Raw genomic sequence first — 113,342 nt, forward strand, 5'->3', positions numbered from 1 at the left:
CCAGCCACCACAAAGTCAAACACCACACCGAATGGACCCTCCAACAAACCCCCCACGGCACCATCACCTGGACCTCACCCGCCGGACACGAATACACCACCCACCCCACCCCCATCGCACCACCCACCGTCAGATTCGACAACGAGCCCACCACACCACCACCCTTCTGATGCAAGGCAACGCCGGCGCCACCCTCCTGACCGCCCCCTCCCTAACCGGGAACTCGGCCAGATCACCCGACACCCTTCGCCCGAGGCCCCACCCGTGGCCCCCGGGGCAGCTGGGGCAGCCGGGGCAGCTGGCAACGTCAAAGACTCGGCGTCGGGAGCGGATCGATGCGGCCAGCTCCAGCACCTCGTGGGCACCGCGAGGGCAGCGCAAGCGAAGCCCAGACCACCGCACAGGCGGCGCACGGCCGGGCTTGAAGCACCGGCCATTGGGACAGCCGCGCGGGGGCGCGGCGAGTCAGACGGGAGTGGCGACCGAGCCCGCGGCGGCGCGGAGGTCGCGGGCAAAGCAGAGCGAACCCTCTGAGTGCACGTAGTGGCCGAACAGGGGGATGCGTGTGTACCCCTCCCGCGTGTAGAAGCGCACAGCGTCGGGTTGAGCGGGGCCCGTCTCGAGTTTGAGCGTCGAGACTCCGCGCGCGGCGGCCTCCGCTTCGAGGGCCCGGAGGATCGCCGTGGAGACACCACTTCCCCGCGCGGCCTTCACCACGAACATCCGCTTCACTTCGGCTTCGGACGGTCCGAGCATCCGGAGCGCACCACAGCCCACGGCCGAACCGTTCTCGCCTCGGGCCACCAGGAACACTGCGATGTCGTCGGCCGAGGGCTTCACGCCCGGTTCCGTGTCAGCACCGTACCGGGTGTCGAGTTCGTCCCGTTGGGCGCGGCGGAGGGTCTCACCGTCGGGGTGGTTCCAGTCGGTGGGCAGGATCGTCAGGGTCACAGGATCCATTTTCGCTCATCGTCGAGGCGCCCTTGTCTGCCGGCCGCTCCGAACAGCCGACCCGCACGCCGCAACCGACCATCCCACTGCCCGCACGCGAGGCCGCGCGAGTTTAGGCTGTGGGTGTGAACACCCCGTCGATCACCGTGCGCCGCACCGCAGAGAGCGACTGGGCCGCGGTGCGCACGCTGCGGCTCGAGATGCTCGCGGACACGCCCATCGCTTTCGGCGAGACGCTCGCGGCCGCCGAGTCTCTCGGGGAGTCGGCGTGGCGCGAGCGGGCCCGGCGGGGTGAGAACCCGCGCGGTACGGCACTGGTCGCGATCGACGAGAGCGCAGGCGGGCGATGGGTCGGCACGATGGGTGGGTACCGCGATCCGGTGGGTCCGATGCTGGTGGGCGTCTACGTGACGCCCGACCATCGCGGGCACGCCTCCGGTGTCACCGATCTGCTCCTCCGGGGCGTCGAGGAGTGGGCGCGCGGCGAGTCCGATGCCCTCTACCTGCACGTGCACACGGAGAACGCACGGGCCATCGCAGCCTATGAGCGCCGTGGATATATCGCCACGGGAGTGCTCTTTCCGTACATCCTGAACCCGCACCAACGCGAGATGGAGATGCGCAAGGCGCTCTGAGCGCCGAACACGGGCTCAGCGGATCCCGCTCCGCGCGAAGCCCTGCACGAAGTACCGCTGGAACACCAGGAACAGCAACACCATCGGCAGCACGTTGATGAGCGCGAAGGCCATGGTTCCGCCGTAGTCCGCGCCGAACTGGCCCTGCAGGTACAGCAACCCGATCGGCAGCGTGAACAGCGCGTTCTGCTTCAGGGCGATGAGCGGCCAGGCGAAGTCGTTCCAGGTCTGCAGCAGGCTCATGAAGAACAGCACGGCGATCAGGGGTTTCGAGAGCGGCAGGATGATCCGGGTGAACACTCGCCAGTTGCCGGCCCCGTCCATCCGTGCCGCCTCGATCAGGTCGCGGGGGATGGCGAGGATGAACTGTCGGGCCAGGAAGAGCCCGAACGCCGAGGCGGCGGTCGGCAGGATGACGGCCCAGTAGCTGCCGTAGAGCCCGAGCCCGGTGACCAGCCCGAAGAGCGGGACCATGATGACCTGCACCGGGATCATCAGGGTCGCCAGCGCGATCAGGAACAGCACGGTCGACCCCCGGAAGCGCAGGTGCGCGAGAGCGTAGCCGCCCAGCAGGTTGACGGTCACCGTGATGATCGCCACGCTGACGGCGATCGCGGTCGAGTTGCCGAACCAGGTCACGACGGGGAACGCCGCGAACACCCGCTCGAAGTTCGCGAGCGTGAGGTTCTCGGGCCAGAGGCGGAGCTCGCCGCCGAGAAGGTCGGCGCGGCTCGAGAAGGCCACCACGATCATCCAGTACAGCGGGAAGATCACGATGATCGAGATGATGACGGCAAGGGCGACGCGCACCATGCGCCAGCGGTATGTGTCGGTCACAGTGGTTCTCCTAGTCGACCAGGTCGCGGGTTCGGCTGACCCGCCACTGCACGGCGGTGAAGACGAGCGTGATGACCAGCAGCACGACCCCGATGGCGGCGGCGTAGCCCTGGTCCCGGGTGACGAAGCCGTTGTTGTAGGCGTAGGTCACGAGAACGGATGTCGCGTTCTGGGGCCCGCCGCCGGTGAGCACGAACACGATGTCGAACACCTGGAACGAGTAGATGACATTCATGATCAGCAGGAAGAACGACGACGGACCGACCAGGGGAACGGTCACGAACCGAAAACGCTGCCAGCCGCCGGCCCCGTCGAGCCGGGCTGCTTCATAGAGCTCGGGGCTGATCCCCTGCAGTCCCGCCAGATAGATCAGCATGTTGAAGCCGACCCGCCACCACAGTGTCACGATGACCACGGAGGCGAATGCGGCGGCACCGCCCGACTGCCATTCGACCGCGGGCAGACCCACGAACTTGAGCAGCTTGTCGAGCACCCCGTTGTTCTGGTCGAAGACCAGCACGCCGATGAGGGCCGTCGCGACTCCGGAGATCGCCATCGGCAGGATCAGGATGCTGCGGAAGAGCCCCCGCGCGGGCAGCACCGAGTTCATCAGCACGGCCGCCCCGAGGCCGAGCAGCATCGACAGCGGCGTGACGATCGCCGTGAAGAGAGCGGTGTTGATGGTCGAACGCCAGAACACGGGGTCTGTCGCCAGCCGGGCGTAGTTGTCGATGCCGGTGAACGTTCCGGTGCCGAATCCGTCGGTGCGCTGGAAGCTGATGACGACGGCCGAGACCAGCGGCACGATGACGAAAAGGCCGAGCAGCAGGAGGTTCGGGGTGAGGAAGGCGTAGCCGGCGAGGGTCTCGCGGGCACGACTGCGTCCGCGTCGCCGGGGGCTCGCCGTGCGGGCGCCCGCTTCGGAGGAGGTACCCGGCGCGGCAGAACGGGCGGCGGCAGCACCCGCACCGAGGCCGACGGCAGCGGTCATGACCCGGCCGTCGCGGCGGAGATCCCCGATGTCATCGCGGCGAGCGTGTCGGACGTGCTCTGGCCGCCCACGAAGGCCTGCTCGAGCTGGTCCTGCAGCACCGTGATGATCTTCGACATCGACGGTGACGTGACCTGCCCGGAGTCCTTGGCCTGCACGCTCGACGCCTGGCCGACGAACACCGGCGAGAGTTCGGGGCGCACCGCGAAGTCGATCCCGCTCGCCGTGAGATCGGCGCGGGTCGGCAGCAGCGAGGCTCCCGCACAGAACTGCCGCATCTCCTCCTCCTGGGTGACGAACTGCAGGAACGCGCTGGCGAGCTCCGGGTTCGCGGTCGCCTTGGTGGCGACCAGGGCGTTGCCGCCGAAGTCTCCCGCCGAGCGCACGTTGCGGGGGGAGAATGTGGCTCCCCATTCGAAGTCGAGCGTCGACGTGGCATCCGGAACCAGGAAGGCTCCTGCAGACACCATCGCCGAGGTCTGGGCGTACCAGATGTCGCTGGCGAGAGTCGTCGACTTGACCGAGTTGTTCTGCGGCACGAAATTCGAGCTGAAGAAGTTCTTCGTGTAGTCGACCGCCTGGCGGCCGGCATCCGAGTCGATCGCCGGGGTTGTGAGGTCGTCGTTCAGGAACGCACCGTCGGATTCGAACAGCCAGCTGAGCCAGCGTGTGACACCGTTGCCCTGCCAGTTCGCGGCGTACGGATACTTGTCAGCCGGCAGCGATCCACGGAGCTTCTGCAGCACGGAGCCGAATTCATCCCAGCTCCACGCGTCGTCGAGAGTGGTCGGAATCGAGGTGATGCCGGCCGTCTCGAGGGCGGCCTTGTTGTACAGGATGACCGAGGTGTCGGTGTGGTGGGGAACACCGAAGGGGGTCTTCCTGCTCTGCACGGCAGCCCAGGCCGCAGGCGTGAACGCGTCACTGAAGCCTGCGGGCAGGTACGTGCTCAGGTCGAGGAGCTGGTCGCGCCCGGCGTAGCTGCCGAACGTGTAGTACGGAACGCGGAAGATGTCCGGCGGGTTACCCGCCTGCAACTGGGCATCGATGTTGGTGAACATCTGGCCGTAGGGAACGGAGTTCAGCGAGACCGTCGCCCCGGCGTTCGCCTGCTGGAACCGGTCGATGGCCGCCCGGAAGCCGGCCAGTTCGGCGTCGGTGCCCCAGGTCGTGAACGTGAGAGTGCCCGTGGCGCCCGAGCCGCCCGTGCCTGTTGCCCCGCCGCCCGACGTGGTCGCGGGGGGCGCGAACCCGCAGCCCGCGAGGAGGAGCGGGAGGGATGCGGCCCCCGCACCGATCAGGATTTGGCGTCGAGTGAGCTCCATGGGGGGATCCTTCCGAGTGCGCTTATGCGAGACAAGCAGTCTCACCCGCGCGCCCCGGGCTTCGACAGGGCTTGCGCGCATCGCAGAATCCGTCAGGGTGCCGCGGTCAGCTCCCGCAGTTCCGCGAGCGCCACGCGGATGCATTCGGCGAAGTCACCGGGCGGATCGTCGCCCACCCAGGTGTCGAACCCGATCGAGAACACGCTGACCCCGGTGTGGGCAGCGAGCCGGGCCGGAAGGGCCGCGACACCGCGCAGGCGGAGCGCACCGGCGGCCGCCTCCCCCAGCGCGGAGAGTTTGAGAAGCTCCCGCTCCATCAGGCTGGGGTTCGCCGCAAGCAAGGCTGCTCGCTGGCACGACCATTCGCGGTTGCCGCCGATGCGCTCCGCCCCCGCGAACATCCCCGCGAACACCGCATCGACCGGAGACTCATCGGTCGGCGCGGCCTCGATCGCTTCGAGCACGATCCGCTGCAGCTCACTCGCACCCCCGAAGAGCACCTCGCGCTTGTCGGCGAAGTAGCGGAAGAACGTGCGCTCGGTCACCCCGGCCCGCTCGGCGATCTCCGCCGCGGTCGTCTGCTCGAAGCCCCGCTCGACATACAGCTCCATGGCACTCAGCATCAGGCGGCCCTCGGCGCCCGGTTTCCATCGTCCCATCTGCCCAGTCTAGCAATCGGGCGAACACATGATGTCGGTGACTGACATCATGTGTTACGGTTCTGATGTCAGCAACTGACATGGATGCCCGGCCGACGAGCCGGAGGAATGGAGAACATCATGCGCATATTCGTCACCGGCGCTTCCGGCTGGATCGGCTCGGCCGTCGTCCCCGAGCTTCTGGATGCCGGCCACACCGTGACCGGGCTCGCCCGCAGCCAGGCGTCCGCCGACGCTCTCACCGCGGCTGGCGTCGCACCGATCGCCGGAAGCCTCGACGACCTCGACAGCCTGAAGGCCGGCGCAGCCGACTCCGATGGCGTCATCCACCTCGGCTTCAAGCACGACTTCAGCGACATGGCGGGCGCCGGGCGCACCGAGCGGGCCGCCGTCACAGCGCTCGGCGACACCCTCGCGGGCTCCGACCGACCCCTGCTGTTCGCCGCTGGAGTGGCCGGGCTCACCCCGGGCCGCGCCGTCACCGAGAACGACCCGTCGCCCGCGGTCGGCCCCGATGCGCCCCGCGGCGGAGGCGAGAACTTCGCCTTCGAGTACGCCTCGCGCGGTGTGCGCCCCGTCTCGCTGCGCTTCGCCCCCACCGTGCACGGCGACGGCGACCACGGCTTCCTGTCCACGATCGCCGGCGTCGCGCGCGACCGCGGCGTCTCGGGCTACGTCGGCGACGGGTCGAACCGCTGGGCCGCCGTCAATCGCAGCGACGCCGCCAAGCTCGTCCGCCTCGCGCTCGAGCAGGCCGAAGCCGGTGCGATCGTGCACGCGGTGGGCGAGGAGGGCATCAGCGCCCGCGAGATCGCCGAGACCATCGGACGCCAGCTCGGTGTGCCGGCCGAGTCGGTGGCTCCGGATGCCGCAGCCAGCCATTTCGGCTGGATCGGCATGTTCTTCGCACTCGACATGTCCGCCTCGAGCATGCTCACCCAAGAGCGGTTCGGCTGGACGCCCACCCACCCCGGCCTGGTGGCCGACCTCGAGGCCGGCTACTACACCCGCCGCGCGTAACCCGCGAAGTACTCGCGGGACTCCACCCCGGGGCCGAACGCCGGCGGCTGGGCCTCAAGACGGAAGGCCGCGGGAACGGCTCGCCCGAACTGGCCGAGCGCCCGTCGCCAGAACACGGCTGGCGAGAGACCCAGGGCGCGCATCGCGGCACCGTGGTCGACAGCGAGCACCGTGGCCGCCCCGACGGCGACGATCCATGCGGCGCCGGCCGCGAGCATCCGTACCGCCCGGGGAGTGCGCGCGAAACCGGCCCGCAACTGGTCGATCTGGAACTTCACATGCTCCACTTCATCGGTCAGCACCCGGCGAGCGACGCCGTGGATGACCGGATCGCTCGATCGGCTGAGCGCGCCGAAGTACTCCATCGCCGTCGTCTCGGCGATGAGGAACAGTGTCACCTCCGTGCGGAGGCCGAGCATCCGCCGCAGCACGACGAACGAGGCATCCGACCAGTGCGAGGTCAACCGGCTCTCGCCGAACCGTTCCAGAGCGGCGGCGAACAGCGCGGAATGCTTCTGCTCCTCGCCGATGAAACGGATCAGAGCCGATTCGTACGCGGGGTCGTGGCGGCGAGCTGCCTTGCCGAGCAACCCCTTGCCCTCACCGCTCTCGCCGAGCTCGAAACGCTGCAGCGAGCGCGCGATCGCCACCACGTCGGCGGGCGGGAGCAGGCACACCGTCTGCCAGGGAATCAGCGCATCCAGTCGCGCATGCCGCGCGGTGTTGGCTTCGAAATAGTCGTCCCAGATGCCGAAGTCGGGCGTCTGGATGGGGGTGGGCGTGGGCATCCGGTCTCCTGTCGCTGTGAACTACAGGAGATAACATATCGAATATCAATATGAAATGCACGCTTTTCGATATGGAATGGTGCGCTCAGTCGGAGACGGGCTCGATGACCCCGACCGGTTCACGCTTCTCGGCCTGGAACCGATCCTCGGTGCGGCCGGCGGCCCAGTAGCCCGAGAGCGACAGCTCAGAGCGCAGCACGCCGCGGCGCTTGAACACGTCGCGGAGCTCCTTCATCGACTCCCGCTCGCCGTGCGCGAACACCTGCGGCCGGCCCGCGAGCCATTCGGCACCGTCGACTGCCGCAGCGAGCGTCACACCGGGGGCGCTGTGGATCCAGGTCACCGCCACGTCGGCCGGGGCATCCAGAACCAGCTCGTCGGCGGCATCCGTCACCTCCACGAACGCGAGGCCGCGAGCGGTTCGGGGCAGAGCCGCCAGCGCCGACGCGATGGCGGGCAGGGCGGACTGGTCGCCGGCGAAGAGGTGCCAGTCCGCAGCGGGATCGGGCGCATAACCGCCACCCGGGCCGGCGAAGGCCAGCGGGTCGCCGGGCTCCGCTGCGGCTGCCCACGGTCCGGCGAGGCCGTCGTCGCCGTGCACCACGAAGTCGATGGTGAGCGTGCGGGCGACCGGGTCGACCTCCCGCACGGTGTAGGTGCGCGTGACGGGCAGCTCCCCCGGTGCGGTGAAGGCGATCTTGACATATTTGTCGGTGGAGTCATTCGTCTGGAATGCGTCGAACTCGTCGCCGCCCAGCACGATGCGAACGAGGTGGGGGGTGAGCTGCTCACGGCGCACGACGGCGAGAGTGATCTGCGGGCGGGCCGGGCGGGCGGCGCGCTGGGTCGGGGTCGCGGATGTGTTCGGGGGCGTGTTCTGGTTCGGTGATGTGTTCGGGTTCGGTGATGTCATCGGCTTGCTCCTTCGAAGTAAGGCAAGCCTAACAAGCCGTCTCAGGATGCCCGGGGGGCCGTGACCCGTCGCACAAGATCCTCCCAGCCGTCGGCCACCCGCTCCATCGTGACGTTCTGGCTGCGGTTCTCGTAGAGCACCAGCGTTGCGTCGAGGCTCGCGAGCAGGTTGAACGCCATCACGGCCGAATCGCCGTCGTAACCCGCCCGGTTCAACAGCATGTGGATGTGCAGGGCACTCGCAGAACGCGGAGCCGACGCATATCGGTCGTCGGGGCGATCCTCAGCCGCCCGCAGCAGGTCGCCCTGAACCTCGAGCATCGCGATCCGTTCGCGACCGAAGGCCACGAGGCGATCAGTCGCGGACGCTCCCGGCCCGAGCGGTGGTTCGCCGCTCATGAACCGTCGCTGAAAGTCGGTCTCGATGTCGTTCACCAGCGCGAGCATGAGCCCGGTGCGCGATCCGAAGCGCCGGAAGACGGTTCCCTTGCCCACGCCGGCCTCCGACGCGACCAGGTCCATGGTCAGGCCGTCGACCCCCCGCTCGGCGAGGATGCGGCGGGCCGCGGCGATGACGAGGGCGCGGTTGCGTTCGGCGTCGGCACGCGGCGGAACGGCTGGCTCCCCCACGAGCAGAGGCCGTGGCGGCAGCGGCCGGGCATCCATCCCCCGACCGTAGCACCTCGGCCGCCGGGGCCCCGCGAAGAAAATCCACCGAACCGGGAATAACCGGACCATAGTCCGGTTGCATCCACTGACACCCCCAGCCGTCTTTTCTCAGGAGAAACAATGTCAGACACCTCGATCCTCGTTCTCGTCGGAAGCCTCCGCGCCGGCTCCACCAACCGCCAGCTCGCAGAAGCCGCCATCGGCGTCGCCCCTGAAGGCGTCGAACTGACCATCTTCGAAGGCCTCGCCGACATCCCGTTCTACAACGAGGACATCGACGTCGAGGGCACCGTTCCCGCCGCGGCCACCACTTTCCGCGATGCTGTCGCCGCAGCCGATGCCGTGCTCGTCATCACCCCCGAGCACAACGGAACCATCCCCGCCGTGCTGAAGAACGCCATCGACTGGGCCTCGCGCCCCTTCGGCGCGAGCCCCATCTCGGGCAAGCCGGTCGCCACCATCGGCAGCGCCTACGGCCAGTTCGGCGGCGTCTGGGCCCAGGACGAGACGCGCAAGTCTCTGACCCTCGCCGGTGCCTCGGTGCTCGAGGACATCAAGCTGGCCATCCCCGGCTCGGTCGTGCGTTTCGCTGAGATCCACCCGAAGGACGACGCAGAGGTCGTCGGCCAGCTCGAAGCCGTCGTGCGTGGCGTCGTGGCCGCTGTCTCCGAGAAGGCTGCGGCGTAACCCGCGCCCCCCTGCGCCCACGCCTCGCTGCGGCCCGCGTGCGACTTCACCCCGCCTTCAGCGCGGTCGTGGGTGGCACGCGCGCTGCGCGCGTGGCGGGCTGCAGGCCGGCCAACACCCCGACGATCACGGCGACGCCCGGGAACAGGGCCGCCGACGCGAGCGGAAGCACGAACACCTGGCCGTTCACTGTCGTCGCGACTCCCACGACGACTGCCCCAGCGGCCCAGCCGACGATTCCTCCCACCCCGGACAGCACGATGCACTCGAGGAGGAACTGCCGGGCGATGTGATTCGCGCGGGCCCCGAGTGCTCGTCGCAGGCCGATCTCCCCGCGACGTTCGAGCACCGCGACCACCATGGTGTTGGCGATTCCGATGGCGCCGACCAGGAGCGCGACGGCTGCCAGACCCGCGACGAGCACCGACATGCTGTCGTCGACAATGGCCCTCGTCGCGACCAGTGCTGACGGGTTCGACACACTCACAGTGCGAGGGTTCGACGGGTCGACGGTCGGTGCGAGCATCCGACGAACCGTGTCGAGGCTCTCCGCTCTCACCCTCATCGTGAGCGAGATGATGTGCGATGCGTCGTGGTCGGACCAGAGCCGTTGCTCGGCCCAGGCATCACCGAGCAGCACGGAGGTATCGAGCCCGGCCACCCGCGGCCGCGGGTCGAGGATGCCTGAGACCGCGTACCACTCCGAGCCCACCCAGATGCGTTGGGCAGCGTGGTCGACACCGAGAGGGTCCACACCGAGAGGGTCGACACCGAGAAGATCGACACCGAGAAGACGGGCCGCTTCGTGCCCCAGGACCACCTCGGGGAGAGCGCGCCCGGCCTCGCCGAACGATTCCCCTGCGCCGAACTCGGCACCGACGGCAGCGAAGTACCCGGGGTCGACGGCTGCGACCGTCAGCCCATTCGACTCCCCCGCCGGCACGAGATCGTTCCGGTACGCATGCATTTCGCGGGGAACGGATCGGAGAACCGCCACAGATTCAACCGCCGGCATTCGAGCGACCATAGCGGGTGCGCTGGAGGGCAACTCGGCGGCGTCGCCGTCGACACCGACAACCGGCGTGACGACCACGAGGTTTGCGCCCTGTGCATCGAGGTCGGCAAGGACATCTGCCTGGTTCGACGCGGAGAGCCCCAGTATGGCGGTCAATGCGGCGATGCTGACGGCGATGCCGAGGGACGAGAGCACCGACCGCGTGGATCGTGATCGGATACCACTGAGGGCGGTGCGCCAGGCGTCGATGTGCCTGAGACGGGAGGGAGCGACGCACCCTCCCGTTGAAGCGCGCAGCTCTCCCATCAGACGTGCCCTTCTGTTTCGGACGGAGAACCGACGCCCGCGGCGTGCGCCGCAGCAACCCGTCGCGTCTCGTCGCTCAGAATCCGCCCGTCGCTCAGCACGATGCGACGATCCAGTGCCCCTGCGATCTCACGGTCGTGCGTGACCACGACGACGGCCGTGCCTCGGCCGGCGACCGACTGGAGCAGACGCATGACTCCGGCGCCAGAGACGGAGTCGAGCGCCCCCGTCGGTTCGTCGGCCAGCACGAGCGAGGGTTCCCCGACGAGCGCGCGCGCGACGGCGACCCTCTGCTGCTCTCCGCCGGACAACTGCGACGGGCGGTGTGCGAGGCGGGCGCCGAGTCCCACCCGCTCCAGGGCGAGAGCAGCCCGTGAGCGCCGGGTACGGGCATCGGTGCCGGTGTAGAGGAGCCCGAGCGCGACATTCTCGACAGCACTGAGAGTGGGCAGCAGAAAGAACTGCTGGAAGACGAAACCGACGAATCGTGCCCGTACTGCCGAGCGGTGCGCGTCCGTCATGCCCGAGACGTCATGTCCCGCAATTCGCACCGCACCGAGGTCTGCGACGTCGAGTGCGCCCATGAGCGCCAGAAGGGTGCTCTTCCCTGAGCCCGACGAGCCGACCAGCGCGACGATCTCGCCGGCCCTAACCGTGAGGCTCACATCGTCGACCGCCCGAACGGGAACCGCACCGCCGAAGCTCCGGCTGACCCCGGCGAGTTCGAGGACCGTCTCCGCCTCGAGGGATTCGCCCGTCATCCGGGAACCACCACCCTGTCGCCTTCATCGAGCTCGCCTGCCGTGATCTGCACGCGCGAGTCAGCGATGAGACCGATCTCGACGGGCACAGTGTGCGAGCGGGAACCGGCAGGCACGGAAGCGCCTGCCGAAGAGCTGCCCGACGAAGTGTCATGCGGGGTGGGCGGGGGCGTGGCCGGAGGGTCGGCCGCATCCACGATCTCGACAGCGTATCCGCCACCGGCAAGCGCGACCAACGCCGTCACCGGAACCACAAGTGCGTTCTCGGCCCCACCTGTTCCCACGGTCACCCGCAGCGCAGGAAGCCCCAGGCCCTCGAGGAGCGACTGGTCGGGGAACTCGACGCGAGCAGACGGCGTCGTCGTCTTCGCCGGATCGCTCGTGGCCGCCCCTCCCGGGTCGATCGCAGCAATCGTCGCGGGCGTCTCACTGCCGCTCGGCAGCCTGACTGTGACGGCCATCCCGGGGGCCAGTTGCGTCAGTTGCGCTGCGGTCACCTTCATGCGGCCGTGGATGCCCGGCTCTGTGTACGACAGGACGGGGCCTGTGGCACTGGCACCGACGAGGGCGCTGATCCCACTGATCCTGACGGCGGGCGCCGAGACCATCACCACGTCTGCCTGTTCGATGACGCCGGTTCTCTCTCTGCCGGCCGCCTTCTGCCATGCGCGGATCGCCCGTTCGGTCGCCGCCGTGAACGTGTTGTCGACCGTGAGTCCGTCGCCGAAGCCGAGGTCAGCCAGATTCTGCTCCACCTGCTGCACATCGGGCCCGTCGCTCATCCCGCTCTCGACAGATCGCCAGAGTGGCCGCGCTCCCCGGAAAGCGACGACCGCGTGCCCGTCGACCTCGTAGAGCGCCTGCCCGGCGCCCACGACCTCACCCGGCTGCGGAAGCCGGGTGAGGGTTCCACCGACCCCTACCAGTGCGGTCGGTGCGGAATACTCGAGCGATGCACTCAGAACGAGATGGGCGGAGAGTGTGGTGCGCTCGGCGACTGCCGTCTGACGCGGAGATCCGGGGCTGCCCCCAGCACCGGCCCACGGCTGCCAGAGCGCGGCGACGAGCCCTCCGCCGAGGAGGAGGCCGAGAGCGGCGACACCCGCCAGGCGCACAACCGAAGGAGTACTCACTGCCCGGCGCCCTCGGTCGGCTCAAGAGCGGCGAACAGGAGTGAAGTGACCTCCGGGGCCCAGGCTTTGTCGTAGGCTCCGCCGAACGTGGGCATCGCAATACTGAAGGTCTGTCCCTGACCTCCCTGGGCATTGGCGTCGACGCTCGGGTCGGTAACCGGGGCGCCCTGCCCGAACACGGAGGCACACGCCGTGACCACAGCGAAGAACGCTGACTTGGTCGTACCCTCGGGCACCAGCAGGGTGTCCTCGGCAGCGATGTCGGGGTCGGGGAAGTCGGAGAGACCGTTCTGCCGCGCGCAGGCAGCGAACGCGCGGCTCTGGTCGATCATCTGGGCCGCTAGCGCGGGGTCTTCGTCGAAGACTTCGGCGTGATACTCCGGTACTCGCGCGGAGCACGCTTTCTCGGCCTCGCCGAAGGGGCCGTCGGCGGAGGCATCCACGAAGACGTTCGAATCATCCTCCCCCGCCTCGCTGATCCCGCCCGGCTTGGCCTCCACGCTCACTCCGACGAAATTCGTGTCGTTGACGAACACGCCGTCGACACCTTCACCGGTGAGACAGTCGGCGTACGCGCGGGCCACCTCGGGCGAGTTGGCTGGCGCGGATGCAGCTGCTTCACCCGACGAGCTGCATCCCGCCAGGGAGAATGCCGCGACAAGAGCGAACGGAAGCAGGAGAAGAGGCACGTGGCGGAGGTGTTTCATGAGGGAGTTCCTTTTCTGTGGGTACGCAACCGTTCTAACCACCCGACCAGTGGTAAATTAGACGATACTTTCTCATGTTCTTCTCACGAATGGATGGCTGGCGTGCTCCGTGTGCTGATAGCCGAAGACGAGACCGACCTCGCCGATTCCCTCGCCGAAGGTCTTCGCGCCGAGCGGCACGTGGTCGAGGTCGCCTATGACGGAGCCTCCGCTCTGACGTTCACTGAAGTGTTCTCCTTCGACGTGATACTCCTCGACCGCGATCTGCCGCTGCTGAGCGGCGACAGCGTCTGCCGCGCGCTGACAGCCCTGCGGTATCCGGCTCGCATCATCATGCTGACCGCCGCGTCACTACCGGGCGCAAGTGTCGAGGGACTCGACCTCGGTGCCGACGACTACATCACCAAGCCATTCGGCTTCGACGACCTGCTTGCACGGCTCCGTGCCATCGAACGGCGGCAAGCGGGCACAGCACTCGACGTGACCTGGCGGGACCTCTCCCTCGACTCTGCGGCCCGTCGGGTGACCCGGTCAGGCAGACCGGTCGACCTCGCTCCCAAGGAGTTCGACTGTCTGCGCGTCCTCCTGGCGTCGGCTGGCCGGGTGGTGCCCTTCTCCGAGTTCGCCGATCGGGTGTGGCCCGCGGACTCCGAACCGTCGAGGGGTGCGGTCAAGGCGGTCATCCACTCCCTTCGGAGAAAACTCGGGCAACCCGACCCCCTCGAGACTCAACACGGTCTCGGCTATCGGCTGGGACAACCGTGAGCCGCGGGAGATTCGCCGCGCGACCCGGTTTCCGGCTTCGCCTCACGCTGGTGTTCTTTGCCGTCTTCGTCGTCGCGGCCGCTGCACTGCTGATCATCGAATACGGTGTCGTCTCGGCCCTGTTCGACCGCTCCCTCGCCAACGCGTTCGTCATCACGCCGGCTGAGATGAACGATCCGTCAGCGGTGTCCGACCCGTCCGCGACCTCATGGATCGTCCAGAGCGGCGACGGGGCCTTCCTCGACTCGAACGCGGGATCGACCGTCTCGATCGTCGCCGATGCGCAGGCGGCCACCCGGGACGAAGTGCTGAACGGACTGGTTCTCTGGTCGGCGCTCGCGCTCGTCGCCTTCTCGGCTCTCGGCTCCGCCGTCGCCTGGTGGCTGGCAGGTCGACCGCTTCGCCGCATTCGGGACGTGACCGCTCTCGCCCAGAACATCTCCGAACACGACTTGACCGATCGGCTCGCACTGACTGGCCCGCGCGACGAGATCCGTCTTCTCGGCGACACCTTCGACGACATGCTCGCCCGGCTGCAGGTCGCGTTCGAGTCGCAGGGTGTGTTCATCGCGAACGCATCCCACGAACTGAGAACACCGCTCGCTGTGATTCGAACCAGTCTGGAGGTGGCGCTTCGACGACCACACATCGCCGGAGATGTACGCACTGGCATCGAGCGGGCACTCCGGGCGAACGAGCGGAGCGAGTCCCTGATCTCGTCGCTCCTGACGCTTGCTGGGGTGCAGAATGCCGAACGCCCCTCGAAGAGCTCCCAGCGGCTCCTTCCTCTGCTCTGCGGCGAGATCGACGCGTACGCCGAACAGGCCCTTCAGCGCGACATCGTGGTGCTGAACGCCTGCCCACCCTCGGTCAGAGCGATGATCGACACGTCGCTCTTCGCACTGCTGTTCACCAATCTGTTGTCGAACGCGATCCGCTACAACCAGTACGCGGGGTCGATCACCATCGAGTGCGAACAGCGTGCGGATAAAGCGGTGCTCGTCATTTCGAACACAGGCGAAATGCTCGCCGAACCTGTCACCGACCTGGTAAAGCCGTTCCACCGCGGCACGTCGACACGGCTCTCGAACCAGATCGGAGGCTCGCTCGGCGTCACACCCGGGTCAGGCCTCGGCCTGGCCATCGCAGCATCGGCGGCCGATGCTCTGGGCGGCACACTGAGCCTCGAGCCACGGAATGGCGGCGGCATGCGCGCCGAAGTCGTGCTGCCGTGCTCCGAGTAGAACTCGGCTACGCCTGAAGGCCGGCGGTGTCACACTCGTTCCCAACCGCTCCTCCCCAGAACGCTTCCTGGCCCCGTTCTCCACAGATCCCGCGGTCAGCCGCCCGGACAGTGGATGACCGGGCCATTCTTCTCGGTATGAACACTCTTCTGGCCGCCACGGCCCACCGAACCCCGCTCACCACCGATGCCCAGATCGAAGACCGCGTGCTCGCCCTGATCGGCACCGCCGGCCACCGACAGCTGTGGATGATGTTCCTCGATCACGACGACGACCAGCTGCCGGTGGTGATCCCGCTCGACGATCTACCCCGGGTACCGGATCGCGCACAGACCGACGTGCTCGTCGGCCATCTCGCCGGCGTGCTCCACCAGGTGGCAGCAGTGCAGATCGTGCTGGTGTGGGAGCGCCCCGGCAAAGGCAAGCTGACTGAGCTCGACCAGGCGTGGGCCCGCGCCATCGCAGAGAACTGTTCCCGTCGCGGGGTGCGCCTCCGCGCGCAGCTGCTCAGCCACACCCGCGGTGTGACGATCCTCGACCCCGCGGACTACGCCCTCACGCCGACAGGCGCTTCCAGTGCGGGCGGAACTGAATGCTGATGCGCGGGCCGACAGCCTGCTTCGATTTGAGGATCGCGTGCTCGTACGTTCGCTGGCAGCTGCCGCCCATCACGAGCAGGTCCCCATGACCGACGGGGAACCGCTGCACCTCTCCTCCGCCCTTCGGCCGCAGCGACAGCGTGCGGGCCGCTCCGACCGAGACGATCGCCACCATGGTGTCCCGGTTGATCGCCCGGCCGACGCGGTCGCCGTGCCACGCCACACTGTCGTCTCCGGTGCGGTAGAAGCACAGGCCCGCGGTCTCGAAGACCTGGTCTGCCGGGCGGCGGTAGTGATCGTTGAGGTCGTTCTGGGCGCGCTCGAGCACCGGGTCGGGAAAAGTCGCCTCCGGGCCGAACCACGAGACGAGCCGCGGCACCTCGACCACCCTGTCGTACATCTCCCGCTTGTCTGCCTGCCACGGAACGTGCTGCGCCAGGCGTTCGAAGAGCGCGTCGGAGTTCGTCACCCACCCGGGCCGGATGTCGAGCCAGGCGCCCTCGTCCAGCACAATACGGCGCACGGAACCACCGAGCGTCTCGAGTTCGGGCTCGGCGTCGATGTCGTCGAAGAGGGAGGACTGGAATGCAATGCTCATCCTGCCAGCCTACAGACATTCGAATGTATGTTCTATTATTTTGCTCACAGGCACAACCAGCGGGCGTCGAGTCAGTGAGAAGGGCTATCGTCCGGACCGCCGGTGGGATAGACCGGAGGAATGACGAACCCCGGTTCCGACCGACCATCCGACCTCGACCCGACCAGAGTCAGGAGCCAACCCTCGCTGACCACGTCGACGGGGCGCATCTGGCTGGTCGTCGGCGGCCTCTTCGCCCTGATCGCAGCCGTGATGCTGTTCGCGTTGATGTCGTTCGCTCCGCAGGGTCTCGCGGCGGTCGCGCTCGTGGTGGTCGTGCTGCTCTACGTCTCGATGGTCATCACACAGCTGCTCACCCGCCGCGGAAGAGTCCGGCTCGGGATCCTTGCGGCACTGATGATCCTGATGGCCCTTGTCGCACTCGGCAGCGTGCTCGTTCTCGCGGCATCCCAGACAGCCACCTAGGAGATCAACGCGGTGGAAGAGCGGCCGGTGGTGGCTCAGCGGGCGGCGGTCGCCGGCCGACGCCGCTCGCTGAGGGCGCACACGACACCGAACGCGCCGACTACGAGTGCCGCCCACGCTGCGACCTCGAATGCGCTGTAGGCCGTGCCGTGGTCGATCGCGGCTCCGACCACAGCACCGCCGAGCGTGACGCCGACCGAGAGCCCGATGGATGGCCAGGTGAGCGCCTCGGTGAGCCGGGAATCCTCGACCAGCCCGGCGATGAGCGAGGTGCCCGAGATCAGCACCGGAGTCGTGACCAGCCCCGCGATGAAGATCAGGCTCGCGAGCGCGACCGGCGTCTGGAGCACCAGCAGGCACGGCACCACCACCGCATAGGCGAGCGACGCCACGAGCACCCGGCTGGCCGGTGCCCAGCGGGCGCTCAGCGGCCCGAAGGCGAATCCCGCCACGACACTTCCGGTCGCGAAGACAGCCAGGATGACACCCGCGAGCCACGGCTCCTCCGCCTGGCGGGAGATGCTGATCGCCCCCACATCGACCGACGCGAAGACCACCCCGACACCGAGGTAGACCGGCAGCAGTCCGACCACACCGGCGGGCAGGCGGAAGCGCTGACGCAGAGGCAGAGCGATCGCAGGCGGCGGGACGATCTCAAGGGGCAGAGCGATCGCAGACGGCGGGACCGGCACCACCCGCGGCATGGTGCTGCGCTGCATCCAGAGGGCGACTCCTCCGACCAGCGTCACGAGCACCCCCGCCGTGAATCCCGCAAGCGGTCCCGCTGTCGCGGCGATCAGCGTCACAGCGGGTGGGCCGACCACGAACACCAGTTCATCGTTGACCGCCTCGAGTGCAAGCGAGGTGTGCCGGCTCTCGTTCGACTTCAGCACTCGTCTCCAGCGCGCCCGAACGAGAGAACCCATGTCGAGGGAGCCTGCCCCGAGCGCGAACGCGCAGACGAACCAGCTCCACACCGGTGCCCCGACGACGATCGTGAGGGCGAGAGCCGCCGCCGCGACCACGGTGGCGGCGAGGCTGACCGGCAGCACCAAGGCCTGGCCCCGCGCATCCGCCGCCCGCGACCATAGCGGGCCACCCACCGCAATGCCGAGAACGATGGTTCCGGCAACGGCACCTGCCAGAGTGAAACTGCCGGTCTGCGCGGAGATGAGCAGGATGGTCGCGATTCCGCTCGTCGAACGGGCGAACCGGCCCAGCCAGCCCGCCAGCGTGAACTGCCACGACCCGGGCACGCCCAGAATGTCGGCATACGACCCGAAGACACGAAGGCGCTCCCTGGGTCGCTCCCCTGCGCGCTCCCCCGGGCGCAGCGAATCCGACGAGACCAACGAACCCTCACCGCCCTGCCCCGAAGGCAGGTGAGCCTGCCGGCCACTCGGGGCCACGGCTTCAGTTTAGACGACAGTCCGTTCGACGTCGGGAGAAGTAGAGTTGACCAACCGACAACGCCTGGTGGGAGTCTCATGGAGCGCGAGCAACTGGTCATGTTCACTGTGGTCGGAGTGAGCTTCTCGCCACCCGACATTGCGTTCGACATCGTCGTTCCGCGTGACGACAGCACCCTCTTCAAGGGCTACCTCAAGGTGCTCCCTGCCGTGGTCGACACGGTCGACTTCGAAGGCGGCGACTACGATCACCCCGGGGCATCCAGAACCGTGAAGCTCTCCGACGGCGGCTCGTTCCGCGAGGAGATCGTGCGCTACGAGCGCCCGGGAACGACCGATCCGGATGCCGCGGGCCACTTCGACTACGACGTCACGCTGTTCACCGGCATCCTCAGCCGCATCGTCTCCGAGGGCATCGCCCGCTGGACCTACGCACCCGGCTCGACCGGCCGCACCCACATCATGTGGACATACGGCTACCGCCCGCTGCCCGGCCGACGGTTTCTCGTGAAACGCGTCATCGGTCCGCTCTGGATGCAGTACATGCGTCGCGGCATGGCCGCCGCCCTCACCGCCGTCGCCGAGTCCCGCCCCGCAGAGGTCGCCCCGCCGGATGAGTCGTGAGCGCGTTCATCGACATCCCCTCCCCCGGCTGGCCCCTCACCTTCGGCACACCGGGAAGTCCCTGCGTGGTGATCGTCCATGACCGGTTCGGTCGGTTGCCCTACCTCGAGTCCTACGCCACAGCACTGGCGAACCGTGGCTTCTTCGTTGTCGTCCCCGACCTCTTCAACGGACTCGCCACGATCGACGGACCGAGCGCAGACGAACTCCACGATGGCATGGATCTGGGTTTCGCGCTGGCGACCCTCGACGATGCCATCGAGCTCGGGCGGGGTGGCTCGGCGGCCACCTCCACGTCGGCGGCGGCGAAAGTCGGGATCCTCGGGTTCGAGGTCGGCGGCTGGCTGGGGCTCCAGGCCGGGCAGGCAGGCTCAGCGGATGCCGTCGTCTCGTACGCCGGAGGCCTGGCTGAGAGCGAATCGGGCATCCTGCCCTGCCCTGTGCTGCTGAACTACTCAGACCTCGGCACGTGGGGAACCGGCATCGAAGCCGACCAGTTCGTCAGCCGGCTGAAGGAGATGGGAACCCCGGTCACCCGACACACCTATGTCGGCACGAACGACATCTTCGCGAACGCGACCCTGATCGAGCGCCTCGACAAGAATGCTGCGGCGTTGGCGTTCGCCCGGTCGACGAACTTCCTGCAGGAGCAGCTGGTCGACTGAGCCCGTCAGCCCCTCACATCGTGGAGGTGGTGCACCGGGTCATGGATGAAGTAGCAGGCCAGGCTCTCGACCGTGAAGGACGAGCCGTCGCCGCGGCGACCGGTGCGCTGCCCTGCGCCTGCGGGTACGGCTTCGAACGCCAGGGCGACTTTCTCGGCAGCCTCGGTCAGTTCACCTGAGACAGTCGCCGGGTCCTGCTCGCTGTAGTGATTCTCGAGTGCCGTCGCGTCCTGGTCCCAGTTCGGGAAGGCCGGATCGTCTTCCGCCAGCATCAGCTCGAGTCGCCCCCGGAAGATCCGGAACACGTCGCGCACGTGAGCCGCGTACTCGAGGTCGGACCAGGTCGACGCGTCCGGCCTGTCGCCGACTCCCGGCCGGGCGAGCACGGCCAGCCAGGCCGCCGCATTCTCCCTGACCAGGCCAGGAACGTCGCCGAGCGTGATCGCGCCCGAGTCGAAACCGCATTCGGGGCACTCTCGCTCGAGCACCCAGGTCCAGTTCTTCGTGTCGGGAACGATCGTCATGCGCTCATCCTACGAAGGCGCCAGCCGCAGCGCGTCCCGGTTCGGGACAGCGCCCGACGACTTCCTGCCAACCCCTGCACGCCGCGCCGCTTCCGCTACGGTTGCCCCCATGACTGCATTCGAGTCCGCTGTCGTGGCCGCCATCCTCTCCCACATGAACAACGACCACCCCGACGACAACCTCGTGATCGTGCGGGCCTTCGGTGCGCCGGATGCCGAACGGGCCACCATGGTCGACCTCGACACGATCGGGGGCACGTGGACAGCGTGGCTGGCCCCCGAAGACGAGACGGTGCAGGTGGTCATCCCGTGGCCCGCCGGCACGATCGCCGCCCGAGGCGAGATCCGCCGGGAGATCGTGGCACTCTACGACGCCGCATCCTCGGCCCTGGGTCTTCCTGCGCGCGACCACGTCGGGTAAGGTAAGGGCAACCTAACCTCAGGAGTCGCCGTGTCGAATGTGATCCCCTTCTCGCAGGCCCTCCGCGAGCGCACCTGGTCTGGGCACGGCGCGAGTGAGAGCGCCGGGTTCATGACCGACCTCATGAACGGCAAGGGCAATCGCGACGACTACATCGCGCTGGTCGCCCAGCACTTCTTCATCTACGAGGCCATCGAGGCTGCCGCAGAGCGCATGAAGAACGATCCTGTGGCCGCCTCGTTCATCTCTCCGAAACTGACGCGCCTGCCGGCGATCACCGAAGACCTGCGCTTCCTGATCGGTGACGACTGGGCGGAGCAGATCACGCCGCTGCCGACAACCGCCCGTTACGTGGCCCGCATCAACGAGGTCGGGGCGACATGGAGCGGCGGGTTCATCGCCCACCACTACACCCGGTACCTGGGCGATCTCTCGGGCGGCCAGTTCATCCGCACGCTGATGCAGCGCCAGTTCGGCTTCGAGACGAACGGCGTCGGCTTCTACCTCTTCGCCGACATCGCCGAACCGCGGGAGTTCAAGGACACCTACCGCGCCCAGCTCGACGCCGTCGGCTGGAGCGACGACGAGCGCGAGCGGGTCATCGACGAAGTCGTCGCCGCGTACGGTTTCAACACCGACCTCTTTCTCGACCTCGCCCACGCGAAGGCTGTCGCCGCAGCCTGACGCTCAGCCGCGGCGCATGAAGCGCTGCACGTTCGCGTCGACGATGATGTCGGCCGGCCGGAGCGGCCTCGTGAGGTAGAGCCCCTCCAGGGAAGTGAGCCTGCTGAGTGCCACGTACGTCTGGCCCGAACTGAACACCCGCGACCCCAGGTCGACGATCGCGGAGTCGTAGGTCTTTCCCTGCGACTTGTGGATGGTGACGGCCCACGCCAGCCGCAACGGGAACTGGGTGAACTCCCCCACCACGTCTTTGGTGAGCTCCTTGCTCGTGGCCGAATAGGAGTACTTGTACTTCTCCCAGCTCACCGGCTCCACCTCGTGCACGTCGCCGTCGACCTCCACCCAGACGGATCCGGCGATCTTCGTCACCGTCCCGACGGTGCCGTTCACCCAGCGCTGCTCGGAATCGTTGCGGAGGAACATCACCCGCGCACCGGCCTTCAACTCGAGGCTCTCGTCGGCCGGGAAGGTGCGGCCGGCGAAGTCACCGGAGACCTCCGCCCGCGCCGTCTTCACCGGGCCCTTCAGCCGCTTGAGCGCCTCTGCGTTGATGCGGTTGACCGAGTCATTGCGCGTCGCGAGGGTGATCGTGCCGTCGTTCGGCGGAATGCGCGCGCCGGCACCGTTCAGAACGTCGGCGATCTCCTTGGTGACCATGCCGTGCCGCACCGCATTGAGCATGAATTTGAAGTCGTCGTCGCTCTGCCGGTGGATCTCGGTCAGTTCGACGATGTTCAGCTGCGTCTCCCCCCAGACCTTGGCGTCGAAGAACCACATCGAGGCGTAGTGGTCGGAGAAGTAGGCCCGTTCATCGGAGTCGCCCGGCACCGGGGCGAGCTGGTAGGGGTCGCCGAACAGCACCACCTGCACTCCACCGAACGCTTCGAGCGGTCGCTGCCTGGCCTGTCTCAGGCTGCGGTCGATCGCGTCCATCAGGTCGGCATTGACCATCGACACCTCGTCGATGACCAGCGTGTCGATGGTGTTGAGGAGCTTTCGCACCTCGGCGTTCTGGTCGATGTCGTGATCGGCGATCACACCGATCGGCAGCCGGAACAACGAATGGATGGTCTGGCCGCCCACATTCAGGGCGGCGACGCCTGTCGGGGCGGAGATCACCAGTTGCTTCTCGGTGTTCCAGGCGAGATGGTTCAGCAGCGTCGACTTGCCCGTGCCCGCCCGCCCGGTCACGAAGACGTGCTTCTTCGTGCTCTCGATGAGCTCGAAGACCCGCTGCTGCTCAGCCGAGAGCGTCTTTGCGCCGACCGGGCCACTCACCGCCGGGTGTCCAATCGCTCCAACATGCGGTTGTACTCGGTGAGTTCGGCATCGTTGGTGCGGTCGGCGTTCCGGTCGAGCCGCTTGGTCTCCTTGGTGTCGTTCCTCCCCCACTGGATCGCCACCGCAATGGCCAGGATCAGGGTGGGGATCTCGCCGATGCTCCAGGCGATACCACCGCCTGCCTGCTGGTCAGCGATGGCGCTCGCCCCCCAGGGCCTGCCCATCGAGCCGTACCAGTCGGCCAGCAGCAGCCCGGATCCCGTCATCAGCGTGAGGCCGAAAAAGGCGTGGAACGCCATCGTGGCGAGCAGCAGCAGCAGTCGGAACGGGTACGGCAGCCGATAGGGAACGGGGTCGACGCCGATCAGCGCCTGCGCGAAGAGGTAGCCCACGATGAGGAAGTGCACGATCATCCACTCGTGCCCGATGTGGTCGGTCGTCGCCCAGCGGAACAGAGGCGTGTAGTAGAAGGTGAGGAGGCTCGTAGCGAAGAGCACGGCGGCGACGATCGGGTTCGCGAGGAGGGTGCCGACCTTCGAGTGCACCGCGAGGAGGATCCATTCGCGACCGCCGCGCGTACCGTCGGTGCGCCTGTGGATGGCGCGAAGCGCGAGCGTCACGGGGCCCGCCGACACCAGCAGGATCGGGATCATCATGGCGAGGATCATGTGCCCGAGCATGTGGATGCTGAACAGGTACTTCTCGTACACGTTCATGAACCCGTTGGTGACGAAGAGCAGCAACAGCATGCCCAGCACCCAGAGAATCGTGCGGTGCAGCGGCCAGGAGTCGCCTCGCCGGCGAAGCCGCACCACCCCGGCGATGTAGAAGAAGATGCCGAAACCACAGATGAGGATCCAGAGCAGGTCGAAGTTCCACGCCGAGAGGAAGTTGCCATAGGTGAGTTCCACCGGAAGCGGTGAGCCGGTCAGAATCTGTGCGGGCGTCGCCTCAGGCGGAACAGTCTCGGGCACGGGCGTCGCGGTGCGCGCGAGGGCCACCGCGACACCGGAGGCGACACCCATGAAGGCGAGCTCGGCCACGACCACCTTCCAGAAGGTGCGGCGGCCGGCTCCATCGGCGAGGCGTCGGATGAGCATCCGGCGGTACATCGCACCGATGAGCCCGAGCACGATGAGGGCGCCGACCTTGACGAGCACGAGCACGCCGTAGGGCGTGAGCAGCCGGTCGAGCGAGCCGACCCGCAGCTCCGCGCTGACATACCCCGATGCCGCGACAGCGATGAAGCAGACCAGTGCCACGCTGGAGTACCGCGAGACCACCTCGACGAGCCGCGCGTTGTCGAGCTGCTTCGACAGCAGCGCCAGCACCGCCAGCCCGCCGAGCCAGACCGCGGCGAACAGGATGTGGATGAACAGGGCGGTGACCGCCGCATCGTGCCCGTCGGCTCCCGCGGCGTGCCCCTGCTGGGCCATCGGAACGAGCGTGACGACGGCGAGCACGGCGACAAACACCAGGGCAGTGAGATTGCGCACAGCGAAACACAGCACCGTGACGGCCGCCGCGAGGAGGGTGGTTTCGAGCCAGGCCTGGCCGAGCGGAACGGACACCAGGAACTGTCCGAGGATCTCGCCGAACTTCGAATCGAGGCTGGCCGACGACGACGTCACGTTCAGAAAACTCAGGAACCCGGTGATCGCCGATGTCACCGTGAGCAACGCGGCACCGGCGGCGGCGACATCCATTGCCCGGTTGAACTCCGGCTTGTCGGAGCGCAGGGCGAAGAGCGCGAGAACGAGCGCCCCGATCGTGAGGGCCACGCTCAGGTTGACGAACATCGTCGCGATCGGCAGACCGAAGCGCACGAGAGGCCCCGGGTCTGACAGCAGGAGCGCGGTCGCGCCTCCCCCGAATTCGAGACCCAGAATGAGCGCGACGAAAGCCACCCCGACCAGAGCGGCCGGGCCGGCGACACGGATCATTTTCGGCACTCGTCAACCCTACGTCAGCACAGCTGGGAACCCCGCCGCAGCAGGGATTGTGGAGAACTGGGTCCCTGAGCGCAGCTGTGGAGGAGCGTCCGAAACGCAGAGAGGGCCCCGCGCAGAAGCGCGGGGCCCTCTCTGAATCAGGTAGTGACTACTTGACTGCTGCCTTCAGCTTGCTGCCGGCGCTGATCTTGACCGAGTTGCCAGCGGCGATCTCGATTGCCTCACCCGTCTGCGGGTTGCGGCCGGTGCGAGCAGCACGCGAGGTGCGCTCGACGGCGATCCAACCCGGGATCGTGACCTTGACGCCGTTCGACACCGAGTCGGCGAGGGTTGCGAACAGGGAGTCGAGCACCTCGTTGACGGCGGTCTGCGTCTGGCCGGATGAAGCGGCGACTGCAGCGACGAGCTCGGTCTTGTTCAGTGACTTGTCAGCCATTTAGTGTCCTCCTCGGACCATCCTGCTGCTGAAGCAGCAATTCGTGTGGATCTCATGATTCTGTCGTGCGGGTGCGCCGCAACAGATGCGACGCGCGAGGGTAACCTACCAGCTTGACTTCGTGATGCCCGGCAATTCGCCCCGGTGAGCCATCTCACGGAAGCGGACACGGGAGATCCCGAAGTTCGAGAGGTGACCGCGGGGACGGCCGTCGACGGCGTCGCGGTTGCGCACGCGCACCGGCGAAGCGTCACGGGGAAGCTTCTGGAGGCCCAGGCGAGCTGCCTCGCGGGACTCGTCGGTGCCGTTCATGTCGACGAGGGCCTTCTTCAGTTCGAGGCGCTTGGTTGCCCAGCGCGCCACAATGACCTTGCGCTGCTCGTTCTTTGCGATCTTGCTTGTCTTAGCCATGTGTTACCGCTCCTCTCTGAAGTCGACGTGCTTGCGGATGACCGGGTCGTACTTCTTCAGTACGAGACGGTCGGGGTTGTTGCGGCGGTTCTTGCGGGTCACGTAGGTGTACCCGGTGCCGGCCGTCGAGCGAAGCTTGATGATCGGGCGTACGTCTTGTGCTTTAGCCATTAGATCTTCACCCCACGAGCCAGGATCTCTTTGACGACAGACTCGATACCGCGTGCATCAATCACCTTGATGCCTTTGGCCGAGAGGGTCAGGTTCACGTTGCGCTTCAGCGACGGAACGTAGTAGGTCTTCTTCTGCACATTCGGGTCGAAACGACGCTTGGTGCGTCGGTGCGAGTGCGAGATTGCGTGACCGAAGCCGGGAACGGCTCCAGTCACCTGGCACACTGCGGCCATGATTTTCCTCCAATTACCGTAGAGCGGATGCCCTACCCAAGTTCTCTTGTCGGCATGCGTCACCCGAGACTCGCTGGGGCGCGCATACGAAGGCCGACGGAGATACCGCCGACCAGCGACCCACACTAGCAGCCTTGCTGGGTATTCTGGTAACCGAGAGAAGGGAAGCGACCGGTGACTGTGAACCCTCCCCTGAAGCCGGAGGTGAGCGCCTACCGCCGCTGGTACTCCACCCTCCACCCCTCCCTCCAGCTCATCGGCCTGCAACTGTGGCTGCCTCTCTTCTTCATCGTGGCGTTCTGCCTCTGTTATGTCGCCGCCTTCCACGCCCCTCACCCGCACGATGTGCCCGTCGGCATCGTCGGCTCCGCGCAGCAGTTCGAGTCCGATCTCGACCGCACGGTGCCCGGCGTGGTCTCGGTCGAGAGCCTGGCGACGGTCGACGAGGCGAAGGCTGCCGTGCTCTCGGGCCGTGTCGCCGTGGCGTTCGACCCCGCGACATCCACCATCTTCAAGGCCAGCGCCCACCAGTACCAGGTCTCTGCCCTGCTGCCCGTACTGATCACCCCTGCCCTGCAGGCCGAGAACATCACCCCGACGACACTCGACCTCGCCCCGCTCCCGCCCTACGACGAGTACGGCACCGTCTCGATGTACCTCATGCTCGCCTGGTGCATCGGCGGCTATATGGTGGCGATGTTCATCGGACTGATGGGGGCGCCGCTTCGCCACAGGTCCCGGATGGCCGTGATCGTCGTCGGCGGAGCGCTGATCTCCCTCATCACCAACGTTCTCGCCGGTCCGGTGGTGGGCGCTGTCGACGGGCACTTCGGCGCACTGTTCCTCATTGCATGGGGCTGGATCGTCGCGGTCGGCCTGGCCGTGAACGGCCTCAGCTACTTCGCCGGGCGCTTCATCGCAGTGCCTGCGATGATCATCTTCGTCTTCCTCTCGATGCCCTCCTCCGGCGCCGCGTATCCGTCGTGGTTCATGCCGGAGCCCTTCGCGTGGCTCAACCACGTCGTGGTCGGCAGCGGCATCACGGAGATGCTCAAACGGGAGCTCTATGGGGTGGGGCCGGGGTTCGCCCGCGGTTTCATCATGATGGCCGGTTACGCCGTCGTCGGTCTTGTGCTCATGTTCGTCGGCAAGCCGTACCTTGAGTGGCGGCGCGTCCGCCGGGTGATCTCGGGGCGCACCACCATGTTCGCCGACGCGAACACGGCGAACCGCGAGTTCCTGACCCGTGAGCGCGACGAGATCCTGTACCGGCACGGGCTGCTCACCACAGACACTGGAACGATCCACACGATCTCCGCCGGAGAGCGGGAGGAACTCGACGAGCCCACCACCCCGAGCATGTTCCTCGGCACCCCGGGAGGGCTCGAGCCCGAACTCCCCGAAGAGGGGCAGAGCCCGCAGAGCCGGCAGAGCGTGCAGAGCCGGTTGGTGGAGCCGGCTCAGCCCACTGCAGGCACGCACGCGGAGCAGTAACCGAACACATCGACGACGTGCTCGGCCTGTGAGAAGCCGTGCAGGGCCGCAACGCTCTTCGCCCACTGCTCCACATCGTCAGCCTCGATCTCGACGGCGAGTCCGCAACCGCGGCAGATCAGATGATGGTGGTGGCCCGTCGAGCATGCCCGATAGAGGCTCTCGCCCTCGGGCGACTGGAGGGAATCAGCCTCACCCTCTGTGGCGAGGTCGCCGAGGGCGCGGTAGACCGTGGCGAGACCGATCTGCGAGCCGGTTCCCTTGAGGTTCGAGTGCAGGTCCTGGGCGCTGACGAAACCCATCTGGGTGCCGAGGGCTGTGCGCACGGCCTCCCGCTGCCAGGTGTTCCGTTTCATCGCCACTCCTCTCCTCCACAATGCCTAGTTCCGTCAGTTCTGCACAATTTTAGCCCCGGGCCGGCAGTGGATCGACGGTGCGCCCACTATTGCCATGGCGCTTCCGAAGAGCGGCGATGACCCGGCAGACCACGTAGATGAGAAAGGAGATCGTGGTCACATAGGGGCTGATCGGCACCGAACCACCGAGGGCGAGCATGATCCCGCCCACCAGCGACACGACGGCGAACACAGAACTGAGAAGCGGTACCAGAACCGGCGACGACGACAACCGGAGGGCCGCCGCAGCGGGAGTCACCAGGATCGACAGCACGAGCAGAGAGCCGACCACCTGCACGGAGACGGCCACTGCCAGACCGAGGAGAAGCATGAAGTACAGGGAGAGGAACCGCGTGGGAACACCGCGGGCCGATGCGACGTCCACGTCGACACTGGCGAACATGAGTGGCCGCCAGACGACGGCGAGCCCGACGACCACCACGATCGAGATGGCGATCAGCGAGCCGAGGCGGGGGTTGTCCACCGCCACGATCTGTCCGGTCAGCAGCCCGAACTTGTTCGCCGAACGCCCCGGATACAGGGCGAGACAGAGAATACCGAGGCCGAGGCCGAAGGGCATCAGCACCGCGATGATCGAGTTGCGGTCGCGTGCCCGCGTGCCGAGCAGGCCGATCAGGGCTGCCGCGACGAGCGAGCCCACCAGCGACCCCTCGACCACGCCCACACCGAAGAGCAGGCCCGCGGATGCCCCGGCGAACGAGAGCTCACTGATTCCGTGCACGGCGAACGCCATGTCGCGCGACATCACGAAGACGCCGATCAGGCCGCCGACGACCCCCAGCACCGCACCGGCGATGATGGAGTTCTGCAGCAGCACGAGCAGCTCGCCGTAGTTCGTGAAGTTGAAGATCTGCGACCAGAAGTCGGCGTCCGCCGTCATCACGATGCCTGTCCGTCGGGTGTGAGGTGCCGGTCGTGGTGCGCGGTTTCGCCGGTGGCATCCGGATGCCCGTGGCTGCCGTCGGCCGTGCCGACCACGATGACCCGGCCCCGCGTGCGAATCACGTCGACAGGAGAGCCATAGAGGGCGGAGAGAACCGACGACTGCAGCACCTCGTCGGGCGTGCCGATGCGGAAGCGCCCGTTGGCGAGATAGAGCACACGATCGACCATGTCGAGGATGGGATTGATGTCATGGGTCACGAAGAGCACACCGAGATCGCGCGCCCTGCGCTGGGTGTCGATCAGCTCACTCACCGTGCGCTGATAGTTGAGGTCGAGCGAGAGCAGAGGTTCGTCGCAGAGCAGGAGGCTCGGGTTGCCCGCAAGGGCCTGTCCGACCCGCAGGCGCTGCTGCTCGCCACCCGAGAGAGAGGAGATGGGGGCGTCGGCGTAGCGGGTGGCCCCGACAGCGGCGAGGAGTTCGTCGACCTGGTGGCGGCGCGAAGCGGAGGGCAGCGGCACGCCGAAGCGGTGCCCGCTGATGCCGAGACCGACCAGGTCGCGAGCGCGGAGCGGCGTGCCGTCGTCGGCCAGCTTCTGCTGCGGAATATATCCGATACGACGGTTGCCCCGTCGGAGCGGTGCTCCCAGAAAGCGTGCCGTGCCCCCGCTCAGGCGTTGCTGGCCGAGGATCACCTTGAGCAGGCTCGTCTTCCCGGATCCGTTCGCCCCGATCACGGCGATGAACTCCCCGGCGGTGACCGCGAGGTCGAGGCCACTCCAGAGCGTGCGGCTGCCGAACCCGAGCGTCGCATTACGGAGGGCCAACACCGCATCGGCCGGCGCCGCGGGGGCACCGGCCGGACGGGAAGTCGGATCAGGCAGGGTCATCTACCGAAGATTACTGCGAAAGCGCGCTCTTCAGCGCCGCCAGGTTGCCGCTCATCCAGTCGAGATAGCTCGTGCCGGTGGGCAGGGTCTCGGTCACGGGAACGACGGGAACGTTCCCCGCCTTGGCCGCCTCGAGAACGGCGTCGGTCTGCGGGCCGCTCGTCTGCTCGTTGTAAACGAGCACTTTCACCTGCTTAGCGGAGAAGAGCGCAAGGGTCTGGGCGAGCACGTCGGGGGCGACATCCGTGCCGCCCTCGATGGCTTCGCTGAACTCGGCCGGGGTCTCATCGACGAGGCCGGAGGCGTCCATCAGGTACAGCGGCACCGGCTCGGTGATCGCTGCGCCGGTGCCCTGGAAACTCGACTTCAGTTCGGCCTCTGAGGCGATGAGCCCGTCGAGCTTCGTGCTGTACGCCGCAGCGTTGGCGGTGAAGGTCGAAGCGCCTGCCGGATCGAGGGCGGCGAACGAGGTGGCGAGCTGGTCGACGACCTTCTTCACGGTCGGGAAGTCGTACCAGAGGTGCTCATTGAAGGCGCCGGTCGTCGGTGCGAGGTCGTAGCCCGACACAGTGGCGGCAGTGACGATCGTCGCTCCCGTGTTCTTCGAGCTCGAGAGCATGGTGTCGACGAAATCGTCGTAGCCCCCGCCGTTCTCGACGACGACAGCGGCCTTCGACAGGGCGAGCTGGTTCTGAGCGTCGGCCTCGTACTCGTGCGGGTCTTTCGACGGATCGTCGATGATCGACGTGACGGAGACCAGATCTCCGCCGACCTGGGCCGCGATGTCGCCCCAGACATCGGTCGAGGCGACGACCGCGATCTGGCCGGAACCGGATGCGGCGGCGGTCGAAGCGCCATCAGCGGCGGGTGACCCGGACGAGCAGCCGGCGAGCGTCACCGCAGCGAGCGCGGTTGCCGCGATGAGGGCGAGCCTGGTGGGGGTACGGAATGAGCGCATGGCTGGAGGGATCCATCTAGACAGGGGGCGAACGCGCCACGTTCGGGCACGTTCCGATGCTAGGGCTTATTGATAATGATTGTCAAAAGCGATAGCGGGATCCACGCGAACAGTGTCAGTCGAGCAGCAGCGCGGGTTCCTCGACGATCGCCGCGACATCCGCGAGGAAACGGCTCGCGACGTCGCCATCCACCACGCGGTGGTCGAAACTCGCACCCAGCGTCGTGACGAACCGGGGGCGCACTTCACCGTCGACGACCCAGGGCTTCTGTTTGATCGTGCCGAGGGCGACGATCGCCACCTCGCCCGGATTGAGGATCGGCGTACCGGTGTCCATCCCGAAGACGCCGATGTTCGTGATCGTGATCGTTCCGTTCGCCATGTCGGCCGGACTCGTCCGGCCCTCCCGGGCCGTCAGAGTGAGGTTCTCGAGCGCGATCGCAAGCTCCCGGAGCGTCATCGACTGCGCCTCTTTGACGTTCGGCACCAGCAGGCCCCGGGGAGTGGCCGCGGCAATGCCGAGGTTCACGTAGTTCCGCACGATGATCTCCGTGTCGGTCCACGCCGAGTTGACCATGGGGTTTCGCCGAACCGCCCAGATGATCGCCTTGGCGAGGATGAGCAGGGGCGACACACGAACGCCCACGAAGTCGGCGGAGCCCTTGAGCCGCTTCACGAACTCCATCGTGCGGGAGGCGTCCACATCCACGAACAGGCCCACGTGCGGGGCGGTGAAGGCACTCGAGACCATCGCCTTGGCGATCTGCTTGCGCACGCCCTTGACGGGGATGCGCTCCTCGCGCTCATCCGCCCACTGGGGGGTCTCGATGTTGTGGAAGACCTTCGCCTGGGAGGCATGCCTGATCACGTCGTCGCGTGTGATGTCGCCGATCAGACCCGTGGGCGTGACCTCGTTGAGGTTCACGTCGAGGTCTTTGGCGAGCTTGCGGATCGGCGGCTTGGCAATCACCGGGAGGCCCGTCACCGCCGGCGAGGAGTGCCCGACAGGCCGGGTGGCCACCGGTGCAGCGCCGGTCGCCCCAGACGTCGGAGCAGACGGGGCGGCTGCAGCCGGTGCAGCGACCGCGCGGGAAACAGGAGTGCTCGGGGTGGGAGCCGGAGCGCTCCGGGGCCGTCGGCGACTGGTGACGTGGCCCTTGGTGCCGTAACCCACCAGCACCGCGCCCGCGGCCTCCTCGGCCTCCTCGGGCGCTGCTGGCTCTGCCTGCACGGCGGGCGTGACCTCGGCGACGACCTGCTGCGAGCCTGCATCAGCACTGGCACTTGCACTGGCACTGGCACTGGCACTGGCACCGCCGCCCGTGACCCGGATGATCGGGGTACCGACCTCGACGGTCATCCCCTCGCTCACCATGAGCTCGCCCACGACACCCCCGAAAGGAGACGGCAGCTCGACCAGCGACTTCGCCGTCTCGATCTCGACGATGACCTGGTTGACCTCGATGGTGTCGCCGGCGGCCACCCGCCAGGAGACGATCTCAGCCTCGGTCAGGCCTTCGCCCACATCGGGCAACCTGAACAGTGAATCACTCACGGGAACTCCTGGGATCGGCGGGGTGGATGGGGACGGATGGATGACCGGCAGCGGAACCGGAGCGGCTGGGCTCAGAACGCGAGCGCTCGGTCGACTGCCTCGAGCACCCTGTCGGCGTCGGGGAGGTAGAACGACTCGATCTTCGACGCCGGATAGGGGGTGTCGAAGCCCGACACCCGGAGCACCGGCGACTCGAGCGAGTAGAAGGCCCGCTCGGCCACCGTCGCAGCGATCTCCGAACCGACGCTCGCGAAGCCGGTGGCCTCCTGGCAGACGACCAGCCGGCCGGTCTTCTCGACCGAGGCGAGGATCGGGGCGTAGTCGACGGGGCTCAACGAGCGAAGATCGAGAACCTCGATGCTGATGCCCTCCTCCGCAGCGACCTGCGCGGCCTGGAGGAGGCCGGCGACCATGGCGCCGTGGCCGATCACTGTCACATCGGTACCGGTCCGAACCACACGGGTCGAATGCAGGGGCGCCGCACTCAGGGCGAAGTCGACAGGCCCCTTCGGCCAGTAGCGGCTCTTCGGCTCGAAGAACATCACCGGGTCGTTCGAGGCGATGGCCTCCTGGATCATCCAGTAGCCGTCGTTCGGGGTGCTCGGGCTCACCACGCGAAGGCCGGCCGTGTGCGCGAAATACGCTTCGGGGCTCTCCTGATGGTGTTCGACCGCACCGATGTGACCGCCGTAGGGCACACGGATCACCACGGGCATCGGTACCGCGCCGGCCGTCCGCGCCGTGAACTTGGCCAGTTGGCTGGTGATCTGGTCGAATGCCGGATAGATGAATCCGTCGAACTGGATCTCGCAGACCGGTCGGTATCCGCGCATCGCGAGGCCGATGGCCGAGCCGACGATACCGGACTCGGCGAGAGGCGTGTCGATGACCCGATTCGTGCCGAACTCGGCCTGGAGGCCCTCGGTGACCCGGAAGACGCCGCCGAGCTTGCCGATGTCCTCACCCATCAGGAGAACACGGTCATCTGCCGCCAGCGCAGCCCGGAGGCCTGCATTCAGCGCTTTGGCGAGAGGCAGTTCTTCTGTAGCCGCAACCATCAGGCACCTTCCGTCAGCGAGGACTCGTAGGCCTGGAGCCAGGCCTTCTGTTCATCGATCACCGGGTGCGGTTCCGAGTAGGCGTTGTCGAAGATCGTCGAGAGCGGGGGGGCACCGAGCTCGAGCGTGCGCTGACGGAGGTCGGCGGAGAAGTCCTCCGCCTGCGTGTGCACCTCGTCGAAGAACGCATCGTCGGCGCCCTGGGCACGCAGGTAGGTCTCGAACCGGATGATCGGATCCCTCGCCACCCAGTACGCCAGCTGCTCGGGCGTCTGGTACCTCGACGGGTCGTCGGAGGTCGTGTGTGCGCCGATCCGGTAGGTCATCGCCTCGATGAGCTGCGGACCGCCGCCGCTCCGAGCATCGTCGAGGTGCTTTCTCGAGACCGCGTAGCTCGCGAGCACATCGTTGCCGTCTATCTGCACGCTCGGGATACCGAAGCCCGCTGCGCGGAGGTAGAGCGGGGTGCGCGACTGGGTGGTGACCGGCACCGAGATCGCCCAGTGGTTGTTCTGGAGGAAGAACACCTGCGGGTTCTGGCCGCTCGCCGAGAAGACGAAGGCCTCGCTCACGTCCCCCTGGCTCGTGGCCCCGTCGCCGAAGTATGCCATCACGGCTATATCGGACTCGACGTCGCCCGTTGCGTATGCTCCGTCGAACCGTACGCCGGTGGCGTAACCGGTCGCATGCAGGGTCTGGGAACCGATCACGAGGCAGTAGTTGCGGAAGTTGCCGTTGGCGGGATCCGTGGCGTCCCATCCACCCATGCTCACACCGCGCATCACCTTCACGATGTCGACGATGTCGACCCCCCGCACCAGCGCTACCGCGTGCTCGCGGTAGCTCGGAAATATCACGTCCTGCGCGCGGGCGGCACGGGCAGAGCCGACCTGCGCAGCCTCCTGGCCGTGGCTCGGCGGCCAGAGACCCATCTGCCCCTGGCGCTGGAGGTTCGTGCACTCCTCGTCGAAGCGCCGCGTCACGGCCATGTCTGTATAGAAGCGTCGGTGATCCGCTTCATCCAGCTCCTGCAGGTAGGGGAGGTACTCCTCAGCGGCCTCGTTCGGGGCGAATGCGCCATCGATCGAGAGGAACTGTACGGCTGGCGAAACTTCTGCCACGTGGCTTACCTCGTGCTTCTGTGTTGGGGCCAGCTTCACAGTATCGGCTGGGCGTCGGGCTGGTTTGAGAGGAGATCCACAATCTCCTGGGTCGATGCCAAGAGTTTGTCTACAGATTCCGACTCCCCGATGGAGATACGAATGCCCTCTGGCGAGAAGGGTCTCGCCATGATGCCGTGGCTGAGCAGGATGGTCGCTGCGGCATCCGTGTTCTCGCCGGTCGACAGCCAGACGAAGTTGCCCTGCGGTTCGGGCACCGTCCAGCCCTGGGCCAGGAGTCCGTTCCAGATGGTCGTGCGGAGTTTCGCGATGTGCGCGACGCGCTCGAGCAGCTCGGCCTCCTGGTCGAGCGAGGCCATGGCGGCACGCTGGGCCTGGTGCGTCACCGCCAGAGGAATGCTTGCACTCCGGGCTGCATCGATCACCGGTACAGGGCCGATCCCGTAGCCGATGCGCAGACCCGCCAGCCCGTATGCCTTCGAGAACGTGCGGAGCACCACCAGGTTCGGGTAGCGGGAGAGAAGAGGTATGCCACTCACGGCATCCGGGTCCGTCACGAATTCGGCATATGCCTCATCGAGAATGACCAGCAGGTCACGCGGCACCTGCGCCATGAATTCGGCGAACTCGCGGTTCGTCACGATCGTGCTGGTGGGATTGTTCGGCGTACAGACGATGACGAGTCGGGTGCGCTCGGTGATCGCTTTCGCCATTGCGGGCAGATCGTGCCCGTGATCGGCCCGGTTGGGCACCTTCACACTGGTGGCACCGCTCATCACAGGCAGAAGCGGATAGGCCTCGAACGAGCGCCAGGAGTACACAACCTCGTCGCCGACCCCGGCGGCTGCGATGACGAGCTGAGCGAGGAGGGAGACCGATCCCGCACCGATGATGACCTGTTCGGAGCTGACTCCGAACCTCTCGGCGAGCCGGGCGGAGAGTTCGGGTGCATGACCGTTCGGGTAGCGGTGCAGCACCTCCGAGGCATCCTGTGCCGCCTTCAGGACACCCGGAAGGGGTGGGAACGGATTCTCATTGGCCGACAGCTTGAAGCCGCCCTCGACCGCTTTCCCCTGGCGGTAGGCCGGCAGTGCGACGATCTCCGGGCGCAGCTTGACGGGGGAGGTCTCGGGTACATCCATGGGCACAGTTTATTGGTTCCACCTGTCGTAACCTCCCGTTCCCCCCAACGGAGGATCCGTATGGTGCTCGTGCCTTGTCAAGGTGTTGCCGGTACCCAGCCGAATGAGCTTCACTTGTTGGATCATGGAACTGGAACAAGCGATTGCACGACTGAACGAAACACCGTTCATCCTTGATGTGTTGAGGTCGGCCGATGTTCTCGCCGATGCCGTCGATCGGTTCGGCGCCGACTCCGTGCCGACGCTCATGTCGCTCATCTCCGACGACTCGGATGCCCTCACGTCGATCGCCGCCGTCCATGCGCTGGCCCGTATCTATGACGACAAGGCGGAGTTCGCCCTCTCGGAACTCCTCTCCTCCGACCGGGCGTACCTCCGCGAGCATGCGGCCTGGGCCTTCTGGACCCGCCTGCCCCGCCTCGACGCCGTCTCCCGGCTCGTCAGGGGAGTGATCGGTGGAGGCTTCACGGGTGCCCTGGCGGAACGCACCCTGCAACAGTGGGCCCTCACGACACCCGACCACATCGCCCTGGCTCTCGAAGGAGCGCTGGCCAGCGAGGAACGGCCGGCGCCGCGCGCACGGCTGGCAGAGACGCTCGGGCTGATCCCCGGCCCGGTAGCCGGTCGCGCCCTGTGCGTTCTCGCCGCCGACGCCGGAGAGACGGAGGTCGTGCGTGTCGCCGCCATGGCAGCGCTCGGCGACCGGTCGGTGGATGCCCGTGCCCGAGCTGTGGTGCAGGAGTTCGCCGAGCAGAAGGGACTCATCGGGGATGTTGCGCGTCTCGCCGCCTACGACATCGACCTCTCCCTGAACCCGGCCAGACCCCTGCCCGGCAGCTTCCGCCCCGCAGCCGAAGAGCGGGGCGGCCGACAACGCGGGCTGACCATCGCCCAGCTCTTCCTGCACGCCGACATCGACAGGGGTCTCACGCGCGCGGGCGCCGGCGACAACGGCGGAATCGCCACCCTCCTGGTGCGGCTCGGGGACTCGCTGCTCGCCGAGCCGGGGATAGACAGGGTCATCACGCTCTCCCGGGGGAGCGCTGACGCCTCACTGGCCGCACTGCCGGGAGCGCACACCTGGCTCTCAGACAAAGCGGAGGGGAACCCCGAGCGTCACATCCTCGCGCCCGTGCCTCTGCTTGCCGAAGCGACGTCGACCGCGAGCGCCTGGCCCACCCGCGTCGCGGCAGAACGCGGCATCCGGCGTGCTCTGCTCGCCCTCGGTCCCGTCGACGTTCTGCACCTCCGGATGGCGGACGTCGGCAGCATGGCGGCCGCCACTGTCGCCTCCCGCCTCGGCATCCCTGTGGTGTTCACGCTCGCGCCCGATCCGCACGGCGTCATCCATGCCCTCGACATGGCCGGCACACTCACTCGCGAGTCCTTCGGCGTCGTCGACGAGCACGAGCACTACTGGTTCCGCACCCGTCTCGTGCAGCGGTTGGCCGGCCAGGCCGCCCACACGGTGCTGTTCCCGCGGCCCGAGCTGCGGAACGACCTGCACGAGCTGCTCGGCATCGACATCGACGACGACCCCGGGCGGTTCACCGTCGTGCCCGAAGGCATCGACGTCTCCGTGATCGAATCGGCGCTCGTCGAAGCCGAGAAGCGGGCAGAACCCGGTACGGAGGGTCCTGCTGAAGCGGATCCTGCGGAGGCGGCCGGTGCGTCCTCCGCCGACGCGGCCTTCGACCTCCTCGACGAACTGGTGCGCGCCCTGCCGCCCCACCGCCACGGTCTGCCCCTCGCCATCACCGTCGGCCGGCTGCACCACGTCAAGGGGATGGCCACCATCGTCGAGGCGTGGGCAGCGGATCCCGCACTCCGCGAGGCGAGCAACCTCGTTCTCGTGGGCGGCGACCTCGCGAATCCGTCAGCTGACGAACAGGGCCAGCTCGACCGGATCGAGCGCACCCTGCGGGAACACCCCGATGCCCGTGACGGGCTCGTCCTCGCCGGCCACCGCCCCAATGACGTGGTGGCGCGGTGGCTCGGCGCGACACGCTTCGGGAGCGAGCGCGACGGGCACCAGCCCGCGCGCCCCCTCATCGCCCCGCACGGCGTGTATGTCTGCGGCAGCCTCAAGGAGGAGTTCGGCATCGCCCTGCTCGAAGCCCTCGCCGCCGGTCTGGTGGTGATCGCGCCGAACGGGGGAGGCCCCGCCACGTATATCGACGATGGGGTCACCGGTTTCCTGGTGGATACGCGGGCGCCGGCCGGCATCCGCAGCGGCCTCCGCAACGCCCTCGAGCTCGCAGCCGCTCCGGAAGACGTCGACTCCGCGAGGATCAGCCGTGCCCAGAACATGGTGCACGCCGAGTTCACCGTGAGCGCCATGGCGCACGCCCTCACCGCCGTCTACAGCGACGTCGCCGGTCGATCGAGCGAGCCCGTGCGGGCAGAGTACGCCCAGTGACGGAGTACGCAAAGTGACGGAGAACGCCCAGTGACGGAGATCATCCAGTGACCCTGCTCGTCATCAGCCCGGACTATGCCTCACACCTCCTGCCACTGGCCACGCTTGCCACCGCCTGGCAGGAACGCGGCGAGGAGGTGGTCGTGGCGACCGGGCCGGCCACCGCGTCCATCGTCTCGGATTTCGGCTTCTCACAGGTCACCCTCCAACTGGGCCGGGGATCCAACCCCGGGGTCATTCGTGCGGAAGACCAGCCGGTCGGCGAAGACGAGGCCCTGCGGGGTTTCTTCGCCGCCACACGCTCCGGCATGATCGAGACCCTACGTTTCCAGGCCGAGGCCCGCAGCAGTGACCTGTTGTACAGACCTGTGGAGAAAGCGCGTGAAGTGCTCGCTGTGGTGGAGAAGCTGCAGCCGGACCAGATCCTCGTCGATCACCTCGCGTTCGGAGCACGCCTCGGGTTGGACGCCGCCGGCCTCACCTACGGAGACGTCGTCCTCGGGCATCCGAGTGCGCTCCCGGTCGGCGGGGAGGTGTACGGCCACCCTCCTTTCTGGCCCGGGGCCTTCAGCCCGTCAGCGCAGGAGCTCGGGGGACTCCGCACGCTGAATGAGAGGATCCGCGATCAATTCACGTCCGAATGGAATGCCGCCCTCGCCGTTCTGAATCCGGACGCCCGACCCTCGACCGACGCGTTCGCCGAGCACGGCGACCTGCTGATGCTGAACTACCCCGAAGCGCTTCACCCACCGCACCGCACCGCAGACCTCCCCCGGCACGTGTTCCTCGGGTCGGCCGTGCGCACCGAGCCCGCCGACCAGGAGGTCGAAAGGTGGCTCGCCGCCAGCGACCGACCCGTCGTCTACGTGAGCTTCGGCAGCTTTCTCTCGGTACGCTCCGACGTGCTTCGCCGGGTCGCGGATGCCCTCCGGACGCTCGACGTGAGGGTCGCCCTGGCGACCGGATCCTCCGATCCCGCCACCTTCGCTGACGTTCCCGCCGACTGGCTCGTGCGGGGATTCCTGCCCCAGGTGACCCTGCTCGAACGCGCGAGTCTGATCGTCACGCACGGGGGCAACAACAGTGTGACGGAGGCGGCGACCGCGGGAGTCCCTCAGCTCGTGCTGCCCTTCAGCACCGACCAGTTCGCCGGGGCGGCCGGCGTCGTCGACGCCGGAATCGGGATCGCCCTCGCCCCGAACACCGCCAGCGTGTCCGAGCTCCGAGCGGCGAGCATCCGCCTGCTGGAACATTCCGGTCATGGGGCGACTTCTGAGCAGTCCGCGCAGTCGCGTGCCCGGGCTCTCGGAGAGCAGCTCCGCGCGTGGCCTGGCCCCCGGCGGGCCTACGACTTCCTCGCGTCGCAGAGCACACCGCAGGGCACGCCGCACGGTACGCCGCACGCACGACCGGCTACCGCACCCCGGCATTAGCTGGGATAGTGGGGGCATGCGCAGATTCCTCGTCTCCCTGGTCGCGAATGCCATAGCCCTCTGGGCCACCGTGCAGATCGTCGGGGGAGTGAATCTCGTCGCCTACGACACCGGTGTGGTCGCCGCGATCCTCTCGTACCTCTTCGTGGCCCTCATCTTCGGAATCGTGAACGGCATCATCGGCACAGCGATCAGGGTCGTGGCGTTCCCCCTCTACATCCTGAGCCTCGGCCTCATCTCGTTGGTCGTCAACGCCGTACTTCTGCTGCTGGCGGGCTGGATCACCAGTCTCTTCGGGTTCGGTCTCGAGGTCGACGGGTTCTGGTGGGCCGTGCTCGGCGCACTGGTGCTCGCCGTGCTCTCCGCCATCATCGGAGCGATCCTCAAGGCGATCTTCCGCGTCGACCGGAACACCAGCCGGGCCTGATCTCCTGCCCGGCCGCCACACCGGGCAGCGCCCGGCTGAGACAATGGACACATGCCCGCCGACACCGCACCCAGACCCGACGGCGTGTTCCGCGTCTGCATGGTCTGCACTGGCAACATCTGCCGCTCCCCGATGGCCGAAGTGGTGCTGCGCGACCTCGTTCTGAAGAGCGGATTGGATGACCGGATCGTCGTCTCTTCGGCCGGAACAGGCGACTGGCACGTGGGCGAACAGGCCGACCCGCGCACTCTCGCCTCCCTGACCGAGCACGGCTACGACGGCCAGGCTCACCGGGCGCGACAGTTCGACCCGAGCTGGTTCGAGGGGCTCGATCTCGTCGTGGTGCTCGACCGGAGCCACGAACGGGTCGTCAGGGACTGGGCCGACAACGATGCCGACCGCTCCAAGATCCGCCTGCTCGCCAGTTTCGACCCCGAAGCGGGCTCACAACTCGACGTACCCGATCCGTACTATTCGAACGCCGCTCTCTTCGACCGGGTGCTCCTGACGATCGAGCGGTCGTGCCGCGCACTGTTCGCCCAGCTCGAGCCGGCACTCCGCCACACGCCGCACACCTCGCCCGCCCATCCGCCCACACCCGCCGCCGACGCGGCCGCAGCCCTCTCCGGAGTCCAGCCATGACCCTCCCCCTCCAGCCCCTCAGCCCGCTCGACGGCCGTTACCGGGCTGCCGTCTCCGGCCTCGGCGAATTCCTCTCAGAGGCCGGCCTGAACCGCGCGCGGGTCGAGGTCGAGGTCGAATGGCTGCTCTACCTCACCGACCACGAGTTCTTCGGCTCATCCCGACTCACCGAAGATCAGCGCCGCAGCCTCCGCCAGCTCGTCACCGACTTCGGGCAGCCCGAGATCGACGAGCTGGCCGGCCTCGAAGCCGTCACCCGGCACGACGTCAAAGCCGTCGAATACCTCGTGCGCAACAAACTGAAGCAGCTCGGCCTCACCGCCGTCGAAGAACTCACGCACTTCGCCTGCACCAGCGAGGACATCAACAACCTCTCCTACGCGCTCACCATCCGCGAGGCGGTCACCGGGGTCTGGATGCCCGCCCTCCGTCTTGTCGTCACAGAACTGCGGCGCCAGGCGTTCGAGCACCGTGCCGTGCCGATGCTTGCGCGCACCCACGGACAGCCGGCCACGCCCACCACAATGGGCAAAGAGCTGGCGGTGTTCGTCTACCGGTTGGAGCGCATCATCCGCCAGCTCGAACAGACCGAGTACCTCGCGAAGTTCAGCGGGGCGACCGGAACGTTCGCCGCGCATCTCGCCGCGTCGGAGTCGACCGACTGGCCGCATGTCTCCGAGGAGTTCGTGACCTCGCTCGGCCTCACCTGGAACCCGCTCACCACCCAGATCGAGTCGCACGACTGGCAGGCGGAGCTCTACCAGCGCGTCGCCCATGCCAACCGGGTGCTGCACAACCTGTGCACCGACATCTGGACCTACATCTCGCTCGGCTACTTCACACAGATCCCGGTGGCCGGTGCCACCGGTTCCTCGACGATGCCGCACAAGATCAACCCGATCCGGTTCGAGAACGCCGAAGCGAACCTCGAGCTCTCGAGCGCGCTGCTCGACTCGCTCAGCCAGACTCTCGTCACGTCGCGCCTCCAACGCGACCTCACCGACTCGAGCACCCAGCGGAACGTCGGCGTCGCACTCGGACACTCGCTGCTCGCGCTCGACAACATCCTCGGAGGGCTCGGCCAGATCTCGCTGAACGCCGGACTGCTCGCCGAAGACCTCGACGGCAACTGGGAGGTGCTCGGCGAGGCGATCCAGACCGTCGTGCGTGCGGAGATCGCCGCTGGACGCAGCTCGATCAGCGATCCATATGCGCTCCTCAAGGAACTCACGCGCGGAAAGCGGATCGGCCAGGCAGAACTCGTGGCGTTCGTCTCGGGCCTCGACATCGGCGCCGACGCCAAAGCCCGGCTCGTCGCTCTCACCCCCGCCACCTACACGGGCCTGGCGAGCGAGCTGGTCGACTACCTGTCTCAGTGAGCCTTCGGGCCCGGGCCGAGGTAGGGGCCGGGCACACCGCCCGCACCCGTCCCCGCCTCGTCTTCGCCCTGCAGCTCCTGCTGCTCAGCCGCGTTCGGCTTGAACGTGAGGGTGAACATCGCGATCACGACCAGTGACACGATGAACGCAATGCCGAAGAAGACCACGGCCAGCAGGGGCTGGCGAGTGGAGAGCAGCACCACGACGCCCACGAACAGTGCGAGGCCGGCCGAGAGCAGCACCAGTTCGACGGGCTTCAGGATCTCGCGGCGGGTGGGTGGTTTCGGGTCTTCAGAAGTCACGAGATTGTTTCCTGGTTCAGCGGAGCAGTGTGGTCGACGTGCTGTCCCCAGCGGAGGGACAGCCCACCGATCACGAGGAAGATGGCGAGGATGACGGCGTACCCGCCGAACAGGCCCACCGCGGTGACGATGTCGAGCGGCAGCGCCAGGAACACCAGTGCGAGCACCGCCGTGAAGCCGCCGACGGCAAGCCAGTCCTTCGACGCGAGGGCGTCCGTCTCACGCTCATCGGTTGCCCCACCCCGGGAACCGCGCTCGACGACCGTGCTCCGCGGCCGGCTGCGGAGGCCCGCATAGAGCTCCAGGAAGCCGGTGAGCGCCGCGAACAGAGTGACGAGGTAGAGGAAGTACGGAACCCCGCCCTGGTTGAAGACGAGTGCAAGGATTCCGACGAGGATCCCGACGATGCCTTCTGCCACGAAGAGCCGGCGGGTGACCCGAACCGCGACATACCGCGGCGAGAGAAGCAGCACCAGCACCCCGGAGACAACCGCGTAGGTACCGAACACGAAGAGCCCGACCTGCGCGGAGTGATTGAGGCTGAACGCAAGGAACACGCCCACCACGAGAGCCGGAATCGCCCGGGCGACCGGTACCCCCCAGTAGGGAGATCGACCTTCCGTGCGTGCTACCTGGCTGCTCACCTGAAATGGCCTCTTCTCGAAGTGCTGACCATCCATTGTATTGCGCCCGGCCTGTGAGCTCCCCGCCCCCGGGCGCACGTTCCCCCTGTCGCGATCAGGCGCCGCAGGCGCTGTTGTGAACTCCGTCCTACGCCGCGTCAGATCTGCGGTTGGCCGAGAGGCGATCAGTTCGAACTCGGCACCGGCTTCGGAGTCGAACTGCCCGGGAAGCAACTCGCTCCCTTGGCGTCTGCGCTCCATCCCGCCAGTCGGTCGCACTTGAGCGTCGGAGTCTGGCCGCCCGGCTGCGGCATCTCGACGTGCACGTCGGGCAGACGGTAGTTGATGCCTTGATCACGGGCGAAGATCAGAACGTCACCGTCCGCGACGATCATCGGCACCTGGTACTCCACCCACGTGATCTCCCGGGGTCCGACAGGTACGGGGATGGTCTCCTTGATATCTGTCTTCTGCTGATACTCGAACCCGTAGCTCTGTTTGACGGTGAATGCGAACTTCTGGCCGATGAACGACTGCTCGGCCGATGCAGTGACCTCCGTCGCGTACTTGTGCGTCGTCTGCACCGACGTCTCCACCTCTACCTTCCTCTCCCATACGGGCTTGTCGGTATCGTTGGCGGCCTGCCACTTCCGGTCGTCGCCCACGGTCTTCATGAACTTCTTGGCGTCGGTGAGGTTGACATTGCAGTCGCCGTTGTCGCTCGAACAGTACTTCCGAACCAGATCGGCCGCCGTTGCCGGGTTGTCGACCGTCGTGACCTCCCGCTTGTCGACGAGCAACTTTGTATCATAGGTACCCCCGTCACCGTTCACGGGGTGCTCGGACTGGATAGTGCACTGATAAGGGGTCGTCAGCTGTCGGTCGAGAGAGTCCAACGGGACGTTGTTCTTGCCGGGCAGTTGGTCGGTGATGAAACACGCGGCGCCGTGGTGCCAGGCGACTGCGCGAAGCGTCTGCGACCATCCGATGACCCAGTAAGAGGTCTCTCGACCCTCGTCCAGTATCCGGTAGCTGAAGCGAACGCGCGCAAGATCTCCGCCCTCGACCGGCTTGTCGCCCTCCCGCATGACGACGGCGAAGTCCGCGCCCGAGTCTCGGCCGACTTCCCTGCTGCCGGCCACCAGATAGGGGAGATTGTTACCGTCGTAGGTGCCGTCTTTCAGTGTCACCGGTCCGCTCGTGCGTATGCTGCCGGATGCTTCGGCGAAGCGGTTCTGTGAAACCTTGAAGGTGATCTTCGTATTCAAGCCAGCCTGGGTGACCTCGGCTGCACAGTTCCATTGCGTCGCGTCCGTTGTGCCTGCCCAACCGGGATAGCCCTTGTGAACGTTGCAGAATGCGCGCCATCCTTCCGTCCCCCCAGGGGTCACGCTGTAGGTGACGGTCGGGGTCAGCCAGTATCCCGTCGTCTTCCCGAGCATGCCCAGCTGATAAGCCACGCTCCGGTACGGACTCCCGCTCTGAGAAGCGACGCCGGAGAGTTGAAAGACCTCCGAGACCCCCTCGACGGTCGTCTTCAATGCGGTCGAGCTGCCCACGACTCCGTTGTAGTCCTGTCCATCGGACAGGGTCGTTCGATCCGCGGCGATGAACACCGTGGCCTTCACGTTCTGGCCTGCCGCGACGGCGGCATCGATCGGTCCGACGAAGCCGGAGAGGACGATGGCCACGATGGCTGCGGCGGCTGCAGCGAGTTTGGCGTGCGTGGTCATTGTTGTACCTTCTCGTGTGATGCCCGCGGGTCGCGGGACCTGATGGAAGAAATCAAGAGCAGGAGTCTGCCGGAAGAGCGAAAGTGACGGTCCAGTCGCCCGGGTCGAAGCCGTCGAGGCGCTGGTCGTCGTCGACGATCGGGGTCACCACCGCCGTGACGGGCTCCTTCTCGAGGATGACGTTGTAGCGCTCCCCGGGATACATCACGACGGGAGTGCCGCCGTCGGCGCTGACTTCGAACCGCACCCCGTCGCCCGCCCCTTCGACGAGCAGCGTCCCGTCGAGGCCTGGGTCGTCGGCTGCGCAATCCGGCTGAGTGGCGGTCAGTTCGCCGACGGACACGGGCACGCGGCAGTCCTTGCCCTGAACGGTGACTTCGGACGTGGTCGAACGACTCTCGTCGAACTCCCACCCGACTGTCGCGGTGAGGCCGGCTGTGCCGGTTCCGGCGAGCACTTGCGTGAACGTCACGGTGCCTGGCCCGCCGGGGCCGGCTGCCGGGATCTCGGTCCCCGAGGGTGATTGCGAGATTCCGACCGGTTCAGTGCCGTCGAAGCCGAGGAGTGTCGCAGGATGACTGCTCCGGTTCTCCAACGTCCAGGTGATGGTCGACGTGGTGGTGTCGGTGCTCTCACAGGCGGCCGATCCAGTGAGCGCCATTGACCCGACAGCCGGATCGGCGGTCGCCGTGCTGAGCGCGGCCGCGGTCGCGACGCCGGCGACCACGAGCACAATTCCGGCACCCACGGCGAACCAGACTCTTTTGTCGACCATGTCAAGACCTCGTTGGATGCGCACGCGAATAAGGGCGGCTCAGAACTGAGCCGATTCCAGTCTGCGTAAGCGCCTTCGGCACCACCATGGACCTAGGTCGCCATTCGACCCCTCGAAGGCAACCACCTCTCGAAATGCCCGTACGGACGTTTCAAGGACACGTCCCCCACGACAGGGACACGTTGGAGAAATCTACGACCACGCAGGGATCGACCTAGGCGTGCGGCATGTCCGCGAAGCGCGAGAAGTGCCCGTGGAAGCCGACGGTGACGGTGGCCGTCGGGCCGTTGCGGTGCTTGGCGACGATGAGGTCGGCCTCGCCGGCCCGCGGGTTGTCCTTCTCGTAGGCGCTCTCACGGTGCAGCAGGATGACCATGTCGGCGTCCTGCTCGAGGGAGCCCGACTCGCGGAGGTCGGAGAGGGCCGGCTTCTTGTCGGCGCGCTGCTCGGGGCCACGGTTCAGCTGGGAGAGCGCGATGACGGGAACCTGGAGCTCCTTCGCCATCAGCTTCAGGGCCCGGGAGAACTCACTGACCTCCTGCTGCCGGGATTCGACGCGCTTTCCCGACGTCATCAGCTGCAGGTAGTCGATGATGACCATCTTCAGGCCCACCCGCTGCTTCAGCCGCCGGCACTTCGCGCGGATCTCGACGAGCGTCATGTTGGGGCTGTCGTCAATGTAGAGCGGCGAATCGTTGATGCGGCCCCGGGTGGCGGCGATCTTGGTCCAGTCGTTGCTCTCGACGGTTCCCTTCCTCATGTTCTGCAGGGGAATGGATGATTCGGCGGAGAGCAGTCGCATGGCGATCTCACTCCGCCCCATCTCGAGCGAGAAGAAGATCGAGGGCATGTCGTGCTTGATGGATGCCGCGCGTGCGAAGTCGAGAGCGAGGGTCGACTTACCGAGCGCGGGGCGCGCAGCGACGATGATGAGCTGACCCGGGTGGAGGCCATTGGTCAGCATGTCGAGTTCGGCGAAGCCGGTGGGAACGCCGGTCATCTGGCCCTCGCGGCCCTTCGCCGCCTCGATCTCGTCGATGGCCGCGCTCACGGCGGTCGTCAGAGGCACGTAGTCCTCGGTCTCCGTGTTGCCGTTGACGGCATAGATCTCGGCCTGGGCGTTGTTCACCAGGTCCATCACCTCGCCCTCGCTGGCGTAGCCCATCTGCACGATGCGCGTACCGGCCTCCACGAGGCGCCGGAGGATGGCCTTCTCCGCCACGATCGACGCGTAGTACCCGGCGTTCGCTGCGGTCGGCACCAGGCTCGTGAGCGTGTGCAGGTACTCGGCTCCACCGGCCCGTGTGAGGTCGCCGGACTTCGTGAGCTCGTCGGTCACCGCGATGACGTCGGTCGGCTCGCCGTGCGAGTACAGGTTCAGGATCGCGTCGAACACGAACTCGTGCTTGGGGATGTAGAAGTCTGCGCCGCGCACGACCTCGACGACGTCGGCCACAGCGTCTTTGCTGAGCAGCATTCCGCCGAGGGCACTCTGCTCTGCCAGCAGGTCATGCGGGGGAGTGCGTTCGTGGCCCCGGGTCTCGCCGATCGACCTCGTGTCGCCTGTCAGGCCGAGATGCGCTATCGACACCCGAACTCCTCTTCTCGTGATCCCAGGCTTACCGCCACCGTCTGACATCCGGGCGAAGTGACACGCGAGCGATGCTGGCTAAGACTAGGAACCGCGTGTCGCGGTGCACAAATCGGGCTGTGTATAACTCTGTGGAAATACACCGGTAAACGCGGCGAGTCTTGTGCACAACATGTGGAATCAGTTGTGTACAAAAAAGAATCTTTGGCGGTGAAACAGCACTTGATCAGGGTTTTAGATTTCCCACAGCCTGTGGACTGATCAATGTTTGAATGCGGAGTTGAATGTTGGTAACCCGACACGCCCTGTGTACAAAACACTTGACAAAAACGACGAAGGAGGGGAGCGCCCGAAAGCGCTCCCCTCCTTCGGGTCACAGACTATTTTGCGGCTACGACCTGGATGGTGATGGTCGCGCTGAGGTCGTCACGGAGGCGAATGGACGCCTCGTGAGTACCCGTCGACTTGATCGGCGTGGTGATCTCCACCTTGCGACGATCGATCGATCCGAAGCCCGCAGCAGCGACCGCGTCAGCGATCGCGCTCGGCTTGACGGAACCGAACAGGCGTCCTTCTTTGCCCGCCTTGATGGCGAGCTTGACGACGTTGTTCTCGAGAACCTGCTTGAGGTGCTGGGCCTCTTCGATCGTTGCGAGTTCGCGGGCGGTACGGGCAGCCTTGATCGATTCGATCTGCTTCTCGCCACCGCGGCTCCACGTCACCGCGAAGCCCTGGGGGATCAGGTAGTTGCGTGCGAAGCCGTTCTTGACCTCGACGACATCACCTGCGGAACCGAGGCCGGAGACCTCGTGCGTGAGAATGAGTTTCGACATTGTGAGTTCCTACCTGCCCGAGCCGGCGTAGGGCAGCAGGGCCATCTCGCGGGCGTTCTTGACTGCACGGGCGATGAGACGCTGCTCCTGCACGGAGACGCCGGTGATGCGACGAGCACGGATCTTTCCGCGCTCGGAGATGAACTTGCGGAGGGTGTTGACGTCTTTGTAGTCAATGACGCCGACGCGGATCGACTTCGCGGGGGCGGCATTCTTGCCGTCTTTCCCCTTGCGGATCGGCTTGCGGCGGTCGCCGCTGCTCTTTCCAGCCATGGTTGTTCTGCTTTCTGAAAAAGGTGAAGTTTAGAAGGGGGTCTCGTCGCTGAAGCTGCCCGGAGTGTTCCAGACATCAGCGCCGCCACCGGAGGTAGCCGTTGCGGGCGCGCTTGCGGCCCACGGCTCGTCGCCGCCACTGGCAACCTGGCCACGACCGCCGCCACCGCCACCGGCAGAGCCGGAGGATGAGGCGCGGGTGACCTGGGCCGTCGCATAACGGAGGCTGGGACCGATCTCGTCGACCTCGAGCTCGATGGAGGTGCGCTTTTCGCCCTCTTTCGTCTCGTAGGAACGCTGGCGCAGGCGACCGGTCGCAACGACGCGGGAGCCCTTCGTCAGTGATCCGGCCACGTGCTCAGCGAATTCACGCCAGACACTTGCACGAAGGAACAGTGCTTCGCCGTCTTTCCAGTCGTTCGACGCACGATCGAACGTGCGCGGCGTGGAAGCGATGGTGAAGTTGGCAACCGCCAGCCCGTTCTGCGTGTAACGCAGCTCGGGATCTCCGGTGAGGTTGCCGACCACGGTGATGACGGTTTCGCCAGCCATGGTCGACTACTCGGCGGGTGCAGCGGCAGGCGCGGCGGGAGCAGCAGCTGCCGGAGCGGCATCAGCAGCAGGCGCAGCGTCAGCAGCAGGCTTCGACGCAGCCTTGACCGCAGCAGCGGCACGAGCCGCGGGTGCAGCAGGAGCCGACTTGCCGGCGGCCTGGGACGACGAGGAGGGAGCCGACGAAGACGACGGAGCCGAAGAGGACTTCGGGTTCGCGGCAGCGCGGGCAGCCTTGGCTTCGGCGAGCTTCGCAGCCTCGGCGACCTGGGCGATGGCCTCTTCGGCACGCAGCACCTTGGTGCGCATGACGGCTTCGGAGAGCTTCAGCTGGCGGTCGAGCTCCTTGGTGGAGTCGGCCGTTGCCGTGAGCTTCACGACGGCGTAGATGCCTTCGGTCTTCTTGTTGATCTCGTAAGCCAGGCGACGGCGTCCCCAGATGTCGACGTTGTCGACGGTGCCGCCATCCTTGCGGATGACGTTCAGGAACTTGTCGAGGCTCGGAGCCACGGTGCGCTCATCGATTTCTGGATCGAGGATGACCATGAGTTCGTATTTGTGCGTCACTAACCCACCTCCTTTGGACTAGATCGGTCACAGACGTTCTGTGACAGGAGGGTGTGTGCAGCAGTCATGACCCGCGTGGGAGAACCCCACTGGGTGTAGACAACCTGTAGAGCCTACCAGATCTGGTCTTCGATCGGGAGGCGCCACTAGAGTGACCCTCGTGGGTCTCAAACGGGTCGGTCTGGTGTCGTTGCACACCTCTCCTCTCGCGACTCCCGGATCGGGTGATGCCGGCGGGCTGAACGTCTACGTGGTGGCTCTGGCCGAGCAACTCGCAGCGCTCGGGCTCGAGGTCGAACTCCTCACGCGCGCGGCCAGCCCCGATCATCCGGAGACCGGGTACACCGACGCCGGAGTGCCGGTGCGGTTCCTTCGGGCAGGCCCTGCCGAGCCCGTGCCGAAAGACGATCTCGCTCGCCACATGAACGCGTTCCGGGATGCCCTGAGGGCTCTACCGCAGTTCGATCTCCTGCATTCCCACTACTGGCTGTCGGGCGCCGGCGCCCTGATGGTGGCCGAGGAGCAGGGGATTCCGCACATCCAGAGCCTGCACACCGTCGCCGCCCTCAAGAACGAACACCTGGCGCCCGGAGACCGGCCGGAGCCGAACGAGCGGCTCTGGGCGGAGCAGAGGCTCGTTCAGGACTCGGCAGCGACGATCGCCTCCACCCTCGAGGAGGCACGCGCGATCGTGCAGGCGTACGACGCAGAGAACGGGCGTGTGAAGATCGTTCCCCCGGGGGTCGACACCGGACTGTTCCATCCGGTCAGGCAGGTAGACGGGCCGAGGATCTTCGACTGGCCGGCCCCTGTGGACGAGGAGAAGAGACGCGGCATCCTCGTGCTCGGCCGCATCCAGCCGCTGAAGGGCCAGGATCTCGCCATCCGTGCCCTCGCTGAGATACCTGCCGAACGCCGGCCCCTGCTCACCATTGCAGGTGCATCGACACCGGGTGAGAAGAAGTACGAGAAGTCGCTGCACACTCTCGTCGACGAACTCGGCCTGGCCGATGACGTGGTCTTCGCCGGAACCCAGACCCGGGATGTCGCGGCCGAGCTCATCAGGCAGTCCGCGCTGCTGCTCATCCCGTCGCACTCGGAGACGTTCGGGCTGGTCGCTCTCGAAGCGGCGGCATCGGGTACCCCCGTCATCGCCTCCCGCAGCACGGGAACGGGCAGTTCAGTCATCCATCGCTCCACTGGAGTGCTGCTCGGGACCCGCGACCCGGCAGCCTGGGGGCAGGCCATCGACGAGCTGCTCTCCGACTCCGGGCAGCTCGGCTCGCTCTCGCTCAAGGCGACCCGGCACGCGTCGCAGCACACCTGGAGACTCACCGCCGAGCTCACGCTGATGGCCTACCGGGATGCCGTCAGGGAGAACCAGTGGCTCCGGCCCCGATGAACTGACGGAGCCGGGCGTCCAGATCGGCCTCGGTCAGCGCGCGGCGAACCAGGCCAGCAGGCGGCGGGTAGCCTCCTCCTCACCGAGTGGGCCCTCCTCGAGGCGCAGCTCCAGGAGGAAACGGTAGGCCTCGCCGACGTCACGGCCGGGCGTGAGGCCGAGGATCGCCATGATCTGTTCGCCATTGAGGTCGGGCCTCGTCGAATCGAGCTCCTCCTGCGAGGCGAGTTCGGCGATCCGCGTCTCGAGGTCGTCGTATGCAAACGAGAGGCGATCCGCTTTCCGGACGTTCCGAGTGGTCACGTCTGCCCGCACGAGGATGTGCAGTCGCTCGAGGAGTGGTCCTGCATCCCGAACATACCGGCGAACCGCCGAGTCGGTCCAGGCGCCGTCGGTGTAGCCGAAGAACCGCAGGTGCAGCTCGATCAGCCGCGCGACCGCCGCGATCGTGTCGTTGTCGAAACGCAGCGCCTTCAGCCGCTTCTTCGCGAGCTTCGACCCGACCAGGTCGTGGTGGTGGAACGACACGACCCCACCGGGTTCGAGCCGCCTCGTCGCCGGTTTGCCGATGTCGTGCAGCAGCGCTGCGAGCCGCAGCACGAGGTCGGGGGCGCCGTCGAACTGCCGCGAACGCTCGAGGTCGATGGCCTGGTCGAGCACCGTCAGGCTGTGCTGGTAGACGTCTTTGTGGTGGTGGTGTTCGTCCATCTCGAGGCTGAGTGCGGGGATCTCGGGAAGCACGAAGGCGGCGAGCCCAGACTCGACCAGCAATTCGATGCCGCGGCGAGGGGCCGGGGAGAGCAGCAGTTTACTCAGCTCCTCGTTGACACGCTCGGCGCTGATGATCTCGATCCGACCGGCCATCTCGTCGAGGGCGAACCGGGTCTCGTCGTCGACCGCGAAACCGAGCTGTGCGGTGAAACGCACGGCCCGGAGCATCCGGAGCGGGTCGTCGCCGAACGACACCTCGGGCGTCGAGGGGGTTCGGAGCACACCGGCGAGCAGGTCGTCCATCCCCCCGGAGGGATCGACGAGAACCAGCTCGGGGAGCTTCAGCGCAAGCGCGTTCACCGTGAAGTCACGCCGCAGCAGATCGGCCTCGAGTGAGGTGCCGAACTCCACGGAGGGCTTACGACTGGCCTGGTCGTAGACGTCCGAACGGTACGTCGTGATCTCCACGGTCTCGCCGGCGATGCGGGCGCCGATCGTGCCGAAGGCCCGGCCGATGTCCCAGTGGGCGTCGGCGAGCGGCTTCACGATCCGGAGGATCTCGTCGGGCGTCGCATCCGTCGTGAGATCGAGGTCGTGCACGGCGCGACCGAGGAAGGCATCGCGCACCGGCCCGCCCACCAGCGCGAGGTCGAAACCAGCCGCCCGGAACGCCCCGGCGAGCTCGGAGATGGGCGACGATGCCGCCAGTTCGGCCAGGAAGCTGAGGGAGTCTGCCACGGAACGCACCCCGTCACCCTACTGGCCGAAGCTGCCGACCAGCGAGGCCTACCCGTGCTCCTCAGGCCGACACCCTAGAATCACTGGCATGGATGCGGCGTTAGATTCGGGCGTCCGCCGCAGCCCGAGACGTGCCTTCCGGCTGGCCGCGGCGGGCCGGTTCCGTCGTCTGGCGGCGGTTGTCGCCGTCGTCACGCTCGCACTGCTCTGGATGCTCGGCGGCACCGCCCCGGCCGAAGCCGCAAGCACGCCGGCACCCCCCGCACCTGCGACCACTCCGCCTGCGGGCGACGTGAACACCGGACCCGCCGCCGCACCAGGCAGCACCGCCGCAACCGGCACCGTCGTCGTGTCGCTCGCTCCCGACAGCGCCGGAGTGCTGGCGACCGGAGCCGACCTGGCCGTCACGGTGAGCGTCGCCAACACGACGGGCTCCGCGATGGCACCGGGGAGCATCCACCTCTGGCTCGACCGCACCCCCCTCAGCACCCGGGACGATCTGAGCACCTGGCTCACTCCCTCGACGAGCTCGACGCAGTCACGCGACTCGGTGGCGACGGACGTCTCAACACCCGGGCTGGCTGCTGGCGCGACCGGCACCTTCCGGGCGACGCTGCCCGCCGCGGCGCTCGGGCTCAGCACCTTCGGCGCCTACGGGATCGAGGCCACCTACGCCGCCGACACGACCCTCGTCGACACCCGGAACACCGTCGTGTGGGCGGCCGGTTCCCCCGAGCGTGAGACCTCAGTCGCGGCGATCATGCCGCTCACCGCCCCCGCCGGAGTGCAGGGACTGCTCACCGCAGCAGAGCTCGACAGCTACACCTCGACGGGCGGTGTGCTCGCCCGCAAGCTCGACTCGGTCGTCGACCGGCCCGTCACGCTCGCGATCGATCCGATGGTCATCGTCTCGATCAGGGTGCTCGGCACGGCTGCACCGCAGTCGTCGCTCGACTGGCTGGCCCGGCTCGCCTCCGCCACGAACCCCACGTTCCCACTGTCGTACGCCGACTCCGACATCGCGATCGAGCGCCAGGCCGGCGCCACGAGCCTGCTCGCGCCGACCTCCTTCGACTACGCACTCTCGAGCGCGAACTTCCAGGGCACGCCAACACCCGATCCGTTCGCCCTGCCGGGGCAGGTGGCGACGGATGCCTCGGGCACGGGCTCGGGCACGGCGGGCAGCAACAATGCCACGGCCAGCCCCACCACCGCAGGCTCCACCCCGGCACCCACCACCGCGCCGGCGCCCGGAGCGCTACCCACTCTGGCCGACCTCACCGCGTGGAAGTACACCCGCACCGATCTCGCCTGGCCCGCAGCGGGCACGGTGACAACCGACGACCTCAACTTCTTCGCAGCCGCAGGGCTCGGCACGAGCATCCTGAGCACCGACAACGTCGCCCTACCCGCCTCGGAGGACGACCTCACGCCCAGCGCCCCCGCCACCATCGGCGACAAGAGCGCCGTGCTCGTCGATGCCGGGCTCTCGGATGCCCTGCAGACGGCCGCCGCCGCAACCACCGACACGGGGCTCGACGCGGCCCTGGCCGAAGTGTCCGGCATGCTCGCGATCGTCGACGCCCAGGGCGGCCAGGCTCCTCCGGCACTCGTAGTCGACCTCGGCCGACAAGCTCCCGCCACGGCATTCGGCGTCGGCCGGGCCCTCGACCTCGTCGAATCACTGCCCTGGTCGGCCAACCGTGGGCTCTCCGACGTGCTCAGCGTGCCGAGCCTCGGAGTGAGCGTGAAGAACAGCGACGAGCCGTCCACGCGGCGGGACACCGTCGCCGCAATGCTGGAATTCGAGCGACAGGTCGGGAATTTCGCTTCCGTGCTGGCCGCGCCCGAACTCCTCACCGGCCGACAGCGCGCAACGCTGCTCGCGGTGCTCGCGCAGTCCTGGTCCGCTGACCCGACCGGCCGCACCGGAGCCGAGGGCGACTACGCGAACCTCACGACGACGGTGCTCGACTCGGTCAAGATCATCGACGGCAGCAACATCAATCTCTTTGCCACGAGCAGCGAGGTGCCCGTGCTCATCAGCAACGATCTCAATCAGCCCGTCACCGTCGAACTGCAGGTCACCCCCTCGAACGGTCGCCTCGTCGTCGAACCGGGGCGCATCGAGGTCGTGGTCGAGGCGAAGTCGCAGAAGACGGCCCGCGTGCCCGTGAAGGCCGCCGTGGCGAGCGGCCAGGTCGACCTGCGCCTGGAGATCTTCAGCCCGTCAGGCGTCTCCATCAACCAGGCTGCACCGCGCCAGATCAATGTGAGCGCGGACTGGGAGGGCATCGGCACGATCGTGATCGGCGTCCTGGCCGCCGCCCTGCTGGCTTTCGGCATCGTGCGGCAGGTTCTGAAGCGTCGAAGGGCGAAGGCCGTGCGCGCTGCCGAGTCGCAGTCTCCCCCGAAAGCTCCGGATGCTCCCGCGCCGGCTCCGGATGCTCCCCCCACCGAGAGCGGATTCCATGGCTGAGCGCAGCATCGTCCGTTCCAGCACCCTGCTCGCCGGTGGCACGATCATCTCGCGCATCCTCGGGTTCATCAAGGCCATCGTCCTGGCGGGGGCAATCGGCCTGGCCGCATCCGGTGACGCTTTCGCAGCGGGAAACCAGCTGCCCAACACGATCTACGTCATCGTCGCCGGCGGCGCCCTGAGTGCGGTTCTGGTGCCGCAGATCGTCCGCAGCGCCCTGCACTCCGACGGCGGTGTCGCCTACATCAACAAGCTCGTCACCATCGCCCTCCTCGTGCTAGCCGCGGCAGCGCTTGTCGCCACGCTGCTGGCGCCACTGCTGGTTCGGCTCACCGTGTCGGGGCTCACACCCGAGCAGACCGACCTTGCCATCGCCTTCGCCTACTGGTGCCTTCCCCAGATCTTCTTCTACGGGGTCTACACGATCCTCGGCGAGGTGCTGAACGCCCGCAACTCCTTCGGTCCTTTCACCCTGGCGCCGATCCTCAACAACATCGTCGCGCTCGCAGGGCTCGTCGTGTTCATCGCGGTGTTCGGCTCCGACCCGAACGGTTACCTGCCACTCAGCTGGTGGACGCCGTCCTCCATCGCCCTACTGGCCGGCTCGGCCACGCTCGGCATCGCCGTTCAGGGGCTCGTTCTGTTCTTCTTCTGGCGGCGTGTGGGCCTCCGCTACCGGCCCGACTTCCGCTGGCGCGGGGTGGGCCTGAAGGAGACAGGCAGGATTGCCAGCTGGTCGTTCGGCATGATCCTCGTCACCACTGCCGCCGGGCTGGTCGAGACCAACGTGGTCTCGACCGCATCCGGTGACGGCAAGGCCTCGCTCGCCGTCCTGGCGAACGCGTGGCTGATCTTCATGCTGCCGCACTCGGTTGTCGCCGTCTCGATCGCCACCGCCTACTTCACGCGGATGAGTGAGAACGCGTCGATCGGCAGCACGGAGGGTGTGCGGGCAGACCTGTCGGCCTCGATCCGGCAGATCACCGTCATCATGGTGCTGGCCGGCACGGTTCTGGTCGTTGTCGCCTTCCCGTTCGGACGCGTGATGATCGACTCGTTCTCAGGGGCGACCGGCATCGGCTCCGTGCTCATCGCCTTTCTTCTCGGCCTACCCGCCTTCAGCGTTCTGTTCGTTCTCCAGCGCGCCTTCTTCGCTCTCGGCGACACGCGCACGCCATTCTTCACCAATCTCTTCCAGGCCATCGTCTTCTCGATCGGCAGCCTGCTCGTACTGGTTCTCGTGCCCAAGGAGTTCGTCGGTGTCGGCGTGGCGCTCTGCCTCTCCGGCGCCGGCACCCTCCAGACACTCCTGGCGGCGTTCATCATGCGTCGAAAGCTCGGCGGGGGCGGCCGCCGGGTGGTTTCGAGCTTCGGCAAAGATGCCGTCGCCGCCGTTCCCGCCGCGGCGACGGGTGTCGTGGTGCTCCTGCTCTTCGGCGGGGCGTCGGCCGACGGCTTCGCCCTCTCCGGCCGGTTCCAGGCGATCGTGGTGATGGTGATCGTCGGGGCTGCAATGGCGTTGGTGTACCTCGGCGGCCTGCGGGCGCTGCGCTCCTCAGAGCTGACGGATGCCCTGCGACCCATCCTCGGCCGGCTCAGACGGAGCGCATAGCGTCGATCCCGGCGAGGAACGGCTGCACGAGCTCCAGCACCGGGCCCGCCGGGAACAGCGTGTCACCGTGCCCACGCCCGGGCAGCGGCTCGAAGCGCGCGTGCGGCATCAGCCCCGCGGCACGCTCGGAGTCGATGTAGCGCTGCCGGTCATCCGTGCCCGCCAGCAGCAGAGCCGGGGTCTGGATGCTCGCAAGCCTCTTCTCGTCCACACCCTGTTCGACCGCCAACTGCCGGAAGTACGCCTGCAGCGCGACCGGGTCGTTCGCGAGAAAGGCGTTCGTCGTGGCCGGATCGATCGCGACACCCGCTTCTGCCTCCCAGCCGTCGAGGAACGCACGCATCCCGCCCGATTCGAGCGCCTCGTCGTAGCCCGGAAAGAACAGGGAGCTGACGGTGCCCTTCCCCAATCGGTAGGTCCCGCCGGCCGAGATGAGGGAGAGCATCCGTTCGGGGTGCGCGTCGGCCAGGGAAAACCCCACCCGGGCGCCGAAGGAGTAGCCCATGAAGTGCGCGGCGTCGATTCCGGCAACGTCGTACACGGCGAGGAGATCCTGGAGCACGAGCGTCATCGCGTAGTCGGCCGGACCGTGCGGCTTGCCGCTCAGGCCGTGCCCGCGCATGTCGAGGAGGATCAGCCGGTAGTCGTTGCGGAGCGCCTTCACGTACCCGAACCCGCGCCAGATGGCCCGTGACAGAGCTGACCCGTGCACGAGGACGAGTGGCGTGCCGGTGCCGACCTCCTGGTATGCAATGCGTGTGCCGTCGACGGGATTGAATGCTTCGCTCACCCTCCCATCATGCCTGTGCACAAACCCGGAGCGCTGGAATACGCGACGGTTAGGATGTGTTGAAGCCTTCAGTACCACAGAAGCCGGTGACGCCGTCACCGCAATCAAGGAGCTTGTCGATGCGACAGATCATCATCATCGGGTCCGGTCCTGCCGGGTTCACTGCAGCAATCTACGCCGCGCGTGCGGGCCTCGAGCCCCTGCTGATCGCGTCGAGCGTCGAGGCTGGCGGAGAGCTCATGAAGACCACGGAAGTCGAGAACTTCCCCGGCTTCCCCGAGGGTATCCAGGGCCCCGACCTCATGACCAAGCTGCAGGAGCAGGCCGAGAAGTTCGGCACAGAAGTGCTTCTCGACGATGTGACGAGTGTCGACTTCTCCGGCGACATCAAGAAGATCTCCACGGGCTACAGCGGCGACTTCGAAGCCCCGGCCGTGATCTTCTCCACGGGTTCCGCCTACCGCAAGCTCGGTCTTGACGACGAAGAGCGCCTGAGCGGCCGTGGTGTCTCCTGGTGTGCCACCTGCGACGGGTTCTTCTTCAAGAAGAAGACGATCGCCGTGATCGGCGGCGGCGACTCGGCGATGGAGGAGGCGACCTTCCTCACGCGCTTCGCCGACAAGGTGTACCTCATCCATCGGAAGGACACCTTGCGGGCATCCAAGATCATGCAGGAGCGAGCGTTCGCGAACGACAAGATCGAGTTCGTCTTCAACTCGGCCGTCGTGGGCATCAACGGCGAGAACACAGTCGAGAGCCTGAAGCTCCAGAACACGGTCACCGGCGAACTGAGCGAGCTTCCCGTACAGGGACTGTTCGTGGCGATCGGTAACGACCCGCGCACCCACCTGGTGCACGGCCAGCTCGACCTGACGGCTTCCGGCACGATTGCGGTTGCCGGCCGCTCGTCGAAGACCAACATCGCGGGCGTGTTCGCCGCGGGTGACGTCATCGACGACACCTACCGCCAGGCCGCCACCGCGGCGGCCTCCGGTACCGTTGCTGCGCTGGACGCCGAGCACTACCTCGCGGGTTTGGCGGAGGCTTCGGCCATCGCTGAGCTGCGCGACGCCGAAGCAGAAATCGAGCTCGTCGATTCACTGCAGTCCACCCGGTCCTGAAACCCCTGATCACAATCGTTTTTGAAAAAGAGAGTGAGTAAACCATGTCAAATGCCTCAGCAGTGACCGATGCCAGCTTCGAAGCCGATGTACTGAACTCGGACGAGACGATCCTCGTCGACTTCTGGGCCGAGTGGTGTGGCCCGTGTCGCGCCGTGTCGCCCATCCTCGACCAGATCGCATCCGAGCACTCCAGCAAGATCAAGATCGTCAAGCTCAACGTGGACGAGAACCCGCAGACCGCTGCGAAGTACCAGATCACGTCGATCCCGGCGATGAAGGTGTACCGCGGCGGAGAGGTCGTCAAGACCATCATCGGTGCCAAGCCGAAGGCCGCGCTCGAGAGCGACCTGGCCGCCTACCTCGCCTAGAGCGAGGGTCACGACAGAACCGCACGAGCCCGATCGGCAGCACTCTTGCCCGTCAGGCCCCCAGGGTCCGGACCACACGATGTGGGTCCGGACCCTTTTTCTTTTTCGATAGCATGGAATTTCGCCTCTTGATGGAAGTGCACGTGAGCAGCCAAAACACCCCGTCGTCATCGGGAACCAACCTCGATCCCTGGTACAACAACTACGCCGAGCGGGCAGCCGGCCTGTCGGTGTCCGAGGTGCGGGCCCTGTTCGCTGTGGCCTCCCGGCCCGAGGTCGTCTCCCTGGCCGGTGGAATGCCGTACGTGTCGGCGCTTCCCCAGGATCTGGTGATCGATGCCATGAACCGTGTGATGGTCGACCACGGTCCTGTCGCGCTGCAGTACGGTTCGGGCCAGGGTGTGCCGAGGCTCCGCGAACACATTCTCGAAGTGATGGCTCTGGAGGGCATCCGGGGCAGCGTCGATGACGTGGTCGTGACCACCGGATCGCAACAGGCCCTCGATCTCATCACCAAGCTCTTCATCAACCCGGGTGACGTCATCCTGGCCGAGGCGCCGAGTTATGTGGGTGCGATCGGGGTGTTCCGCTCCTACCAGGCCGACGTCGAGCACGTGCTCATGGACGACGACGGTCTGATTCCGGATGCTCTGCGGGAGGCGATCGTGCGCGTCAAGTCCTCCGGGCGCACCATCAAGTTCCTGTACACGATTCCGAACTTCCACAACCCGGCCGGGGTGACGCTCTCCGCCGAACGGCGTGAGGAAGTACTGCAGATCTGTCGGTCCGAGGGGATCCTCGTGCTCGAGGACAATCCCTACGGTCTGCTCTACTTCGACGGGCCCCCGCCCCAGGCGCTGCGGAGTACAGAAGACGAAGGCGTCATCTATCTCGGATCGTTCTCGAAGACTCTGGCGCCCGGATTTCGTATCGGATGGGCAATTGCACCGCATGCAATTCGGGAGAAGCTCGTTCTGGCCGCAGAATCCGCGATCCTCTGTCCCAGCTCCTTCAGCCAGCTGGTCATCTCCGAGTACCTCGAGACGGCCGATTGGAAGGGTCAGATCAACACCTTCCGGGGTGTCTACGAGGAGCGCAAGAACACTATGCTCGCGGCCCTCACCGAATACCTCCCCGAACTCAGCTGGACCAAGCCCAACGGCGGTTTCTACGTCTGGTTGACTCTGCCCGACTACCTCGACGCCAAGCAGATGCTCCCACGTGCGGTGAAGGAACTCGTCGCCTACACCCCGGGAACCGCCTTCTATGCCGACGGAGGCGGACGCAACAAGATCCGGCTCTCCTACTGCTACCCGACACCCGACCAGATCAAGCTCGGTATCCGACGTCTGACCACCGTCATCAATGGCGAGATCGACCTGCTGGAGACCTTCCACGCCACCGGCCCGCTCGCCACCGTCCGATCCGCCCAATCGTTCTCTGCCCCACCACCAGACATGGACTGACAATGACCGACACCAGAGCAACTCGAACCGTCGTCGTACTGGCCGGCGGTATCTCCCATGAGCGCGATGTCTCCCTGAGGTCGGGAAGGCGTGTTGCGGATTCGCTTCTGGCGCGCGGGCATCGAGTCACCATGCGCGAGCCCGATTCGTCCCTGCTCGCTTTTCTGGAATCCTCTGCCCCCGACCTCGTCTGGCCGGCGCTTCACGGAGCGAGCGGTGAGGATGGGTCCCTCCGGGCTCTACTCGACGCCCAGGGGATCGCCTATGTCGGTTCGGAGGCCGCGGCCGCACAGCTGGCCTGGCACAAGCCCACCGCAAAGGTGTTGGTCTCCCGGGCCGGATTCCAGACCCCGGGGTCGATCACACTTCCGCGCGAGACCTTCCGCGAGCTCGGCGCCACCCAGGTGCTCGACGGCGTGTTGAAGCATCTGGGCACGCCCCTCGTCGTCAAACCCGCCATGGGCGGGTCAGCCCAGGGGGTCACCGTCGTCGCAGAGGCGTCGGATCTGCCCAGAGCAGTCGTCGACGCCTACACGTATGGCGACATCGGCTTGATCGAGAAGAAGGTCCTGGGCACAGAAGTCTCTGTCGGAGTCATCGACACCGGCGAGGGTCCTTTTTCTCTTCCTGCGGTCGAAATAGTGCCCCGATCAGGGGTTTATTCCTTCGAGGCACGCTACAGCGCGGGGGAGACACAGTTCTTCACTCCTGCGCGGCTGGACGCGAGCGTCGCAGCCGCCGCGTCTGAGGCGGCACTGGCCATCCACCAGACGCTGGGTCTTCGGCACCTCTCCCGCATCGACCTGATCATCGACTCCTCGGGCACACCCCGGTTCCTCGAGGCCAACGTGATGCCCGGCCTCACCGAGACCTCGCTGGTGCCCCAGGCCATCCTCGCTGCTGGTCTGGACCTTGGGGCGGTCTACGAGGCACTCGGCGAGGTCGCGATTCGCGACGCCCGCTGAGGCGAACCGCCGGGTCACGTGACCGGTCAGTCGACGCTGACTGCGATACTCGACCGCGTTACTCGGACCGGGGCCTTCTACTCAAAGCGAGGGCCGGCCGACCCGAAGGTCGGCTCCCCCATCTCCGCCAGGATGCGGTTGAGGTCCTGGATCGTTGCAAAATCGATGACGATCTGGCCTCTGGTGGCGCCGAGGCTCACCTTGACCCGCGTGTTCAGGCGGTCGCCGAGTCGTTCGGCGATCTCGTCGAGGTGATCGTTACGGCGCCCAGCCGTGGGGCGCACGCGTTTGGCCCGGGGTGCTCGGGATGCAACAGCCTCTGCAGCACGCACGGACAGATCCTCGTTGACGATCTTGTCCGCGAGCCTGCTCATCTCTTCCGCGTCGACCACCGAAAGGATGGCGCGAGCGTGTCCGGCGCTCAGTACGCCGGCCGCTACCCGCCGCTGCACGCTGGTGGGAAGCTTCAGAAGCCGGATCGTGTTGGTGATCTGAGGCCGCGATCGCCCGATCCGGGTCGCCAGCTGGTCCTGGGTGATGTCGAAGTCGGCCAGCAGCTGCTGGTAGGCCGACGCCTCTTCCAATGGGTTGAGCTGCGACCGGTGCAGGTTCTCCAGGAGTGCGTCGCGCAGCATGTTCTCGTCCGCGGTCTCCTTGATGACCGCAGGGATCGTTTCGAGGCCCAGTTCCCGGCTTGCGCGCAGACGACGCTCCCCCATGACGAGTTCGTACTGCTGATCGGCGGCACCGACCTTTGTCAGCTCACGCACCACGATCGGCTGCAGAACGCCGACTTCGCGAATGGAGGCAACCAATTCGGCCAGATCGTCCGCGTCGAACTCGATTCGGGGCTGTTTCGCGTTCGGAACGATGCTTTTCGGGGCCAGATTGGCCAAGCGAGCGCCTGGCACGGAGACCAACTCCGGCTCCGTCTCGCTGCGTTCGGCGAAGAAGACGTCGACGGGGCTCACCGAGCGGGTCTCGTCGAGGGTGGGAATCAGGGATCCGATTCCCCGACCGAGACCTGTGCGCTTGGGGTTAGCCATTTCTTCTTGCTCCTCTTCGTGCTATTTCTGATGCTGCTTCGAGGTACGAGAGTGCACCTGTCGACTGCGGATCGTAACTGATGACCGTCTGGCCGTAACTGGGGGCCTCGGATATCCGAACCGTGCGGGGGATGATCGCTGCGAGGGTCTCCGCGGGAAAATGATTCCGCACATCTTCCGCGACCTGCGTTGCGAGACGGGTACGACCGTCGTACATCGTCAGGAGGATCGTGGAGACACCGAGGTGCGGGTTGAGGTGTTTCTCGATGAGAGCGATGTTCGAAAGCAGCTGGCTGAGCCCTTCCAGGGCGTAGTACTCGCACTGGATGGGAATGAGAACTTCGCGGGCTGCCACGAACGCGTTGATCGTCAGCAGGCCGAGAGACGGGGGACAGTCGATGAAGACGTATTGGTACGGGCTTCCGTCCGCTGCCGCTCGTGACAGGTAGCCTTCGAGGCTCTCTCGCAAGCGGAGTTCACGGGCCACCATCGGCACCAGCTCGATCTCGGCCCCGGCAAGGTGGATGGTGGCGGGTACACAGTAGAGAGAAGGGAACTCTGCACTCTGCTGAACGACGTCCTCCAGCGGACTGTCGTGGATCAGCACGTCGTAGACGCTGGGGATCTCCGCCCGATGATCGGCGCCGACGGCTGTGGACGCATTGCCCTGTGGGTCCAGATCCACCACGAGGACCTTGGCGCCGGCCTTGGCCATCGCGGCAGCAAGATTGACCGTTGTCGTGGTCTTGCCCACGCCACCCTTCTGATTGGCGATCGTGAGTACCCGGGTCTCGTGGGGGAGGGGATACTCAGCAACCGCAGCTGCTTTACGCCGCCGTGACAGGTCGGCAATCTCCCTCGCAAGGGGCGTCGAAGCGTCGTAGCCGATCGGTTCGCTTGTCATCTGGTCTTTCTGTGGGGCGGTGTCATTCCATAGTCATGTTTCACGTGAAACATGGCGTCCGTCAGATCGGGGTTGCCAAGTGACTGACGGTGTTTCACGTGAAACATCCCCACCCAAGCTACCCGGTTCAACGTCCAATGAATACTCGACCGGCGTGTCTGGGCGACTTCACGTCTGTGCACCGCGATACCTCGCGCATCGCAGCGCCAGACCTATCGAACTGTGGCGGTAATCACCCGGGTGATGTCCTCGACCAACCCGACCCCGAGCTCGCGCACCTCGACGTCGGCCAGCTTGAAACGCTTGATCTGCTTGGAAGCCGCTTCGACTTCTGCCGCAGCACCAGCACCCTTCATGAGTACCAGCTCTCCATCAGGGCGAACGAGAGGAGCACACATCGGAATCAGTTTGGAGAATGCGCTCACTGCTCGAGCCGTGAGTTGGTCGAGGCCCCCCGTGAAGCCCACATCTTCGGCACGGCCGCGCAAGACAGTGACATTGGTGAGGCCGAGTTCAGACGCCTGCTCGTCGAGCCACTTCACTCGGCGTTCCATGGGCTCGATCAGAAAGAACTCAACGTCGGGCCGGGCGATAGCCAAGACCAGCCCCGGTAGCCCCGCCCCGCTACCGATGTCACCCACCCTGCCAGGCCGAAGCAGTGGTGCTACGAGAACGCTGTTGACAATATGACGACTCCACAGCCGCGGGAGTTCCAAGGGGCCTATGAGGCCATACTCCTCGCCGTGAATGGCGAGATTCGCAGTGAATTGTTGAGCGGTCTTTAACGACTCTCCGAACAGCACAGCCGCTACATCCGGCTCTGATTCCAGACTTTCAGGCAACTCAGGCACCGTCGTCAACTCTCTCTTCAGGCCGGCGTCCTTCAATCAGAACAGTTGAACAGTACGGCTGTTTCACGTGAAACACTTGGATTGGTAAATCCAAGTCAGGCCTTCGTAATCACCGTGTGTCGGTCTCGGCCTTCGCCTTCGGAATTGGAGACGAATCCACGCTCGGCCACGATGTCGTGAACGACCTTGCGCTCGTACGACGACATCGGCTCCAGCGCGACGGACACCTCACCTCCGACCTCGATGCGGTCGACAGCTGCCGTCACCAGGCTCGCCAGCTCGGCTTCCCGGATCTGACGACTTCCTCCGACATCAAGGATGAGACGCGAGAAGCCACCCGTCTTCGTCTGCACAGCAAGCCGCGTCAACTCCTGCAGAGCCTGCACCGTATCGGGCTGCGACAGGAGCCGCAGGTTGCTGTCCTCGGAGGAGTTCACAGAGACATACGCACGGCCGCCACGGGCATCGATGTCGATGTCACCGTCGAGGTCGCAGATGTCGAGAAGTTCCTCGATATAGTCGGCCGCGATGTCACCCTCGTCTTCGAGAGCTTGGGAACCAAGACCCTGAACTGGACCATCCTGAACAGACCCGTCCTGGACTGGCGCATCCTGGACTGGCGCATCCGGCTCATCCGGCACATACACGTGCTCTGCCAGAATCCCCGCATCGAGGGAATCATCGCGAAGGGCAGCACTGCCCGTCTCGACCTCGATGTCGGCGGCGTTGATCTCCGTCACGTCGTTGTTCACTTCTTCTCACCCTGCTTCTTCGCTCTGGTCTTGCCCACGGGCTGCTGGCGCTGGGTCGGCTTCGCCGCCTCCAGAACGACGTGGTTCACGCTGCCGTCTGCCGCCGTGGCGATGTTCAACTTACCCTTCTTCGCCAACCGGGCCTCACGCGCCTTAGCCGCCTCACTGCCGGGTGTCGGCATGTTGCGGATGACGAGGAACTGCTGGCCCATGGTCCAGAAGTTCGAGGTGAGCCAGTAGAACATGACACCGAGCGGGAAGCTGAAACCGGAGAACGCGAACACCAGGGGGAGGATGTACAGCAGGATCCGCTGCTGCTTGAACATCGGGCTGTTCTTGGCCTCGGGGGACTGGTTCCGCGACATGATCTGCAGCTGCGTGATGAACTGCGAACCCGTCATCAAAATGACCATGATGACGGCGATGATCATGACGGCGACATGGCCCGTGGCGGTCGCCTGCTGGAAGCTCTCATGAAGCGGTGCGACACCGAACAACTTCGCGTTGCCGAATTGCAGCGCGAGATCCGAGTTCAGCCAGAACACGCCCGCCGTGCCCTTCTGGGCATCGTTCAGCACGGAGAACAGGGAGAAGAAGATCGGCATCTGCAGAAGGAGAGGAAGACAGGAGCTCAGAGGGTTGGTACCCGTCTTCTTGTACAGCTCCATCGTCTCCCGGGACATTGCCTCCCGGGAGAACTGGTCCTTCTTGCCCTTGTACTTGTCCTGGATCTTCTTCAGCTGTGGCGCGACCTCGAGCATCTTGCGCTGGCTCTTGATCTGGCGCACGAAGATCGGGATCAGCGCGGCACGGATGACCAGCACCATTCCCACGATCGACAGAACCCAGGTGAGGCCCTCTGCCGGATCCATCCCCAGCCCGGCGAGCACGGTGTGGAAGAGAACGAGCAGCCCCTCGACGACCCACTTGATGGGCCAGAGGATGGTGCTGATGAAACCGGGGATGTCCATGCTTCGGGTTAGCCCTTTCCGTGGCTACTGGCTACGACGAAACCGAATCTGGTGACACGGAAGGATTGTCTGCGAGCCGGGGGAACGTCGTCGATTCCGCCGGCAGCCCACGGGTGGCAACGCACCAGGCGATAGACACCGAGCGCCGTGCCGAGAACTAGTCCCCGCTGTTGGATTGCTTGCAGGGTATACGACGAACATGAGGGGTAGTACCGGCAGACGTCGCCGTACAGCGGCGAGATCACAGCGCGATAGCCCCTCAGGAGCAACACCGCCGCATTCCGGGGGAGGAGGTAGAGGCCGAAGGCGATCATCCGGATCACTGACACCAGCGAAACACTCTGTGTTGCAACCAGAGAGCTCACGAAATCACCTTAGCCTTGGTGAACGAGCGGATCACTTCGCGTTCGAGGGACGCGAAGCTGGATGTCGCGGCACCCGGAAGCGCCCGGATCACGATCTCGATGCCCGGTTCGACGGTCGACTGAAGGGAATAGCAGACAGCTTTCAATCGGCGCCGCACACGGTTGCGTGTCACAGCCACACCGACAGCCTTCGAGACGATGAAACCGAAACGAGCCGGCGATCCACCGTCACGGCGAATGTAGGTCACCGTGTTCGGCCCCGAGAATCTGGCGCCCCGACGTACGGCAGCACGATATTCGTCTGCTGTCGTCACCCGAGCGGTCTTGGCCAGCACCTGGAGCGAAATCGTCTCGAAGGGTATTCGCGCGAGGAGTTACGCCGAGAGCTCGGTGCGGCCCTTGCGACGACGTGCCGAGAGGATCGCGCGACCGGCGCGGGTACGCATGCGCAGGCGGAAACCGTGCACCTTGGCGCGACGACGGTTGTTCGGCTGGAAGGTTCTTTTGCTCATGATGTTTTCTCCGTGGCCCAGCCATTTGCGCCGGGAAGCTTCGTAAGGGTGTGCTTCTGCACACAAGTCAACTGATTAAAACTACGGCTTGAGGTGCCAATGGTCAAACTCAAACCGGCCAAACGCCCAATTATCCACAGTCGATTACCAGAGGCTCGCGAAGACACGCGGCGTGGGTCACAATCGACTTGATCTGGCTCCCGGCAGTCACTAGCTTAGATCCTTAGGTTTGTGACAGTGGTCTTGGGGAAGCAGTCACGCATTCCATGTGGTCTTCCCGGCATCCGCTCGGATCCACTCACCCCTCTCGACAGGAGTTCCATGGCCGACGATCCCGGTTCACCGGAAGCCAACTGGCGCACCGTTCTCACTGCTCTGTCGAATGACGAGAGAATAACGCCCCAACTGCACGGCTTCCTGGGGCTCGTCGTACCCAAGGGCATCATGGCGGGATCCTTCTACCTCGAAGTGCCGAACGATCTGACCCGTGGGATGCTCGAACAGCGCATCCGGGTTCCGCTGCTGTCAGCCCTGGGCCGCCTCGACGAATCCTATGGCGTGAGCAACTTCGCGGTGGTCGTCAACCCCGACATCAGCGGCAACGACTACCTCCAGCAGGCAGAGGTCAGCGAGATCGTCCCGACACCCCCGGCCGGTTATGTCGAGACGACACCGGTGCAGGAGACAGTCGGTCCTCTTCGCAACAACGACACCCGCCTCAACCCGAAGTACAGTTTCGACAACTTCGTGATCGGGGGATCCAACAGGTTCGCCCACGCGGCAGCCGTCGCCGTCGCCGAAGCACCGGCCAAGGCGTACAACCCCCTCTTCATCTACGGCGATTCGGGGCTCGGCAAGACACATCTGCTGCACGCCATCGGTCACTACGCGATGAGCCTCTATCCCGGTGTGCGGGTTCGCTACGTCAGCTCTGAGGAGTTCACGAACGACTTCATCAACTCGATCGCCAACAACCGGGGTGCCGCCTTCCATTCGCGCTACCGGGACATCGATCTACTGCTGATCGACGACATCCAATTCCTGCAGGGCAAAGCGGAGACCCAGGAAGCGTTCTTCCACACCTTCAATACGCTGCACGATCACAACAAACAGGTGGTCATCACAAGCGACCTGCCACCGAAGCACCTCACCGGTTTCGAGGACCGGATGCGAACACGGTTCGAGTGGGGTCTCATCACCGACGTGCAGACTCCCGACCTCGAGACGCGTATCGCGATCCTTCGAAAGAAGGCCCAGAGCGAAAGGCTCCAGGTCCCCGACGAGATCCTCGAATACATGGCCTCCAAGGTCTCCTCCAATGTGCGCGAGCTGGAGGGCACGCTCATCCGTGTCACCGCCTACGCCAGTCTCACGCGGAACCCTGTCGATCTCGCCCTGGTGCAGACCGTCTTGAAGGACCTCATCACCCTCGACGACGACAACGTCATCGCGCCGGTCGACATCATCGGACACACCGCGGAGTACTTCAAGCTGTCGGTGGATGACCTCTACGGTTCCTCGCGCTCCCAGGCCATCGCCACAGCCCGACAGATCGCTATGTATCTCTGCCGCGAACTGACAAGCCTGTCCCTGCCGAAGATCGGCCAGCTGTTCGGAGGGCGTGACCACACCACGGTCATGTACGCGAACAACAAGATCGGCAAGCTCATGACAGAGAAGCGTTCGATCTACAACCAGGTGACAGAGATCAGCAGCAGGATCAAGCACAATCAGCGCTACAAAGGCATCTGAAAAGGCTGTTTCCACATGTTGTGCACAACCCTGTGTATAACTGCCCCGGAATTGTTCACTGTCTGTGGGAAGTTGTGGGATCGGGTCGGCCGTCCTGTCGTCCACATCATCTGAATGACAAGAGTTCTCCGCAGAGTTTCTACATCTCACACGGTTGTAGTTCCCATACGAATACAGTGATCCACACCGGTTCTCCACATATCCACGTCGGTTAAGAACATTAATTCTTAATCCATTAATCAATCCGGCCAACAACTTTTACGGGCAGCACTTCAGCGAGGTTCGGCGCACACGCTCCCTCCCGCTACGGGCTAGCATTGACCCGACCGAGACACGTGACCACTGAGGTGAAGAGTGAAGTTCCAAGCCAACAGAGACGTTTTCAGCGAAGCCGTATCCTTCGCCGTCAAGCTGCTGCCGCAACGAACCACCCTGCCGATCCTGAGTGGTGTGCTGATCGAAGCCAGCGGTGACGGGCTGACCCTCTCATCCTTCGACTACGAGGTGTCTTCGCAGACGCAGATCACGGCCGACGTCGAAGAGCCCGGCCGGGTCCTGGTTTCGGGAAGACTGCTCTCCGACATCGCGAACAGGCTTCCCAATGCTCCGGTGCGCTTCTACACCGAGGACACCCACATCATCGTCACTGCGGGCTCGGCGAAGTTCACGCTGCTGAACATGCCGGTCGAGGAATATCCGAGCCTCCCCGTCGTCGGCGAACAGTCCGGCCTGTTGAAGTCCGACGACTTCTCCGCGGCGATCGCCCAGGTGGCGGTCGCCGCATCCCGTGACGACGTGACCCCCGTCATCACCGGGGTACAACTCGAGATCTCGAACAACAGCCTCTCGCTGGTGGCGACCGACCGATACCGAGTCGCGGTCCGCAACATCGACTGGGATTCGGGAACGTCGGACATCGAGACCGCGACTGCACTCGTGCCGGCCAAGACACTCCAGGAGATCGGCAAGACGTTCGGCAACAGCGGCACGATCTCGGTGGCCATCACGAACACCGACGATCGCGAACTCATCGCGTTCAGAGCCGACCGCAAGACGGTGACCTCACTTCTGATCAAGGGGAACTTCCCGCCGGTCAAGCGGCTCTTCCCCGAATCCGTCGAGAACTATGCGGTCATCAACACAGCCGACCTCATCGAGGCGACCAGGCGTGTCTCGCTCGTGCTCGAGCGTGAAGCCGCGCTTCGGTTCACCTTCACCATCGATGGGGTCACTCTCGAGGCGATCGGTTCTGAACAGGCCCAGGCCTCCGAATCGATCGACGCCCTGCTCACCGGCACAGACACCGTCGTCTCGCTGAAACCCCAGTTCCTGCTCGACGGTCTCGGAGCGGTGCATTCCGAGTACGTCCGGATCTCCTTCACCAAGACCGACAACCCCAACAAGCCGGGTCCTGTTCTGATCACGAGCCAGTCCTCGAAGGATCAGCCGGGTTCGGATGACTACAAGTACCTGCTTCAACCGAACCTGCTTCTGCGCTAGAGCTTGATCTGCGCTGCAGCCACAGAGGAGACATCGTGAATCTCGGACTCATCGGCCTGGGTAAAATGGGCAACAACATGCGCGAGCGTCTGCGCGCAGCCGACATCGACGTGGTCGGTTACGACAACAATCCGGCCGTGAGCGACGTGGCGGATCTCGCAGCTCTGGCAGCAGCCCTGCCGGCACCCCGCATCGTCTGGGTCATGGTTCCCTCGGGCGCCATCACGGATTCCGTCATCAACGACCTCGCCGGTGTGCTCGAAGCGGGTGACCTCGTCATCGACGGTGGCAATTCACGGTTCACCGAAGACTTCAAGCATGCAGAACTCCTCGCACCCAAGGGGATCTCCTTCATGGATGCCGGTGTCTCCGGAGGCATCTGGGGTCTCAAGAACGGATACGGGCTCATGGTCGGCGGTAAGAAGGACGACGTCGACCGCGCCATGCCGATCTTCGATGCGCTCCGTCCCGAGGGCCCGCGCGACGAGGGGTTCGTCCACGCGGGCGAGGTCGGAGCGGGCCACTACGCCAAGATGGTGCACAACGGCATCGAGTACGCGCTGATGCAGGCGTATGCCGAGGGCTACGAGTTGCTCGACACCAAGAAGGACATCATCAAGGATGTCACCGGAACGTTCAAGGCCTGGCAGCGCGGCACCGTGGTGCGCTCCTGGCTCCTCGAGCTCCTGGTTCTGGCTCTCGAACAGGATCCTGAATTCGAGGACATCGAGGGGTACGTCGACGATTCGGGTGAGGGTCGCTGGACCATCGAGGAAGCGCTCGCCAACGCGGTGCCCGTTCCGACGATCAGCGCGTCGATCTTCGCGCGATTCGTCTCCCGCCAGGAGGACTCGCCGTCGATGAAGGCTGTGGCAGCGCTCCGCAACCAGTTCGGCGGCCACGCTGTCAAGAAGGCCGACTGACAGAAGGTGAGAGCGCCACGCGACACAGCGTGACGCATCCCCTCCTGTGAGAAGTTTCTCGTGCTCGTTCGACATCTCAGCCTCACCGACTTTCGCAACTACTCTGTCGCCGACGTCGAGCTGGATGCCGGCCCGAATCTCTTCGTGGGGAGCAACGGGCAGGGAAAGACGAATCTCGTCGAGGCGCTCGGATATCTGAGTACGCTCGGTTCGCATCGCGTGTCAGGCGATCAGGCCCTGGTCAGGATGGGACAGCAGGCCGCGATCATCCGGGCCCGGCTCGAGCACCAGAACCGGGAGATCCTGGTCGAGGTGCAGATCAACCGCTCGGAGGCGAACCGCGCCCAGGTCAACCGGTCGGTGACAAAGCTCCGCGAGATCCCCCGTTTCTTCTCGAGCGTGCTTTTCGCTCCCGAAGACCTGGCACTCGTGCGGGGCGATCCTTCAGGCCGCCGGCGCTTCATCGACCAGTTGTTGTTCGCACGCAGTCCCCGACTGGCGGGTGTCGCCACCGACTACGACAGGGTGCTCCGCCAGCGGAACACCCTGTTGAAGTCTGCCCGCAATTCCGGTGTCAAGACCAATCAGCTCTCGACACTGGAGATCTGGGATGACCGGCTCGTGGTTCTCGGATCCGAACTCATTGCCGAGCGCGATGCGCTGGTCACGCAATTGCGACCCTTTGTCGAGAAGGCCTATCTCGCTGTGGCGGGGGCCGATCACTCACCGAGGATCACCAGCCGGCTCAGTATCCTGTCGCCGTCGTCCGCTTCGTCTGGTGGCTCGGACGACGAACTCGACGACCAGACCGGTGTTTCGGCGGAACGCTTCGGCTCGCCGTTTCGACGGTCCGAGGTCGAGGTGCAGTTCCGCGCCGCCCTTGCCGGGCTCCGCCGACAGGAGCTCGACCGCGGAATCACGCTCTGCGGTCCGCATCGAGACGATCTCCTCTTCGAGCTCAATGGGCTCCCCGCAAAGGGATACGCAAGCCACGGCGAATCCTGGTCGTTCGCACTCGCCCTCAAACTGGCCTCGGCAGATCTCCTCCGCACGGACTCGGCGACGGGGGATCCCGTCGTCATCCTCGACGATGTCTTCGCCGAACTCGACAAGGCGCGGCGTTCCCGGCTGGCAGCTGCGGTTGCCGACTACGAACAGGTTCTCATCACCGCCGCGGTGTTCGGCGATGTTCCCGACGGGCTCACCGCGCACACCGTGCACATCTCGGCGGGAACGATCGTGACGGAGGCCGTCGGTGCCTGATGCGGATCCCGTCGACGAGGCGGCGGCGCTTCCCGAGAACGAATCGCAGGCCGTCTATCTGCGGTTCAAGAAGGTCTTCGGCGATTCGCGGCTGATGAGCAGGACGCGACTACGGCAACGCCGGCAGCCCGCAGGCGAGACCGTTCCGTATGGTCTGGGGAGAGATCCCAGGGGGATCAGTTCGGTGATGGATTCCCTCACCAACGAGCTGGGTTGGTCCGGGTCACTGGCGAAGTCCGACCTCATGCTCGCGTGGAAGGAGATCGCCGGCGACGAAACAGCTGAACACAGTCATCCGGTAGGAATCACAGACCAGGTTCTGAGCGTGCAATGCGATTCCACCGCCTGGGCAACTCAGTTGCGATTGATGCGCACGATGATCCTGACACGCATCGCCCAACAGTTCCCCGAGGCCGGGATTGAGTCAGTTCGGTTTTTGGCCCCTGACGCCCCGTCCTGGAAAAGAGGCTCCAGATCAATTCCAGGGCGGGGTCCACGCGATACCTACGGGTAGCAAGGCAAAACAGGTCACCGGGCAGAAATAAAGCCGCCAGAAGGCCTTCAAAGCCGCCTGTCGAAGCATTGTTTTGTTAGAATGAAGGGTCTGCCAATCTGCTTTGGAGCCCTTATATCCATGACATCCCCACTTGACCAAGCCGACTCCGAAGATGAATATGGCGCCGACGCCATCCAGATCCTCGAAGGCCTCGAAGCGGTTCGCAAACGCCCCGGCATGTACATCGGTTCCACTGGTCCGCGGGGGCTCCACCACCTGGTCTACGAGGTCGTCGACAATTCGGTCGACGAGGCACTCGCCGGGTACTGCGACACCATTGGCATCACCATGCGAAAGGATGGCGGCATCCGTGTCGTCGACAACGGCCGTGGCATCCCGGTCGATCTGAACAAGCATGAGAACAAGTCGACCGTCGAAGTGGTGCTGACCATCCTGCACGCGGGCGGCAAGTTCGGTGGCGGTGGGTACTCCGTGTCCGGTGGCCTCCACGGTGTGGGAATCTCCGTCGTGAACGCCCTCTCCGCAGAACTCGATGTCGAGGTGCGCCGCCAGGGCCACGTCTTTCGGCAGAGTTACAAGCACGGAGTTCCCGAGGCTCCACTCGAACAGGGTGAGGCCTCGGCCGAGACCGGGACGACGGTCACATTCTGGCCGAGCCGCGAGACCTTCGAGACGGTCGAATTCGACTACGAGACCCTCCGGGCACGCTTCCAGCAGATGGCGTTCCTGAACAAGGGACTCCGTCTCACCCTCACAGACGAGCGCGGGGAAGAAGACGTCGTCGTCAGCTACCTCTATGAGAAGGGTCTCGTCGACTATGTCGAGTACCTCAATCGCTCGAAGAAGAGCGAACTCGTACACGATGAGGTCATCTCGTTCGAGAGCGAGGACACCGACCGCAAGATCTCGCTCGAAGTGGCGATGCAGTGGACCAACGGGTACACCGAGAGCGTGCACACCTACGCGAACACCATCAACACGCACGAGGGCGGCACGCACGAAGAGGGGTTCCGCGCTGCGCTCACCTCCCTTGTCAACAGGTACGCCCGCGAGAAGCAGATCCTGAAGGAGAAGGACGAGAACCTGACGGGCGACGACGTTCGCGAGGGTCTCACTGCCGTCGTCTCCATCAAGCTCGCAGAACCGCAGTTCGAGGGCCAGACGAAGACCAAGCTCGGCAACACCGAAGCGAAGGCGTTCGTGCAGCGTGTCGCCGGCAAGGAGCTCGCCGACTGGTTCGACCGCAAGCCGACAGAGGCCCGCGAGATCATCCGCAAGGCCATCCAGGCTTCGCAGGCACGAATGGCTGCTCGTAAAGCGCGCGAGCAGACTCGTCGGAAAGGCCTGCTCGAGGGTGGCGGCATGCCCGGCAAGCTGAAGGACTGCTCGAGCCGTGACCCCGTCAAGAGCGAGATCTTCATCGTCGAGGGTGACTCCGCCGGCGGTTCCGCGATCCAGGGTCGCAACCCTGAGACGCAGGCGATCCTGCCCCTTCGCGGCAAGATCCTGAACGTCGAGAAGGCGCGACTTGATCGGGCCCTCGGAAACAACGAGGTCCAGGCGATGATCACCGCCTTCGGCGCGGGCATCGGCGAGGACTTCAATCCCGACAAGGCCAGATACCACAAGATCGTGCTCATGGCAGACGCCGATGTCGATGGGCAGCACATCACCACCCTGCTGCTCACGCTCGTGTTCCGTTATATGCGCCCGCTCATCGAACTCGGCTATGTCTACCTCGCAATGCCTCCGCTCTACCGCCTGAAGTGGTCGAACGCGCCGCACGAGTACGTCTACTCGGATGCGGAGCGGGATGCGCTGCTCGCCCATGGCCAGGCCTCCGGGAAGCGCATTCCGAAGGAGAACGCCATCCAGCGCTACAAGGGTCTGGGCGAGATGGACTACCGCGAGCTCTGGGACACCACGATGGATCCCGAGACTCGCACGCTCCGACAGATCACCCTCGACGATGCGGCTGCAGCAGACGAGATCTTCTCGACGCTGATGGGCGAAGACGTCGAGTCGAGGCGCAACTTCATCCAGAAGAACGCCAAAGACGTTCGTTTCCTCGACATCTGATACTCCCAGGGCGCCCTGCAAGCGGGCGCCCTCCAACTGATCGAAGAGAACTATGACTGACGAAAATCCTCCGGTCGACCCCGGCGTGCCCGCCGACTCGATCGCCCCCGATTCGCGCGGCATGACGACCGACCGTATCGAGCAGGTCGACCTCCAGCTCGAGATGCAGCGCTCGTACCTCGACTACGCGATGAGCGTCATCGTCGGGCGCGCGCTTCCCGACGTGCGCGACGGCCTGAAGCCCGTTCACCGCCGTGTGATCTACGCGATGTACGACGGCGGTTACCGGCCCGATCGGGCCTTCTCGAAGTCGGCTCGCGTCGTCGGCGAAGTGATGGGACAGTTCCATCCGCACGGTGACACATCGATCTACGACGCTCTGGTGCGTCTCATCCAGCCGTGGAGTCTCCGCTATCCGCTGGCCCTCGGCCAGGGCAACTTCGGTTCGGCCGGCAACGATGGCGCTGCTGCCCCCCGGTACACCGAGACGAAGATGGCTCCGCTCGCGCTCGAGATGGTGCGCGACATCCAAGAGGAGACGGTCGACTTCCAGGACAACTACGATGGCCGCACGCTCGAGCCCGTCGTGCTGCCGAGCCGGTTCCCGAACCTGCTGGTCAACGGATCCGTCGGCATCGCGGTGGGAATGGCCACGAACATCCCGCCGCACAACCTCCGCGAGGTGGTCTCCGGCGCCGTCTGGTACCTCGAGAACCCCGATGCCACGCGCGAAGAGTTGCAGGATGCACTGATCCAGCGCATCAAGGGGCCCGACTTCCCGACCGGCGCGCAGATCCTCGGTGTCAAGGGCATCCACGACGCCTATCGCACCGGCCGCGGGTCGATCACGATGCGGGCCGTCGTCAGTGTTGAGGAACTGCAGGGCCGCACTTGCCTCGTGGTCACCGAACTCCCCTACCAGGTCAACCCCGACAATCTCGCGATCAAGATCGCGGAACTGGTCAAGGACGGCAAGATCGGCGGCATCGCCGACATCCGTGACGAGACCTCCGGTCGCACCGGCCAACGCCTCGTCATCGTGCTGAAGCGCGACGCGGTCGCGAAGGTCGTGCTGAACAACCTCTACAAGCACACCTCGCTGCAGGAGAACTTCGGCGCCAACATGCTCGCCATCGTCGATGGAATCCCGCGCACGTTGCCGGTCGACGGCTTCATCACCGAGTGGGTCGCCCACCAGATCGATGTCATCGTCAGGCGCACCCAGTTCCGGCTGCGCCGCGCCGAAGAGCGCATGCACATTCTGCGTGGGTACCTGAAGGCTCTGGATGCCCTCGACGAAGTGATCGCGCTCATCCGGCGCTCATCGACCGTCGATGACGCACGAACCGGTCTGATGGACCTCCTCGATGTCGATGAACTCCAGGCCGACGCGATCCTGGCGATGCAGCTGCGTCGCCTGGCGGCTCTCGAACGACAGAAGATCGTCGACGAGGCATCCGAACTGCAAGTCGAGATCGATGGTTTCCATGTCATTCTCGGCAGCCCGGAGCGCCAGCGCGAGATCATCATCTCCGAAGTGAGCGAGATCGCGGCGAAGTTCGGTGACGACCGGCGCACCGAGATCATGTTCGGTTTCGACGGCGACATGAACATGGAAGACCTGATCCCCGAAGAGGAGATGGTCGTCACCGTCACCCGGGGCGGTTACATCAAGCGCACCCGGAGTGACAACTATCGCAGCCAGCACCGCGGCGGCAAGGGCGTCAAGGGAGCGCAGCTGCGGGCGGATGACGTCGTCGACCACTTCTTCGTCACCACGACCCACCACTGGCTTCTGTTCTTCACCAACACGGGGCGGGTCTACCGCGCAAAGGCCTACGAGTTGCAGGAGGCCGGGCGGGACGCGAAGGGACAGCACGTCGCAAACCTGCTCGCGCTGGCACCCGATGAGAAGATCGCCCAGATCCTCGACATCCGGGACTACAAGACAGCCACGTACCTGACTCTCGCCACGCGCGACGGGCTGCTCAAGAAGACGGCGCTCAGCGAGTACGACACGAACCGTTCCGGTGGCATCATCGCGATCAACCTCCGTGAAGGCGACGAGCTCGTCTCGGCCCTCCTGGTGGAGGAGACGAGTGATGTGCTCCTCGTGTCGAAGAAGGGCATGAGCATCCGGTTCACCGCGTCGAACGAGGCCCTCCGGCCGATGGGACGATCGACCGCGGGCGTCATCGGCATGAAGTTCCGTAACGACGACTACCTGCTCGATGCCTCGGTCGTGTCCGACAACGGGTTCGTGTTCGTGGTGACCGAGGGCGGGTTCGCGAAGCGCACCTCGGTCGACCAGTACCGGCTTCAGGGCAGAGGTGGTCTCGGCATCAAGGTGGCGAAACTGCAGGAGGCCCGGGGAGACCTCGCCGGCTCCTTGATCGTCGACGAGGAGGACGAGGTCTTGGTGGTTCTTGCCAGCGGCAAGGTGGTACGCTCCTCCGTGGCTGAAGTCCCGGCCAAGGGCCGAGACACCATGGGTGTTGTCTTCGCGAGATTCGCTGAAGACGATCGGATCATCGCGTTGGCCAAGAACACCGAACGCACCGTTGTTCTGGAAGAGATCGCCGACGCGGAAGCGCCGGTCGAGCCTCTCGACGAAGCGGCGGATGCTGGAGAGGAAAGCTAGACCCATGAGTAATGTGGCCGAGAAGCTCGCCAAGAAGTCATCACGTCCCGCCCAAGCCAAGCAGGTGCGTCTGCGCCTGGTGTACGTCGACTTCTGGTCGATCCTGAAGCTGTCGTTCCTCTGGTCGATCATCCTCGGCATCGTCACCGTCGTCGCGACGTTCCTCATCTGGTCGCTGCTGAACCAGACCGGAGTCTTCGACTCCGTGAACAAGGTGCTCACGGAGATCGCCGGAACGGGCAGCAACTTCAACATCAATGAGTTCGCATCCCTCGGCCAGGTGATGGGATTCGCGATCATCGTGGCGATTCTCGACGTGATCGTGATCACCGCGCTCGGCGCAATCGCCGCCGTTCTCTACAACCTGACGGTGAAGATCACCGGCGGAGTGATGCTCGGTTTCACAAACAAGTAGGTTTTGGGTAAGATCGTAAAGTTGCGTTTCTTGGAGAGATCCGGGGGGTGCGACAGCCCAGACGGGGGTATAGCTCAGTTGGTTAGAGCGCTTCACTGATAATGAAGAGGTCCCAGGTTCAAATCCCGGTACCCCCACCCGTGTTGGCTGGACAGAGCGATTGCCGTGCAATCGCGTCCTGCGGCGGAACTGGGGCCTTAGCTCAATTGGTAGAGCGCCTGCTTTGCAAGCAGGAGGTCAGGAGTTCGATTCTCCTAGGCTCCACGTAAAAAGACCGGCTTCGGCCGGTCTTTTTACGTGGAGCTGCGATGCCTATTCCTGGCTTCGCCGGTCCCTGCCCGGCGAACGCGGCGAAAAGCGCGCCGCGCGCGGGCGCCACGCTTTTCGCTTCGCCATTTTCGTCCAGCCACAGACGATCAATGAAAAAGCCCGGCGACCCCATAGGGCGCCGGGCTTCTCCCAGGTCTTGCGGGGGTCAGGCTGTGGGGGTGTCGATCTCGTCTTCGGAGATCCACAGCTCGTCGTCGGCACGGAACGTCTGCCAGACGGCGTAGCCGATGCCCACCAGGGCGACCGCACCCGTGACCAGGGCGACATAGGTGCCGGCGTGCGACGACTTCTTCGCAGCCTTGGGGCTGACCTTGGCGATGGCGCCCTTGACGGTCTTGTTGTCGCTGAGGCCGACGGCCCCGGCAGCCGAGGCCAGACCGCCGCCGATAGCGGGAAGCACATCGGAGTTGAACTTCTTCTTGGCCTGGTCGCCTGCGACCCTCACGGAAGCAAGGCTGTGAGCCGTCGACTGGGCGATCGAGTCGGATGCGCTCTTCGTCGCGGTGCGGACGCGGGGAACGACCTCTTCCTTCGTGTACTCACCGAGCTGGAGCTTCGCCTCGCGTGCAACGTGGTTGGCACGATCCAGGATCTCCTGCTGGTCACTCCAGAGCTTGTCTGCACTCGAACGCAGATTCTTGAGCGCCTTCTGGCGTTTACGGGTGAGACTCATCAGAAACCTCCATCGGCTGAACGCGGTCGGGACAATCTTGCCACGCAATGAAGCGCGGCCACACATCGAGACCTGACTATCCTCCGACTTTACGCTGACCCTTGACTGTGTGCGGCAGCCCATGTGTGAGAATTGAGGCATGGCCAAGCACACCCACGTCGCGACTCTCCACACGAATCTCGGCGACATCACCGTCAACCTCTTCGGCAACCACGCTCCGCAGACTGTCAAGAACTTCGTCGAGCTCGCGCAGGGCTCCCGTGAGTGGACGGACCCGAAGACGGGAACCGCTACGAACGCCAAGCTCTACGACGGCAGCATCTTCCACCGCATCATCCCGGGCTTCATGATCCAGGGCGGCGACCCGCTCGGCAACGGCACCGGCGGCCCCGGTTATCGTTTCAACGACGAGATCAGCCCCGACCTCGACTTCACCCAGTCCTATATCCTCGCCATGGCCAATGCCGGCATCCAGGGCGGCCAGGGAACCAACGGTTCCCAGTTCTTCATCACCGTCGGCGCCACGACGTGGCTCCAGGGCAAGCACACGATCTTCGGTGAGGTCGCCGACGACTCGTCACGGCGTATCGTCGACAAGCTCGCAGCGGTTGCCACGGACTCGTACGACCGCCCCCTCGACGCCATCGTGATCGAGAGCGTCGAGGTCGCCGACGCGTAGGTGAGGCGGTCGAGCAGCCGGCGACGCGCGATGGTGTTCCCGTGACATCCGTTCCTGAGACGTCGTCGAACGTCTGCTATCGCCATCCCGACCGGCAGAGTTACATTCTCTGCCAGCGGTGTGGAAAGACGGTCTGCCCGGAGTGTTCCGTGCAGGCGGCGGTCGGGGTGCACTGCGTGGACTGTGCGCGGGAGGCCCGGCAGGGTGGTCAGTACAAGCGGCGGCCCGCATTTGTTCGGGCGGCGCGATCGGCCGGTCGTTCGTCGAGCACACCTGTCGTGACGTACGCCATCATGGCGGTCACGGTTTTCGTCTTCATCCTGCAGGCGATTCCCGGGTTGGGTGTGACTGGCGCCCTGCAGTTCGCCGGTGCCTATGTGCAGCCCGGCGCCGGCTATTCGGTCGGGTTCGAACCCTGGCGCATGATCACCTACGCGCTGGTGCACACGCCGTTCGCGATCAGTTCGCCGTTCACGATCCTGCACATTCTCTTCAACATGTATTCGCTCTACATCTTCGGGCGGATCCTCGAGCCGATGATCGGTCGTTGGCGTTTCCTTGCGCTGTACGTGATCTCCGCGGTGGGAGGTGCGCTGTCGGTCGACCTGCTCAACGGCCCCGGCCAGCCGGTCATCGGCGCATCGGGTGCGATCTTCGGTCTGATGGCTGCGTTCTTCATCATCGCGCGGAAACTCGGCGGCAACACCTCGCAGCTGATCGTTCTGGTTGTGCTCAACCTGGCCATCGGGTTCATCATCCCGGGAATCTCGTGGCAGGCCCATATCGGCGGCCTGATTGCGGGCGGCCTTGTGGGACTGATCTACATAGAGACAAGGCAGCGGCAGCGGCAACCCGCGCAGATACTCCTCACAGCGTCGGTGCTCGCCCTGATCATCGCCGCGACTGTCGTCCGCTCACTCGTCTGAGGACTGGCGCCGGACGTGTGCCACCCCAGAGTTCTGCACAGACATCTGTGTAGAGAATTGTGGAAACAGACAAGTTATCCACAGGTTTATTAACATTGGGGATAATTACACCCGTGTAATTAGCCCCGGGCGCTGAAGCCAGCGGTCGGGAACTTCAGGTCAGCGCCAGCGGGTCGTCATGAGGAAGCCGATGAAGGCGATCCCGAAGCCGATGAGGATGTTCCAGCTGCCGAGACCCGGAACGGGCAGCACGCCCTGGCTCACGTAGAACACGATGATCCAGGTGAGGCCGAGGAGCATGAAGCCGAACATCACGGGCTTGAACCAGACCGGATTCGGGCGCGACTCTTCACTCGTTCTCTGAACGACTTGCTGGGAACGGGTCTTTTCGCGGGCCATGCCGATGATTCTAGCTGGGAATACTGGCGGCCTGCAGGATGTGCACCCTTGATACGCTGGGCATGGATTCAGCATCCCGCGATCCAGTTCTCCTAAGATGGCCGGCGTGACAGATATATTCTCACTTCTTCCGGGCGAGCCCGAGCCAGAGCGACGCGCCCGCAGAGAGCCGGAGGCTCCCGAGGGGGAGCCGACAGGCCAGCCCGCGTCTGGGCCGAGCAGCGACAGGCGGCCCCGCGACAACCGTGGCCGATCGCGCTCCGTGGTGCGGAGCGCGATCGGCGTCGCCGGTGAGTTGCTCATCACCGCTGGCGTCCTCGTCTTCCTCTTCCTCGGCTGGCAGCTCTGGATCCAGGGCATCGCCCTGAACAACACGCAGACGAACGAGGCGTCGGGCCTCTCCCAGCAGTGGAACGCCTCGCCCGTCGGGCCTGTTGCCCCTGCGAGCACCGACCCCGCTGCGTCGACCGGTGCTCCGCCCGCAGACGGGTCGGGCGGTGTGGCTCCCATTGTCATGGCGGCACCCGCCGAGACAAAACAGTTCGCTGTTCTCTACGTACCCCGGTTCGGCGCGGACTACAAGCGAACGATCGCTGAGGGTGTGGATGCCAAAGCGGTGTTGAACGCCGGCGGCGCCGGGCACTACGAACAGAGCGCGATGCCGGGTGCCATGGGCAACTTCGCGATCGCCGCCCACCGCGATGGCTGGGGCAGCCCGTTCATCAAGATCAACGAGTTGAAGATCGGTGACCCCATCTATGTCGAGACGCAGGACGGGTGGTACACCTACCGCTATCGCGACACCGAGTACGTCACGCCTGAGGGGGTCGACGTGCTGAGCGCTGTGCCCCAGGTTCCGGATGCTGCACCCACCGACCGGCTCATCACGCTGACGAGCTGCAATCCCCTGTACATCGCGTCTGAGCGGATCATCGCCTACGGTGTGCTCGACTCGTTCACTCCGCGGAGCGCCGGCGCCCCCGCCGAGATCGCCGGCCTCACCGGAAAGGGGGCCTGATCCGTGTACGGTTCGCTGTGGAGAGTGCTTCCCGGGCCCGTGTGGCTGCGCATCCTGATGGTCGTCGTCGCTGTGGCGATCATCCTGTTCGCCCTCTCGACCTGGGTCTTCCCGCTCGTCGACGGGCTGTTGACACCCGGCCAACCCGTTACGGTTGATCCATGACCCACGTGCTCGTCATCGACAACTACGACAGCTTCGTCTACACGCTGAACGGGTACCTGCACCAGCTCGGTGCTGAGACGACCGTCGTGCGGAACGATGCCTTCACCGTAAACGATGCTGCCGCAGCGCTGGAGAACTACGACGCCGTGCTGATCTCCCCCGGGCCCGGCAAGCCATCAGACGCCGGGGTCTCGATCGCCATCGTGCACGCGGCCATCGCTTCGGCCAAGCCCTTGCTCGGAGTGTGCCTCGGGCACCAGGCCATCGCGGAGGCGATGGGGGCGACGGTGACCAACGCCGAGGAGCTGATGCACGGCAAGACGTCGGTGATCGTGCACGACCAGAGCCCGTTCTACGAGGGTGTCAGCCAGAACTTCCTGGCGACACGGTACCACTCGCTTGCTGTGGTCGACGGAACGGTGCCCGACGTTCTCGTCGTGACATCACGCACTGAGGGCGGCGTCATCATGGGACTCCGGCATCTGAGTGCACCTGTCTTCGGAGTCCAGTTCCACCCCGAGTCGGTGCTCACGGAGGGCGGATACCGGATGCTCGCCAACTGGCTCGGCGTCGCGGGTCTTGCTTCGGCACAGGAGGCCGCCGACGGTCTCAGTCCGCTGGTTCGGATCGGCTGAACCGACGGGATACGGCAGGCCGCAGTTCAGCCCGCGGGTGTCGCCGATGGCGTCGGTGTGGACGTCGGCGGCGGCGGCGGCGGAGCTCCCGTGCAGTAGGTGAGCGTGATGTCGGCCGCCTGCGGGCCGTCCCCCGCTGCGATGGACTGGTTCGTGACGGGGCTCTGGCCGCTGGCCGCGCAGGTGTCGTCCGCTGCGGCGCTCACCCGGTAACTGATCGCCTGCAGGGAGACGGTGGCCTGGTCGAGGGGCATGTTGACGACGTTCGGTACGGTCACGAGCCCGTTCGACACGACGAAGGTCACTGTGTTTCCAGCGAAGCTCTGTGTTCCGGCCGTCGGGGTCGTACTGATGATGACGTCGGCGGGGATGGTGGCCGAATTCTGTTTCGTCGTGGCTCCGACCGTCATCCCGAGCGCGGTGATCGTCGGCGTCGCCGCTGCGACGGTGGTGCCCACGACGCTCGGCATGGAGACCGGCTTCGGGCCGAGTGACACATAGACGCTGATGAGGGTCTTCGGTTGCACGACGGTGCCCGCATCGGGATCGGTGCGCACCACCTCACCCGTCGGCACGGTGGCGTCGTTGACGTCGTACCGCTGGGTCACGAGATCAAGCTGCTGCAGCGTCGCGTTCGCGCTGTCGTAGGTCTGGCCCGTCATCGCGGGAACCACCGGATAGACGGTGGAGATCGGGTTGCCCTCTTTGAGCCCGAACACCCAGAAGAGGATGGAGATGAGAATCACCGCAACAGCGATGATGCCGGCCCAGATCCAGATGACCGGCGGACGGGACTGGGTGCGCACCGTGTACTCGTCGTCACCGGCGAGCTGCGTCAGTGCCGTGTCGGATCCGGCCGTCAGGGTCGGCGGAGCGCCGAAGAGCGAGGACTGGAAGTCCTCTTTCGGAAGACGTTTCGAGGGGATCTTCCCGGCACCGGCGATCTGCAGGTCGACCTTGAAGTCGGCGGCGCTCTGGAACCGTGCGAACTTGTCTTTGGCCAGTGCGTGGGCGACCACCTGGTCGAGCGCCGGAGACACCTTCGGGTTGATCGAGCTCGGCGCCACCGGGGCCTCGCTGACGTGCTGGTAGGCGACGGCGACCGGGGTCTCGCCCCGGAACGGCGCACGGCCGGTGAGGAGCTCGAACAGCACGATGCCGGTCGAGTACAGGTCGGTGCGGGCATCCACCGATTCGCCGCGTGCCTGTTCCGGCGAGAAGTACTGCGCTGTTCCGAGGATGGCGGTGGTCTGGGCGACCGTGGCCGACGAGTCCGAGATGGCGCGGGCGATCCCGAAGTCCATCACCTTCACCTGGCCGGAGGTGGTGAGCATGATGTTGCCGGGCTTGATGTCGCGGTGCACGACACCGGCGCGGTGCGAGTACTCGAGGGCGGTGAGGATGCCGTCGGTGATTCGCACGGCCTCTGCCGGATCGACAGGACCCTGCCGGATGAGATCCTTCAGCAGGATGCCCTGCACATACTCCATCACGATGAAGGGCACGATGGCTTCGCTGCCGCCCGTCTCGGCGACACGCTCCTCCCCGGCATCGAAGACGCGAACGATGGTCGGGTGCGCCATCCGCGAGGCGGCCTGCGCTTCCTGGCGGAACCGCGTGCGGAAGATCGGATCCCCGGCGAGCGATGACTTCAGGAGCTTGATCGCCACCGGTCGGCCGAGCCGCTCGTCGCGGCCGACATAGACGTTGGACATCCCTCCGCGGCCGATGATCTCACCAATGCGGTATCGCCCGGCAAGAAGGCGATTGTCATCGGTCACGGTGAGGCTCCATGCTCTGTTGGCCGGAGGGCCAGTACGGGGTCAGGTGGCGGAAGGACGGTCTGATGCTGGACGAACGGGGGAATTCAGCCCTTGGCCGGTGACGAGGGTGTCGCTGACGGCGTCGGGGTTGTCGGGGCGGAGATGGTGAGTTCCAGGGTCGGCGAGGACTCCGACTGCAATCCGCTCGATGCTCCGGTTGCCGTGCAGGTCACCTTGTAGCTGATGGTGATGGGCCCCGCTGTGGCCGGCGCAGTGAGTGCGGCGCCCGGGGTGGTTCCGGGCTGGATGTTCACCGTCGCTCCACCGGCATCGAGGTCGTAGCTCGTGAGGTTCGTGCCCGACGGGCAGTTGTAGGCGCCCCAGGCCAGCCGGAACTCGGTACCGGTGGTGACCGACTTCGGCGTTGCCGTCGGGGTGGAGGTCGGAGTGGGCGGGGCCACCGCATCACCGTAGACGGTGAGGTTGATGGTCGTGCCCTTGGGGATGTTGCCGACAGGGCTGACCGAGTAGACCACATCGACGAGGTCCGTGCTCGGGGCGGAGTTCTTCGTGACGCGCTCGGCTCCGAGGCCGAGTGCCGAGAGCACCGCAGCCGCCTGGTCGAACGACTTGCCCTTCAGATCCGCCTCGTTGACGACCACCGTGTTGGAGGCGGTCGTCGGCGTAGGGGTGCTCGGCGGCGGTGAACTCGGAGCGGGCGAGGATGCAGGGGTCGACGAGTTGGTCGCCGGAGTGGCAGTGTTCGAACTGTTGTTCGTCGCCAGGGCGAAGATCGTGCCACCCAGCACGAGCACGAGGATGATGATCAGCACGATGAGCGGCCACGTCCACGGGCTCCGTGACTTCTTGACCGGTTCGCCGTCGTCACCGCCACCGGCGAGGATCGATGCCGTTGCGGGGCCGTTGGGAGTCCCGGATCCGGTGCCGGCGCCGCCGATCAGCGAACCGAATGCCGCACCCGCTCCTGCAGCACCGGCCGTGCCGAGCACGGTCGTCGCCTGCGTCGTATCTGCCGCTTCGCCGCCCGCTGTCGGCATCAGCATGGTGGCGGTGTCGGCGGGAGCGGATCCGCTGCCGAGAATGGCGGGTACAGCAGCGGCCGCAAGCGCGATGTCACCCTGGCGGAGCGCCGTGGCGGCGCGAGCGAGAGCTGCACACGAAGCCGGACGGTCTGCCGGCTTCTTGGCGATGCAACTGAGCACCAGGTTGCGCACGGGTTCGGGGATGCTCGTCGGAAGGGGCGGGGGCGCATCGTTGATCTGCGCCATCGCGATCGCGACCTGGGACTCGCCGGTGAACGGGCGTTTGCCGGCGAGGGACTCGTAGGCGACGATGCCGAGGGAGTAGATGTCGGTGGTGGATGAGGCGGACTGACCACTCGCCTGTTCGGGCGAGAGGTACTGCACGGTTCCCATGACCTGCCCGGTTGCCGTGAGCGGCACCTGGTCTGCGATGCGGGCGATGCCGAAGTCGGTGATCTTCACGCGGCCGTCGGGTGTGATCAGCAGGTTGCCCGGCTTGATGTCGCGGTGCACCAGACCGGCGTTGTGTGCGGCCTGGAGAGCGGATGCCGTCTGTGCGACGATGTCGAGCACCCGGTCGGTCGAGAGCACATGCTCCCGCTCGAGGATGGCCGACAGTGCCTCGCCCGGCACGAGTTCCATGACGAGGTAGGCGCTGCCCTCTTCTTCGCCGTAGTCGAACACGTTGGCGATGCCCTCGTGGTTGACCAGGGCCGCGTGGCGTGCCTCGGCGCGGAAGCGTTCGAGGAAGCCCGGGTCGCCGAGGTACTCGTCTTTCAGGATCTTGATCGCGACGTTCCGACCGATGACAAGGTCGGTCGCCTGCCAGACCTCGCCCATTCCACCGATCGCGATACGCGTGGAAAGCTCGTACCTTCCCCCGAAGGTGAGCCCTGCTGTGGGTCTCATTTGTTCAGCACCGCCTCAAGTACTTTTTTGGCGATCGGAGCAGCAACTTCGTTGCCTGACCCGGATTCGCCTAGTCCGCCGCCATTTTGTACCACTACTGCAACTGCAACCTGTGGGTTGTCTGCAGGAGCGAAACCTGTGAACCAGAGGGTGTACGGATCGCCCGTCCCGTTCTCCGCTGTTCCCGTCTTACCGGCCACACTGACTCCCTCTATTCTTGCATTAGTCGCTGCGCCGGAATTGACAGCCTCGACCATCCATGAGGAAAGTGTCGAAGCTGTTACCGAAGTGATCGGTTGCGAGAGGGTCTTCGGCTCGAACTGCTTCAGAACGGTCAGGTCGGGCGCGCGGATGTCGTCGACGAGGTTCGGCTGCATGATCGATCCTGCGTTCGCCACCGCCATCGACTGCTCGACGATCTGCATCGGGGATGCCCGCACGCTGGCCTGGCCGAACGATGAGAGCGCGAGCGTCGCGTCGTCCTCCACGGGCGGGAACTGGCTCGCCTGCACGGGGATGGGTGTATCGAACCCTGCGTCGTAGCCGTAGGCCTTCGCCATGTCGGTGAGGCCCTTCTGGCCCATCTCGACGCCGAGTTCCGCCATCGGGATGTTGCAGGAGAGCACGAAGGCGGTCTTGATGCTGACCGTGCCGCCGGGGCCGCATGTTCCACCGCCCGCATTCTGCACGGTGCGATCGCTCTCGGGCAGGTTGTAGAGAGCAGGGTTCGGCAACTGGTGGTCTTCGGTCAGGCCGGCGTTCTGCAGGGCGGCGGACGAGGTGACGATCTTGAAGGTCGAGCCGGGCGGATCGAAGTTGCCGTTGAGCGTGCGGTTGATCAGGGGGTTGCCGGAGTCGGCGATGAGCGCGTTGTACTGCGCGATCACGGAGTCGGTGTCGTGCACGGCGAGCACGTTCGGGTCGTAGTCGGGCTTCGAGACCATGGCGAGGATGCGCCCGGTCTTCGGTTCGACGGCCACGATGGCGCCCTGGAGGTCACCGAGGGCGTCGTAGGCGGCTTGCTGCACCTTCGGGTCGATGGTCAACTCCACAGAGGCGCCCTGGGGGTTCTGGCCGGTGACGATGTTGTTCAGTTGGCTGAGGAACTGCGATCCGGAAGTTCCGCTGAGCTCCTCGTCGAGGGCGTCCTCGATGCCGCTCGAACCCTGGTCGAGCGTGTAGTACCCCGTGACGGCGCTGTAGAGCGGCCCGTTCGTGTAGGTGCGCTGGTACTTGTACTGGTCTGCAGAGGGCACGCTCTGGGCGATCGGCTGCCCGTCGACGAGGATCGCCCCGCGCTGGTTCGAGTAGCTGTTGTTGATCGTGCGCGCGTTGCGGGAATCGCCGGCCAGGGCATCCGCCGAGAAGAACTGGATGGTCGTGACCGACAGGAAGAGTGCGGCGAACATCGCCAGGATCACGATGGTCACACGTTTGAGTTCGCGGTTCATGGGCTCTAGACCACCAGCCTGGGCTGATTGCGGACGGTGTCCGACAGGCGGAGCAGCAGCGCGACGATGATCCAGTTCGCGACCAGGGATGACCCACCGGCGGCGAGGAACGGGGTTGTGAGGCCGGTGAGCGGGATGACCCGGGTGACGCCGCCGATGACGATGAAGCACTGCAGGGCGATGACGAAGGTGAGGCCGATCCCGAGCAGCCGACCGAAGTCGTCTGTGCCGGCGAAGCTGATCCGGAGCCCCCGTGCGATGAAGAGCAGGTAGAGCGCGAGGATCGCGAACAGGCCGGCCATCCCGAGCTCCTCGCCGAGGCTTGCGACGATGTAGTCGCTCTGGGCGAGCGGGGTGATGTCGGGCTGGCCCTGGCCGAGGCCTGTGCCGATGAGCCCGCCGTTCGCGAGGCCGAACAGGCCCTGGACGAGCTGGTAACTGCCGCCCTGGGCGTCGTAGTTGGTCGTGGAGAAGGGGTCGAGCCAGTTCAAGAAGCGGTCGTTCACATAGACGAGCACCCGGCTGGCGATGAGGGCGCCGCCGAGGAACAGCCCGACGCCGATGATCACCCAGCTGAGCCGGGCCGTCGCAACGTAGATCATCACGACGAAGAGCCCGAAGTAGAGCAGGGCGGTGCCCAGGTCGCGCTGGAAGATGATGACCGACATCGAGGCGGCCCAGATGACGAGAATGGGGCCGAGGTCGCGCCCGCGCGGGAAGCGCATGCCGAGGAACTTGCGACCGACGACCGACAGGCTGTCGCGCCGGGAGACGAGATACCCGGCGAAGAAGATCGCCAGGGCGATCTTGGCGACCTCGCCCGGTTGGAAGCTGAGCGGACCGATACCGATCCAGACCCGGGCCCCGTAGATCTCCTTGCCGATCCCGGGCAGGAGCGGCAGAACGAGCAGCACGCCCGACAGGGCCATGAAGACGTAGGTGTACCGCTGCAGCACCCGGTGGTTGCGGAGCGCGATGATCACGACGAGAGCCGCGACGATCGCGATGGCGCTCCAGACGACCTGGCGGACGGCCGTGCTGTCCCAGCCCGTCGACCCCGGGATCTGCAGGTCGATGCGGTAGATCTCGGCGATGCCGATGCCGTTCAGCAGGGTCGCGATCGGGAGGATGAACGGGTCGGCGTTGGGCGCGACGAACCGCAGCGCGATGTGGGCGCCGATCACGAGCACCGAGAGGCCGGCACCGAGCAGGGCGACCTGACCGTAGTCCACGGCGCCTTTCGCACCGAGCTGCACGAGTACCACAGCGCCCGCGTTCACGAGGCAGGCGAGGAGGAGAAGGAAGATCTCGAGGTTGCGGAGCTTTTCGGGCACATGGATGCGCCGCACCGGCTTGGTCGCCGGGGCCGCCTCCGTGGTGGATGCCGCCACCACGCCGCCGCCGCTAGCCACTCGGCACCGTCAGGCTGATGCTCTGCACGGTCGCCCGCGCGGCATCGATGGAATCGGCGCTGATCGTGTTCTGCACCTGGGTCTGCATGTACATCGGCAGTTTGTCGACGCTGATGCCGGTGTCTTCATAGACATGCGAGAGGGTGATGGGCCCCAGGGTCTGCTGAACGCCCTGGTAGATCGCAACGTGGCCGTTCGTCTGGCCGACGAAGTAGCGCGACTGCGTCCACTGGTAGGCGAGCAGCAGGCTCGCGGCGATCACCAGCAGCACGACGATGCTGCCGATGAGCCAGGTGACCTTGCGTCTGCGGCTGCGGCGGCGGTCCTCGTCGATCAACTCGTCGAGATAGTCGTCGCCCTGCGCCTCGAAGTGGGAGGGTTCCTGGGAACCACTGCCTCTCGGGTGCAGGCGGAGCCCGGGCATCCGTGACGACTTGCGGCCCTGCGCGCCACCGTAGGCGACAGGTCGGGATGCCGCTCCGACGGTCTGTGGGATGTAGGTGCTGCCGGTGAAGGACTCGCTGATGTCGACGACCACGACGGTGACGTTGTCCGGTGCCCCGTGGTCGAGGCTCTCTGCGACGAGCGTGTCTGCGACGGCCTGCGGGGCCGGGTTCTCAGCGAGGGCCTTCGCGATGTCGTCGTTCTCGACCACACCGGTCAGCCCGTCGGAGCAGAGCAGCCAGCGGTCACCCGGCCGGGTGTCCATCACCTGCAGGTCGACGTCGGGGGTGGAGTCGACATCGCCGAGAACCCGCATCAGCACCGAGCGCCGCGGATGCACCTTTGCCTCCTCGGCGGTGATGCGCCCGTTGTCGACCAGGCGCTGCACGAAGGTGTGGTCGGTGGTGATCTGGGTGAGCTTGCCGTCGCGGAACCGGTAGATGCGCGAGTCGCCGATGTGGGCGAGGGCGACGCTGTGGCCGACGCGCACCAGTGCCGAGAGGGTCGTGCCCATTCCGGTGAGTTCTGGATGCTCGTACACGGCTTCGGCAAGGATCGCGTTTGCGCTGACAATGGCTTCCTGCAGTGCGAACTCCGCATCGACGGCCGAACTGTACTCGCCGTCGATCTCGAGGAGTTTGTTCAGCGCCAGGGCGCTGGCCACGTCACCGCCGGCGTGGCCGCCCATGCCGTCGGCAACAGCGAACAGGGACTGGCCGGCATAACCGCTGTCCTGGTTGTTCGCCCGCACGCGGCCCACATGGGAGACCGCGGCGCTCTCCGTCACCAATGGCATGACCGGCCCGCCTAGCGCCGCAGTTCAAAACTGGTGGAACCAATTCTGACCGGGGTGTTGAGGGCGACGGGAGTGGGCTGGGTCACGCGCTTGCCGTCGAGGTAGGTGCCGTTGGTGGAGTCGAGGTCCTGGATGACCCACTCGTTGTTCCAGTTGAGCAGGCGCGCGTGGTGGGTGGAGGTGTAGTCGTCGCGGATGACCACACTCGAGTCCGTCGAACGGCCGATGGTCAGGGGGTCGACGCCGAGCTCGATCTCGGTTCCCGCCTTCGTGCCCGAGGTGATGACCAGCTTGTGCGCGTTGCTCGTGGTGGCACGCGGATGCACCCCGGCGCTCGACCCTTCGAGGGGCGTGAACACGGGGATCTTCGACTGCGGCGGCGGAGTCGGCGGATGGGACGTTCCCGGCAGCCCGGCAGCGGACGCTGCTGCCCCGACGACGACGCCCTGGGCTCCACGCGAAGCGGCAGAGGGTTGGACCGGAGGCGCACCGACGGCTGCGTTGACGGGCGGCGGCGAGAAGCCGGGAGCGCCTGAGCTCCCGGGCGGTGCTGCCGCGGTGCCCGCGGGGTCGCGCATCTTGCGAACACGCTGGCCGAACAGGTCGGAGCGCATCGCGTACACGATGACGAACACGAAGACCCAGAGCAGTGCGAGAAAGCCGAAGCGAAGTATCAGGAGGGTGAGTTCGCTCATAGATTCCACCGGAATCCGCCGGGTTCCGGTGGATCCTTCTCCGGTGCGGGTGCGTCGAGCGGGAACGGTGCGTCGGAGTCCGCAGCCCCGGCCGCTCTGCTGTTGCCAGCGCCGGCACTGTCGCCGTTGTCGTCGCGGTCGGCCCGGCGGGGTCTCTGGGGTGCCCGCTTGGCCCTCCGTGGAGACTCGGCCCGCTCGGCTTCGGCGGCGGCCGCTGCCGCACGGCGGGGGGAGTCGGATGCCGGGGGGCGCGCGGGTGCGGGAGGCAGCGGGGCGGGAGCCGGCAGGGCGGGAGCCGGCAGGGCGGGAGCCGGCGAGGATCGGGCAGGAGCCGCGGAGGCGGCGACGGCGGGAGGAGCATCAACTCTGCGGGGAGCGGGCTGCTCGGCCTCGGCGAAGGCCTGCACGTCGGAGGCCTGGGCCAGAACCCGGAACACCACGCGGGTGCGCCCGATCTGGATGACGGAATCCGGTTCGACAACAGCTCGGCTGACAGCCTGGCCGTTCAGCTGCGACCCGTTCGTCGAGTCGAGGTCCCGCACCTCCGCACGCCTGCCATCCCAGAGGATCTCGATGTGCTTGCGGGAGATACCGGTGTCTTCGACGGTGATGTCGGCCTCGCGGCCACGGCCGATGACCGTGCGTGAGCGGGTGATCGGGTAGCGCTTGCCCGCGACATCCAGAACCGGAGCCCAGACGACGTCGCGCTGCACCGTCGAACTCTCGATCTCGAGCAGTCCCGCGCTCAGGCGCGGCTGCTCGACCAGCGTGACACTCACGCTGCCGGCGAACTGGAAGCCCTGCGCGCCGGCATGCTTCTGAACGACCTGCGTGAGTTCGTCGACAAGGGTCGGGCCGAGGCTCTTCATACGCTGGAAGTCGCTTGAACCCACCAGCACGCGAAAGCTGTTGGGCACGAGGATGCGGTCGCGTGAGACCACGGCCGCCTTGGTGTCGAGCTCCCGCTTGAGGGCGGAGCTGATCTCAACCGGCTGCAGCCCCGAGCGGAAGGTCTTGGCGAACGCGCCGTTCACAGCGCGTTCGAGACCTTTCTCGAAGTTGTCCAGTATTCCCACACGTCTCCCAATTTCTGTGTGCCCGACGGTGCGCCGTGTACGAGGTGCCGGCATGAATGCTACGACAGATAGTACTGGCCATACGTGTTAAAGGCCTGCAGTGAGTATCTTCTGGTCGATCTGTGACCTGTGGACGAGAGGATGCCCGGTCTGCTCGTTTTCGGATTCGGCCGCATCAGTGCTAATCTCGCTGAGTTGGCGCGAGTGGCGGAATTGGTAGACGCGCACGGTTCAGGTCCGTGTGTTCGTAAGGACGTGGGGGTTCAAGTCCCCCTTCGCGCACCAGCACTGAAGAAGGCCCCCGACCGGTGTATCCGGTTCGGGGGCCTTCTTTTGTCGGGCCGGGCCACGCCCGCGCCGCCCTGAACTGAAAAAGGCCAGGATTACCGAGGTTCAAACGCCTCAGGTGCGGGCGCTCTGGCTGCAGAGTGGTCGGGCCGGTAGTCCTGAGGTATGGCCGAACCCCACTCCGAAGCGGCGCGCCTCGTCGGTGAGCGCATGAAGGAGACGCGTCAGCGCCTTGGGCTGAGCCAGGAGGATGTGGCCGAGCTCGCCGAGATGCACGTCACGAACGTGGGCAAGATCGAGCGCGGCCAGACCAACCCGAGTCTCTCGACGATCGTCGCGTTGGCGGGGGCGATGAACGCCGATCCCGGGGTGTGGGTGACCGGACTTACCACGGACATGATCCCGGGTCGGACGCACAAGTTCACCGCCGCCGACCTCATCCGCGAGCAGAAGCGCCGCCAGGGCTGATCCGCGGCTCTTCTGCCTGCCGCCTCAGACCCGGGCGCCCGCCAGCGCCTCGAGGATCGTCGAGACCTCGGTGCGCGTGGTGTAGTCGACGTGCACGTCGGCGAATCGCACCGTGCGGTCGGCGTCGACGATGAGCACCGTCGGGAACGGGATGTCGCCGGTGGCGTCCGCGTTGCTGTCGGCCACGTCGAAGCCGAGCGCGGTGTGGGCTGCGCGGGCGTCCGCGGTCGGTTCGGTGAGCAGGCCGAGCTCTCGCACGAGCACGTTCGAGGCGTCGGAGAGCACGGGGAACTCGAGCTCTCCGCCCTCGACGGCAGCCCGCGATCCATCCGGAGTCTGCGGGCTGATGGCGATGAGGCCCACACCCTGCTCGCGGAGGGCCGGCAACAGGTCGCGCTGGTAGGTCTTCAGGGTGAGGTTGCAGTACGGGCACCAGGCGCCACGGTAGAAGACGAGCACGGCCGGGCCGCTGCCGATCGCGGCCTGGAGCGACGTGGTGCCGCCGTCGGGGGTGACGAGCTCGGTGTCGGGCACGGTGTCGCCCACGGCGACAGCGTCGGCGGGGACTCCGTTCGCGATGAGTGCGGCCTGCTCGGAGGCGAAGACGGCGGAGAGGTCGGGGCCGATCTGGGCCTCGAAGCCCTGGTTGAATTCGGTGACCTGGGCGGCAAGGGTGCTGGGTGCATTCGACATGGGTCGACACTACGTCGGCGTTTCCTCGGAAACCTGTGCCGCGTAACCCGGCGTCACACTGGACGCTAGATCAGCAGGGCGCGCAGCTGGTCGACCGAGTGAACCACCGCGATGGCCCCGGCCGCCTCGGCGGGGGATCCGTAGCCCCACTCGACCATGATCGGCGGGACACCGTGAGCGGCCGCACCCTCCATGTCGTGGATGCGATCCCCCACGAGCACCAGGTTCGACAGGTCGACGCCGGCCGCACGCAACCGGGCCAGTGCCTCATCGATCACGTCGGCCTTCGCGCTGCGGGTCTCATCCTCGCTCGCACCCGTGATGACCACGAACGCGTGTTCGAGCCCGAGGTGTTCGAGGATGCGGTGCGCCTGCACCTCAGACTTGGAGGTGGTGATGGCCAGCGGGATCCCGGCCTTGTGCAGGAACTTCACCAACCCGACCATGCCGGGGAAGGTGACCGCGTCGTCCTGCGGGCCTTCGCTGGCAGCGAGGCCGCGGTAGATGTGCAGGGCCTCGAGCGCCTCCGCCTCGTTCATGCCGGCCACGAGTTCGAAACCCTCGAGGATGGGCGGGCCGACGAACTGCACCAGGTCTGCGGGCGGCGGAACCGGACGCCCGAGCGCGAGGAGCGTGCGCGAAAGCCTGCCGATGATGCCGGGAGCCGAATCGGTGATGGTTCCGTCGAGGTCGAAGAGGATGCACGACCACGGTTTCTGGGGTGCGACAGGTGTGTGAGTCATCGCCCCACATCCTACGGCGCGCATGTAAAATCGTCAGATCGAGACCACTGCATCCCCCCGTCCACGGTGCGCGAGACCGTCGGCCACGGGCATCCTGAGCCTCGCACTCGTCGTTGCCGCAGCTGTGGTGATCGCCACCGGTGTTCTGCCAGCGCCGGACACTGCTGCGCTCGCCGACCGCGTCGTTCCGGTGCTCGGCTTCGTCGCGGCGATCACGATCGTGACCGAGCTGGCGGCGGGGGCGGGGTTGTTCTCGGTGCTCTCCGGGTGGCTCGCGAGGCGCGGCGGCCGCCGGGTCTGGATGCTCTGGCTCTTCGTCATCGTGCTGGCGACCCTGAGCACGATCTTCCTGTCGCTCGACACGACGGCGGTGCTGGTGACGCCGGTTGTGGTGCTGCTCGCACTCGATGCCGGACTGCCGCCGATCCCGTTCGCGCTCGCGACGGTGTGGTTGGCGAACACGGCGTCGCTACTGCTGCCGATCTCGAATCTCACGAACCTGCTGGCAGCGACGAAGATCGCGAGCGTCGCGCCTGCCGGGTCGAGCGTCGATATTGCGTCGCCATTCGGTTTCGCGTCGATCGTGTGGGCGCCCGCCCTGGTGGGCATCATCGTGCCCGTCGTGCTGCTGACTCTGCTGTTCCGCCGGCAGCTCCACGGCACGTATCGGGTTCCGGAACGGGCATCCATCGACGACCGGGTGCTGCTCATTGTGTCGGCCGTCGTGGTGGTCGTGCTGCTGCCGCTGCTGGTGTCGGGGCTGCCGGTGTGGATTCCCGCGACCGGGGGCGCGGTCGTGCTGGTTGCGGTCTTCGCGCTGCGGCGGCCCTCGGCGCTCGGCGTGGGGCTCATCCCGTGGGCGCCGGTCGGCATCGCGGCGGGCCTGTTCGTGCTCGTCGAGGCGGCGCAGGTGCACGGGCTGGGTTCGGTGGTGGGGGCGGTCGCCGGATCGGGTTCCTCGTTCCCCGCCCTGCTGCAGCTGGCCGGTCTCGGGGTGGTCTCGGCAAACGGTATCAACAACCTCCCGGCGTACCTCGTGCTGGAGCCGGCCGCGGGGTCGCCGGTGCGGCTCATCGCGCTGCTGATCGGGGTGAACCTCGGGCCGCTCATCACGCCGTGGGCGTCGCTCGCGACCCTGCTCTGGCACCAGAAGGTGGTGTCGCAGGGGGTCACGATCCGTTGGGGCCGGTTCATGCTGGCCGGTCTGGTGGCGGTGGTCGTCACGGTGCCGCTGGCCGTGCTGGCGCTCTGGCTTTCGGCCGGCGCTCCCTAGCACTCCCCCTTCTGTTTCTATGCTGCCGACTTTCCCGTTTGCGCGGCAAATTCGACGCTGCGCCGCGCAAACGGGAAAGTCGAAGTCGGAGTGCTGGCGTGCGGTGAGGCGCGGGGTGGGTGCGGGTTGGCGCGGAAGCGGCGGTGCGGCGCGGGGTGGTGCGGCGCGGGGCGCGGAAGCGGCGGTGCGGCGCGGGGTGGCGCGGAAGCGGCGGTGCGGCGCGGGGTGGCGCAGGATGGCGCGGAAGCGGCGGTGCGGCGCGGGGTTGGGCGCGGCGCGGAAGCGGGGTCGGGTGGGGCGCGGCGGCGTGTACGTCGCGCCCCACCGTCAGTCGGGGCCGAGCGTTTGTGGCGACAGTTCCCCCACGGTGCGCCGCAGAGGCGGCGGCGCACAATCAGAACAGCCGCGAGTCGCTGTCGTCGAGGCCGCGCATGGCGTCGTAGTCGAGCAGCAGGGTGCGGATCCCGCGATCGTGGGCGAGCGTTCGTGCCTGCGGTTTGATCTCCTGGGCAGCGAAGATGCCGGTGACGGGGGCGAGGTGCGGATCGCGGTTCATCAGCTCGAGGTAGCGGGTGAGTTGCTCGACGCCGTCGATGTCGCCCCGGCGCTTCAGCTCGACGGCGACCGCGGCGCCGTTCGCGTCGCGGGCGAGGATGTCGACCGGCCCGATCGCCGTCATGTACTCCCGGCGCACCAGCACGTGGCCGTCGCCGAGGAGTTCGATCTGTTCGGCGAGGAGCTTCTGGAGGTGGGCTTCGACGCCGTCCTTCACGAGCCCGGGGTCGACCCCGAGGTCGTGCGACGAGTCGGTGAACACCTCGTGGATGGAGACGACGAGAAGATCGGCCGTTTTCGCGTGGGTGACCTTCCAGAGCTCGGTGATGCCGGCATCCCGCTGCTCGACGTCGGGTTCCATCACCTGCAGGGTGCACGGCGGGCTCATCCAGTTGAGCGGTTTGTACGATCCGCCGTCGCTGTGCACGAGGATGCTGCCGTCGTTCTTCAGCATCAGCAGGCGGGTGGCGAGTGGGAGGTGGGCGCTCAGTCGACCGGCGTAGTCGACGGCGCATCGGGCTATGACAAGTCGCACACAGCGAGTTTAGGCGGTACGCGTGAGCGCCGTGGGCGGTGCGCCGGTCCGGGCCGGGCAGCGGGGAGCGTCAGCCGCGCGCGAACCGGCCGGAGCGCTCGCGGGCTGCCGGGGCGGCGAAGGCCGCGACGATCAGCAGCACCAGAATCACGTACAGGGCGTTCAGGATGCCGAACTGCTGCCCGAGGAATCCGATCAGCGGCGGGCCGGCGAGGAAGGCGAGGTAGCCGATCATGGCCACGGCGCTGACGCTCGCCGTGGCCTTCTCGGGGTCGTCGGAGGCAGCCGACATGCCGACAGGGAAGCCCAGCGAGGCGCCGAGGCCCCAGAGCACGGCGCCGACCACGGCCATCCAGAGACTCGGAGCGAGGATGAATCCGAGCAGGCCGATTGCGCCGATCAGTGCCGACCAGCGGAGGATCGGCACCCGGCCGAATCGGTCGAGGACGGGGCCGCCCGCGACCCGGCCGATCGTCATCGCCGCGACGAACACGCCGAACACGATGGCGCCGGTGGTGTTCGACTGGTGGTGACCGTCGACGGTGGCGATGGCGAGCCAGTCGTTGGCGGAACCTTCGGCGAAGGCCATTCCGAGCATGATCAGGCCGATCAGCAGCAGGCGGGTGTCGGCCCAGACGGCGAGGCTCTCGCGGAGGCGCTGCTTCAGCGGGAGCTTGGCGCTGTTGCCTGTGCTCGTGCTCACGCCCGCATTCGTGCCGGCAACCGCGCCGGCGCCCGTGCCGTCTGCTGCCGCTGCGATCTCCGCCTCGGTCTCGACGTGCTGGGGGAGGAAGCGCACGGCGACGATACCGATCAGGGCGATGAGCGCAGCGATCACGGTGAGATGCCAGATGACAGGCACCGCGAGGGCGGATGCGGCGGCGCCGAGGGCCGCGCCGACCACCGTTCCGAGGCTGAAGAAGGCGTGCATCAGGGGGAGGAGGGTGCGCCCGATGGACCGCTCGGCGGCGGCGCCCTCGAGGTTCATCATCACGTCCATGGCGCCGTTGCCGAACCCGAGCACGGCCAGGGAGACCATGCCGAGGGCGAGTTCGGGAACGAACGTGGCGGTGATGCCGATGCCGGCGAGGCCGAGCGCAACGAGCACCATGCAGAGCGCGATGCCGGCGCGGGGGCCGAGGAGGTGCAGCAACTGCTGCGAGGCGACGAGGCCGAGCACGGCGCCCACGGCGAGACCGAGGATGAGCAGGCCCACCTCCGAGGTATCGAGGCGGAGGTCGTCGCGCACCGCGGGCAGACGGGAGACCCAGGTGGCGATCGCCAGGCCGCTCAGCGTGAAGATGACGAAGACGGCATTCCGCCACGCCTTCAGGCTCACGGATGCCGCGGCCTGGCTGAGGGGAACCGTGAGGTTCGGCGATGCGGGCTCGGCCGACGGTGACATGGGGCGTAATTCCTTGCTGTGACAGGAATCGAATCGATTCGATTCCGTTTCGACTACGCTAGGGGATGTGAGTGCAAACAATCAACCTCACCCCGATGACGGACCGGATTCGGGGCCCTCTGCAGCTCCCTCCGGCGCATCGTCGGTCGAGCATCCGCGGGCCACGCTCGCCACCGTCGCGAAACGCGCGGGCGTGTCGGCGTCGACGGCGTCGATCGCGTTCAGTGGGGTCGGCTCCATCTCGGAGGCGACCCGCGAACGCATCCTGAGAGCCGCCGACGAGTTGCGCTACTTCGGCCCCGACCCCCGGGCGCGGTCGCTGCGGCAGGGGCGTTCGGGGATCGTCGGTGTTGTGCTCGAGGATCGCGTCATCCACTCGTTCCGCGACCCGATGACCATCGCGGTGCTCGACGGCATCTCCCAGGAACTCGGGAACGAGAACGGCGGGATGCTTCTGCTGACCTCGACGGGCGTGGGCGAGTCGAGCATCCAGAGCGCCGTGTTCGATGCGGCGGTGTTCCTCGGCTGCAGCCCCCGGCTGACCCGGTCGATCGAGGTGATGCGGCAACGGAACATTCCGATGGTGGCGATCGAGGCGCAGCATTTCGACGGCGTTCTGAGCGTGGCGCTCGACAATCGTGAGGCAGCGACGCGGCTTGCGCAGCATGTGTATGACCTGGGGCACCGGGATGTCGCGGTCGTGACGCTGCCGATGGACGCGGTGCGGGAGCTCCGTGCGCTGACCGACGAGATCGTGGCGCACGCGACGACGGCGGTGTCGATGGAACGGCTGGGCGGCGCGCGCGAGGTGTACCCGGGGCTCGGTGGGTATGTGGCGGCGAATTCGGCGAGCGACGACGGGTTCGCGGCCGGGCTGCTGGTGCTGGGTGGTGCGGGCGATGGGGGCGGTTCGGGCGACGTGCGTGCAGCCGGGGCGGCCGGCGCGGATGTCGCGGGCGGGTCTACACGCGCGGGCGACGAGTGGAGGCGGCCGACGGCCATCATCGCGCAGAGCGACCTGCTTGCGGTGGGCGTGATCCGGGCGGCCGAGTCGCTGGGGCTGAAGGTTCCCGGCGATCTGACGGTGGTCGGGTTCGACGGCGCACGGATCGAAGGCCTCAGCGACCACGACCTGACGACGATGGTGCAGCCCGCGACGGAGAAGGGCCGGGCCGCCGGGCGTGCGGTGACGGAGCTGCTGTCGGGCGGGCATCCACCCGACGCCCACTTCACCTGCGCCCTGCACGTGGGCACGACGTCTGCCCCGCTCGCCTGACGGCACCCGCCCGCGCCCCCGCGCCCCGCGCCCCCCGCACCCAAATCGAGTGGGCAGTTCGGGCCCCGAGCACGCCCGTTCACGGGCCCGAACCGCCCACTCGATTGAGGCGGGGGGGAGGGGAGCCGGGGGTCAGGGGCGCGCGAGGGCGGCCGAGGACTGGATGTCGCGGAGCTCGCCCCAGAGGGTGGTGGCCTGCTCGCCCGTGGCCGTTGCCGTGATCTGCACGAGGTCGGTGACGGGTCCGTTCTCGATGACGGCGATGCGCACGCCCTGCATGAGGGTGCCGACGCGGGCATCCGTGTAGCTGAACTCGATGCGGAAGCCCTCGCCTCCGAGCACGGGGAGGGTGTCACGGCCGAGCTCGACGACACCCTCGATCGATGTGACCTGCGCAGTGACCTCCGCGGTGGCCTGTTCGAGGGTGTAGCCGGCTCCGAACCGCGAGACGGCGACGATCACATTCGGACGGAATTCGCCCGACGGCGCGGCGCGTCCGGCGGCGATGACCGCCCCTGCCGCGCCGAATGAGGCCCAGTCGTCGGGCAGCTCGAGGCTGATCGACGGGTAGGCGGGGGCGGAATCGCTGGGGAAGACGAGGGTGGATGTCACGGTGAGACCTTTCTTGCGGGTGGAGGGGAGGGAATGCGAGCAGGGTGCCGGCGAAACCACCGGCTAGAAGCCGAAGATGTCGCCCACGTTGTCCACGAGGTCCTTCGGGCTGAAGGTGAGCTCCTGCGAGAAGCCACCACCGATGCCGAAGGTGACGCCGGCGTCCCAGCCGAGCTGGACCTTGTCCCAGGTCACGTCGGCGTCGAGGTTGGCGTGTGCGCCGATGCCGGTGCTGACTTCGTAGCCCACCTTCTCGCTGATCCCACCGACGGTGATCGTGCCGTCTGCGCCGACTTTCGCGCCGGCGAACACTTCGCCGCCCGCGTTGACTCCCGCGCCCTGCGGTCCGATGGTTCCGCCGGCGTTTCCGTCGACCGCCGCGCCGCCGAGGGCGTTGATGTTGCCGCCGAGGCTGCCGAAGTCGTTCAGCTTCACGTCTCCCGTGGCGTTGAACTCCTCGCCGACCATTCCGCTGGCGTCGGACTTCGCGTAGTACTGGCCGTCTTCCGTGACGCCGGCGTGGGCCCCGGCGTCGCCCTTCACGCCGTCGAACCGGTCGACGCTGCCGCTGCCGACGATGTCCCCGGCACGGAAGGTGCCGTGCGCTTCACCGCCGACACCCCATCCCCAGCCCGCCGTCGCACTGTGGTCGGTGGCACCGTTCGGGCCGTAGGTGGTCTCTGCGTTTGCGTGGCCCGTGCCGTTCTCGACGTAGAGCGAACCGCCGCCGGCAGCGCCGTCGCCCTTGAGGGGCCCGGTGGTTCCCCACGAGATCTTGTCAGGGGTGATGCGGATGCCCCCGGGCAGTGTGGCGGAGGGAGTGCCCGATCCGGGGCCGGAGCCCGGCGCTGAACCCGATCCGGAGCCGGTGCCGGAGCCGCCGCCCGCCCCGCCCGCCCCGCCCGCCCCACCCACCCCGTCTGTCGAGGCCGCGTTCTGTTCATCGGCGTTCCGCAACAGGTCGGCGCTGCCGGCCGAGAGCGCGCGGATCGCGGACTTCAGGCTCGCGGTGTGCGAACCGTTCCAATCGCTTCGGAAGCCCTGGGCATCCGGACCCTGCCAGGCGTGCGCGGCGTTGACGTTCGTCGTCAGGGTCGACGTCAGGCCCGCCAGGCGGGTCGCAGCCGTATCGAACTGCTGTGCAAGGGTGCGGAGGGATGCGACATCCGCTCCGTAGAAACCACCGGCCATTCCAACCACTCCTTCTGTCTTTCGCCGAATCCGGAGACGACGAAGGCGGGGACCAACGATCGGTCCCCGCCTTCGGTCGGTGCTAGGCGTTCGAGGTTGCTTCCTGGTCGGAGGCGTTCTTCGCCGACTTCTGCGACGCGTCTTCGAGAGCGGCGATGACCTGCTTCAGCGCGGCGGTGTGAGTGGTGTTCCACTCGCTGCGGAAACCTTCAGCATCCGGACCGGTCCACTGCACGTTCTGGAGCGCGCTGGTCAGAGTGGTGAGGATCTGCTGCACCTGCTGCGACTGCGTGTTGAGCTGCTTGCTGAGTGAGCGAACCTGCTCGACGTCGAGACCCCATACGGCCATTTTTCTCTCCTTTGTTGGCGCGAGACCGGATGCTCCGGTTCCCCCTGAATCCTGTGAGGTTTTCTCTCACGTTTCAACAGTATGGGCGAGTGGCCGATTGGTCGATGGGGAGAACTCCCCATGCGCGGGATGCCGGTCAGAACCCGCCCGGGCCTGCGCCGTTGCCGCCGCCGCGATGGACGCCCGCGTCGAACTCCCTGCCGAGGGAGTCCTTCTGGCGGGGGAGATCGCGCGGATCGAGCGTCTCCTGGAAATCCTTCGCCCGGTGTTGGCGGATGATCAACAGCACCATGAGCGCGACAAGAAGTGCCGCGAATCCGACGGCGAACCAGAACAACATCATGAGAACCTCCTCAGGATCAGTTTCAACGCTAGCCCGCCCGGTGAGCGAAGTCCACTGTGATGGTCGGGACCTCAGGCGTTCGCGAGGGCGATCTGCACCTTCGTGACGCGGCCCTGATGCACGAGGAAGCCGCGGCCCGGCGGGAAGTCGGTGCGCTTGAAGCGCCCGAGGGACGTGCCGAGCAGGGAGTCCCCGTCGAGTTCCCCGGGCACCAGCAGCAGGCCGCGTTTGGCGGTCTTGAAGGGGCCGGCGAGGGTCCAGGCGCCCGACCAGGTGGAGGACTCGCTCTCGCCGATGACGAAGACGTCGTCGCGGAGGGCCCGCTTGACGAGGCGGTCGACGTCGGCCTCGAGGGGGGATCCGTTCAGCTCGCCGATGTTCTCGAAGACCAGCACGAAGTCGGCGGCCCCGAGGGTTCCCGCGTCGAGCTGGGCGGAGACGTCATCGGCGAAGGCCGAGAGCTGGGCCGGGTCGGAGATCGAGAGTGCCCAGAACGGCAGCTTCGAGAGGGTGGTGGGGCGCGGTGACACGTGAACGAGCCGCACGGCGGGGCGGGCCCGATGGATCGCCGTGGCGATGGTCGCGAGGGCGTTCGACCGGCCGCTGCCCGTCGACCCCGCGACCAGGAATCCGCCGCGCTGGGCGACTCCGAACGGGGCGAGATCCTCGTCGCGGAGGCCGAGGGAGGGGTGAGCGGATGCGCCGGGGCCGGCGAGCACGGGCAGCTCCGAGAGCGACACCGCGTCGGCGAGGCGGCCGACCGGGATGGCGGGTGCGACGCCCTGGCGGCGCATCGAGTCGGCGAGCCGCGCGATCTCGCGTGCCTGGATGGCGATGTTGGAGTCTCCGCCGAGAACGGCGATCTGCACTTCGTTGCCGGCCATCAGGCCGCGGCCGGGAGGTGAGACGGCAGAGAGGGCATCCTTCGGCGCTCCGACGAGGGAGTAGTCGTCGGGGTTGGCCATGCGCAGCACGATGCGGCGCTGGATGGTGGAGCCGAGCGAGGCGGGCACGGCGTTCGGGCGGTCGCCGGCGACGACGATGTGCACGCCGACCTGGCGGCCGTCGGTGGCGATCTGCGAGAAGACGGTGAACCACGCGGAGTGGCCGCCGAACTCGTACTGCTCGCGGAACGCTCCGATGCCGTCGACGAGCACGAGGATGCGCGGCTCGGCAGCCGCTCCGGGCTCTGACGCCATGGCCCGGTACTCCCCGATCGAGCCGGCCCGAACCGCCGCGTACCGGATGGACCGGTCATCCACCAGGTCGCGGAGCATGCGGAGCAGTCGGATGACACGTTCCTGGTCGTCGCCCGCGATGATGGCGCCGACGTGCGGCAGTTCTTCCAGCATGGCGAGCCCGCTGGAGCCGAAGTCGAGGCCGTAGACGTGCACGGGGCCACCGCGCGGGGTGACGGCTGCAGCGACAGCGATGCTTCTGAGGGTGGCGCTCTTGCCGGAGCCGCCGGTGCCGTAGACGGCCATGTTGCCGTCGCGGTCGGGCTCGTAGAAGACGGTCGGCTGGGCCTGGTTCTCGGGCTCGTCGATCACGCCGACCAACAGGCGTTCGTCGGTGCGCGGGTTCGGCAGGAGCGAGAAGTCGTAGACCGGTGCGAGTTCGTCGAGCCAGGGCTTTCGCGGCTGGGGGATGCGCGCGAGGGCCGAGGCGGCAGTGATCGACGTGACGAGGCGGGCGATGTCGTTCGGCCCCTGGTCGGTGAGGGGGGCGGCGTCTTCGGGCGCGGGGGCCTCCCACGCGACACCGGATCCGAAGTTCATCTCGACGATGTCGATGCGGGGCACAGGGGGCTCGTCGGTGGTCCAGCCGCCGGCGTAGCCCGTCTGGAAGGCGGCGATGCGGCCGGGCCCGGTCTTGGCGGCACCCCGGCCCGGGATGGACTGGTCGAAGTATGCAGCGCTCGGGTTGCCGAGGATGTCGCTGGAGTCGTCGGCGTCCGCCATCCGCAGGGCGATCCGGAGGTTGGTGTTGGCGCGCAGGTTGTCCTTGATGACGCCGGCCGGGCGTTGCGTGGCGAGGATGAGGTGAAGTCCGAGCGAGCGACCCCGCTGCGCGACATCCACGACGCCGTCGACGAACTCGGGCACCTCGTTGACGAGGGCGGCGAACTCGTCGACCACGATCAGGAGGCTCGGCGGGGCATCCGGGTCGCCGGTCTTCTCGAGCGAGGCGAGATCCTTGGCCTTCTTGCTGTTGAGGAGGTGCTCGCGGTAGCGGAGCTCAGCCCGGAGCGACGTGAGCGCGCGGCGCACGAGGTGCGGTGAGAGGTCGGTGACGAGCCCGACGGTGTGCGGCAGTCCCACGCAGTCGGCGAAGGCCGCGCCGCCCTTGTAGTCGACGAAGAGGAAGGTCGCGCGGTCGGGGGAGTGCGCGGCGGCCATGCCGAGCACCCAGGACTGCAGGAATTCGCTCTTGCCGGCGCCCGTCGTTCCGCCGACGAGGGCGTGCGGGCCCTGGCTGCGGATGTCCAGGTAGAACGGTTCGGTACCGGTGTGCCCCACCAACGCACGCAGATTGCCCTCTTTCGAGCGGCGGATGTGCGGGGAGCCGTCACGGCGGCTGATCGAGTTGTTCTCGCGCCACCGGTCGAGCACGGCATCCGGAGCCTCGGCGAGCTCGGTGCCCGCGAGGGCGAGGTACGAGACCGACTGGGGGAGGTCGGAGGCGTCGTCGATGGGCGCGCCGACGTCGACGACGGGGGCGAGCTGCTTGGCGAAGCGGTGGGCGAGAGCTCCGTCGACGACCTCGCAGACGACAGGGAAGGTGTTCTCTCCGAGCCTCACCTGTCCGGCGGTGGCACCCTCCGGCGTCTGTTCAATGCTGACGAAGCTCCGGCAGGCGGCGGGCAGGCTGCCGATCGAGGGGGCCGCCCAGACGATGTGGATGTTCGCATCCGCGCCGCGCTCGACGAGGCGGGTGAGGCGGCCGCGGTCGACGGGCGCGTCGTCTTCGATGACGAGGATGACCGCCGGCACGAGGGGCGGAACCTGTTCGTCCTTTTTCGCGGGCCCGCCCGCCGTGGCGCCGGCCGACCGGCTGGAACCGATCGCGACGCCGCTGACGGAGCCACCGGCCGGGCCGCCGGTGTCGACGGGCCCGCGGAGTGAGACGGCGTTGCGGGTGCGCCTGGCGACGAGTTCTTCGAGCCGTGCGAGCAGGGCGAGGCCGCTACCGGCGTTGTCGGTGAGGTGGTCGCCGCTCAGCGGACTGTGCGGCGACGAGGTGTGCGGCAGCCACTGCAGCCACTCCCAAGTGGCGCGGGAGGTCGGCGAGACAAGGGCGCAGACGACGAGTTCGGCGGGCGAGTGGAGGCCTGCCAGCTGGGCGACGAGCGACCGTGCCACTCCGCCCCGAAGCTCGGCGGGGCCGGCGACGCCGAGGGCGCCCGCGCTTCGCAGCTCGACGACGACCGGCACGTCGTCGATCACCGCGAACTGTTCGGCGACCTCCTCGAGCTGCGCCCAGTATTCGGGCAGGGAGTCGTTGTTCGAGGGCAGGCCGACCCGGTCGCGGCTGAAGGCGCGGCCGATGCCGAGCCGCACGGTGAGGAAGGCGTCGTGTTCGGGACGGTGGGTCCAGAGCGGTGACGAGAGGCGGAGGGCGGCCTCGACGGTGTCGGCGACGGCCGGTGCCTCGGTGAGGCGGACCGCCCGCTGCACGCGCTGGCGGTCGTGCAACCGGCCTACATAGGTGTTCAGCGACTGGGTGAACGCTCTGATCGCGTCCCGCAGTTGCCGCCGGGTGGTGATGCGATGGTCGACGTAGGTGCCGACCATCAGCAGGGGACTGAGGGCGACGAAGACGACACTCAGGAGCGACTGCGTGACGGCGAACAGCACCGCGCCCATGATGAGCGGTGCAACGAGGGCAATGATCGGGAAGCGCTGCGCCTGCGGCCGGGTGGGCGGTGCAGGCGCCGGGTATTCGGCGCCGGGGTAGCGCGCGACGACCCGCGGCGAACGGTTGTACTCGATGACCGGGGTGGAGGGCGCGGCTCCGCCGAGTCGTTGCAGCGGGATGACGCTCACTGCCGTGTCGCCGAGCACGACGACGTCTGCGGGGCCGAGCACGGTGCGGGCGACCTGCTCACCGCCCATCAACAGCCCGTTCGCGGAGTTCAGGTCGATGATCTCGACGTTCTCACCGATGTTGATGCGCGCATGGCGTTTGGAGACGAGAGTGTCGCTGAGGCGCACATCGATGCCGCGCTCGCGGCCGACGTGGCTGGATCCGAACGGCAGTTCGAACTCGGCACCCGCGTCGGGACCGCTCAGAACGCGCAGGGTCGCTGCCGCAGGTCCCCGGCCCTGGCCGCTCGAGAAATTGTCGCTGAACGGGCGGAGCTCGACGACGGAGCCGGAACGGAACCCCGATTCGAGGAGGTTCGACTCGGGGTCGAGCAGGCGCGGCTCACCGGTGGGGCCGGTGACCTGGAGCGTGAGGCGGCGGGGCCGGAGGGGAGCGGATGTGGCGGCTCCGGTCACCGCAGCGGCTCCGGCTGCGCCGGCGTTCAGCGGATCTGCGGCGAACAGCGCATCCGCGACGTTGCTCACCCGGGTGGTGGCGTCGGCGGTTACGGCGAGGTCGGCGGTGCTCCCACCGGGGCGCTGCAGGGTGATCTTGATTCGCACGGTCTACAGTCTCGCGTTCCGGTCGGTGGGGGTGGAGGATCCGGGTTCCTGCGGCTCGTCGAGAAGCGGAAGCTGGTCGCGCGTCACGATGCGGGAGAGCACGGCGTACTCGACCAGCCGCGCCCGGCGGTTCGTGGCGAGGGCGCCGACCCCGCCACGCAATCCATCGACGCCCGAGCGGGCGAGCTTGTCGCACACGTTGTCGAGCTTGCGGTTGAACCGGCTGATCGCCCAGCCCAGCCGTTCGGCAGCCGCGGCCGACGAGGGAATCTCGCTGGTTCCCGATCCGTCGCGTTTCAGCATCGGTTCCGCCAGGGCCAGGATCAGCAGCCTCTGCGACGACGTGAACGCGATCGCACCGAAGGTGGTCGCGCCGTCACCGTCGGGCACGGTCGAGGTGTCGATGAACGGGGGGAGCGAGGTGTGCACGGCGAACTCGTAGCTGGTCGGCCCCGCGGTGAAGACCACGGTGGTGAGCCGGAAGACGATCGGCAGTCGCGCACCCGGGGCGAGCCACGCCTGCACGCCGCCGGCCGAGTCGGACATCGACGCCGACAGCCGCGAACCCACGTTGTTCAGCCACCACAGGCCGTCGCTGAAGGTGATCTGCAGGAAGTGGCGGTGCAGGTACTGGTTGTCGTCGATGTCGAGGTCGGCGTCCCGCCCCACGGTGAACGCGGTGTCGGGGTCGAGGCGGTACCACTCGCCGCAGTACTCGACCGAGGCCTGGTTGGTGCCGGTCGGTGGATTCGTGTCGGGTGCCCGGTCTGTGCCGGTCACGGCAGGCACTTCGTCACGGGATCGGACGCGCGGCCATCCGTTCGACGGATGATGACCTCGATGCAGACCTGGCCCGATGCCGCAGCGGGAACGGTGACCGTCGGGTCGGTGACGCGGGCGAGCTTCGGTTCGACGCCCGGGCTCACGGTGCCCCAGAGAAAGACGTCGCCGTCTTCCGGTTTCGGATTCTGCCAGCTGAAGACGATCCCGGCTGCCGACGTCTGGGCGGCGATGCCGCTCACGGCGGGCACGCGTTCGGCCGGCTGGATGTCCACCGGAGCATCTGCGCTGGACGTGACCTGGGCGGCGGGACTGCCGCCTCCGGCGTTCAGGGCGAACACCACACCGAGAACGATGACGACCACGAGGAGGGCACCGCCGCCGATGAGGAGCGGGAGACGCGTGCGACGGGCTGGCGCTTCGGGGAGCGGCGCGTCGGCCCGGCTCGGCTGTTGGTCGCGGCGCACCGTCTCCTCGACGGGCGGGGCCGGGGCCATGGCAGCGAGTGTCGGGCCGGCAGCGGATGCGGGTGTGGAGCCGAAAGGGGAGCCCGCCGTGGGCAGGGCGCCCCGTCGCTCCACCGTCTGCTCGAGCGGCGGCTGCCGGGGCGTCGGCTGTGGCCGGGCTGGGGCCACGGGCGCGGCGGGGATGATCGGGGCACGTGTCGTGGAGGGCGCAACCGGGTCGATCGTGACGATGCCGCGGATGCGCGTGTTCCCGTCGTCCTCGTCTTCCTCCACCTGGGCGGGGAGCGCGTCGTCGAGCACATCGGCTGGCGTCACGCTGAGGCTCAGTTCGAGCTGCACCTTCTGCAGGGCGCGCGCGAATTCGAGGGCCGAGCCGTAGCGGTCGCTCGCCTTCTTGCTCATCGAGATGGCGAGAACCTGCTCTAGCGAGTCGGGAACGTCGGCACGGCCCGTCGGCTCGAGCCGCGAGTTCTGGATGCGCGCGATCAGGTCGAGGCCGGCGTTCGATGCCCCGGACTGTTCGAACGGCGACCGACCGGCGAGCAGGGTGTAGACCGTCGCTCCCAGAGAGTAGATGTCGGCAGCACGACCGCTGGTGGGGGTCTGGTCGAACACCTCGGGAGGCGACCAGGGGATCGACATTCCCACCGATTCCCGTTCGGCGCCCCCCACGAGTGCGACGGAGATTCCGAAGTCGGTGAGGGCGGGACGGTTGTATTCCGTCGTGAGAATATTCGCCGGCTTGATGTCCCGGTGCAGGATGCCCGCCCGGTGCGACGTCTCGACGGCGCCCGCCACCTGGATGCCGATGCGGAGCACCTCGGCGACACCGATCTTCTCGCGTCGGTACCGGGCTCCGAGGTTGGGCCGGGGGCAGTACTCCATGGCGAGGTACGGCCGGCCGTCGGCCGAGATGTCCGCTTGGTAGATGGTGACGATCGACGGGTGGGTCGAGAGCTGCGCCATCAGGTTGGCCTCCGCGTCGAAGCTCGTGCGGGCGTTCGCCGACAGGGTCTCGGGCAACAGCACCTTGATCGCGACGCGGCGGCGGGGCATCCGCTGCTCGTAGAGGAAGACGTCGGCGAACCCGCCCGATCCGAGCAGTTCGACGTAGCTGAAGCCGGCGATCTCCGGCGGGAGCGACGGCGGGCGGCGTGCGCTCACGAGAGGCCTTCGAAGGTGAGCGTGACGCCGTCCCCGATGTCGATGACGTCGCCTTCGAGCAGCAGCACCGGCTCGCGGGGGGTCAGGCGGGCCGGCGGAGTGCCCTCCCGGTGCAGCACCGAGCCGTTCGTCGTCTCAAGGTCGACCGCGAGCACGTGCCGACCTTCGATCCGTACTTCGAGGTGGTTGCGGGAGATGTCCTGTTCAGGGCTTGGGACGGTGACGAGAGTGGGCATCCGGTCAGCATCGACGCGGTTGGCGCGCGGCCGCCTGCCGATGATGATCGTGCGGTCGAGGGTGACGGTGTCTCCGGTGGAGAGGTGGATGCTGCCGTGCGCCGGGTGGTCGGCTGGGGCACTCGCGGTGGGGTCAGGTTCGTGGTCGTGGGTTGCGGCCGAGTCGCCGGCTCCGGATGTGGCGCCGCCGAGGCGGCGCATCGCGTCGAGTTCGGACACGGTGACGGTGAGTCCGTCGTGGTCTGTGTCGGTGTCGGTGTCGGTGTCGGTGTCGGTGTCGGTGTCTGGGTCTGCGTCGTGGTCTGGGTCGGCCTCGGTCGCGGGCGCCGGGGCAGGCGCGCCGATGGCGGGCGAGAAGCCGGGCACACGGTCGATCAGGCCAGTGGCGGGAGGCGCTGTCCAGTCGGCGGGTGCGGGTGGGGTGGGTGCTGTCGGGGTGGAAGCGGGCCCGGGCGAGGCGGTCGGTGCGGGTGGAGCGACCGGCGCGGCATGAGCTGTGGGCTGCGGCTCGGAGGCCCCGGTCTCGTCCTCGTCGTCGATCTCGCGCACCGCAGCAGATTCGACCGACTTGACGACTGTGGCACCCCACAGATGGTCGTATGCCTCGTCGGGAATGTCGGTGCGGGTGTCCTCGATCGCATCGGGAAGAAGTTCGTGCACCTCGTCGACCGTGGTCGGCTGGATGGGCTCGGCAGGCTCGACTGGCTCGACTGGCTCGGCGGGCTTGGCGAGTGACGCCAGCGTTGTGGTGGTCGTCGCAGGCTCGGAGATGGCCGGCGGCGCGGGTACCCCGCCCGTCGGCGGCACCAGCAGTACCTGCACCGCCTCGGCGAGTACCACCCCGCTCCGAATGCCAAGACCGTTCCGAGGCGCCTCGGCGCGAGCATCCGGAACCGAGCCTGCTGCACCCAGCAGGAGCGTCTCCGCTCCCGTGACCACGCGCTCGCTCCACGTGGTGATGTCCTTGCCCGACACCGTCAGCGGGGCGGCGCCCGGCTCGGTGACCGAGATGGCGAGGGTGCCGCGCACGGCAAGACGGACCTCGGCGCCGGAGAAGATCGCCACGGCGAAGGGCGGGATCGCGGCGAGGCTGGTGCCGAAGGCCTCCGTCAGGGACTCGAGTACCGCTCCGAGTCCGTGACCGCCGTCGAGAGCGGCCCAGACGGTGTCGGCGAGATCGGCAGGGAGGTCACCGGGCAGCAACGCCACGCCGTGGTCGCTCACGACGGCGAGCCAGGTTCCGGGCAGATAGGTCTGTCGGGTCATGTCAGGGCGCCTTTCCGGCGGAGAGCGGGGACCTCGGGACGGTGTCTTCGTCGGGTTCCCGGCGATTGTGCGTGTCGACGGGTGGGCCCGCGTGGCCGGGCTGCGGTGGAGCATCCAGAGTCGTGTCGAACGCATCGATCACGATCGCTGTGAGATTGTCGCGGCCTCCCCGGAGGATTCCTTCGCGCACGAGCCGGTCTGCGGCCACCTGCGGGTCGGCCTCCTCGCTGAGCGCCGCGAGGATGGCGTCGTCGTCGAGTTCGCCCGAGACGCCGTCGGAGCAGAGCAGGATCCGATCGCCGGGTTCGACGGGCACGAGCCAGTAGTCGGGCCGGTACACGCCACCCGCTCCGAGGGCTCGGGTGATGATGTTCCGCCCCGGATGAACGGCCGCTGCCGCACGGTCGATCTCGCCTTCGTCGACGAGTTCCTGCACGACGGAGTGGTCGACGCTGATCTGTTCGAGTGCGCCGGCGGAGAGGCGATAGGTGCGGGAGTCGCCGAGGTTGAAGACGAGCCAGTACGCCTCGCCCTCGATCTCGGAGATAGCGACGCCCGTGACGGTCGTACCGGCGCGGCGCTTGCCGCCCGGGAGGATGGCTGCGATGTCGGCGGCGGCCCGGTCGAAGGCCTGGCGCACCTCAGCGGGGCTCGCCGACGGGGCGCCGGACAGCGCGCGGAATGCATCGACGGCGAGAGCGCTGGCAACCTCCCCGGCATCGTGACCTCCCATGCCATCGGCCACGACGAAGATCGGTGCGCTGTCGAGCAGGGCGTCCTCGTTGGCCGCCCGGCGGAGGCCGACGTCGGTCGCCGAGGCCGAGCGGAGGCCGAGGGCGCTGAGCGAGAGCGATTCCGGAGTCGTCATCGTGCCGGCACCTCCACGACGGTGAAGGATCGGGTTCCGACCCGAACGATGTCGCCCGTCTGCAGGGTGGTGCGCGTGCCCGGGTGAAGGCGCGTGACGACGCCGTCCCGTTCGAGCCGGGTGCCGTTGGTCGAACCGCGGTCGCTGATCCACGGCGCAGGGTGCACGTCGAGGTGGGTCTTGGAGACGGATGCGCTGTCTCCCGTCACCCGCAGCAGCAGGTCGGCGGGGTTGCCGTTCGGTGACGCGGGGTCTCGGCCGAGCACGCCGGGCCGGTCGACGGCGAGGAGTTCACCGGTGTCGAGGCGGAAGGCGAAGGCGGTCGCCCGCGGGGCGGCCGGAGGGCTCAGGCGGGTGCTGTCGAGGTCGGTGTCTGCGGCAGGGATGGCGACGGGGAGGACAACGGGCTGGGGATCGGGTTCTGGCTCGGCAACGACAGGTTCCGGTGGCGCGAAGCCCGGCACGGCGGAGATGATCGGTGCGGGTGCGGGTGCGGGTGCGGGTGCCGGTGCAGGTGCAGGTGCAGGTGCCGCCGGACTCGCGGCGACCGCCACCGCCACCGCCACCGGCGCCGCGCCGACGAGCTCGCCGAGCCCGATCCGCAGTGGGTCGGGCCCGTGCGCCACATCGATCACCCGGATCTTCGCGATCCGGTCATGCCAGCCGCGGTTCTGCCCGGCAGGATCCCAGAGCGGCGAGAGGTACACCACGAGGCGGCCGACGCCGAGTACGAGCGAGCCTGCTGCCACGATCAGGGAGCGCACGATCATCCGGCCGAGCCCGGGGGTGGTGAACGAGTCCGATCGCACCAGGCGGAGACCGAGCATCCGTTTGCCGACGGTGTAGCCGAGGAACGCCTGCATCAGCAGCCCCGCCAGGGGATAGAGCAGAGAGCCCGCGACGACGACGACGAGCCGCCAGCCGTCGATCGCGATCGCGCCGGGGCGCGCAGAGGTGAAACCCCCGGTGAGGGCAACCACCGCGACAACGACCAGGGAGAGAAGGGTGGCGAAGGCGGCGTCGACCAGATAGGCGAGCACGCGGCGGCCGTAGTTCGCGCTCAGGATTGTCTCGGCGTGCAACGGAGCGACGACCGGGGTGGGCCGCCAGTCGGCTGCGGCCCCCGGTGGCGGGGAGGCGGCCGGGAGGGAACCGGCGTCAGGCAGGCCCGAAGGCAGCGAGCCGGTTGCGGGCTGCACCGAATCGAGTCCCAGCGCGGTGACCCGGCTGCGCGACGACACGGGCGTGCCGCAGGCCAGGCAGAAGGGAGCGTTCGCGGGCACGGCCGATCCGCACTGGGTACAGGGGAAGCTGCCGTCGGCCCGGGCCGCCGGAGTGATGCCGCTCACGACTGGTGGCCCCGGCGTCGGGCGGCGCGTCGTTCGGCACGCCGGGCCCGGAACGAGGCGAGCGAGGTGCGTGCCCGCAGGCGTCGCCAACCGCTTCGTGAGCTCCCCATACCCTTGACGATAGCCTCAACTTCGGCCCAGAAACCTTCAACATCTGCCGGTGTCGGTTCGCCGGGGCCGAATATGCCGTTGTCGGCACGTTCGGCGACGCCCACCACACCGACGGTCGGATACGCCTCAGCGAGAGTGCTCGCGGTCTCCCGGCGGGTCACTCCCACCGGCACGGGGGTGCCGAGGTCGCCGGCGCGGTCGACGATCTCGTCCCAGCCCCCGCTCAACCGGTCTGCGGCCTGCTCGGCGTTCCGGCGGCGCTTCCGGCGGCGCAGTTTCAGCGCCCCGACCACGAGGAGGGGTGTGAGCAGCACGAGGAGGAGCAGCAATCCGCCACCGGCCGCGTAGTACACGAAGACAGGGAAGCCGTCCTGCTGGGGCTGCTGGTTCTGGTCGGCATTGTCGGTGCGCACATCGGGTGGCAGATCTGCCGGCTCCTGCGGCGGGGGCGGCGGCTGCAGCACCTGGGCCTTCGGGTCGGAGCGCGGTTTGGGCGCCTCGGCCGTCGGAACCTGGTCTTTCGGCGGCGTCGGGTCGAAGGGCACCCAGCCCGCCTTCTGGAAGTCGACCTCGACCCAGGCGTGCAGGTCGTCGCCGGTGATCTGCTGGGCGGCGGATGCGCCTTCGTACTTCGCGGGATAGAACCCCATCACGACGCGGGCGGGGTAGCCGAGCTCCCGCGCCATGAGCGCCATCATGACCGCGTACTGCTCGTCGTCGCCCACCATCTGGGGTGCGGAGAGCATCGACGAGAGCCGTTCCTCGCCGTGGCCCGCGCGGGACGGTGACTCGCCCTCGAGGCCATGGCTGAAGAACCCGTTCTGGCTGAGAGACGTCGCGAGGTTGCGGATCTGGGTGAGCGGATCCGAGGCGTCCCCGGCGTAGTTCGAACCGAGTGAGCTGACCGCGTCGGCCACCCCCGAGACCTTCGGCATGGCGACGGGAGCGATGCTGTCGGTCTTGAGGGCGTCGTCGCTCGGGATCACCGGGATCGAGACATTCATCGAGTAGGAATCGCCCGTGGTGAGGCCGAGCGTGCTGAGACTGACGCCTGTCGCCGCGTTGTAGTGGAGCGAATTCGCCAGCTCCTTCGCGCGGCCGGTGTCTGGGCTGAAGGTCACCGCATCGACGGACCCGACGTCGGGCACCCACGGGCCGGTGAGGTCACCGACTGTCACGTTGAGCGTGGCGGGTGTCGTCGGCACGGTGCTGGC

The 113,342-nt window shown here is 66.6% G+C and carries 110 protein-coding genes, 3 tRNA genes and 2 pseudogenes (1 of these 115 running past the window's edge); 43 read left to right on the top strand and 72 right to left on the bottom strand.

What is annotated here, in order from left to right; all coding sequences use genetic code 11:
* Positions 1 to 465 precede the first annotated feature (465 nt).
* Positions 466 to 960 carry a GNAT family N-acetyltransferase gene (locus B7R21_RS00005; protein WP_116281207.1) on the bottom strand — a complete coding sequence of 165 codons (495 nt, stop codon included), beginning with the start codon at positions 958 to 960 and terminating at the stop codon, positions 466 to 468.
* Positions 961 to 1,076: 116 nt separating this feature from the next.
* On the opposite strand from B7R21_RS00005, the gene B7R21_RS00010 reads away from it, so the two are divergent.
* A complete protein-coding gene (locus tag B7R21_RS00010) occupies positions 1,077 to 1,586 on the top strand; it encodes a GNAT family N-acetyltransferase (RefSeq protein WP_253259549.1) in 510 nt (169 codons plus the stop codon).
* Positions 1,587 to 1,601: 15 nt separating this feature from the next.
* Here the strand turns inward: B7R21_RS00010 and B7R21_RS00015 are convergent, their stop codons facing one another.
* From B7R21_RS00015 to B7R21_RS00030, 4 genes are all read right to left on the bottom strand, one after another.
* Positions 1,602 to 2,423, bottom strand: a complete 822-nt coding sequence (locus B7R21_RS00015) for a carbohydrate ABC transporter permease (protein ID WP_253259550.1) — start codon at positions 2,421 to 2,423, stop codon at positions 1,602 to 1,604.
* A 10-nt stretch (positions 2,424 to 2,433) separates the two neighbouring features.
* Positions 2,434 to 3,414, bottom strand: coding sequence for a carbohydrate ABC transporter permease (locus B7R21_RS00020; protein ID WP_116281208.1), 981 nt, complete (start codon positions 3,412 to 3,414; stop codon positions 2,434 to 2,436).
* On the bottom strand, positions 3,411 to 4,739 hold the full coding sequence (locus tag B7R21_RS00025; RefSeq protein WP_116281209.1) for an ABC transporter substrate-binding protein: 1,329 nt from the start codon (positions 4,737 to 4,739) through the stop codon (positions 3,411 to 3,413). Before B7R21_RS00025 ends, B7R21_RS00020 begins: the two co-directional genes overlap by 4 nt.
* A gap of 92 nt (positions 4,740 to 4,831) precedes the next feature.
* Positions 4,832 to 5,398 (bottom strand): TetR/AcrR family transcriptional regulator, encoded by a 567-nt coding sequence (locus tag B7R21_RS00030; protein ID WP_116281210.1) that lies wholly within the window; start codon positions 5,396 to 5,398, stop codon positions 4,832 to 4,834.
* 120 nt (positions 5,399 to 5,518) lie between these two features.
* Here B7R21_RS00030 and B7R21_RS00035 point away from each other — a divergent pair, with 120 nt between their 5' ends.
* Positions 5,519 to 6,418: an SDR family oxidoreductase gene (locus B7R21_RS00035; RefSeq protein WP_116281395.1), complete on the top strand. Its 900-nt coding sequence runs from the start codon at positions 5,519 to 5,521 to the stop codon at positions 6,416 to 6,418.
* On the opposite strand, the gene B7R21_RS00040 is transcribed toward B7R21_RS00035, so the two are convergent.
* From B7R21_RS00040 to B7R21_RS00050, 3 genes are all read right to left on the bottom strand, one after another.
* Positions 6,400 to 7,206: a ferritin-like domain-containing protein gene (locus B7R21_RS00040; RefSeq protein ID WP_116281211.1), complete on the bottom strand. Its 807-nt coding sequence runs from the start codon at positions 7,204 to 7,206 to the stop codon at positions 6,400 to 6,402. The genes B7R21_RS00035 and B7R21_RS00040 overlap by 19 nt on opposite strands.
* Positions 7,207 to 7,291: 85 nt before the next feature.
* On the bottom strand, positions 7,292 to 8,119 hold the full coding sequence (locus tag B7R21_RS00045; RefSeq protein ID WP_116281212.1) for a siderophore-interacting protein: 828 nt from the start codon (positions 8,117 to 8,119) through the stop codon (positions 7,292 to 7,294).
* A 41-nt stretch (positions 8,120 to 8,160) separates the two neighbouring features.
* Positions 8,161 to 8,784 (bottom strand): TetR/AcrR family transcriptional regulator, encoded by a 624-nt coding sequence (locus B7R21_RS00050; protein ID WP_116281213.1) that lies wholly within the window; start codon positions 8,782 to 8,784, stop codon positions 8,161 to 8,163.
* A gap of 123 nt (positions 8,785 to 8,907) precedes the next feature.
* Here B7R21_RS00050 and B7R21_RS00055 point away from each other — a divergent pair, with 123 nt between their 5' ends.
* Entirely contained in the window at positions 8,908 to 9,474 is a 567-nt protein-coding gene (locus tag B7R21_RS00055) for an NAD(P)H-dependent oxidoreductase (RefSeq protein WP_116281214.1), read from the top strand.
* 46 nt (positions 9,475 to 9,520) lie between these two features.
* Here the strand turns inward: B7R21_RS00055 and B7R21_RS00060 are convergent, their stop codons facing one another.
* The 4 genes from B7R21_RS00060 to B7R21_RS00075 form a co-directional block, all read right to left on the bottom strand.
* Positions 9,521 to 10,684: an ABC transporter permease gene (locus B7R21_RS00060; protein WP_172591988.1), complete on the bottom strand. Its 1,164-nt coding sequence runs from the start codon at positions 10,682 to 10,684 to the stop codon at positions 9,521 to 9,523.
* A 110-nt stretch (positions 10,685 to 10,794) separates the two neighbouring features.
* Entirely contained in the window at positions 10,795 to 11,556 is a 762-nt protein-coding gene (locus B7R21_RS00065) for an ABC transporter ATP-binding protein (RefSeq protein WP_116281216.1), read from the bottom strand.
* On the bottom strand, positions 11,553 to 12,689 hold the full coding sequence (locus tag B7R21_RS00070; RefSeq protein WP_147305759.1) for a peptidoglycan-binding protein: 1,137 nt from the start codon (positions 12,687 to 12,689) through the stop codon (positions 11,553 to 11,555). Before B7R21_RS00070 ends, B7R21_RS00065 begins: the two co-directional genes overlap by 4 nt.
* Complete coding sequence (locus B7R21_RS00075) at positions 12,686 to 13,396, bottom strand: hypothetical protein (protein ID WP_116281218.1); 711 nt, start codon at positions 13,394 to 13,396, stop codon at positions 12,686 to 12,688. The genes B7R21_RS00070 and B7R21_RS00075 overlap by 4 nt, the downstream gene beginning before the upstream one ends.
* Before the next feature lie 93 nt (positions 13,397 to 13,489).
* Between B7R21_RS00075 and B7R21_RS00080 the strand changes: the two genes are divergently transcribed.
* From B7R21_RS00080 to B7R21_RS00090, 3 genes are all read left to right on the top strand, one after another.
* Positions 13,490 to 14,161, top strand: coding sequence for a response regulator transcription factor (locus tag B7R21_RS00080; protein ID WP_116281219.1), 672 nt, complete (start codon positions 13,490 to 13,492; stop codon positions 14,159 to 14,161).
* Entirely contained in the window at positions 14,158 to 15,405 is a 1,248-nt protein-coding gene (locus B7R21_RS00085) for a sensor histidine kinase (RefSeq protein ID WP_116281220.1), read from the top strand. The genes B7R21_RS00080 and B7R21_RS00085 overlap by 4 nt, the downstream gene beginning before the upstream one ends.
* A gap of 137 nt (positions 15,406 to 15,542) precedes the next feature.
* The gene (locus B7R21_RS00090) at positions 15,543 to 16,004 is read left to right on the top strand and encodes a hypothetical protein (RefSeq protein WP_116281221.1); all 462 of its coding nucleotides are present in this window, start codon (positions 15,543 to 15,545) and stop codon (positions 16,002 to 16,004) included.
* On the opposite strand, the gene B7R21_RS00095 is transcribed toward B7R21_RS00090, so the two are convergent.
* A complete protein-coding gene (locus B7R21_RS00095) occupies positions 15,961 to 16,602 on the bottom strand; it encodes an alpha-ketoglutarate-dependent dioxygenase AlkB (protein WP_116281222.1) in 642 nt (213 codons plus the stop codon). The genes B7R21_RS00090 and B7R21_RS00095 overlap by 44 nt on opposite strands.
* A gap of 120 nt (positions 16,603 to 16,722) precedes the next feature.
* Between B7R21_RS00095 and B7R21_RS00100 the strand changes: the two genes are divergently transcribed.
* Positions 16,723 to 17,067, top strand: a complete 345-nt coding sequence (locus B7R21_RS00100) for a hypothetical protein (RefSeq protein ID WP_116281223.1) — start codon at positions 16,723 to 16,725, stop codon at positions 17,065 to 17,067.
* Positions 17,068 to 17,102: 35 nt separating this feature from the next.
* Here B7R21_RS00100 and B7R21_RS00105 read toward each other — a convergent pair whose 3' ends face one another.
* Positions 17,103 to 18,476 (bottom strand): MFS transporter, encoded by a 1,374-nt coding sequence (locus tag B7R21_RS00105; protein ID WP_147305760.1) that lies wholly within the window; start codon positions 18,474 to 18,476, stop codon positions 17,103 to 17,105.
* 99 nt (positions 18,477 to 18,575) lie between these two features.
* On the opposite strand from B7R21_RS00105, the gene B7R21_RS00110 reads away from it, so the two are divergent.
* On the top strand, positions 18,576 to 19,100 hold the full coding sequence (locus tag B7R21_RS00110; protein ID WP_172591989.1) for an SRPBCC family protein: 525 nt from the start codon (positions 18,576 to 18,578) through the stop codon (positions 19,098 to 19,100).
* On the top strand, positions 19,097 to 19,765 hold the full coding sequence (locus tag B7R21_RS00115) for a dienelactone hydrolase family protein (protein ID WP_116281226.1): 669 nt from the start codon (positions 19,097 to 19,099) through the stop codon (positions 19,763 to 19,765). Before B7R21_RS00110 ends, B7R21_RS00115 begins: the two co-directional genes overlap by 4 nt.
* A 5-nt stretch (positions 19,766 to 19,770) precedes the next feature.
* Here the strand turns inward: B7R21_RS00115 and B7R21_RS00120 are convergent, their stop codons facing one another.
* Entirely contained in the window at positions 19,771 to 20,289 is a 519-nt protein-coding gene (locus B7R21_RS00120) for a DinB family protein (protein WP_116281227.1), read from the bottom strand.
* A 109-nt stretch (positions 20,290 to 20,398) separates the two neighbouring features.
* Between B7R21_RS00120 and B7R21_RS00125 the strand changes: the two genes are divergently transcribed.
* A complete protein-coding gene (locus B7R21_RS00125) occupies positions 20,399 to 20,710 on the top strand; it encodes a DUF2470 domain-containing protein (RefSeq protein ID WP_116281228.1) in 312 nt (103 codons plus the stop codon).
* 30 nt (positions 20,711 to 20,740) lie between these two features.
* Positions 20,741 to 21,394, top strand: a complete 654-nt coding sequence (locus B7R21_RS00130; protein ID WP_116281229.1) for a heme oxygenase (biliverdin-producing) — start codon at positions 20,741 to 20,743, stop codon at positions 21,392 to 21,394.
* 3 nt (positions 21,395 to 21,397) lie between these two features.
* Here the strand turns inward: B7R21_RS00130 and B7R21_RS00135 are convergent, their stop codons facing one another.
* From B7R21_RS00135 to rpmB, 6 genes are all read right to left on the bottom strand, one after another.
* Positions 21,398 to 22,672 carry an ATP-dependent DNA helicase gene (locus tag B7R21_RS00135; RefSeq protein WP_116281230.1) on the bottom strand — a complete coding sequence of 425 codons (1,275 nt, stop codon included), beginning with the start codon at positions 22,670 to 22,672 and terminating at the stop codon, positions 21,398 to 21,400.
* Positions 22,669 to 24,618 carry a cytochrome c oxidase assembly protein gene (locus B7R21_RS00140; RefSeq protein ID WP_116281231.1) on the bottom strand — a complete coding sequence of 650 codons (1,950 nt, stop codon included), beginning with the start codon at positions 24,616 to 24,618 and terminating at the stop codon, positions 22,669 to 22,671. Before B7R21_RS00140 ends, B7R21_RS00135 begins: the two co-directional genes overlap by 4 nt.
* A gap of 157 nt (positions 24,619 to 24,775) precedes the next feature.
* Positions 24,776 to 25,063: an HU family DNA-binding protein gene (locus B7R21_RS00145; protein WP_104245587.1), complete on the bottom strand. Its 288-nt coding sequence runs from the start codon at positions 25,061 to 25,063 to the stop codon at positions 24,776 to 24,778.
* Positions 25,064 to 25,168: 105 nt separating this feature from the next.
* Complete coding sequence (gene rpsN, locus B7R21_RS00150; protein ID WP_116281232.1) at positions 25,169 to 25,474, bottom strand: 30S ribosomal protein S14; 306 nt, start codon at positions 25,472 to 25,474, stop codon at positions 25,169 to 25,171.
* A 3-nt stretch (positions 25,475 to 25,477) separates the two neighbouring features.
* Complete coding sequence (rpmG, locus tag B7R21_RS00155; protein ID WP_104245585.1) at positions 25,478 to 25,645, bottom strand: 50S ribosomal protein L33; 168 nt, start codon at positions 25,643 to 25,645, stop codon at positions 25,478 to 25,480.
* A complete protein-coding gene (rpmB, locus tag B7R21_RS00160; RefSeq protein ID WP_116281233.1) occupies positions 25,645 to 25,881 on the bottom strand; it encodes a 50S ribosomal protein L28 in 237 nt (78 codons plus the stop codon). Before rpmB ends, rpmG begins: the two co-directional genes overlap by 1 nt.
* A gap of 174 nt (positions 25,882 to 26,055) precedes the next feature.
* On the opposite strand from rpmB, the gene B7R21_RS00165 reads away from it, so the two are divergent.
* The gene (locus tag B7R21_RS00165; protein ID WP_116281234.1) at positions 26,056 to 27,375 is read left to right on the top strand and encodes an ABC transporter permease; all 1,320 of its coding nucleotides are present in this window, start codon (positions 26,056 to 26,058) and stop codon (positions 27,373 to 27,375) included.
* Here B7R21_RS00165 and B7R21_RS00170 read toward each other — a convergent pair.
* The 8 genes from B7R21_RS00170 to B7R21_RS00205 form a co-directional block, all read right to left on the bottom strand.
* Entirely contained in the window at positions 27,342 to 27,731 is a 390-nt protein-coding gene (locus B7R21_RS00170; protein WP_116281235.1) for a Fur family transcriptional regulator, read from the bottom strand. The two genes, B7R21_RS00165 and B7R21_RS00170, sit on opposite strands and share 34 nt — an antisense overlap.
* Before the next feature lie 49 nt (positions 27,732 to 27,780).
* Positions 27,781 to 28,671: a metal ABC transporter permease gene (locus B7R21_RS00175; RefSeq protein WP_116281236.1), complete on the bottom strand. Its 891-nt coding sequence runs from the start codon at positions 28,669 to 28,671 to the stop codon at positions 27,781 to 27,783.
* Entirely contained in the window at positions 28,671 to 29,564 is an 894-nt protein-coding gene (locus tag B7R21_RS00180; protein WP_116281237.1) for a metal ABC transporter ATP-binding protein, read from the bottom strand. Before B7R21_RS00180 ends, B7R21_RS00175 begins: the two co-directional genes overlap by 1 nt.
* A 10-nt stretch (positions 29,565 to 29,574) precedes the next feature.
* Positions 29,575 to 30,522 carry a metal ABC transporter solute-binding protein, Zn/Mn family gene (locus B7R21_RS00185; RefSeq protein ID WP_116281238.1) on the bottom strand — a complete coding sequence of 316 codons (948 nt, stop codon included), beginning with the start codon at positions 30,520 to 30,522 and terminating at the stop codon, positions 29,575 to 29,577.
* A gap of 115 nt (positions 30,523 to 30,637) precedes the next feature.
* Entirely contained in the window at positions 30,638 to 32,077 is a 1,440-nt protein-coding gene (locus tag B7R21_RS00190) for a dihydrolipoamide acetyltransferase family protein (RefSeq protein WP_116281239.1), read from the bottom strand.
* A 71-nt stretch (positions 32,078 to 32,148) separates the two neighbouring features.
* Entirely contained in the window at positions 32,149 to 33,135 is a 987-nt protein-coding gene (locus B7R21_RS00195) for an alpha-ketoacid dehydrogenase subunit beta (RefSeq protein WP_116281240.1), read from the bottom strand.
* Positions 33,135 to 34,256, bottom strand: a complete 1,122-nt coding sequence (locus B7R21_RS00200; protein WP_116281241.1) for a thiamine pyrophosphate-dependent dehydrogenase E1 component subunit alpha — start codon at positions 34,254 to 34,256, stop codon at positions 33,135 to 33,137. The genes B7R21_RS00195 and B7R21_RS00200 overlap by 1 nt, the downstream gene beginning before the upstream one ends.
* Before the next feature lie 35 nt (positions 34,257 to 34,291).
* A complete protein-coding gene (locus B7R21_RS00205; protein WP_116281242.1) occupies positions 34,292 to 35,398 on the bottom strand; it encodes a histidinol-phosphate transaminase in 1,107 nt (368 codons plus the stop codon).
* Positions 35,399 to 35,522: 124 nt separating this feature from the next.
* Between B7R21_RS00205 and B7R21_RS00210 the strand changes: the two genes are divergently transcribed.
* The 5 genes from B7R21_RS00210 to purB are packed head-to-tail and all read left to right on the top strand — an operon-like array spanning position 35,523 to position 41,698.
* Positions 35,523 to 37,817: a glycosyltransferase gene (locus tag B7R21_RS00210; RefSeq protein ID WP_116281243.1), complete on the top strand. Its 2,295-nt coding sequence runs from the start codon at positions 35,523 to 35,525 to the stop codon at positions 37,815 to 37,817.
* Positions 37,818 to 37,864: 47 nt separating this feature from the next.
* Entirely contained in the window at positions 37,865 to 39,250 is a 1,386-nt protein-coding gene (locus tag B7R21_RS00215; RefSeq protein WP_116281244.1) for a nucleotide disphospho-sugar-binding domain-containing protein, read from the top strand.
* Positions 39,251 to 39,266: 16 nt separating this feature from the next.
* Positions 39,267 to 39,677, top strand: coding sequence for a phage holin family protein (locus tag B7R21_RS00220; protein ID WP_116281245.1), 411 nt, complete (start codon positions 39,267 to 39,269; stop codon positions 39,675 to 39,677).
* Positions 39,678 to 39,728: 51 nt separating this feature from the next.
* Positions 39,729 to 40,319 (top strand): low molecular weight protein-tyrosine-phosphatase, encoded by a 591-nt coding sequence (locus B7R21_RS00225; RefSeq protein WP_116281246.1) that lies wholly within the window; start codon positions 39,729 to 39,731, stop codon positions 40,317 to 40,319.
* Entirely contained in the window at positions 40,316 to 41,698 is a 1,383-nt protein-coding gene (gene purB, locus B7R21_RS00230; protein ID WP_116281247.1) for an adenylosuccinate lyase, read from the top strand. Before B7R21_RS00225 ends, purB begins: the two co-directional genes overlap by 4 nt.
* Here the strand turns inward: purB and B7R21_RS00235 are convergent.
* The 9 genes and pseudogenes from B7R21_RS00235 to rpsF form a co-directional block, all read right to left on the bottom strand.
* The gene (locus B7R21_RS00235; protein ID WP_116281248.1) at positions 41,692 to 42,000 is read right to left on the bottom strand and encodes a hypothetical protein; all 309 of its coding nucleotides are present in this window, start codon (positions 41,998 to 42,000) and stop codon (positions 41,692 to 41,694) included. The two genes, purB and B7R21_RS00235, sit on opposite strands and share 7 nt — an antisense overlap.
* The gene (locus B7R21_RS00240) at positions 41,997 to 42,644 is read right to left on the bottom strand and encodes a DUF308 domain-containing protein (RefSeq protein ID WP_116281249.1); all 648 of its coding nucleotides are present in this window, start codon (positions 42,642 to 42,644) and stop codon (positions 41,997 to 41,999) included. The genes B7R21_RS00235 and B7R21_RS00240 overlap by 4 nt, the downstream gene beginning before the upstream one ends.
* A 164-nt stretch (positions 42,645 to 42,808) precedes the next feature.
* Positions 42,809 to 44,356 carry a hypothetical protein gene (locus B7R21_RS00245; RefSeq protein WP_116281250.1) on the bottom strand — a complete coding sequence of 516 codons (1,548 nt, stop codon included), beginning with the start codon at positions 44,354 to 44,356 and terminating at the stop codon, positions 42,809 to 42,811.
* 52 nt (positions 44,357 to 44,408) lie between these two features.
* Positions 44,409 to 45,131, bottom strand: a complete 723-nt coding sequence (locus B7R21_RS00250) for a hypothetical protein (protein ID WP_116281251.1) — start codon at positions 45,129 to 45,131, stop codon at positions 44,409 to 44,411.
* Positions 45,132 to 45,345: 214 nt separating this feature from the next.
* A complete protein-coding gene (gene dnaB, locus B7R21_RS00255; protein ID WP_116281252.1) occupies positions 45,346 to 46,722 on the bottom strand; it encodes a replicative DNA helicase in 1,377 nt (458 codons plus the stop codon).
* 380 nt (positions 46,723 to 47,102) lie between these two features.
* Positions 47,103 to 47,555 carry a 50S ribosomal protein L9 gene (gene rplI / locus B7R21_RS00260; protein ID WP_116281253.1) on the bottom strand — a complete coding sequence of 151 codons (453 nt, stop codon included), beginning with the start codon at positions 47,553 to 47,555 and terminating at the stop codon, positions 47,103 to 47,105.
* A gap of 9 nt (positions 47,556 to 47,564) precedes the next feature.
* Positions 47,565 to 47,828, bottom strand: a complete 264-nt coding sequence (gene rpsR / locus B7R21_RS00265; protein ID WP_104245567.1) for a 30S ribosomal protein S18 — start codon at positions 47,826 to 47,828, stop codon at positions 47,565 to 47,567.
* A gap of 30 nt (positions 47,829 to 47,858) precedes the next feature.
* A complete protein-coding gene (locus tag B7R21_RS00270) occupies positions 47,859 to 48,380 on the bottom strand; it encodes a single-stranded DNA-binding protein (protein ID WP_116281254.1) in 522 nt (173 codons plus the stop codon).
* Between the two features lie 216 nt (positions 48,381 to 48,596).
* Positions 48,597 to 48,926 (bottom strand): annotated as a pseudogene (rpsF, locus tag B7R21_RS20920) (30S ribosomal protein S6); the annotation flags it as partial.
* Between the two features lie 181 nt (positions 48,927 to 49,107).
* Here rpsF and B7R21_RS00280 point away from each other — a divergent pair.
* A complete protein-coding gene (locus B7R21_RS00280; RefSeq protein WP_172591990.1) occupies positions 49,108 to 50,349 on the top strand; it encodes a glycosyltransferase in 1,242 nt (413 codons plus the stop codon).
* A 33-nt stretch (positions 50,350 to 50,382) separates the two neighbouring features.
* On the opposite strand, the gene B7R21_RS00285 is transcribed toward B7R21_RS00280, so the two are convergent.
* Positions 50,383 to 51,807, bottom strand: coding sequence for a CCA tRNA nucleotidyltransferase (locus tag B7R21_RS00285; RefSeq protein WP_116281257.1), 1,425 nt, complete (start codon positions 51,805 to 51,807; stop codon positions 50,383 to 50,385).
* Between the two features lie 79 nt (positions 51,808 to 51,886).
* Between B7R21_RS00285 and B7R21_RS00290 the strand changes: the two genes are divergently transcribed.
* Positions 51,887 to 54,277, top strand: a complete 2,391-nt coding sequence (locus B7R21_RS00290) for a DUF6049 family protein (RefSeq protein WP_116281258.1) — start codon at positions 51,887 to 51,889, stop codon at positions 54,275 to 54,277.
* Positions 54,270 to 55,889, top strand: a complete 1,620-nt coding sequence (murJ, locus tag B7R21_RS00295) for a murein biosynthesis integral membrane protein MurJ (RefSeq protein ID WP_116281259.1) — start codon at positions 54,270 to 54,272, stop codon at positions 55,887 to 55,889. Before B7R21_RS00290 ends, murJ begins: the two co-directional genes overlap by 8 nt.
* Here murJ and B7R21_RS00300 read toward each other — a convergent pair.
* Entirely contained in the window at positions 55,873 to 56,679 is an 807-nt protein-coding gene (locus B7R21_RS00300; RefSeq protein ID WP_116281260.1) for an alpha/beta fold hydrolase, read from the bottom strand. The two genes, murJ and B7R21_RS00300, sit on opposite strands and share 17 nt — an antisense overlap.
* 119 nt (positions 56,680 to 56,798) lie before the next feature.
* Between B7R21_RS00300 and trxB the strand changes: the two genes are divergently transcribed.
* The 4 genes from trxB (at position 56,799) to B7R21_RS00320 (ending at position 60,602) form a co-directional block, all read left to right on the top strand.
* Positions 56,799 to 57,800: a thioredoxin-disulfide reductase gene (gene trxB, locus B7R21_RS00305; protein WP_116281261.1), complete on the top strand. Its 1,002-nt coding sequence runs from the start codon at positions 56,799 to 56,801 to the stop codon at positions 57,798 to 57,800.
* A gap of 44 nt (positions 57,801 to 57,844) precedes the next feature.
* A complete protein-coding gene (trxA, locus tag B7R21_RS00310; RefSeq protein WP_116281262.1) occupies positions 57,845 to 58,171 on the top strand; it encodes a thioredoxin in 327 nt (108 codons plus the stop codon).
* A 131-nt stretch (positions 58,172 to 58,302) separates the two neighbouring features.
* Positions 58,303 to 59,637 carry a PLP-dependent aminotransferase family protein gene (locus B7R21_RS00315; protein WP_116281263.1) on the top strand — a complete coding sequence of 445 codons (1,335 nt, stop codon included), beginning with the start codon at positions 58,303 to 58,305 and terminating at the stop codon, positions 59,635 to 59,637.
* Between the two features lie 2 nt (positions 59,638 to 59,639).
* Positions 59,640 to 60,602, top strand: coding sequence for a D-alanine--D-alanine ligase family protein (locus B7R21_RS00320; RefSeq protein ID WP_116281264.1), 963 nt, complete (start codon positions 59,640 to 59,642; stop codon positions 60,600 to 60,602).
* A gap of 77 nt (positions 60,603 to 60,679) precedes the next feature.
* Here the strand turns inward: B7R21_RS00320 and B7R21_RS00325 are convergent, their stop codons facing one another.
* From B7R21_RS00325 to rpmH, 8 genes are all read right to left on the bottom strand, one after another.
* Positions 60,680 to 61,648 carry a ParB/RepB/Spo0J family partition protein gene (locus tag B7R21_RS00325; RefSeq protein ID WP_116281265.1) on the bottom strand — a complete coding sequence of 323 codons (969 nt, stop codon included), beginning with the start codon at positions 61,646 to 61,648 and terminating at the stop codon, positions 60,680 to 60,682.
* Positions 61,641 to 62,552 (bottom strand): ParA family protein, encoded by a 912-nt coding sequence (locus B7R21_RS00330; RefSeq protein ID WP_116281266.1) that lies wholly within the window; start codon positions 62,550 to 62,552, stop codon positions 61,641 to 61,643. Before B7R21_RS00330 ends, B7R21_RS00325 begins: the two co-directional genes overlap by 8 nt.
* A 212-nt stretch (positions 62,553 to 62,764) precedes the next feature.
* Positions 62,765 to 63,394: a 16S rRNA (guanine(527)-N(7))-methyltransferase RsmG gene (gene rsmG / locus B7R21_RS00335; protein WP_116281396.1), complete on the bottom strand. Its 630-nt coding sequence runs from the start codon at positions 63,392 to 63,394 to the stop codon at positions 62,765 to 62,767.
* Positions 63,395 to 63,498: 104 nt separating this feature from the next.
* Positions 63,499 to 64,065 carry a protein jag gene (locus B7R21_RS00340; RefSeq protein ID WP_437184167.1) on the bottom strand — a complete coding sequence of 189 codons (567 nt, stop codon included), beginning with the start codon at positions 64,063 to 64,065 and terminating at the stop codon, positions 63,499 to 63,501.
* Between the two features lie 86 nt (positions 64,066 to 64,151).
* Positions 64,152 to 65,126 (bottom strand): membrane protein insertase YidC, encoded by a 975-nt coding sequence (gene yidC / locus B7R21_RS00345; protein WP_116281267.1) that lies wholly within the window; start codon positions 65,124 to 65,126, stop codon positions 64,152 to 64,154.
* Positions 65,127 to 65,134: 8 nt separating this feature from the next.
* A complete protein-coding gene (gene yidD / locus B7R21_RS00350) occupies positions 65,135 to 65,440 on the bottom strand; it encodes a membrane protein insertion efficiency factor YidD (RefSeq protein WP_116281398.1) in 306 nt (101 codons plus the stop codon).
* Positions 65,441 to 65,487: 47 nt separating this feature from the next.
* On the bottom strand, positions 65,488 to 65,826 hold the full coding sequence (gene rnpA, locus B7R21_RS00355; protein ID WP_116281268.1) for a ribonuclease P protein component: 339 nt from the start codon (positions 65,824 to 65,826) through the stop codon (positions 65,488 to 65,490).
* A gap of 39 nt (positions 65,827 to 65,865) precedes the next feature.
* Positions 65,866 to 66,003 (bottom strand): 50S ribosomal protein L34, encoded by a 138-nt coding sequence (rpmH, locus tag B7R21_RS00360; protein ID WP_022895130.1) that lies wholly within the window; start codon positions 66,001 to 66,003, stop codon positions 65,866 to 65,868.
* Between the two features lie 321 nt (positions 66,004 to 66,324).
* Here rpmH and dnaA point away from each other — a divergent pair, with 321 nt between their 5' ends.
* From dnaA to B7R21_RS00410, 10 genes are all read left to right on the top strand, one after another.
* Positions 66,325 to 67,755, top strand: a complete 1,431-nt coding sequence (gene dnaA / locus B7R21_RS00365) for a chromosomal replication initiator protein DnaA (RefSeq protein WP_116281269.1) — start codon at positions 66,325 to 66,327, stop codon at positions 67,753 to 67,755.
* 354 nt (positions 67,756 to 68,109) lie between these two features.
* Entirely contained in the window at positions 68,110 to 69,255 is a 1,146-nt protein-coding gene (gene dnaN, locus B7R21_RS00370; protein ID WP_116281270.1) for a DNA polymerase III subunit beta, read from the top strand.
* Between the two features lie 35 nt (positions 69,256 to 69,290).
* Positions 69,291 to 70,178 (top strand): phosphogluconate dehydrogenase (NAD(+)-dependent, decarboxylating), encoded by an 888-nt coding sequence (gene gnd, locus B7R21_RS00375; protein ID WP_116281271.1) that lies wholly within the window; start codon positions 69,291 to 69,293, stop codon positions 70,176 to 70,178.
* 60 nt (positions 70,179 to 70,238) lie between these two features.
* On the top strand, positions 70,239 to 71,441 hold the full coding sequence (gene recF, locus B7R21_RS00380) for a DNA replication/repair protein RecF (RefSeq protein ID WP_116281272.1): 1,203 nt from the start codon (positions 70,239 to 70,241) through the stop codon (positions 71,439 to 71,441).
* Positions 71,434 to 71,955 carry a DUF721 domain-containing protein gene (locus B7R21_RS00385; protein ID WP_253259553.1) on the top strand — a complete coding sequence of 174 codons (522 nt, stop codon included), beginning with the start codon at positions 71,434 to 71,436 and terminating at the stop codon, positions 71,953 to 71,955. Before recF ends, B7R21_RS00385 begins: the two co-directional genes overlap by 8 nt.
* Before the next feature lie 120 nt (positions 71,956 to 72,075).
* Positions 72,076 to 74,037 (top strand): DNA topoisomerase (ATP-hydrolyzing) subunit B, encoded by a 1,962-nt coding sequence (gene gyrB / locus B7R21_RS00390; RefSeq protein WP_116281273.1) that lies wholly within the window; start codon positions 72,076 to 72,078, stop codon positions 74,035 to 74,037.
* Between the two features lie 52 nt (positions 74,038 to 74,089).
* Positions 74,090 to 76,678 (top strand): DNA gyrase subunit A, encoded by a 2,589-nt coding sequence (gene gyrA, locus B7R21_RS00395; protein ID WP_172591991.1) that lies wholly within the window; start codon positions 74,090 to 74,092, stop codon positions 76,676 to 76,678.
* 4 nt (positions 76,679 to 76,682) lie between these two features.
* Entirely contained in the window at positions 76,683 to 77,093 is a 411-nt protein-coding gene (locus B7R21_RS00400) for a DUF3566 domain-containing protein (protein WP_116281274.1), read from the top strand.
* A 63-nt stretch (positions 77,094 to 77,156) separates the two neighbouring features.
* Positions 77,157 to 77,230 (top strand) — tRNA-Ile (locus tag B7R21_RS00405).
* Between the two features lie 54 nt (positions 77,231 to 77,284).
* Positions 77,285 to 77,357 (top strand) — tRNA-Ala (locus B7R21_RS00410).
* A gap of 211 nt (positions 77,358 to 77,568) precedes the next feature.
* Here B7R21_RS00410 and B7R21_RS00415 read toward each other — a convergent pair.
* A complete protein-coding gene (locus tag B7R21_RS00415; protein WP_116281275.1) occupies positions 77,569 to 78,096 on the bottom strand; it encodes a hypothetical protein in 528 nt (175 codons plus the stop codon).
* Between the two features lie 139 nt (positions 78,097 to 78,235).
* On the opposite strand from B7R21_RS00415, the gene B7R21_RS00420 reads away from it, so the two are divergent.
* Both B7R21_RS00420 and B7R21_RS00425 read left to right on the top strand, forming a co-directional pair.
* Positions 78,236 to 78,775 carry a peptidylprolyl isomerase gene (locus B7R21_RS00420; protein WP_116281276.1) on the top strand — a complete coding sequence of 180 codons (540 nt, stop codon included), beginning with the start codon at positions 78,236 to 78,238 and terminating at the stop codon, positions 78,773 to 78,775.
* Between the two features lie 41 nt (positions 78,776 to 78,816).
* Entirely contained in the window at positions 78,817 to 79,701 is an 885-nt protein-coding gene (locus B7R21_RS00425) for a rhomboid family intramembrane serine protease (protein WP_116281277.1), read from the top strand.
* Positions 79,702 to 79,860: 159 nt separating this feature from the next.
* Here the strand turns inward: B7R21_RS00425 and B7R21_RS00430 are convergent, their stop codons facing one another.
* A complete protein-coding gene (locus B7R21_RS00430; protein WP_116281278.1) occupies positions 79,861 to 80,100 on the bottom strand; it encodes a cell division protein CrgA in 240 nt (79 codons plus the stop codon).
* Positions 80,101 to 80,206: 106 nt separating this feature from the next.
* Here B7R21_RS00430 and B7R21_RS00435 point away from each other — a divergent pair, with 106 nt between their 5' ends.
* The 3 genes from B7R21_RS00435 to B7R21_RS00440 are packed head-to-tail and all read left to right on the top strand — an operon-like array spanning position 80,207 to position 81,918.
* The gene (locus tag B7R21_RS00435) at positions 80,207 to 81,118 is read left to right on the top strand and encodes a class E sortase (RefSeq protein ID WP_253259554.1); all 912 of its coding nucleotides are present in this window, start codon (positions 80,207 to 80,209) and stop codon (positions 81,116 to 81,118) included.
* Between the two features lie 3 nt (positions 81,119 to 81,121).
* Positions 81,122 to 81,283 (top strand): hypothetical protein, encoded by a 162-nt coding sequence (locus tag B7R21_RS19905; protein ID WP_172591992.1) that lies wholly within the window; start codon positions 81,122 to 81,124, stop codon positions 81,281 to 81,283.
* The gene (locus B7R21_RS00440; protein WP_116281280.1) at positions 81,280 to 81,918 is read left to right on the top strand and encodes an anthranilate synthase component II; all 639 of its coding nucleotides are present in this window, start codon (positions 81,280 to 81,282) and stop codon (positions 81,916 to 81,918) included. Before B7R21_RS19905 ends, B7R21_RS00440 begins: the two co-directional genes overlap by 4 nt.
* 26 nt (positions 81,919 to 81,944) lie before the next feature.
* Here the strand turns inward: B7R21_RS00440 and pknB are convergent, their stop codons facing one another.
* From pknB to B7R21_RS20535, 7 genes and pseudogenes are all read right to left on the bottom strand, one after another.
* Positions 81,945 to 83,699, bottom strand: coding sequence for a Stk1 family PASTA domain-containing Ser/Thr kinase (pknB, locus tag B7R21_RS00445; RefSeq protein ID WP_116281281.1), 1,755 nt, complete (start codon positions 83,697 to 83,699; stop codon positions 81,945 to 81,947).
* A gap of 86 nt (positions 83,700 to 83,785) precedes the next feature.
* Positions 83,786 to 85,633: a serine/threonine-protein kinase gene (locus B7R21_RS00450; protein WP_116281282.1), complete on the bottom strand. Its 1,848-nt coding sequence runs from the start codon at positions 85,631 to 85,633 to the stop codon at positions 83,786 to 83,788.
* Positions 85,630 to 87,084 (bottom strand): penicillin-binding transpeptidase domain-containing protein, encoded by a 1,455-nt coding sequence (locus B7R21_RS00455; RefSeq protein WP_116281283.1) that lies wholly within the window; start codon positions 87,082 to 87,084, stop codon positions 85,630 to 85,632. The genes B7R21_RS00450 and B7R21_RS00455 overlap by 4 nt, the downstream gene beginning before the upstream one ends.
* Before the next feature lie 5 nt (positions 87,085 to 87,089).
* Positions 87,090 to 88,496 (bottom strand): FtsW/RodA/SpoVE family cell cycle protein, encoded by a 1,407-nt coding sequence (locus B7R21_RS00460; RefSeq protein ID WP_253259555.1) that lies wholly within the window; start codon positions 88,494 to 88,496, stop codon positions 87,090 to 87,092.
* On the bottom strand, positions 88,489 to 89,736 hold the full coding sequence (locus tag B7R21_RS00465; protein WP_116281284.1) for a PP2C family protein-serine/threonine phosphatase: 1,248 nt from the start codon (positions 89,734 to 89,736) through the stop codon (positions 88,489 to 88,491). Before B7R21_RS00465 ends, B7R21_RS00460 begins: the two co-directional genes overlap by 8 nt.
* 11 nt (positions 89,737 to 89,747) lie before the next feature.
* Positions 89,748 to 90,431 carry an FHA domain-containing protein FhaB/FipA gene (locus tag B7R21_RS00470; protein ID WP_116281285.1) on the bottom strand — a complete coding sequence of 228 codons (684 nt, stop codon included), beginning with the start codon at positions 90,429 to 90,431 and terminating at the stop codon, positions 89,748 to 89,750.
* A gap of 368 nt (positions 90,432 to 90,799) precedes the next feature.
* Positions 90,800 to 91,507: pseudogene (locus B7R21_RS20535) on the bottom strand (FhaA domain-containing protein); the annotation flags it as partial.
* 198 nt (positions 91,508 to 91,705) lie between these two features.
* On the opposite strand from B7R21_RS20535, the gene B7R21_RS00480 reads away from it, so the two are divergent.
* Positions 91,706 to 91,792, top strand: a tRNA-Leu gene (locus B7R21_RS00480).
* A 168-nt stretch (positions 91,793 to 91,960) separates the two neighbouring features.
* A complete protein-coding gene (locus tag B7R21_RS00485; protein WP_116281287.1) occupies positions 91,961 to 92,263 on the top strand; it encodes a helix-turn-helix domain-containing protein in 303 nt (100 codons plus the stop codon).
* A 24-nt stretch (positions 92,264 to 92,287) separates the two neighbouring features.
* On the opposite strand, the gene B7R21_RS00490 is transcribed toward B7R21_RS00485, so the two are convergent.
* Positions 92,288 to 92,956, bottom strand: coding sequence for a peroxiredoxin-like family protein (locus B7R21_RS00490; RefSeq protein ID WP_116281288.1), 669 nt, complete (start codon positions 92,954 to 92,956; stop codon positions 92,288 to 92,290).
* Positions 92,957 to 93,021: 65 nt separating this feature from the next.
* The gene (locus tag B7R21_RS00495; protein ID WP_116281289.1) at positions 93,022 to 93,699 is read right to left on the bottom strand and encodes an HAD hydrolase-like protein; all 678 of its coding nucleotides are present in this window, start codon (positions 93,697 to 93,699) and stop codon (positions 93,022 to 93,024) included.
* 91 nt (positions 93,700 to 93,790) lie between these two features.
* Here B7R21_RS00495 and B7R21_RS00500 point away from each other — a divergent pair, with 91 nt between their 5' ends.
* Positions 93,791 to 94,972 carry an SLC13 family permease gene (locus B7R21_RS00500; RefSeq protein ID WP_116281290.1) on the top strand — a complete coding sequence of 394 codons (1,182 nt, stop codon included), beginning with the start codon at positions 93,791 to 93,793 and terminating at the stop codon, positions 94,970 to 94,972.
* A gap of 394 nt (positions 94,973 to 95,366) precedes the next feature.
* Here B7R21_RS00500 and nucS read toward each other — a convergent pair whose 3' ends face one another.
* Positions 95,367 to 96,062, bottom strand: a complete 696-nt coding sequence (gene nucS / locus B7R21_RS00505) for an endonuclease NucS (protein ID WP_116281291.1) — start codon at positions 96,060 to 96,062, stop codon at positions 95,367 to 95,369.
* A 70-nt stretch (positions 96,063 to 96,132) separates the two neighbouring features.
* A complete protein-coding gene (locus tag B7R21_RS00510) occupies positions 96,133 to 97,467 on the bottom strand; it encodes an MFS transporter (protein WP_116281292.1) in 1,335 nt (444 codons plus the stop codon).
* Between the two features lie 67 nt (positions 97,468 to 97,534).
* Here B7R21_RS00510 and B7R21_RS00515 point away from each other — a divergent pair, with 67 nt between their 5' ends.
* Positions 97,535 to 98,743, top strand: a complete 1,209-nt coding sequence (locus tag B7R21_RS00515) for a LacI family DNA-binding transcriptional regulator (protein ID WP_116281293.1) — start codon at positions 97,535 to 97,537, stop codon at positions 98,741 to 98,743.
* 132 nt (positions 98,744 to 98,875) lie between these two features.
* On the opposite strand, the gene B7R21_RS00520 is transcribed toward B7R21_RS00515, so the two are convergent.
* The 11 genes from B7R21_RS00520 to B7R21_RS00570 all read right to left on the bottom strand — a co-directional run.
* Entirely contained in the window at positions 98,876 to 99,355 is a 480-nt protein-coding gene (locus B7R21_RS00520) for an LpqN/LpqT family lipoprotein (protein ID WP_172591994.1), read from the bottom strand.
* A gap of 63 nt (positions 99,356 to 99,418) precedes the next feature.
* Positions 99,419 to 100,546 (bottom strand): WXG100 family type VII secretion target, encoded by a 1,128-nt coding sequence (locus B7R21_RS00525; RefSeq protein ID WP_116281295.1) that lies wholly within the window; start codon positions 100,544 to 100,546, stop codon positions 99,419 to 99,421.
* Positions 100,547 to 100,628: 82 nt separating this feature from the next.
* On the bottom strand, positions 100,629 to 100,895 hold the full coding sequence (locus B7R21_RS00530) for a WXG100 family type VII secretion target (RefSeq protein ID WP_116281296.1): 267 nt from the start codon (positions 100,893 to 100,895) through the stop codon (positions 100,629 to 100,631).
* 136 nt (positions 100,896 to 101,031) lie between these two features.
* On the bottom strand, positions 101,032 to 101,238 hold the full coding sequence (locus tag B7R21_RS00535; RefSeq protein WP_116281297.1) for a hypothetical protein: 207 nt from the start codon (positions 101,236 to 101,238) through the stop codon (positions 101,032 to 101,034).
* 71 nt (positions 101,239 to 101,309) lie between these two features.
* Positions 101,310 to 105,887: an FtsK/SpoIIIE domain-containing protein gene (locus tag B7R21_RS00540; protein ID WP_116281298.1), complete on the bottom strand. Its 4,578-nt coding sequence runs from the start codon at positions 105,885 to 105,887 to the stop codon at positions 101,310 to 101,312.
* Between the two features lie 3 nt (positions 105,888 to 105,890).
* Positions 105,891 to 106,667 carry an FHA domain-containing protein gene (locus B7R21_RS00545; RefSeq protein WP_116281299.1) on the bottom strand — a complete coding sequence of 259 codons (777 nt, stop codon included), beginning with the start codon at positions 106,665 to 106,667 and terminating at the stop codon, positions 105,891 to 105,893.
* Positions 106,664 to 108,298 carry a serine/threonine-protein kinase gene (locus B7R21_RS00550; protein ID WP_116281300.1) on the bottom strand — a complete coding sequence of 545 codons (1,635 nt, stop codon included), beginning with the start codon at positions 108,296 to 108,298 and terminating at the stop codon, positions 106,664 to 106,666. Before B7R21_RS00550 ends, B7R21_RS00545 begins: the two co-directional genes overlap by 4 nt.
* Positions 108,295 to 109,800, bottom strand: a complete 1,506-nt coding sequence (locus B7R21_RS00555; protein ID WP_116281301.1) for an FHA domain-containing protein — start codon at positions 109,798 to 109,800, stop codon at positions 108,295 to 108,297. The genes B7R21_RS00550 and B7R21_RS00555 overlap by 4 nt, the downstream gene beginning before the upstream one ends.
* Before the next feature lies 1 nt (position 109,801).
* Positions 109,802 to 110,668, bottom strand: a complete 867-nt coding sequence (locus B7R21_RS00560) for a PP2C family protein-serine/threonine phosphatase (RefSeq protein ID WP_116281302.1) — start codon at positions 110,666 to 110,668, stop codon at positions 109,802 to 109,804.
* Positions 110,665 to 112,017: an RDD family protein gene (locus B7R21_RS00565; RefSeq protein WP_172591995.1), complete on the bottom strand. Its 1,353-nt coding sequence runs from the start codon at positions 112,015 to 112,017 to the stop codon at positions 110,665 to 110,667. Before B7R21_RS00565 ends, B7R21_RS00560 begins: the two co-directional genes overlap by 4 nt.
* Positions 112,014 to 113,342, bottom strand: partial view of a transglutaminase-like domain-containing protein gene (locus B7R21_RS00570; RefSeq protein ID WP_116281304.1) — the 3' portion only. The gene runs 1,074 nt beyond the window's last position; the window shows 1,329 of its 2,403 coding nt (coding positions 1,075–2,403); its start codon lies off the right edge, out of view — the gene reads right to left on this strand; the stop codon is at positions 112,014 to 112,016. Before B7R21_RS00570 ends, B7R21_RS00565 begins: the two co-directional genes overlap by 4 nt.

The organism is Subtercola boreus (assembly GCF_003399625.1).
GTDB lineage: Bacteria > Actinomycetota > Actinomycetes > Actinomycetales > Microbacteriaceae > Subtercola > Subtercola boreus_C.

Coding starts and splice junctions, on each gene's coding strand:
- B7R21_RS00050 (WP_116281213.1), bottom strand. CDS start 8,784: ATGGATGCCCGGCCGCTGCCGCCACGGCCTCTGCTCGTGGGGGAGCCA.
- B7R21_RS00030 (WP_116281210.1), bottom strand. CDS start 5,398: ATGGGACGATGGAAACCGGGCGCCGAGGGCCGCCTGATGCTGAGTGCC.
- B7R21_RS00555 (WP_116281301.1), bottom strand. CDS start 109,800: ATGACCCGACAGACCTATCTGCCCGGAACCTGGCTCGCCGTCGTGAGC.
- B7R21_RS00430 (WP_116281278.1), bottom strand. CDS start 80,100: ATGGCCCGCGAAAAGACCCGTTCCCAGCAAGTCGTTCAGAGAACGAGT.
- B7R21_RS00180 (WP_116281237.1), bottom strand. CDS start 29,564: ATGACCCTGCCTGATCCGACTTCCCGTCCGGCCGGTGCCCCCGCGGCG.
- B7R21_RS00090 (WP_116281221.1), top strand. CDS start 15,543: ATGAACACTCTTCTGGCCGCCACGGCCCACCGAACCCCGCTCACCACC.
- B7R21_RS00290 (WP_116281258.1), top strand. CDS start 51,887: ATGGATGCGGCGTTAGATTCGGGCGTCCGCCGCAGCCCGAGACGTGCC.
- B7R21_RS00065 (WP_116281216.1), bottom strand. CDS start 11,556: ATGACGGGCGAATCCCTCGAGGCGGAGACGGTCCTCGAACTCGCCGGG.
- B7R21_RS00270 (WP_116281254.1), bottom strand. CDS start 48,380: ATGGCTGGCGAAACCGTCATCACCGTGGTCGGCAACCTCACCGGAGAT.
- B7R21_RS00465 (WP_116281284.1), bottom strand. CDS start 89,736: ATGCCATTGGTGACGGAGAGCGCCGCGGTCTCCCATGTGGGCCGCGTG.
- B7R21_RS00195 (WP_116281240.1), bottom strand. CDS start 33,135: ATGGTTGCGGCTACAGAAGAACTGCCTCTCGCCAAAGCGCTGAATGCA.
- B7R21_RS00250 (WP_116281251.1), bottom strand. CDS start 45,131: ATGGTCGACAAAAGAGTCTGGTTCGCCGTGGGTGCCGGAATTGTGCTC.
- purB (WP_116281247.1), top strand. CDS start 40,316: ATGACCCTCCCCCTCCAGCCCCTCAGCCCGCTCGACGGCCGTTACCGG.
- B7R21_RS00025 (WP_116281209.1), bottom strand. CDS start 4,739: ATGGAGCTCACTCGACGCCAAATCCTGATCGGTGCGGGGGCCGCATCC.
- B7R21_RS00510 (WP_116281292.1), bottom strand. CDS start 97,467: ATGTCACCGTCGGCCGAGCCCGCATCGCCGAACCTCACGGTTCCCCTC.
- B7R21_RS00320 (WP_116281264.1), top strand. CDS start 59,640: ATGACCGACACCAGAGCAACTCGAACCGTCGTCGTACTGGCCGGCGGT.
- B7R21_RS00245 (WP_116281250.1), bottom strand. CDS start 44,356: ATGACCACGCACGCCAAACTCGCTGCAGCCGCCGCAGCCATCGTGGCC.
- B7R21_RS00560 (WP_116281302.1), bottom strand. CDS start 110,668: ATGACGACTCCGGAATCGCTCTCGCTCAGCGCCCTCGGCCTCCGCTCG.
- B7R21_RS00220 (WP_116281245.1), top strand. CDS start 39,267: ATGCGCAGATTCCTCGTCTCCCTGGTCGCGAATGCCATAGCCCTCTGG.
- B7R21_RS00210 (WP_116281243.1), top strand. CDS start 35,523: ATGGAACTGGAACAAGCGATTGCACGACTGAACGAAACACCGTTCATC.
- trxB (WP_116281261.1), top strand. CDS start 56,799: ATGCGACAGATCATCATCATCGGGTCCGGTCCTGCCGGGTTCACTGCA.
- rpmB (WP_116281233.1), bottom strand. CDS start 25,881: ATGGCCGCAGTGTGCCAGGTGACTGGAGCCGTTCCCGGCTTCGGTCAC.
- gyrA (WP_172591991.1), top strand. CDS start 74,090: ATGACTGACGAAAATCCTCCGGTCGACCCCGGCGTGCCCGCCGACTCG.
- B7R21_RS00140 (WP_116281231.1), bottom strand. CDS start 24,618: ATGATCCGTGTCGCCGGCCCGGCCGCTCTGGTCGGGGTGGCTTTCGTC.
- B7R21_RS00325 (WP_116281265.1), bottom strand. CDS start 61,648: ATGGCTAACCCCAAGCGCACAGGTCTCGGTCGGGGAATCGGATCCCTG.
- B7R21_RS00315 (WP_116281263.1), top strand. CDS start 58,303: ATGGAAGTGCACGTGAGCAGCCAAAACACCCCGTCGTCATCGGGAACC.
- rpmG (WP_104245585.1), bottom strand. CDS start 25,645: ATGGCTAAAGCACAAGACGTACGCCCGATCATCAAGCTTCGCTCGACG.
- B7R21_RS00485 (WP_116281287.1), top strand. CDS start 91,961: ATGGCCGAACCCCACTCCGAAGCGGCGCGCCTCGTCGGTGAGCGCATG.
- B7R21_RS00525 (WP_116281295.1), bottom strand. CDS start 100,546: ATGGCCGGTGGTTTCTACGGAGCGGATGTCGCATCCCTCCGCACCCTT.
- rpsR (WP_104245567.1), bottom strand. CDS start 47,828: ATGGCTGGAAAGAGCAGCGGCGACCGCCGCAAGCCGATCCGCAAGGGG.
- B7R21_RS00440 (WP_116281280.1), top strand. CDS start 81,280: ATGACCCACGTGCTCGTCATCGACAACTACGACAGCTTCGTCTACACG.
- B7R21_RS00175 (WP_116281236.1), bottom strand. CDS start 28,671: ATGACGGCGGACGCCGACTTCTGGTCGCAGATCTTCAACTTCACGAAC.
- B7R21_RS00330 (WP_116281266.1), bottom strand. CDS start 62,552: ATGACAAGCGAACCGATCGGCTACGACGCTTCGACGCCCCTTGCGAGG.
- B7R21_RS00095 (WP_116281222.1), bottom strand. CDS start 16,602: ATGAGCATTGCATTCCAGTCCTCCCTCTTCGACGACATCGACGCCGAG.
- B7R21_RS00040 (WP_116281211.1), bottom strand. CDS start 7,206: ATGCCCACGCCCACCCCCATCCAGACGCCCGACTTCGGCATCTGGGAC.
- B7R21_RS00035 (WP_116281395.1), top strand. CDS start 5,519: ATGCGCATATTCGTCACCGGCGCTTCCGGCTGGATCGGCTCGGCCGTC.
- trxA (WP_116281262.1), top strand. CDS start 57,845: ATGTCAAATGCCTCAGCAGTGACCGATGCCAGCTTCGAAGCCGATGTA.
- B7R21_RS00535 (WP_116281297.1), bottom strand. CDS start 101,238: ATGATGTTGTTCTGGTTCGCCGTCGGATTCGCGGCACTTCTTGTCGCG.
- B7R21_RS00470 (WP_116281285.1), bottom strand. CDS start 90,431: ATGAGCGAACTCACCCTCCTGATACTTCGCTTCGGCTTTCTCGCACTG.
- B7R21_RS00125 (WP_116281228.1), top strand. CDS start 20,399: ATGACTGCATTCGAGTCCGCTGTCGTGGCCGCCATCCTCTCCCACATG.
- dnaA (WP_116281269.1), top strand. CDS start 66,325: ATGGCCGACGATCCCGGTTCACCGGAAGCCAACTGGCGCACCGTTCTC.
- B7R21_RS00185 (WP_116281238.1), bottom strand. CDS start 30,522: ATGCGCTCATTCCGTACCCCCACCAGGCTCGCCCTCATCGCGGCAACC.
- B7R21_RS00450 (WP_116281282.1), bottom strand. CDS start 85,633: ATGAGACCCACAGCAGGGCTCACCTTCGGGGGAAGGTACGAGCTTTCC.
- B7R21_RS00530 (WP_116281296.1), bottom strand. CDS start 100,895: ATGGCCGTATGGGGTCTCGACGTCGAGCAGGTTCGCTCACTCAGCAAG.
- B7R21_RS00455 (WP_116281283.1), bottom strand. CDS start 87,084: ATGAACCGCGAACTCAAACGTGTGACCATCGTGATCCTGGCGATGTTC.
- B7R21_RS00075 (WP_116281218.1), bottom strand. CDS start 13,396: ATGAAACACCTCCGCCACGTGCCTCTTCTCCTGCTTCCGTTCGCTCTT.
- B7R21_RS00100 (WP_116281223.1), top strand. CDS start 16,723: ATGACGAACCCCGGTTCCGACCGACCATCCGACCTCGACCCGACCAGA.
- B7R21_RS00205 (WP_116281242.1), bottom strand. CDS start 35,398: ATGGATGTACCCGAGACCTCCCCCGTCAAGCTGCGCCCGGAGATCGTC.
- B7R21_RS00170 (WP_116281235.1), bottom strand. CDS start 27,731: ATGAAACGGAACACCTGGCAGCGGGAGGCCGTGCGCACAGCCCTCGGC.
- B7R21_RS00495 (WP_116281289.1), bottom strand. CDS start 93,699: ATGACTCACACACCTGTCGCACCCCAGAAACCGTGGTCGTGCATCCTC.
- gyrB (WP_116281273.1), top strand. CDS start 72,076: ATGACATCCCCACTTGACCAAGCCGACTCCGAAGATGAATATGGCGCC.
- B7R21_RS00005 (WP_116281207.1), bottom strand. CDS start 960: ATGGATCCTGTGACCCTGACGATCCTGCCCACCGACTGGAACCACCCC.
- B7R21_RS00045 (WP_116281212.1), bottom strand. CDS start 8,119: ATGACATCACCGAACCCGAACACATCACCGAACCAGAACACGCCCCCG.
- B7R21_RS00120 (WP_116281227.1), bottom strand. CDS start 20,289: ATGACGATCGTTCCCGACACGAAGAACTGGACCTGGGTGCTCGAGCGA.
- B7R21_RS00225 (WP_116281246.1), top strand. CDS start 39,729: ATGCCCGCCGACACCGCACCCAGACCCGACGGCGTGTTCCGCGTCTGC.
- B7R21_RS00145 (WP_104245587.1), bottom strand. CDS start 25,063: ATGGCTGACAAGTCACTGAACAAGACCGAGCTCGTCGCTGCAGTCGCC.
- B7R21_RS00490 (WP_116281288.1), bottom strand. CDS start 92,956: ATGTCGAATGCACCCAGCACCCTTGCCGCCCAGGTCACCGAATTCAAC.
- B7R21_RS00110 (WP_172591989.1), top strand. CDS start 18,576: ATGTTCACTGTGGTCGGAGTGAGCTTCTCGCCACCCGACATTGCGTTC.
- rpmH (WP_022895130.1), bottom strand. CDS start 66,003: ATGAGCAAAAGAACCTTCCAGCCGAACAACCGTCGTCGCGCCAAGGTG.
- murJ (WP_116281259.1), top strand. CDS start 54,270: ATGGCTGAGCGCAGCATCGTCCGTTCCAGCACCCTGCTCGCCGGTGGC.
- yidD (WP_116281398.1), bottom strand. CDS start 65,440: ATGATCGCCTTCGGCCTCTACCTCCTCCCCCGGAATGCGGCGGTGTTG.
- B7R21_RS00020 (WP_116281208.1), bottom strand. CDS start 3,414: ATGACCGCTGCCGTCGGCCTCGGTGCGGGTGCTGCCGCCGCCCGTTCT.
- yidC (WP_116281267.1), bottom strand. CDS start 65,126: ATGGACATCCCCGGTTTCATCAGCACCATCCTCTGGCCCATCAAGTGG.
- rpsN (WP_116281232.1), bottom strand. CDS start 25,474: ATGGCTAAGACAAGCAAGATCGCAAAGAACGAGCAGCGCAAGGTCATT.
- B7R21_RS00420 (WP_116281276.1), top strand. CDS start 78,236: ATGGCCAAGCACACCCACGTCGCGACTCTCCACACGAATCTCGGCGAC.
- rplI (WP_116281253.1), bottom strand. CDS start 47,555: ATGTCGAAACTCATTCTCACGCACGAGGTCTCCGGCCTCGGTTCCGCA.
- B7R21_RS00080 (WP_116281219.1), top strand. CDS start 13,490: ATGGCTGGCGTGCTCCGTGTGCTGATAGCCGAAGACGAGACCGACCTC.
- B7R21_RS00415 (WP_116281275.1), bottom strand. CDS start 78,096: ATGAGTCTCACCCGTAAACGCCAGAAGGCGCTCAAGAATCTGCGTTCG.
- B7R21_RS00400 (WP_116281274.1), top strand. CDS start 76,683: ATGAGTAATGTGGCCGAGAAGCTCGCCAAGAAGTCATCACGTCCCGCC.
- B7R21_RS00055 (WP_116281214.1), top strand. CDS start 8,908: ATGTCAGACACCTCGATCCTCGTTCTCGTCGGAAGCCTCCGCGCCGGC.